At 36.5% G+C, this 115,343-nt stretch carries 102 protein-coding genes and 1 riboswitch (1 of these 103 only partly in view); of the genes, 78 read left to right on the top strand and 24 right to left on the bottom strand.

Annotated elements, in window-relative coordinates:
* Window positions 1-27 precede the first annotated feature (27 nt).
* From AC4PID_RS11770 to nfsA, 17 genes are all read left to right on the top strand, one after another.
* Window positions 28-243, top strand: coding sequence for a hypothetical protein (locus AC4PID_RS11770; protein WP_492132193.1), 216 nt, complete (start codon window positions 28-30; stop codon window positions 241-243).
* A 186-nt stretch (window positions 244-429) separates the two neighbouring features.
* On the top strand, window positions 430-1,458 hold the full coding sequence (locus tag AC4PID_RS11775; RefSeq protein ID WP_492132194.1) for a glycosyltransferase: 1,029 nt from the start codon (window positions 430-432) through the stop codon (window positions 1,456-1,458).
* Window positions 1,458-2,468, top strand: coding sequence for a phosphodiester glycosidase family protein (locus tag AC4PID_RS11780; RefSeq protein WP_492132195.1), 1,011 nt, complete (start codon window positions 1,458-1,460; stop codon window positions 2,466-2,468). Before AC4PID_RS11775 ends, AC4PID_RS11780 begins: the two co-directional genes overlap by 1 nt.
* Before the next feature lie 12 nt (window positions 2,469-2,480).
* The gene (locus tag AC4PID_RS11785; RefSeq protein WP_492132196.1) at window positions 2,481-2,873 is read left to right on the top strand and encodes a hypothetical protein; all 393 of its coding nucleotides are present in this window, start codon (window positions 2,481-2,483) and stop codon (window positions 2,871-2,873) included.
* 87 nt (window positions 2,874-2,960) lie between these two features.
* A complete protein-coding gene (locus AC4PID_RS11790; RefSeq protein WP_492132197.1) occupies window positions 2,961-3,680 on the top strand; it encodes an ABC transporter ATP-binding protein in 720 nt (239 codons plus the stop codon).
* Window positions 3,673-5,280, top strand: a complete 1,608-nt coding sequence (locus AC4PID_RS11795) for a putative ABC transporter permease subunit (protein WP_492132198.1) — start codon at window positions 3,673-3,675, stop codon at window positions 5,278-5,280. Before AC4PID_RS11790 ends, AC4PID_RS11795 begins: the two co-directional genes overlap by 8 nt.
* Before the next feature lie 318 nt (window positions 5,281-5,598).
* Complete coding sequence (locus AC4PID_RS11800; protein WP_492132199.1) at window positions 5,599-6,969, top strand: aspartate-alanine antiporter-like transporter; 1,371 nt, start codon at window positions 5,599-5,601, stop codon at window positions 6,967-6,969.
* 125 nt (window positions 6,970-7,094) lie between these two features.
* Window positions 7,095-7,430: a DUF3870 domain-containing protein gene (locus AC4PID_RS11805; RefSeq protein ID WP_492132200.1), complete on the top strand. Its 336-nt coding sequence runs from the start codon at window positions 7,095-7,097 to the stop codon at window positions 7,428-7,430.
* 241 nt (window positions 7,431-7,671) lie between these two features.
* Window positions 7,672-9,177 carry a succinyl-CoA:acetate CoA-transferase ScpC gene (gene scpC, locus AC4PID_RS11810; RefSeq protein ID WP_492132201.1) on the top strand — a complete coding sequence of 502 codons (1,506 nt, stop codon included), beginning with the start codon at window positions 7,672-7,674 and terminating at the stop codon, window positions 9,175-9,177.
* A gap of 40 nt (window positions 9,178-9,217) precedes the next feature.
* A complete protein-coding gene (locus AC4PID_RS11815) occupies window positions 9,218-10,894 on the top strand; it encodes an acyl-CoA mutase large subunit family protein (protein ID WP_492132202.1) in 1,677 nt (558 codons plus the stop codon).
* 27 nt (window positions 10,895-10,921) lie between these two features.
* Window positions 10,922-11,317 carry a cobalamin B12-binding domain-containing protein gene (locus AC4PID_RS11820; RefSeq protein ID WP_492132007.1) on the top strand — a complete coding sequence of 132 codons (396 nt, stop codon included), beginning with the start codon at window positions 10,922-10,924 and terminating at the stop codon, window positions 11,315-11,317.
* Window positions 11,318-11,499: 182 nt separating this feature from the next.
* Window positions 11,500-11,907, top strand: a complete 408-nt coding sequence (gene mce, locus AC4PID_RS11825) for a methylmalonyl-CoA epimerase (RefSeq protein ID WP_492132203.1) — start codon at window positions 11,500-11,502, stop codon at window positions 11,905-11,907.
* Between the two features lie 11 nt (window positions 11,908-11,918).
* On the top strand, window positions 11,919-13,466 hold the full coding sequence (gene mmdA / locus AC4PID_RS11830) for a methylmalonyl-CoA decarboxylase subunit alpha (protein WP_492132204.1): 1,548 nt from the start codon (window positions 11,919-11,921) through the stop codon (window positions 13,464-13,466).
* 13 nt (window positions 13,467-13,479) lie between these two features.
* On the top strand, window positions 13,480-13,893 hold the full coding sequence (locus tag AC4PID_RS11835) for an OadG family protein (protein ID WP_492132205.1): 414 nt from the start codon (window positions 13,480-13,482) through the stop codon (window positions 13,891-13,893).
* Between the two features lie 11 nt (window positions 13,894-13,904).
* Window positions 13,905-14,300 carry a biotin/lipoyl-containing protein gene (locus AC4PID_RS11840; RefSeq protein ID WP_492132206.1) on the top strand — a complete coding sequence of 132 codons (396 nt, stop codon included), beginning with the start codon at window positions 13,905-13,907 and terminating at the stop codon, window positions 14,298-14,300.
* A gap of 34 nt (window positions 14,301-14,334) precedes the next feature.
* Window positions 14,335-15,492: a sodium ion-translocating decarboxylase subunit beta gene (locus AC4PID_RS11845; RefSeq protein ID WP_492132207.1), complete on the top strand. Its 1,158-nt coding sequence runs from the start codon at window positions 14,335-14,337 to the stop codon at window positions 15,490-15,492.
* A gap of 14 nt (window positions 15,493-15,506) precedes the next feature.
* On the top strand, window positions 15,507-16,265 hold the full coding sequence (nfsA, locus tag AC4PID_RS11850) for an oxygen-insensitive NADPH nitroreductase (protein WP_492132208.1): 759 nt from the start codon (window positions 15,507-15,509) through the stop codon (window positions 16,263-16,265).
* A 53-nt stretch (window positions 16,266-16,318) separates the two neighbouring features.
* On the opposite strand, the gene AC4PID_RS11855 is transcribed toward nfsA, so the two are convergent.
* Complete coding sequence (locus tag AC4PID_RS11855; protein WP_492132209.1) at window positions 16,319-17,371, bottom strand: GGDEF domain-containing protein; 1,053 nt, start codon at window positions 17,369-17,371, stop codon at window positions 16,319-16,321.
* A 172-nt stretch (window positions 17,372-17,543) separates the two neighbouring features.
* Between AC4PID_RS11855 and AC4PID_RS11860 the strand changes: the two genes are divergently transcribed.
* Window positions 17,544-18,782 carry a GNAT family N-acetyltransferase gene (locus AC4PID_RS11860; protein WP_492132210.1) on the top strand — a complete coding sequence of 413 codons (1,239 nt, stop codon included), beginning with the start codon at window positions 17,544-17,546 and terminating at the stop codon, window positions 18,780-18,782.
* Here AC4PID_RS11860 and AC4PID_RS11865 read toward each other — a convergent pair.
* A complete protein-coding gene (locus AC4PID_RS11865) occupies window positions 18,779-19,903 on the bottom strand; it encodes an FAD-dependent monooxygenase (protein ID WP_492132211.1) in 1,125 nt (374 codons plus the stop codon). The two genes, AC4PID_RS11860 and AC4PID_RS11865, sit on opposite strands and share 4 nt — an antisense overlap.
* Before the next feature lie 149 nt (window positions 19,904-20,052).
* Here AC4PID_RS11865 and AC4PID_RS11870 point away from each other — a divergent pair, with 149 nt between their 5' ends.
* Both AC4PID_RS11870 and AC4PID_RS11875 read left to right on the top strand, forming a co-directional pair.
* Complete coding sequence (locus AC4PID_RS11870; RefSeq protein WP_492132212.1) at window positions 20,053-20,529, top strand: DUF2975 domain-containing protein; 477 nt, start codon at window positions 20,053-20,055, stop codon at window positions 20,527-20,529.
* Between the two features lie 8 nt (window positions 20,530-20,537).
* A complete protein-coding gene (locus AC4PID_RS11875) occupies window positions 20,538-20,753 on the top strand; it encodes a helix-turn-helix domain-containing protein (RefSeq protein WP_492132213.1) in 216 nt (71 codons plus the stop codon).
* A 53-nt stretch (window positions 20,754-20,806) separates the two neighbouring features.
* Here AC4PID_RS11875 and AC4PID_RS11880 read toward each other — a convergent pair whose 3' ends face one another.
* On the bottom strand, window positions 20,807-21,346 hold the full coding sequence (locus tag AC4PID_RS11880; RefSeq protein WP_492132214.1) for a CGNR zinc finger domain-containing protein: 540 nt from the start codon (window positions 21,344-21,346) through the stop codon (window positions 20,807-20,809).
* Between the two features lie 219 nt (window positions 21,347-21,565).
* Here AC4PID_RS11880 and AC4PID_RS11885 point away from each other — a divergent pair, with 219 nt between their 5' ends.
* The 7 genes from AC4PID_RS11885 to nagB all read left to right on the top strand — a co-directional run bounded on the left by AC4PID_RS11885 (window position 21,566) and on the right by nagB (window position 30,389).
* A complete protein-coding gene (locus AC4PID_RS11885) occupies window positions 21,566-22,525 on the top strand; it encodes a 4Fe-4S double cluster binding domain-containing protein (RefSeq protein ID WP_492132215.1) in 960 nt (319 codons plus the stop codon).
* Between the two features lie 278 nt (window positions 22,526-22,803).
* Window positions 22,804-24,807, top strand: a complete 2,004-nt coding sequence (locus AC4PID_RS11890) for a methyl-accepting chemotaxis protein (RefSeq protein WP_492132216.1) — start codon at window positions 22,804-22,806, stop codon at window positions 24,805-24,807.
* A 352-nt stretch (window positions 24,808-25,159) separates the two neighbouring features.
* Window positions 25,160-26,899 carry a methyl-accepting chemotaxis protein gene (locus tag AC4PID_RS11895; protein WP_492132217.1) on the top strand — a complete coding sequence of 580 codons (1,740 nt, stop codon included), beginning with the start codon at window positions 25,160-25,162 and terminating at the stop codon, window positions 26,897-26,899.
* Window positions 26,900-27,151: 252 nt separating this feature from the next.
* Complete coding sequence (locus AC4PID_RS11900) at window positions 27,152-27,973, top strand: MurR/RpiR family transcriptional regulator (RefSeq protein WP_492132218.1); 822 nt, start codon at window positions 27,152-27,154, stop codon at window positions 27,971-27,973.
* Window positions 27,974-27,981: 8 nt separating this feature from the next.
* Window positions 27,982-28,431 carry a NanQ anomerase/TabA/YiaL family protein gene (locus AC4PID_RS11905; RefSeq protein ID WP_492132219.1) on the top strand — a complete coding sequence of 150 codons (450 nt, stop codon included), beginning with the start codon at window positions 27,982-27,984 and terminating at the stop codon, window positions 28,429-28,431.
* Between the two features lie 12 nt (window positions 28,432-28,443).
* The gene (nagA, locus tag AC4PID_RS11910) at window positions 28,444-29,619 is read left to right on the top strand and encodes an N-acetylglucosamine-6-phosphate deacetylase (protein ID WP_492132220.1); all 1,176 of its coding nucleotides are present in this window, start codon (window positions 28,444-28,446) and stop codon (window positions 29,617-29,619) included.
* Window positions 29,619-30,389, top strand: coding sequence for a glucosamine-6-phosphate deaminase (nagB, locus tag AC4PID_RS11915; protein ID WP_492132221.1), 771 nt, complete (start codon window positions 29,619-29,621; stop codon window positions 30,387-30,389). Before nagA ends, nagB begins: the two co-directional genes overlap by 1 nt.
* Before the next feature lie 108 nt (window positions 30,390-30,497).
* On the opposite strand, the gene AC4PID_RS11920 is transcribed toward nagB, so the two are convergent.
* The gene (locus tag AC4PID_RS11920; protein WP_492132222.1) at window positions 30,498-30,647 is read right to left on the bottom strand and encodes a lmo0937 family membrane protein; all 150 of its coding nucleotides are present in this window, start codon (window positions 30,645-30,647) and stop codon (window positions 30,498-30,500) included.
* Window positions 30,648-30,825: 178 nt separating this feature from the next.
* Here AC4PID_RS11920 and AC4PID_RS11925 point away from each other — a divergent pair, with 178 nt between their 5' ends.
* The 5 genes from AC4PID_RS11925 (at window position 30,826) to AC4PID_RS11945 (ending at window position 35,593) form a co-directional block, all read left to right on the top strand.
* Window positions 30,826-31,773: an alpha/beta hydrolase gene (locus AC4PID_RS11925; protein ID WP_492132223.1), complete on the top strand. Its 948-nt coding sequence runs from the start codon at window positions 30,826-30,828 to the stop codon at window positions 31,771-31,773.
* A 307-nt stretch (window positions 31,774-32,080) separates the two neighbouring features.
* Window positions 32,081-33,097, top strand: a complete 1,017-nt coding sequence (locus AC4PID_RS11930; RefSeq protein ID WP_492132224.1) for a glycosyltransferase family 2 protein — start codon at window positions 32,081-32,083, stop codon at window positions 33,095-33,097.
* 9 nt (window positions 33,098-33,106) lie between these two features.
* Window positions 33,107-34,204, top strand: a complete 1,098-nt coding sequence (gene glf, locus AC4PID_RS11935; protein ID WP_492132225.1) for a UDP-galactopyranose mutase — start codon at window positions 33,107-33,109, stop codon at window positions 34,202-34,204.
* A 116-nt stretch (window positions 34,205-34,320) separates the two neighbouring features.
* Window positions 34,321-35,193 (top strand): VIT1/CCC1 transporter family protein, encoded by an 873-nt coding sequence (locus tag AC4PID_RS11940; RefSeq protein WP_492132226.1) that lies wholly within the window; start codon window positions 34,321-34,323, stop codon window positions 35,191-35,193.
* A 199-nt stretch (window positions 35,194-35,392) separates the two neighbouring features.
* Window positions 35,393-35,593, top strand: coding sequence for a cold-shock protein (locus tag AC4PID_RS11945; protein WP_492135380.1), 201 nt, complete (start codon window positions 35,393-35,395; stop codon window positions 35,591-35,593).
* 153 nt (window positions 35,594-35,746) lie between these two features.
* Here AC4PID_RS11945 and AC4PID_RS11950 read toward each other — a convergent pair whose 3' ends face one another.
* Together AC4PID_RS11950 and AC4PID_RS11955 are read right to left on the bottom strand one after the other, a co-directional pair.
* The gene (locus AC4PID_RS11950) at window positions 35,747-36,163 is read right to left on the bottom strand and encodes a thioesterase family protein (protein ID WP_492132227.1); all 417 of its coding nucleotides are present in this window, start codon (window positions 36,161-36,163) and stop codon (window positions 35,747-35,749) included.
* A gap of 203 nt (window positions 36,164-36,366) precedes the next feature.
* Window positions 36,367-36,855, bottom strand: a complete 489-nt coding sequence (locus AC4PID_RS11955; RefSeq protein WP_492132228.1) for a hypothetical protein — start codon at window positions 36,853-36,855, stop codon at window positions 36,367-36,369.
* A gap of 252 nt (window positions 36,856-37,107) precedes the next feature.
* Between AC4PID_RS11955 and AC4PID_RS11960 the strand changes: the two genes are divergently transcribed.
* The 12 genes from AC4PID_RS11960 to AC4PID_RS12015 are packed head-to-tail and all read left to right on the top strand — an operon-like array spanning window position 37,108 to window position 54,267.
* Window positions 37,108-39,894 carry an ATP-binding protein gene (locus tag AC4PID_RS11960; RefSeq protein WP_492132229.1) on the top strand — a complete coding sequence of 929 codons (2,787 nt, stop codon included), beginning with the start codon at window positions 37,108-37,110 and terminating at the stop codon, window positions 39,892-39,894.
* Window positions 39,891-41,027, top strand: coding sequence for a DnaJ domain-containing protein (locus tag AC4PID_RS11965; protein ID WP_492132230.1), 1,137 nt, complete (start codon window positions 39,891-39,893; stop codon window positions 41,025-41,027). Before AC4PID_RS11960 ends, AC4PID_RS11965 begins: the two co-directional genes overlap by 4 nt.
* A 34-nt stretch (window positions 41,028-41,061) precedes the next feature.
* Window positions 41,062-43,170 carry a chemotaxis protein CheW gene (locus AC4PID_RS11970; RefSeq protein ID WP_492132231.1) on the top strand — a complete coding sequence of 703 codons (2,109 nt, stop codon included), beginning with the start codon at window positions 41,062-41,064 and terminating at the stop codon, window positions 43,168-43,170.
* A gap of 16 nt (window positions 43,171-43,186) precedes the next feature.
* Window positions 43,187-43,681, top strand: a complete 495-nt coding sequence (locus tag AC4PID_RS11975) for a chemotaxis protein CheW (protein ID WP_492132232.1) — start codon at window positions 43,187-43,189, stop codon at window positions 43,679-43,681.
* Window positions 43,682-43,691: 10 nt separating this feature from the next.
* Window positions 43,692-45,401 (top strand): methyl-accepting chemotaxis protein, encoded by a 1,710-nt coding sequence (locus tag AC4PID_RS11980; RefSeq protein ID WP_492132233.1) that lies wholly within the window; start codon window positions 43,692-43,694, stop codon window positions 45,399-45,401.
* A 44-nt stretch (window positions 45,402-45,445) separates the two neighbouring features.
* Window positions 45,446-46,252, top strand: a complete 807-nt coding sequence (locus AC4PID_RS11985) for a CheR family methyltransferase (protein WP_492132234.1) — start codon at window positions 45,446-45,448, stop codon at window positions 46,250-46,252.
* 8 nt (window positions 46,253-46,260) lie between these two features.
* Window positions 46,261-47,277 carry a protein-glutamate methylesterase/protein-glutamine glutaminase gene (locus tag AC4PID_RS11990; RefSeq protein ID WP_492132235.1) on the top strand — a complete coding sequence of 339 codons (1,017 nt, stop codon included), beginning with the start codon at window positions 46,261-46,263 and terminating at the stop codon, window positions 47,275-47,277.
* 30 nt (window positions 47,278-47,307) lie between these two features.
* Complete coding sequence (locus AC4PID_RS11995) at window positions 47,308-50,391, top strand: ATP-binding protein (RefSeq protein ID WP_492132236.1); 3,084 nt, start codon at window positions 47,308-47,310, stop codon at window positions 50,389-50,391.
* Window positions 50,369-50,767, top strand: coding sequence for a response regulator (locus tag AC4PID_RS12000; RefSeq protein WP_492132237.1), 399 nt, complete (start codon window positions 50,369-50,371; stop codon window positions 50,765-50,767). Before AC4PID_RS11995 ends, AC4PID_RS12000 begins: the two co-directional genes overlap by 23 nt.
* Window positions 50,768-50,792: 25 nt before the next feature.
* Entirely contained in the window at window positions 50,793-51,164 is a 372-nt protein-coding gene (locus AC4PID_RS12005) for an Hpt domain-containing protein (protein ID WP_492132238.1), read from the top strand.
* A gap of 9 nt (window positions 51,165-51,173) precedes the next feature.
* Window positions 51,174-53,522 carry a PAS domain S-box protein gene (locus tag AC4PID_RS12010; protein WP_492132239.1) on the top strand — a complete coding sequence of 783 codons (2,349 nt, stop codon included), beginning with the start codon at window positions 51,174-51,176 and terminating at the stop codon, window positions 53,520-53,522.
* Window positions 53,523-53,535: 13 nt separating this feature from the next.
* Window positions 53,536-54,267, top strand: a complete 732-nt coding sequence (locus AC4PID_RS12015; protein ID WP_492132240.1) for a class I SAM-dependent methyltransferase — start codon at window positions 53,536-53,538, stop codon at window positions 54,265-54,267.
* On the opposite strand, the gene AC4PID_RS12020 is transcribed toward AC4PID_RS12015, so the two are convergent.
* The 5 genes from AC4PID_RS12020 to AC4PID_RS12040 all read right to left on the bottom strand — a co-directional run bounded on the left by AC4PID_RS12020 (window position 54,248) and on the right by AC4PID_RS12040 (window position 57,064).
* On the bottom strand, window positions 54,248-54,676 hold the full coding sequence (locus tag AC4PID_RS12020) for an acyl-CoA thioesterase (RefSeq protein ID WP_492132241.1): 429 nt from the start codon (window positions 54,674-54,676) through the stop codon (window positions 54,248-54,250). The two genes, AC4PID_RS12015 and AC4PID_RS12020, sit on opposite strands and share 20 nt — an antisense overlap.
* 18 nt (window positions 54,677-54,694) lie before the next feature.
* The gene (locus AC4PID_RS12025; RefSeq protein ID WP_492132242.1) at window positions 54,695-55,642 is read right to left on the bottom strand and encodes a carbohydrate kinase family protein; all 948 of its coding nucleotides are present in this window, start codon (window positions 55,640-55,642) and stop codon (window positions 54,695-54,697) included.
* A 78-nt stretch (window positions 55,643-55,720) separates the two neighbouring features.
* Window positions 55,721-56,257: a permease gene (locus AC4PID_RS12030; protein ID WP_492132243.1), complete on the bottom strand. Its 537-nt coding sequence runs from the start codon at window positions 56,255-56,257 to the stop codon at window positions 55,721-55,723.
* Window positions 56,257-56,733: a permease gene (locus AC4PID_RS12035; protein WP_492132244.1), complete on the bottom strand. Its 477-nt coding sequence runs from the start codon at window positions 56,731-56,733 to the stop codon at window positions 56,257-56,259. The genes AC4PID_RS12030 and AC4PID_RS12035 overlap by 1 nt, the downstream gene beginning before the upstream one ends.
* Window positions 56,723-57,064, bottom strand: coding sequence for a PadR family transcriptional regulator (locus AC4PID_RS12040; RefSeq protein WP_492132245.1), 342 nt, complete (start codon window positions 57,062-57,064; stop codon window positions 56,723-56,725). Before AC4PID_RS12040 ends, AC4PID_RS12035 begins: the two co-directional genes overlap by 11 nt.
* Window positions 57,065-57,229: 165 nt before the next feature.
* Window positions 57,230-57,329, top strand: a riboswitch (purine riboswitch).
* 60 nt (window positions 57,330-57,389) lie between these two features.
* On the opposite strand from AC4PID_RS12040, the gene add reads away from it, so the two are divergent.
* The 7 genes from add (at window position 57,390) to AC4PID_RS12075 (ending at window position 69,626) form a co-directional block, all read left to right on the top strand.
* Window positions 57,390-58,406, top strand: a complete 1,017-nt coding sequence (gene add, locus AC4PID_RS12045; RefSeq protein ID WP_492132246.1) for an adenosine deaminase — start codon at window positions 57,390-57,392, stop codon at window positions 58,404-58,406.
* 200 nt (window positions 58,407-58,606) lie between these two features.
* Entirely contained in the window at window positions 58,607-61,501 is a 2,895-nt protein-coding gene (locus tag AC4PID_RS12050; protein WP_492132247.1) for an EAL domain-containing protein, read from the top strand.
* 108 nt (window positions 61,502-61,609) lie between these two features.
* Entirely contained in the window at window positions 61,610-62,263 is a 654-nt protein-coding gene (locus AC4PID_RS12055; protein ID WP_492132248.1) for a TetR/AcrR family transcriptional regulator, read from the top strand.
* Window positions 62,264-62,293: 30 nt separating this feature from the next.
* Window positions 62,294-64,312 carry an efflux RND transporter permease subunit gene (locus AC4PID_RS12060; RefSeq protein ID WP_492132249.1) on the top strand — a complete coding sequence of 673 codons (2,019 nt, stop codon included), beginning with the start codon at window positions 62,294-62,296 and terminating at the stop codon, window positions 64,310-64,312.
* 95 nt (window positions 64,313-64,407) lie between these two features.
* The gene (locus tag AC4PID_RS12065) at window positions 64,408-65,478 is read left to right on the top strand and encodes an S-layer homology domain-containing protein (RefSeq protein WP_492132250.1); all 1,071 of its coding nucleotides are present in this window, start codon (window positions 64,408-64,410) and stop codon (window positions 65,476-65,478) included.
* 171 nt (window positions 65,479-65,649) lie between these two features.
* Window positions 65,650-66,702, top strand: coding sequence for an HD domain-containing phosphohydrolase (locus tag AC4PID_RS12070; RefSeq protein ID WP_492132251.1), 1,053 nt, complete (start codon window positions 65,650-65,652; stop codon window positions 66,700-66,702).
* Complete coding sequence (locus AC4PID_RS12075) at window positions 66,699-69,626, top strand: ATP-binding protein (protein WP_492132252.1); 2,928 nt, start codon at window positions 66,699-66,701, stop codon at window positions 69,624-69,626. The genes AC4PID_RS12070 and AC4PID_RS12075 overlap by 4 nt, the downstream gene beginning before the upstream one ends.
* A gap of 77 nt (window positions 69,627-69,703) precedes the next feature.
* Here the strand turns inward: AC4PID_RS12075 and AC4PID_RS12080 are convergent, their stop codons facing one another.
* Entirely contained in the window at window positions 69,704-70,600 is an 897-nt protein-coding gene (locus tag AC4PID_RS12080) for a nitroreductase family protein (protein ID WP_492132253.1), read from the bottom strand.
* Window positions 70,601-70,670: 70 nt separating this feature from the next.
* The gene (locus tag AC4PID_RS12085; RefSeq protein ID WP_492132254.1) at window positions 70,671-71,342 is read right to left on the bottom strand and encodes a TetR/AcrR family transcriptional regulator; all 672 of its coding nucleotides are present in this window, start codon (window positions 71,340-71,342) and stop codon (window positions 70,671-70,673) included.
* 147 nt (window positions 71,343-71,489) lie between these two features.
* On the opposite strand from AC4PID_RS12085, the gene AC4PID_RS12090 reads away from it, so the two are divergent.
* The 10 genes from AC4PID_RS12090 (at window position 71,490) to AC4PID_RS12135 (ending at window position 83,642) form a co-directional block, all read left to right on the top strand.
* Window positions 71,490-73,376: an OPT family oligopeptide transporter gene (locus AC4PID_RS12090; RefSeq protein WP_492132255.1), complete on the top strand. Its 1,887-nt coding sequence runs from the start codon at window positions 71,490-71,492 to the stop codon at window positions 73,374-73,376.
* Window positions 73,377-73,420: 44 nt separating this feature from the next.
* Complete coding sequence (locus tag AC4PID_RS12095) at window positions 73,421-73,990, top strand: hypothetical protein (RefSeq protein ID WP_492132256.1); 570 nt, start codon at window positions 73,421-73,423, stop codon at window positions 73,988-73,990.
* A 479-nt stretch (window positions 73,991-74,469) separates the two neighbouring features.
* Window positions 74,470-76,383 carry an OPT family oligopeptide transporter gene (locus AC4PID_RS12100; RefSeq protein ID WP_492132257.1) on the top strand — a complete coding sequence of 638 codons (1,914 nt, stop codon included), beginning with the start codon at window positions 74,470-74,472 and terminating at the stop codon, window positions 76,381-76,383.
* A 60-nt stretch (window positions 76,384-76,443) separates the two neighbouring features.
* Window positions 76,444-76,794 carry a PqqD family protein gene (locus tag AC4PID_RS12105; protein WP_492132258.1) on the top strand — a complete coding sequence of 117 codons (351 nt, stop codon included), beginning with the start codon at window positions 76,444-76,446 and terminating at the stop codon, window positions 76,792-76,794.
* Window positions 76,795-76,830: 36 nt separating this feature from the next.
* Entirely contained in the window at window positions 76,831-77,178 is a 348-nt protein-coding gene (locus AC4PID_RS12110) for a hypothetical protein (RefSeq protein ID WP_492132259.1), read from the top strand.
* Window position 77,179: 1 nt separating this feature from the next.
* Window positions 77,180-78,631 (top strand): aminoacyl-histidine dipeptidase, encoded by a 1,452-nt coding sequence (locus AC4PID_RS12115; RefSeq protein WP_492132260.1) that lies wholly within the window; start codon window positions 77,180-77,182, stop codon window positions 78,629-78,631.
* Between the two features lie 294 nt (window positions 78,632-78,925).
* The gene (locus AC4PID_RS12120; RefSeq protein ID WP_492132261.1) at window positions 78,926-80,101 is read left to right on the top strand and encodes a cation:proton antiporter; all 1,176 of its coding nucleotides are present in this window, start codon (window positions 78,926-78,928) and stop codon (window positions 80,099-80,101) included.
* Between the two features lie 24 nt (window positions 80,102-80,125).
* A complete protein-coding gene (locus tag AC4PID_RS12125) occupies window positions 80,126-80,479 on the top strand; it encodes a hypothetical protein (RefSeq protein ID WP_492132262.1) in 354 nt (117 codons plus the stop codon).
* Between the two features lie 203 nt (window positions 80,480-80,682).
* Window positions 80,683-82,740 (top strand): LTA synthase family protein, encoded by a 2,058-nt coding sequence (locus AC4PID_RS12130; protein WP_492132263.1) that lies wholly within the window; start codon window positions 80,683-80,685, stop codon window positions 82,738-82,740.
* 77 nt (window positions 82,741-82,817) lie between these two features.
* Entirely contained in the window at window positions 82,818-83,642 is an 825-nt protein-coding gene (locus AC4PID_RS12135; protein ID WP_492132264.1) for a ZIP family metal transporter, read from the top strand.
* A gap of 150 nt (window positions 83,643-83,792) precedes the next feature.
* On the opposite strand, the gene AC4PID_RS12140 is transcribed toward AC4PID_RS12135, so the two are convergent.
* Both AC4PID_RS12140 and AC4PID_RS12145 read right to left on the bottom strand, forming a co-directional pair.
* Complete coding sequence (locus AC4PID_RS12140; RefSeq protein ID WP_492132265.1) at window positions 83,793-84,803, bottom strand: hypothetical protein; 1,011 nt, start codon at window positions 84,801-84,803, stop codon at window positions 83,793-83,795.
* Between the two features lie 27 nt (window positions 84,804-84,830).
* Entirely contained in the window at window positions 84,831-85,445 is a 615-nt protein-coding gene (locus AC4PID_RS12145; protein ID WP_492132266.1) for a metallophosphoesterase family protein, read from the bottom strand.
* A 184-nt stretch (window positions 85,446-85,629) separates the two neighbouring features.
* Here AC4PID_RS12145 and AC4PID_RS12150 point away from each other — a divergent pair, with 184 nt between their 5' ends.
* The 5 genes from AC4PID_RS12150 (at window position 85,630) to AC4PID_RS12170 (ending at window position 90,745) form a co-directional block, all read left to right on the top strand.
* Window positions 85,630-86,001, top strand: coding sequence for a response regulator (locus tag AC4PID_RS12150; protein ID WP_492132267.1), 372 nt, complete (start codon window positions 85,630-85,632; stop codon window positions 85,999-86,001).
* Window positions 86,002-86,025: 24 nt separating this feature from the next.
* Window positions 86,026-87,345: a putative bifunctional diguanylate cyclase/phosphodiesterase gene (locus AC4PID_RS12155; protein ID WP_492132268.1), complete on the top strand. Its 1,320-nt coding sequence runs from the start codon at window positions 86,026-86,028 to the stop codon at window positions 87,343-87,345.
* A gap of 239 nt (window positions 87,346-87,584) precedes the next feature.
* Window positions 87,585-88,682, top strand: a complete 1,098-nt coding sequence (locus AC4PID_RS12160) for a glycosyltransferase family 4 protein (protein WP_492132269.1) — start codon at window positions 87,585-87,587, stop codon at window positions 88,680-88,682.
* The gene (locus tag AC4PID_RS12165) at window positions 88,654-89,670 is read left to right on the top strand and encodes a lysylphosphatidylglycerol synthase transmembrane domain-containing protein (protein ID WP_492132270.1); all 1,017 of its coding nucleotides are present in this window, start codon (window positions 88,654-88,656) and stop codon (window positions 89,668-89,670) included. The genes AC4PID_RS12160 and AC4PID_RS12165 overlap by 29 nt, the downstream gene beginning before the upstream one ends.
* Before the next feature lie 16 nt (window positions 89,671-89,686).
* Window positions 89,687-90,745: a hypothetical protein gene (locus AC4PID_RS12170; RefSeq protein WP_492132271.1), complete on the top strand. Its 1,059-nt coding sequence runs from the start codon at window positions 89,687-89,689 to the stop codon at window positions 90,743-90,745.
* A gap of 119 nt (window positions 90,746-90,864) precedes the next feature.
* Here the strand turns inward: AC4PID_RS12170 and AC4PID_RS12175 are convergent, their stop codons facing one another.
* Window positions 90,865-91,761: a bacteriohemerythrin gene (locus AC4PID_RS12175; protein WP_492132272.1), complete on the bottom strand. Its 897-nt coding sequence runs from the start codon at window positions 91,759-91,761 to the stop codon at window positions 90,865-90,867.
* A gap of 37 nt (window positions 91,762-91,798) precedes the next feature.
* Complete coding sequence (locus tag AC4PID_RS12180; protein WP_492132273.1) at window positions 91,799-93,535, bottom strand: ABC transporter ATP-binding protein; 1,737 nt, start codon at window positions 93,533-93,535, stop codon at window positions 91,799-91,801.
* A gap of 228 nt (window positions 93,536-93,763) precedes the next feature.
* On the opposite strand from AC4PID_RS12180, the gene AC4PID_RS12185 reads away from it, so the two are divergent.
* From AC4PID_RS12185 to AC4PID_RS12195, 3 genes are read left to right on the top strand one after another with little or no spacing between them, the layout of a single operon-like run.
* Entirely contained in the window at window positions 93,764-94,357 is a 594-nt protein-coding gene (locus AC4PID_RS12185) for a TetR/AcrR family transcriptional regulator (protein ID WP_492132274.1), read from the top strand.
* A gap of 2 nt (window positions 94,358-94,359) precedes the next feature.
* Window positions 94,360-95,307 (top strand): ABC transporter ATP-binding protein, encoded by a 948-nt coding sequence (locus AC4PID_RS12190; protein WP_492132275.1) that lies wholly within the window; start codon window positions 94,360-94,362, stop codon window positions 95,305-95,307.
* 10 nt (window positions 95,308-95,317) lie between these two features.
* Window positions 95,318-96,634 (top strand): ABC transporter permease subunit, encoded by a 1,317-nt coding sequence (locus AC4PID_RS12195; RefSeq protein ID WP_492132276.1) that lies wholly within the window; start codon window positions 95,318-95,320, stop codon window positions 96,632-96,634.
* 24 nt (window positions 96,635-96,658) lie between these two features.
* Here the strand turns inward: AC4PID_RS12195 and AC4PID_RS12200 are convergent, their stop codons facing one another.
* The 5 genes from AC4PID_RS12200 to AC4PID_RS12220 are packed head-to-tail and all read right to left on the bottom strand — an operon-like array spanning window position 96,659 to window position 101,670.
* Window positions 96,659-98,359: a sensor histidine kinase gene (locus tag AC4PID_RS12200; RefSeq protein ID WP_492132277.1), complete on the bottom strand. Its 1,701-nt coding sequence runs from the start codon at window positions 98,357-98,359 to the stop codon at window positions 96,659-96,661.
* Window positions 98,356-99,132, bottom strand: coding sequence for a response regulator transcription factor (locus AC4PID_RS12205; protein ID WP_492132278.1), 777 nt, complete (start codon window positions 99,130-99,132; stop codon window positions 98,356-98,358). Before AC4PID_RS12205 ends, AC4PID_RS12200 begins: the two co-directional genes overlap by 4 nt.
* A 32-nt stretch (window positions 99,133-99,164) precedes the next feature.
* Entirely contained in the window at window positions 99,165-100,277 is a 1,113-nt protein-coding gene (msrB, locus tag AC4PID_RS12210) for a peptide-methionine (R)-S-oxide reductase MsrB (RefSeq protein WP_492132279.1), read from the bottom strand.
* A gap of 12 nt (window positions 100,278-100,289) precedes the next feature.
* Window positions 100,290-100,970: a redoxin domain-containing protein gene (locus AC4PID_RS12215; protein ID WP_492132280.1), complete on the bottom strand. Its 681-nt coding sequence runs from the start codon at window positions 100,968-100,970 to the stop codon at window positions 100,290-100,292.
* 10 nt (window positions 100,971-100,980) lie between these two features.
* The gene (locus tag AC4PID_RS12220; RefSeq protein WP_492132281.1) at window positions 100,981-101,670 is read right to left on the bottom strand and encodes a cytochrome c biogenesis CcdA family protein; all 690 of its coding nucleotides are present in this window, start codon (window positions 101,668-101,670) and stop codon (window positions 100,981-100,983) included.
* 126 nt (window positions 101,671-101,796) lie between these two features.
* Here AC4PID_RS12220 and AC4PID_RS12225 point away from each other — a divergent pair, with 126 nt between their 5' ends.
* Together AC4PID_RS12225 and AC4PID_RS12230 are read left to right on the top strand one after the other, a co-directional pair.
* A complete protein-coding gene (locus AC4PID_RS12225; RefSeq protein ID WP_492135381.1) occupies window positions 101,797-102,279 on the top strand; it encodes a peptide deformylase in 483 nt (160 codons plus the stop codon).
* Window positions 102,280-102,379: 100 nt separating this feature from the next.
* A complete protein-coding gene (locus tag AC4PID_RS12230; protein WP_492132282.1) occupies window positions 102,380-104,098 on the top strand; it encodes a methyl-accepting chemotaxis protein in 1,719 nt (572 codons plus the stop codon).
* Between the two features lie 134 nt (window positions 104,099-104,232).
* Here AC4PID_RS12230 and AC4PID_RS12235 read toward each other — a convergent pair whose 3' ends face one another.
* A complete protein-coding gene (locus AC4PID_RS12235) occupies window positions 104,233-105,294 on the bottom strand; it encodes an HD domain-containing phosphohydrolase (RefSeq protein WP_492132283.1) in 1,062 nt (353 codons plus the stop codon).
* A 148-nt stretch (window positions 105,295-105,442) separates the two neighbouring features.
* Between AC4PID_RS12235 and AC4PID_RS12240 the strand changes: the two genes are divergently transcribed.
* Both AC4PID_RS12240 and AC4PID_RS12245 read left to right on the top strand, forming a co-directional pair.
* A complete protein-coding gene (locus tag AC4PID_RS12240; RefSeq protein ID WP_492132284.1) occupies window positions 105,443-106,723 on the top strand; it encodes a sensor histidine kinase in 1,281 nt (426 codons plus the stop codon).
* 81 nt (window positions 106,724-106,804) lie between these two features.
* Window positions 106,805-107,119, top strand: coding sequence for a sensor histidine kinase (locus AC4PID_RS12245; protein ID WP_492132285.1), 315 nt, complete (start codon window positions 106,805-106,807; stop codon window positions 107,117-107,119).
* A 75-nt stretch (window positions 107,120-107,194) separates the two neighbouring features.
* Here the strand turns inward: AC4PID_RS12245 and AC4PID_RS12250 are convergent, their stop codons facing one another.
* Window positions 107,195-109,870 (bottom strand): EAL domain-containing protein, encoded by a 2,676-nt coding sequence (locus tag AC4PID_RS12250; RefSeq protein WP_492132286.1) that lies wholly within the window; start codon window positions 109,868-109,870, stop codon window positions 107,195-107,197.
* Window positions 109,871-110,093: 223 nt separating this feature from the next.
* Between AC4PID_RS12250 and AC4PID_RS12255 the strand changes: the two genes are divergently transcribed.
* The 5 genes from AC4PID_RS12255 to AC4PID_RS12275 form a co-directional block, all read left to right on the top strand.
* Window positions 110,094-110,510, top strand: a complete 417-nt coding sequence (locus tag AC4PID_RS12255; RefSeq protein WP_492132287.1) for a bacteriohemerythrin — start codon at window positions 110,094-110,096, stop codon at window positions 110,508-110,510.
* Between the two features lie 73 nt (window positions 110,511-110,583).
* Window positions 110,584-110,841: a hypothetical protein gene (locus AC4PID_RS12260; RefSeq protein ID WP_492132288.1), complete on the top strand. Its 258-nt coding sequence runs from the start codon at window positions 110,584-110,586 to the stop codon at window positions 110,839-110,841.
* A 252-nt stretch (window positions 110,842-111,093) separates the two neighbouring features.
* Window positions 111,094-111,642, top strand: a complete 549-nt coding sequence (locus AC4PID_RS12265; RefSeq protein ID WP_492132289.1) for a methyltransferase family protein — start codon at window positions 111,094-111,096, stop codon at window positions 111,640-111,642.
* A 10-nt stretch (window positions 111,643-111,652) separates the two neighbouring features.
* A complete protein-coding gene (locus tag AC4PID_RS12270) occupies window positions 111,653-113,272 on the top strand; it encodes a GH3 domain-containing protein (protein WP_492132290.1) in 1,620 nt (539 codons plus the stop codon).
* A gap of 68 nt (window positions 113,273-113,340) precedes the next feature.
* Window positions 113,341-115,343: the 5' portion of an HD domain-containing phosphohydrolase gene (locus tag AC4PID_RS12275; RefSeq protein ID WP_492132291.1), read on the top strand. 478 nt of this gene lie beyond the right edge of the window; only the first 2,003 of its 2,481 coding nucleotides appear in the window; the start codon lies at window positions 113,341-113,343; the stop codon falls past the right edge of the window.

Raw genomic sequence — 115,343 nt, forward strand, 5'->3', positions numbered from 1 at the left:
CAGTTTAGGTTAGAATGGAGCGTGTTTATGAAATTAGGAAAAGTAACTCTACAAATGAGCGGTGTTGATTTAGCCAATTTAAATGAATCTGAAATTATAGAAAAAATAAAATCAGGTTGTGAAGCAGAAGGGGTTGACCCTGACACACTCGGTGAAATCAATGTGTACGTTAATATCGAGGGCACTGCAGTGACCGCATACTACGTTTGTGACAGTTGCAAAGGTGCAATTAGACTTAACTAAGTCATTATAATCTTACCTCACTTAAGTCCTGTTTTCTCTATCAATTCAGAAGAGAAACAGGGCTTATTTTTGCGTCTAAGATGGATTGAGCTGTATTTAAAATGATTTTTAGGGATTATTTTTCCTTTAAGGATAGATTAAGGTTGCAGTGCTACGATTTGACTATAAAAGATGAGGAGGTAAAGAATGAATCCTTTTATAATCATACCCGCATATAACCCTAACCATAGATTAATAGAATTAGTTGATGACTTAATCCAGTTCAACTTCAATGAAATTATCATCGTAAATGACGGTAGTGAAGTTGAAACGTTACCTATTTTTGAGTCTTTATCACTTAGAGAAGAGGTGATTCTTTTACATCATGGGATTAACCTTGGGAAAGGTGCAGCACTTAAAACGGCATTTGAAAAAATTAAAAACTTTAGAAGGCCATGTATCACCGTAGATGCCGATGGTCAACATGCACCTAAAGATATTTTTAGAATCGCGCAACAGCTCATTCGAAATAAAGAAGCGCTCATTTTAGGCGTAAGAAATTTCGATTTTGAACAAGTGCCATTCAAAAGCAAATGGGGCAATAAAATAACTTCTAAGGTATTTAAATGGTCGACTGGCTCAGAATGTACCGATACACAGACTGGACTTAGAGGTTTTCAACCAGATATGATTCAAACTCTTCTCGAAGTTGAAGGTGAGCGTTACGAATATGAGATGAATGTTTTACTCAAAGCATCCAAGTTAAATTATCCTTTTAAGGAAGTTCAGATAGAAACTCTGTATTTTGATGAAAACAGTGGTAGTCACTTTAACCCATTTTCTGATTCGATAAAAATCTACGGTGTAATCCTTAGATATAGCTTGTCTGCAATTACATCAGCTGTTGTGGATATTGGTCTTTTCGCAATCTTGACACATTTAGTTGGCATACTTCCTCTAGTTGCAACTGTGCTCGCAAGACTGATATCGGGCGGGTTTAATTTTAAGGTCAATCAAAGTCTTGTTTTCGAATCTAAAGGAAAGAAGCTACAAGAACTAAGAAAATATACATTGCTTTTCTTTACACAGATGATGGTTAGCGCTAGCTTGGTACAGCTCATAAGTATGTTATCGGGAACGCCGGTAATTGCTAAAGTTCTAGTGGATAGTTTTCTATTTATTATGAGTTATTGGATTCAAAGAAGATTCATTTTTAATGGAGTTGGAGGTAAATGATGCATAATTGGTTAAAACGTCATATTTGGACGATTGGAACAACCCTTATATTACTATTGAGTAGTACTTTTGTACTTTTAGATACATTTGTGGTGGAACACGCCGTGGTTAAACTGGATGCAAGCACTAAAACCGCCGGCGTTACTACCCAAACGGTGAGTTTTACTACTAACACAGGCGGTGGTGACACACAACAGCAAAATACTACAAATGACACGATATCAAATGACACAAGTTCTAATGAAGCGATTACGACAGAAACCTACACTGAAGCAGTAGCTTCGGCGGTAATTGACACGAATTCATATCAAGATGACCATCTAACGATAGAAATTACCACCTATGATGAGAATGGCGTCGTGTATTATGTCGCAGATATACAAACGGATCTACCAGAACTGCTTAGAACTGCACTTGCAAACGACACCTATGGTAAAAATGTTACTGCATCGACTTCGAGTATTGCATCAGCACATGACGCAATCTTAGCGATAAATGGTGATTATTATGGCTTTAGAGATTCGGGCTATGTGGTAAGAAACGGTGTGTTGCTTAGAAGTTCTGTACTCAGTAGCTCGACAGAGGATTTAATTATTGATAAAGATGGCAATCTTAGCATCGCTTATGAAGGTACTTACGATGCTGAAGAAGCAGTTGAAAATGGCGCTGTAGATATCCTATCTTTTGGTCCGGCGTTAGTCATTGACGGAGAGGTCGTAGATAGAGTTACAAATAACAGCGAGAAAAACAATCCGCGAACTGCTATTGGTCAGATCGGCGATGGGCACTATGTATTCGTAGTGGTAGATGGTAGAACTTCTCAGAGCACAGGGGTCACATTAGATGCATTAGCTCAAATTTGCTTAAATCTTGGCTGCGAAACCGCTTATAATTTAGATGGCGGTGGATCGTCAACACTCTATTTCAATGGTGAAGTCATCAATCATCCAACAGATGGTAGAAATGATGGTGAACGAAAAGTAAGTGACATCGTTTACTTTGGTTATTAACAGGAGGCTATTATGACCTATTTTGAAATTAAAACGAAAAGACAAGTGATCGGGTATTTGATTGTGGCCATTTTGGTATTTGTCATCGACCGTGTCTACAGTATCTTTTCTCATGGTGTCAGTTCATTGGCTATGTCGACTATGGTTGTATCGGTTTTGATATTAGGGGTAGCTGGATACAGACTGATGGGATTAACCCTGCACAAACGATTTACAAAAAAAGGCGTCAATCGCTTTATTCATCTATATAATTCTGGAATTGCAACATTGGTTATCGGTCAGTTCTTAAAGGGCGTCCTAGATATTGCTGGAACGGGTTCTCCCTATATTAAGTATTATTTCATAGCTTCAGGCTTCATGATTTTACTCAGCTTTATAACGCTTTCAGCAAAAACAGAAGCCTAGTGTATTTTATGGTTATCCCACTATTTTTTAAGAGTTTCTTAATACTTTATAGGTAAACTGACCTTAGAAAATTTAAGGGGTGATCATATGTTGCAAGTCAATCACGTTACCAAGGTATATTCAAATGGTAAAAAAGCAGTTGATGCTTTGGATTTAGACATTAGAAAAGGTGAAATATTTGGATTTATTGGACCAAATGGCGCTGGAAAAACCACGACACTAAAGATGATTACTGGAATCATCGCACCTACGGAAGGTGATGTGTTAATCAACGATCATAGTATCCTAAAGGATGCGGTTGGTGCAAAACATCAGTTTACTTTTGTACCAGATCATCCTGAGATCTATGATGCCATAAAAGGCATAGAATATTTAAACTTTATCGCAGATATGTATGACGTCAGTAAAGAAGAACGTCGCCAAAGAATCGAAAAATATACATCCATTTTTCAAATAGACGATGCACTTTCACAAACCGTCAATTCATACTCACATGGTATGCGTCAAAAGCTGATGATTTGTGGTGCACTTTTACCAAATCCTAACGTTTTTATTCTAGATGAACCACACGTAGGCCTAGACCCACATTCTGCAAAAGTACTCAAGGATTTAATGAAAGAGCATTGTGACAATGGTGGAACCGTATTATTTTCATCTCACGTACTCGAAGTTGTTGAAAACCTCTGCGATCGTGTTGCGATTATCCACAAGGGTAAATTGATTGCACTGGGCACACCAGAAGAAATCAAGCATGATAGAAGTGTTTCTCTGGAAGACATATTCTTGGAGATGACGAAAGATGAATAAACTCCTTTCACTAACAAAGCTTCAAGTGAAAGACTTCATGAGTAAGTACTCGCAACAGCTTAACATGAACAAAGCGCTTTCACGACTTTTGATTCTTTTACCCATATTCTTATACATCCCAGTGTTTCAGATTGTAAAATCATTTTATGACAGTTTCTCAGCAATTGGGATGCCAGAATTGACTTTAACTTATATTCATGTGGCTGTAAGCATAATCGTATTTATTACTGGAATCCCGTTAATCATATCGCTATTCTTTTATTCAAAGGACTTGAGCTTACTGGCAACGCTTCCTATAAAGGAAGATACCATCGTATTTTCAAAATTAGCGACCGTTTATGTCTATTTATTTGGCATCTCTGCTCTGCTTTTTGGTACGGGTGTAGGCTTTTACGGGATCGCAGGTGGATTTAAACCTATAGAACTTTTACTCGGTATAATTGCGTTAATTTTAACGCCAATCCTACCTATGATATTTGCAACGCTCATCATCATTCCATTTATGACGATGATCGGTGGACGAAAAAACAGAAACATGATGATTCTTATAGGGAATCTTATCTTTATTGTCATTATTTTGGGATTACAGGTATTGGTAACAAGATTACAGCTTGATCCAGAAAATATGCAAAGACTGTTATCATCAAAGGATGGGGTGATGTCTATCGTAGGCAGTAAATTCCCTCCAAGTGTTTGGATGACAAAAATGGTGATGAAATCATGGTTAGAGGGACTATACTATATCGGTCTAAACTTAGGCTTTGTCATTGTGTTGAAATTCGCAGCAACGTCACTTTATAAAGGTGCCATGAGTAAATACAATCAACAAGCGTCAGCAACTAAAAAGGGTAATCTTAAAGACTACAATTATAAGACGTCATCAAAACGCATACTACTCATAAAAAGACATATCGGGATTATTTTCCACAACCCTACGTTCTTACTGAATACAGTTATGAACATGTTTGTACCGATCTTGTTATTTGTCATCTATACTTTTATGGGCATCATGGATATGGATACCTTTAAAGATCCGATGTTGGCACCTTTTATGATCTATATCTATACCGGGATAGTCGGTGCACCAATTTTAATGGGGAGCTTATCGACGACTGCAATAACGAGAGAAGGAAAGACTTTCTGGGAAACGCGTGTTTGGCCAATTAGTGCTAAAGAAAACTTACAGACTCGGATATTAACGACTATTATTCTCAGTCTATCATCTAGCTTGATACTTGGCATTGTTGCTGGTATACTGCTTCCAGTGACATTTTCTGATATTATTTTAACAATAATATGTGTCGTAATTGCAACACTTTGCTTTAGTACTTTAGACCTAATCATCAACATTACACGACCATATCTCAACTGGTCCAATCCAACAGCAGCGGTTAAGAACAACCTAAACGTTATGCTGTCATTATTACCTAGAATGGGATTTGGAATCATCGGGTTTGCACTTTTCAGACTATTGCCAGATGTGGGTGGAACCTTTATGATTGCTATATTTAGTGTTATTTTTGCCATAGGTTTTGTTGTTTCGTATGGTTTCGTTTTTGGTAGATTAATTACAAAGTTTAGCAATATGGACATAGAATAGCAAGTAAATAGAAAAGATTAATCAAAACGATAAACATCCCACAGGTAAAAAAGCTTTAAAAACTTTATCTGTGGGATGTTCTATTTTTAAAACAAAAAAACACTAAAAACATATTAAAAATAATTTACAAAGAGAAAAAAAAATGGTATCCTGTGATTGCGTTAACAAACTTGCCTGAACAATATAGGGTGATTCCCCATCACTCAGTCATATTGGGAGTGCGGCATAGCATTTATTTGCTATGCCTTTTTTATTGTCTGCGGCTTTGGCTTAGGGGCAAATTTAAAGGAAGTTGACAAATAAAAATAGGGGGTAGTTATGAGTTTTGATTTTAGTAGTTGGCTAATGGATCCATTTATCTTGATGTTTGTTGCCGTTGTTACTGGACTATTATTTGGTAAAATCAAGTTTGGTAAGTTTAGTTTTGGAACATCTGGAGCATTATTTACTGGATTACCGTTAGGATGGTTCATGATGGACTATGCTAAAAAATTCGGAGAAGATGACAAAGCTTATAAAGCAGCATCAACTTTGATTAAAAATGGCGTAGTTAGTAGTAGTTTCTTTACTTTATTTTTGGTCTTATTCGTCGTTGCAGTTGGATTATTAGCTGCAAAAGACATTAATATCGTTCTCAAGAAGTACGGTGTTAAATTTATTGTTCTTGGCTTTGTTATCACTTTAGTTGGTGCTGCTACAACCTATGGTATGGCTGTAATTTCAAATGATTCAAATCCTTATGAAGTTTCAGGTGTTTATACAGGTGCATTAACGAGTTCACCAGGACTTGCGGCTGCAATTGAAACTGCAAAAAAAGATGCGACTGCAAAAGTTGCTAAATTTGACTCAATGTCAGAAGAAGAAAGAATTGATTTCATTAGAATATTAGATAAAACACTAGATCCATCAACAGTTACATCGTTAACTGATGAGCAAAAAACGCAATTCATAAAAAATGCTGAGGCTGGAATTGGTGTTGGTCATGCAATCGGTTATCCATTTGGCGTATTGATTGTAATTATTGCAATGAACTTTTTCCCTAAAATATTTAGAATTAATGTGGAAAAGGAAAAAGAAGCTTTTGCAAGAGAAATGTCAGAAGCGAAAGCTGGTAGAACAGGAAAAGAAATTCCTGAAGTTTCATTTGATATGATTGCATTTGTATTCGCATGTTTCTTCGGTTATACAATTGGTCTTATCAAGATCAATCTGGATTTTATTCACTTAGGAACATTTAGCTTAGGCGCAACAGGTGGTGCTTTAATCGGTTCACTTATTCTAGGCTACATCGGAAAAATCGGATTTATCAATTTTAGAATGAATGGAAAAATTCTTGGCGTTATCAGAGAAATTTCACTTGTTTTCTTCTTAGCTATCGTCGGCTTAAGATATGGATTTGCAGTAGTAGATGCTTTAGCAGGTCCTGGCGCTTATTTAGGTGTTGTATCTTTAGTTGTAGGCGTTGTGGCTATGATGGTTGGCTATATTATCGGTAAATACATTTTCAAAATCAACTGGGTTATGCTTTCTGGAGCAATCTGTGGCGGTATGACTTCTACACCAGGTCTAGGTGCAGCAGTTGAAGCAGCTGGATCAGACGATCCTGCAGCGGGCTACGGTGCAACTTATCCGTTTGCGTTGTTAGGTATGGTTATCTTTACAATCGTACTACATTCTTTACCGATGTAATCAAATAAACGGATTGAATTAAAATACTAAAAGGTGTATAGTTACTATGGTTGAGAAAATCAGCCATAGCTGCTTACACCTTTAACGACGTTAAGTTTCGTCGGTTATAGTATTTAGGAGGCTCTATGGAATCAAATCATATATTCCTTACAGGATATGCAAAATTGCCACAAGGCATCACAGCAAAAGAACTTTATGCAGTTATAGCAGTAGGCGTCGTGATTGATATAAAAACATCTGAGATTGTTGATGCAGATTGTACACTGGCTACTGCACTTGCAAAAAGTGTCGTTAAGAATCTTCTCGTTGGGTCAAAGCTCAATGATTTAGATAAAATAGAAAAAGGCTTCAAACACCACTATTACGGTAGTGCAAGAAAAGCCATTCTATCAGCGATAAAAACATGTAATGAAAAGTACCGTCAAATTCTTGATGGTGCAGATGAAATCATCGAAGATTAATCAATTCACTTTCAAGAGCATAGTTGATATAGTACTTTAATGATTTTAGATCAAACTGAATATAAGTTAGAGGGTATCTAGCGATTTTACTAACGGAAATAAACAGCCTTTATTTCCAACGACTTAGTAATTCAAAAGCCAATTAGCCAATCTTGATGATGGTTATTTGGCTTTTTTTGTTATCTTAAAAAATGATTCCGAGAGCATCACAATAATAAGTATCTTCGAATAGGAGGGTTTTATGAATACGGGTGAGAGAGAAAAGCGTTTAAGAAGCAGTGCATTAGAACAAAAAGTAATGACTGCTGAGGCAGCTGCGAAGTTTATCAATGATGGAGATGTGGTTGCTACAAGTGGATTTACACCATCTGGTTATCCAAAAGCAGTTCCATTAGCACTTGCAGATCGTGCAAAAAATGGAGAAAAAGTTGAAATAACACTAATCACTGGTGCATCTGTTGGACCAGAGTTAGATGGAATATTAACTGAAGCTGGTGTCATCAAAAGAAGATTTCCATATCAAACAGATAGTCGTATGAGAAATGCGATTAATGCAGGTGCGGTAAAATACGCAGATATGCATTTAAGCCACGTACCACAGTTCGTAGATTATGGCTTTTTCGGTGATGTTGACGTCGCAATTATTGAAGCAATCGCAATCAATCCTGATGGCGGCATCGTACCTTCAACATCGGTAGGCGTATCACCACAAGCGATTAACAATGCAAAAAAAGTAATCGTTGAAATCAACTACTCGCAACCATTGGCATTAGAGGGTGTACATGATATCTACATGACAGAAAAACCACCTTTTAGAAAACCGATTCCAATCACAGCAAGTGGCGACCGTGTTGGAACAACTTTTATTCCATGTGATTTAGATAAAATCGTAGCAATCGTTGAAACAGACATTACAGATAAAGTTAGACCTCTTGGTGAAATCGATGAGGATTCTAAAAAAATCTCTAACCATATTATCAAATTCTTTGAAGCTGAAGTAGCAGCAGGTAGGTTACCTGAGAATTTACTACCATTACAATCGGGTGTAGGTTCTGTAGCAAATGCAGTTATGGCTGGTTTAGTAGAATCAAACTTTACAAACTTAACTTGCTATACAGAAGTAATTCAAGATTGTATGTTTGACCTTATAGATGCAGGCAAAGTAACCGTTGCTTCTGGAACATCATTCACACCATCGGAGCAGGGACAAGTAAGACTTTACGATAACATTGACCACTATACTAAACATTGTGTATTAAGACCGATGGAAATCAGTAACAACCCTGAAGTGGCAAGAAGACTTGGCGTTTTATCGATGAATACAGCAATTGAAATCGACATTTATGGACATGTTAACTCTACTAATATTATGGGATCTAGAATGATGAACGGTATTGGCGGTTCTGGTGACTTCACAAGAAATGCTTATATTTCAATCTTTACAACCGTTTCAACTGCTAAAAACGGCGATATCTCTTCTATCGTACCTATGGTGTCTCACGTCGATCATACAGAACACGATGTTCAAGTTGTGGTTACAGAGCAAGGACTTGCAGATTTAAGAGGATTATCACCACGTGAACGTGCAAGAGCAATCATTGAAAATTGTGCACACCCAGATTATAAAGCTAGACTTTTAGATTATCTTGAAAGGGCTGAAGCATTGCCTACAAAACATGAAAGTCATTTAATCGATGAAGCGCTTTCATGGCATTCAAAATTCTTAAAAACAGGTTCAATGAAATAGAGAAAACAAAATTATGCGGCCAATAACAAGGAGGGTTACAATGTTTGATCAAAAACAAGTAATGGTGATCAAAGAAGCAGTTGATAAGCAAACTGCTAAAGTGGAAGAGAGTTTAGTAAAAAGACCAGAGCGTAAAAAAGAATTCACAACAGGCTCAGGCGCACCAGTTAACAGATACTACACACCAGTAGATATCGCAGATATCGATTATATGAACGATATCGGCTTGCCAGGACAATATCCATTTACACGTGGTGTACAACCAACGATGTACAGAGGACAATTCTGGACGATGAGAATGTACGCAGGCTTTGCAACAGCAGAAGAGTCAAACAAGCGTTACAAGTTCTTAGTTGAGCAAGGATCAAGCGGATTATCAGTAGCATTCGACTTACCAACCCAAATCGGATATGACTCAGATCATCCACTTTCAGAAGGTGAAGTAGGAAAAGTAGGCGTTGCCATCGACTCATTAGCAGATATGGAAATCCTATTTGACGGTATTCCACTCGATAAAGTAAGTACATCTATGACAATCAACGCACCAGCATCTGTTTTACTTGCAATGTACATCGCAGTAGCAGAAAAACAAGGTGTGTCATCAGAAAAATTAAGAGGAACGATCCAAAACGATATCTTAAAAGAGTACATCGCAAGAGGAACGTACATTTTCCCAACAGAGCCATCTATGCGTTTGATCACAGATATCTTTGAATTCTGTTCAAAAGACGTACCACTTTGGAATACGATCTCAATCTCAGGTTACCACATTAGAGAAGCGGGCTCAACTGCAGCACAAGAAGTGGGCTTTACACTAGCAGATGGTATCGCATACGTAGAAGCAGCAGTAAAAGCAGGCTTAAACGTAGATGACTTTGCACCGAGATTATCGTTCTTCTTCAACGCACACAACGATTTATTAGAAGAAGTATCAAAATATAGAGCAGCAAGAAGATTATGGGCACGCATCATGAAAGACAGATTTGGTGCAACTAACCCAAAATCAATGCAACTTAAATTCCACACACAAACTGGTGGCTCGACATTAACGGCGCAACAACCAGAAAACAACATCGTAAGGGTAGCAATCCAAACGCTTGCAGCTGTACTTGGCGGAACGCAAAGCTTACACACTAACTCAAAAGATGAGGCGCTTGCATTACCAACAGAAGATTCAGTAAGAGTAGCGCTTAGAACACAACAAATCGTCGCAAATGAGAGCGGTGTTGCAGAAGTTGTCGATCCATTAGCAGGTTCGTACTACATTGAAGCAAAAACAAAAGAAATCGAAGATGCAGCAATGGCATATATCCAAAAAATCGATGAAATCGGTGGCGCAACAAAAGCGATTGATATGGGCTATATCCAACAAGAAATCATGGATGCATCATATGATTATCAAAAGAAAGTAGAGTCAGGTGAAATCATCGTCGTAGGTATGAACAAATACCAAATCGAAGAAGAAGCACCAAAAGGTTTATTACGTGTTGACCCATCAGTAGGCCAAATGCAAAAGAATAAGCTGGTTGAACTTAGAAGCAAACGTGACAACGGACAAGTAGAAGCAACACTCAGTGCATTAAGAGCAGCATGTAATGGTACAGACAACGTAATGCCATACATCTTAAATGCAGTAAGAGCATATGCAACACTTGGCGAGATCTGTGGCGTCATGAGAGAAGAGTTTGGCGAATACCAACAATCAGTGAATTTATAAGAGCCGAGAGAATGAGGAGGAACGGACATGGAAAGACCAATTAGAGTATTAGTAGCAAAGCCGGGATTAGACGGTCATGATAGAGGCGCGAAAGTTATCGCAAGAGCACTCAGAGATGCAGGGATGGAAGTTATCTACACAGGTTTAAGACAAACACCAGAGCAAATCGTAAGTGCAGCGATCCAAGAAGACGTAGATTGTGTAGCGATGAGTATCTTATCAGGCGCACACAACACTTTATTACCAAAAGTAGTAGAGCAGTTAAAAGCAGAAGGTGCAGATGATATCTTAGTCATCGGTGGCGGCGTAATTCCACAAGACGATATCCCATTTTTAAAAGAGAATGGCATTAAAGAAATCTTCACACCAGGCACACCAACACAAGTGACAATCGACTTCATCAAAGCAAACGTTAATTTATAAGAATCCTCCTTCTAAGTAGCGGTTAAAGATCGACCGACTAATTGATAAGAAGGTAAGACAGAAAAACAGAAACAAAAGAAGTAAACTAAAAGCAATAATAAATGAAATAGTTAGAACGCACCAAAGGCAGATGACACTGCATGTGACCTTTTGCGTGCTTCAATAAACAAGTGGAGGAAAATATGAAAGCTTTAAAAGTGGATCATATCGGTATAGCTGTAAAAAATTTAGAAGAAACTTTAGCGTTCTATCAAGAGGTACTTGGACTTGAACTTGCAGGAACAGAAACTGTAGAAGAACAAAAAGTTAAAGTTGCATTTTTGCCTGTAGGGGATACTGAAGTAGAACTTTTAGAATCAACAACAGATGATGGCCCAATCGCTAAGTTCATTGAGAAAAACGGCGAAGGCATACAACATATCGCATTTAAAGTAGAAAATATAGAAGAAGCGATTGAATACATGCAATCTAAAGGCATGAAGATGATTGACGAAAAACCTAGATACGGTGCTGGTGGTGCTAAAATAGCTTTCGTACATCCAAAAAGCTCACACAGAGTATTAGTTGAATTAAGTCAAAGAACTGAATAATGGAGGAAACCATGTCAATCAACAAACTTGAAGACTTGAGAAAACGCCGTGCAGCGATTACGCTTGGCGGTGGCGAAAAACGGATTCAAAAACAACATGAAAATGGCAAATTGACAGCTAGAGAGAGAATCAATATCTTATTTGATGAAGGCTCTTTTGTAGAATTAGACGCATTTGTTAAACATAGATGTACCAATTTTGGTATGGAAAAAGTGGATGCACCTGCTGAGGGTGTGGTTATCGGTTATGGTAAAGTTGATGGTAGATTGGTTTATGCCTATTCACAAGACTTTACGGTTGTAGGCGGATCACTTGGTGAAATGCATGCAGCAAAAATTTGTAAAGCAATGGACAATGCACTTAAAATGGGTGTCCCAATCGTTGGATTAAACGATTCAGGTGGTGCGCGTATTCAAGAGGCGGTTGATGCACTTGCTGGTTACGGAAAGATTTTTTACAAAAACACCATCGCCTCTGGCGTTATTCCTCAAATTACAGCCATAATGGGCCCTTGTGCCGGAGGCGCGGTGTATTCACCAGCTTTAACGGATTTTATCTTCATGGTAGACCAAACTTCGCAAATGTTCATCACTGGACCACAGGTTATTAAAACGGTAACAGGTGAAGAAGTAACCGCTGAAGCACTTGGTGGCGCGATGACACACAACTCTGTAAGTGGTGTCGCACACTATATCGCTCAAAACGATGAAGCGTGTATTTTAGAAATCAGAAGATTGCTTAGCTTCTTACCTTCTAATAACATTGAAAGTGCACCTGAGTACTTCACTGAAGAAGATTTAAACGTAGTGGATGAATCATTAAATACAATTATCCCAGATAACTCAAACAAACCTTATGATATGTTTGATGTTATTAGTGCAATTGTTGATGGTGGCGATTACATGGAATACCAACCTTACTTTGCAAAAAACATCATTACTTGTTTAGCAAGAATTGGTGGCAAATCAGTAGGTATCATTGCAAATCAACCTAAAGTTAATGCAGGTTGTTTAGATGTTAATGCATCTGATAAATCTGCAAGATTCATCAGAACATGTGATGCGTTTAACATTCCACTTTTAAATCTTGTTGATGTTCCAGGCTTCTTGCCAGGTACGACACAAGAGTACGGTGGTATTATCCGTCACGGCGCGAAAATGCTTTACGCATACAGTGAAGCAACTGTACCTAAATTAACACTAATTACTAGAAAAGCATATGGCGGATCTTATCTTGCTATGTGTTCTAAAGACTTAGGCGCAGATTTAGTTCTCGCTTGGCCAACAGCAGAAATCGCTGTTATGGGGCCTCAAGGTGCTGCAAACATCATCTTCAGAGGTGAAATTGACAAAGCTGAAGATAAAGCAGCTACTAGAGCAAGAGTCATCCAAGAATATACCGATGAATTCGCTACACCATATAAAGCAGCAGAACGTGGTTTTGTTGACGATGTTATTGAACCTGCATTTACGCGTTCAAGATTAATTGATGCGTTTGATATGTTGGCTTCTAAAAGAGAAACGCGACCAACAAAAAAACATGGTAATATTCCATTATAAGAGAGGTAATTAGATGAGTGCATTAGAACAATTTAAGCATGCTGACTCCTTTGCGCAAATGTCATTGGGTGATAAGCTTGCTGCTACTGGGCAAGTCATTCTCTTAGGTATGGGCATCACCTTCATCGCCTTAATCTTGATTTGGGGTTTGACAGCGCTTATGTCAAAAGCGATCCAAGGAATTGAAAAAGGTTCTGAGGTTAAAAAAGTGAAAGCAGCAGTTCCAAATGTTGTTAAGTCAGAGCCAGTGGCAAAAATTGAAGTAACAGACGATAGTGAGTTAATTGCAGTAATATCTGCAGCAGTAGCAGCTAGTCTAAATACTTCTGTCAATAATATTATCGTAACAAATATAAAGCGTATTTCAGATACAACACCATCTTGGGGACAAGCGGGTAGAAGCGATTTAATGAATTCACGAGTATAGCGGAGGATAACATGAAGAAGTTTAATATAACAGTAAACGGCAAATCATATGAAGTTGAAGTAGAAGAATTAGGTGGCGTAGCATCTGCACCAGTTAGCAGAGCAGCAGCACCAGTAGCATCTGCACCAAAAGCAGCACCAGCACCTGCAGCAGCGCCTAAAGCTGCACCAGCACCAGCTCCAGTGGCAGGCGATGGCGAAGTAGTGGCATCTCCAATGCCTGGAACTATCCTTGATATTAAAGTGAACGTTGGCGATACAGTAGCGAGTGGTGCGGTTTTACTCATCCTTGAAGCGATGAAAATGGAAAATGAAATCATGGCACCAGTAGCAGGTACAGTTAAATCAATCACAGTATCAAAAGGTGCATCAGTAAATTCAGGAGACGTTTTAGTTGTAATCGGTTAATCGATCACAGACTAAAATCGAAAGGAGATACAAGATGCTACAAACAATTAAGGATTTTTACTTGTCGACTGGTATCGCTCAGATGACAGTTGGAAACGGCATCATGATCCTCGTCGCGTTTATTCTGATGTTCCTAGCGATTAAGAAGGGTTTTGAACCGTTATTGTTAATCCCAATCTCATTTGGTATGTTCCTAACGAACTTACCACTGGCTGGCCTAATGGCTGAACCTGTAATGGGTGCAGATGGTCACGTCGCTGAGATTGGCGGTCTATTATACTATCTATATCAAGGGGACCACTTGGGCATCTTCCCACCACTTATCTTCTTAGGGGTTGGCGCGATGACAGACTTTGGTCCATTGATTGCAAATCCAAAGTCACTTTTATTAGGTGCAGCAGCACAGTTTGGTATCTTCATTACATTCTTAGGTGCAATCGCATCAGGTCTGTTTACACCAACTGAAGCAGCATCTATCGGTATCATAGGTGGTGCAGATGGTCCAACAGCGATCTTCTTATCATCGAAATTAGCACCACATTTACTAGGATCAATCGCGGTAGCGGCGTATTCATACATGGCACTGGTACCTGTTATTCAGCCGCCAATTATGAAGGCATTGACAACAAAGGAAGAGAGAAAAATCGTTATGAAGCAGTTAAGACCTGTTTCAAAACTTGAGAAAATCATCTTCCCAATTATGACAACACTGATCGTATCATTAATCGTACCACCTGCAGCAGCACTCGTGGGGATGTTGATGCTGGGTAACCTCTTTAAGGAGTCGGGTGCAGTAACGCGTTTAAGTGATACAGCGCAAAATGCAATGATGAATATCGTAACGATCTTCCTCGGTGTAACGGTAGGTGCAACTGCTTCAGCAGAAGCCTTCCTAAATGTTAAGACAATTGCTATAATGTGTTTAGGTGTCATTGCGTTTGCATTTGGTACAGCAGCTGGCGTTATCTTAGCAAAAGTCATGAATAAGGTCACAAAAGATCCGGTTAATCCACTGATCGGTTCAGCAGGTGTATCAGCAGTACCAATGGCAGCGCGTGTTTCACAAGTTGTCGGACAAAAGGAAAATCCAGGGAACTTCCTACTCATGCATGCCATGGGTCCGAACGTTGCTGGTGTAATTGGATCAGCCGTATCAGCAGGTGTGTTGTTATCTCTGTTCCAAGGTTTTTAGAGAGGTGAATTAACGTGAATCAAACCCTTGAGTTGATGTTTTCACACCGTTCGATCCGTAAATTTACGGAACAAGCGGTTTCAGAAGAATCCGTAAAGCAGATTATCAAAGCCGCTCAGTCTGCAGCGACATCGAGTTTCTTACAAGCGTATAGTATCATTGATGTTCGCAAGCCTGAGCTTAGATCAAAACTTAAATTCCTATGCGGTGATCAAGAGTACGTCGAAACTGCTCCGTTGTTTTTAGTGTTTTGTGGTGATGTTCATCGAACCAAAATTGTGTGCGATAACGAGGCGAACAAAATTGGTGATAATGGCCTAACGACTTACGAGTCGGGATGGACGGAAACCTTCATTATCGCTACGGTCGACGCAGCTTTAGCCGGTCAAAATGCCATGCTAGCAGCTGAGTCTCTCGGATTAGGTGGTGTATTTATAGGTGGTATACGCAACAACGCACAGGAAGTCTCTGATCTCCTCGAACTGCCGGAAGAAGTGTATCCAATCTTTGGTATCTGTCTAGGGTATCCTGCTCAAGATCCGTTGGTCAAAGAGCGGCTCCCTGAAGAACTCATTTACAGTGTTGATAAGTATCAAAAACTGGATGATCAAACACTTCAGGCATATGATCAGCGTATTAGTGACTATTACGTCAAAAGAACTCGAGGTAAGATTAACGATACTTGGTCTCATAGTATCAGTAAAAAGTTTGCAAGTGAAAAAAGAGAGCATATGTTATCTTTCTTGCAAAAAAGAGGCTTTTTAAAGAAATAGATAAAAAGAAAAGAGAATAAATAAAAAGAGGCTTGCAATCTGCAAGCCTCTTTTTATATGGTATTTGTTTGATTTTTACCGCGATACTTTGAGATGTAGAGCGCTTTGTCAGCATCCTTCATAACATCTTCAAAGGATTGATGCTTATCCGTTAAAGTTGCTACACCAAGACTTACTGTAAAATTAATGCAGTTATTTTGGTGAGGAACACATAAATTTTCTAAAGTACTTCGAATGCTTTCAGCTAGTTTAAGCGAGTTTTCCAAATGGGTATTCTCAAGCAATATTGCAAACTCCTCGCCACCATATCGTGCAAAAATAAATTTTGAATGTATGAGTGTATTAACGGTGTTTGCCAGGTCTTTTAAAACCACATCTCCAATATGATGACCATAACTATCATTTATAGATTTGAAATTGTCGATATCAAATATTATAGCCGATAATGGCAATTCTTTTTCTTTGTGTACCAGAAAAAACGACTGGCCAATAGTTGCAAAGTAGCCTCGGTTATAGATTTTTGTAAGTGCATCATGATCCGCAAGATAGGAAAGATTTGCCTCAGTTCTAGCCAATTGCAAAGAATACATATAAAGCATAAAGATCAACGCTATAAAAGAGACAAGCGTGCTAACAACTCTAAATAAATGATTGATATCAAAGTCGACAGTTATAATTGGTCCATAGAATTGATACGAGGATGAAATAAAATACCCAGTACAAATCATAACAGAAAAAATGATTCCAAAAAGTCGATTTTTAACTTGATTGAGATCGTTGAATAAGAAAGAAATGACCAATAGTGGAATGAGCATATAGTGAAAGCCACTAGATGGTGTGAATAATATATTGGTTTGTATCATTACGATAACTAACGAACTTGTTACAGCGATCCATTTAGAGTAATCCATTTGATTCAGTAAAAATAAGTAAACAGAAATACCAAATGGAATGAGCATGATACCTTCAAAAAAAGAAGCAAGATAAAATTTTTGTAAGAAAAAGATGAGTGAAAACAGTACCAAAACGAAATGAGAAATCAAAAGGTAGTATAAATAGAGTTTATCTCTTGCGTTAAACACGCGCCTTCTTGGATACAATTTCATAATTACCCCTATAAGTTTTCTTTTGTCGTCAGACCCTTCTATTATAGCATAGGACTATGGTCTCGAGTGTAAAAACAAATTTATATGGATTTGTTTCTTCGTGAAAAGTTTGTTAGACTTAAAAGGTAGGTGTACCATCATTAGGTGGTAAAAGGTATATAAAGGAGGCAATATGCAACTCAGCGGACAAACCCCATTATTAAGGGCAAAACAACTTGAGAAATATTTAAATGTGCCGAACATTTATTTAAAACTTGAGGGGAGTAACCCAACAGGGCATAAAAACGATAGGATTGCAGAGGCTTTGATAAAATTAGCATTATCAAAAGGATATGATCGTATCTTTATCAATGGCAGTAAACGATATTTGGAGTCGTTAATCTATTTTTCAAGTTTAAAGGAGATGACTGTTTTTTTACCTCAAGACAAAATCACAAAATCACTTATTTCTCTGCAGCCAAATCTTAAAGGTGTTGTAATAAAGCATACTAAATCAAAAGGATTAGAAGACAAGTATGAGCAATACGCAAAGGAAAACCATTTGTTTTACTTGACTGAATGGGAAAGAAAACCATTTATTAGAGAGCTTGCACTTCAGAAGATTATGAGAGAAGTGATGAATAAAATTGAAGCACCTAAGACGGTTTGGACGCAAAAATCCACTGGTGCGACATTACGTGCACTCTATCATGAAGCAGTAAGAGGTTGGGTAGATGGTGAACTTGAAGTGCTTCCAAAGTTTTTCTGTGGTGAGTCAGATAAAATCACGGTTCATTTTGAAATAGAAGATGAGATCTCTGGATTAACAACGAAAATAATGACGAAAGAACAATGTGCACGTGCGAGTAAGCTGATAAGAAATTTGGAACACGTTAATATTAGTGTTGATGAAGCACATGCAATTGCCTATTTTTTCGAGGCGATTAAAACCTTATCAGATGAAGCCTTGGCAGGACCACATGTTATTATTTTAAACAATGGGAAAAGCGATATTGATGTCAATGCAATTGATACGATCCCAGCGTCTGAAATCGAAGCATTTGTTGAAATGACGAGGCGATTTCTTGAGCCCTATAATGACAGTATCGAAGAAACAAAGGATGCTATCATGAATGCTCTAGAAAAGGGATTTGTTTTGAAGGCTTCAAGAAAAGGAGAAGTTCATGGTATTTGCATCATCGTTAATTTGGGTTTTGAAGCATTTATTCCAACTTATCATTTAGCGTACATTGGTGTAAAAAAGGGCAATGCTGGAAGAGGCGTTGCCACTGAACTCATTAATGCAGCAATAGACAAAACAAATGGTAAGCTCTCCTTACATGTTGATCGACCAAATCAAAGAGCGAAGAAGCTTTATGAAAAAATGGGTTTTGTACATTATTATGATCGAATGCTTTACAAGGGTCATTAAATCAGTTTGTGTCTCTTTTTTTGATAATTGCTGAATGTGCTGGGTTTAGGTAAAGAAGTAAGTCCACTTTTTATAACGTATTTACGAATCGAGGGTACAAACATAGCGGGTAATTTAAGTCTTTTGGCCACTAAACTGAACTTTGTAGGTTCAATTAGTCGTAGATATTGCTTTCTTATGGCATTAGTTTGGTTCAACTGAAAAGCAGCGGCTAATTGTCTCGAGGTTTTTAATGCAAAGCTGATGCCTTCGGCTGAAGAAGGACTGATTGCCCCTGCGGCCTCGCCCATTAGATAAAATCCCTTTAATTTAACTGGAGCAAATTCGAAGGCATTAAATCGCTCTATGTGTGCGCCTTCTAAATTTAGCATCTGACTTGTATTGATCCCCTCATAAGCAGAAAGCTTGTTGACTAAGAGTTGAAACTTAAGATGTGCTGCTTTTTCACATTTTGGAAAAGCACAACCAATTTGAATGTGGTTGTCTTTTTGAATCGCCCAGCCATAATAGTCAGTTATAGACTGATCAAAAACGCCAATATAATGTGAAAAATACTGTTTAGATTCAAATGTTGCCTGAATGGAGAAATAATCTGCTCCAGAGTAAGTCTTTATCAACTGGCGACGTGTAAAGGAGTTTGCACCGTCAGCGGCTATCAAATTTTTAGTTTCATACACTTTTATACCTGAAGGTGAAACGACCTGTACGCGATAACCGTTTGGTATTTGTATGATCTCTGTTACTAGGGTCTCATCCATCTTCTCAACCGTATCGGGGACTAATTGATACAGATATCGATCGAAAGCATTTCTATCAATATTTAAATAATGTCTCGGATAGTCATTTTCCAAGTGATTGTCCATATCAATAATATGGACTTTAAAAAATTGAGGTGACACATAAATTGAGGAGGGGAGTGTCAGCCCTTGAATTGCAAGTTCAATCTGTGCTGCTTCAGAAATAAGACCACCACAGGACTTTATTCTATTGGTTGTTTCTAAAGTTTGGTTAAGTGATCTTTTTTCAATAATACCGACGCGATAAGCAGGTGAATTTTTAGCAAGCAATCTCGCAAGATTACTACCAGAAGGACCAGCACCAACGATTAAAATATCAAACATAATAACCTCCATATATGAATAATATAACAGAGTTTTTATCGATAAACAATAAAAATATATTGTAAATCAATTTGTTTTTAATGAAAGACGAAAAAATGCTTGTTCTGTTGAATTTGAGATGTTAAGGTAGAAAAAGAGAGGTGAGTATAATGAATAAATTGACATTTTGGTTATTAAAGGGATTTTTATACATCATTGGTGGCGTAGTAGTCGTATTAAGTTTTTTTTGGTTACCTAATATTGCTAGAAACTCTGCTTTATCCTTTCCGGAGTTCGGATATCTTGAAAAACCGGTATTAATATGGACGCTTGCGACTTCAGTGCCTTATTATTATGCACTTCTTCAATCTTACTTTTTACTAGATATTATCTATAGCGGTCAAGCGTTTAGTATTGCATCTGTATCACGACTTGGTAAAATTGGGTGGTGTGGTGCAATTATTGCTATTAGCTATATCATCCTTGGCGTTGTTCTTTTGTTCAATGGTGCGCTTCATCCAGGCATACTGATTGCTCTTATGGCAATTTCTTTAACTGCAACTGCAATTGCTTTTTTTGCAAAACTTCTCAGCACTTTACTACATGAAGCAATTCAGTATAAAGCTGAAAATGATTTGACAGTTTAGGAGGGGTTATGGGAATTGTAGTTAATTTGGATGTTGTGCTGGCAAAAAGAAAAATGAGCGTAACAGAACTGTCAGAAAAAGTAGGTATAACCATGGCTAATCTCTCCATTCTAAAGACGGGGAAAGCAAAAGCCATTCGATTTTCTACTCTAGAAAAGATTTGTGAAGTCTTAGAATGCCAACCAGGTGATATATTAGTTTTTGAAAAAGATAAACAGAGTTAAAACAAAAAAAGAGGATGATCCTAAAAAAGATTATCCTCTTATTTTTTATCCTATTATGAGTTTTTTGCTCTATGCTTTCTGACTTTAACCAAGCTGGCGCATGTATTACAACACCATTTTTTAGTTTTAGATTTAGTAGAATCCACAAATAACCATTTGCATTCATCGTTATCACAGATTCTAAATCTCGAAAGATCAGATTCTACTACAAAGCGTATAAAGCTATTTGAAAGTAATCCGCTAAAAGTTTCAAGCGTTAAAGGCTTTACAACTTGTGTTAGGCTATAAGAATTGTCTATTGTGAGTAAATTATAAGTCACATCATATGCATTTGAGTAGGCATTGAGTTGATTTAGTGTGGCTTCGTTTAACCTGTTTTTTGAGTTTAATTGGTCAAAGCAGTTGCTTAAAAAAACTCTTAATTCTCTTAGTGTAGATAATAGGTTAGGTGTTTGAAAAAAAGTGTCATCAAGTGAATGTCCATATTTGGCAAGCCACTGTTTAAACCAGTCTTGATCTTCAAATAATTCGCTCATTCGTTCATGATGGACATACCATTTTGTGTTAACAAAATCCATAGCAAGATTTCTCATATTGCCTCCGGTCATAATACTATAGGAGTATTATATCACATAAATGTAACTCTCAAAATAATTATTGACAGTAACGTTATGAGATGGTACATTTTAATTGTAACCTTCAAAATAAAGAAAGAAAGTTACTAAACGCAATTGAACGACTTACTAGTTATAAGCATGGAGTATTTATAAAAACAGTATATTTTAGACATCAAATTTATGAATGGGGGAAACATGATAACGCAGTCATTTGAACAAAGTTTACTTGATAAAGGCATGATCTATGAGATTTTTATTAAAGCACAGCTAAAAAAAGCACTTCAAGCGGTTGGCTATGAGATGAGAAGCGTTTATCTTGCAAGGGTGCATGAAATTGAAACTGAAATCATGGAACAGAAGAGTATTGGACTGATTTCTCATGATTTTTATGATAAAGCGTTATCAGGTTTTGACTTTAATATTGAAGAGAATCAACCTAATGCAAAATCACTTCTAATAATAGCAGCACCAGATCAAACAGATTATATCGAGTTTAATTTATCCGAAAGGACTCAACCGCTTAAGTTACCAGCAACTTATCATACTAAAAATCAAATCGACACGATTAAATCAATTTTTCAATCATTCGAAAAAAACTATGGAATTGAGTTTAGATATGCAAGCTTACCGCATAAGCTCATCGCTGTCAGAAGTGGCCTTGCAAAATATGGTAGAAATAATGTGACCTATTCAGATGACTTTGGTAGCTTTCAGTATTTAATCACATTTTCAATCAATCTTGCCCTAGAAGAAGACGAATGGCAGGAAGCTCAGTTAATGACGGCGTGTACATCCTGTAATAAATGTATTCAATCATGTCCTACGAATGCTCTATCTGAACCACGCTTTACTTTAGATGCGGAAAAATGTATTACTTATTTTAACGAGTATCCTGGAGAATTTCCAATATGGGTCGCAAAGGAATGGCACAATGCAATTTTGGGCTGCAATTTATGCACAGAGTCATGTCCTGTCAACAAACCCTTTATAGATTCAGGTACTATTATTGAAAGCTTTGATATTTCTGAGAGTCAGTTGATATTATCTGGAAAGCCTTATGACCAACTTCCTTCAAGCGTTCAAATGAAACTCAACAATTGCTCTCTTACTTCCAGTTATCCACTACTCTCAAGAAATATCTCAGTTTTACTTTAGGATCGTTTATATATTGCGTTCATCTTTCCTGATAGAAGTGTTAGATGAACGCTTTTTTTATGTGAGACAGAATTGAAGTAATTATTATGACAGAGTTAATCTATTCGTATAGACAGTTAACGGTTAACTTATTATAATAATTAAGTAGACATTTACATATAGGCAATTCTGGAAGATTGCTATCAAATTGGCACTTAAAAAGTGCGAAACGTTCTGGTGGAGAAAGTCCTCTGAAGACATAGTCTGTTAAGGTGTCAAATTTGAAATTGGAGACGGTTATGAAAAAGGGATTAACGAGAAACATCACATTGTTTATCGCTTTGTTTGCTGTGCTTATAACAATGATATCTGGAGGGATATCAATTTTTATGAGCCGAAATGCAGTTCAAAGTGAAGCAAATCGAGCTCTATCTGAAATGACAAGTTTAGGAGCTGAAAAAATTACAGACGCAATTTCTAATCGATTGCTGATCCTACAGGAGATTGCGAATCGGTCTAGAACGCAATCTATGGATTGGGCAACACAACAGAGTTCATTAAAAACAGAAATTGAACGCTTGGGTTACTTAGATTTTGCAGTTGTCTCTCTAAAGGGAGAGGCGCACTATATTCTCGAGGGCGATAAGTTAGATTTATCGGATCGAACTTATGTACAGAAAGCACTAGCTGGTGAGGCAAACGTTTCAGATGTTCTGATCAGTAAAAAGACGAACTCAGCGGTTCTAATGTACGCAGTCCCAATAACGAATAATGGAAAAGTTGTTGGTGCGCTTATCGCACGAAGAGATGGCAATGCACTATTCGAAATTACAGATGAAATGGGCTATGGTGAAGAAGGCTATGCCTATATCATCAATTCGGATGGTGTTACAGTAGCACATCCTAATAGAGATTTGGTCATGCAGCAATTTAAACCAATTGAGGCGTCTAAAACAGATGAAAGCTTTGTACCTGTGGCGAAGGTATTTCAAAAGGTATTAGATGAAAAAAGAGGTATCAGTCAATACACCTATAAAGGGGTTCCATTACTGTATGCATTTGAGCCTATTGAAGGGACTAACTGGTATTTGGTTAACACAGCTACTGAGGAAGAGGTTTTTGCTGGATCGGGTAAGCTAGTGAAAACGTTGCTTTCGACTTCATTTATAATCATTTTATTAGCTGTTGCCGTATCATGGGGACTGGGGTTATCTATTGCAAAACCGATTGTTAGGATGACCAATATTGTCAATAAACAGGCTGCACTTGATTTCACAAAAATTGAAGATCCTATGCTCGTTAGATTGGCACATCGCAAGGATGAAATTGGTTTTATGACCACCTCACTTTTTGAGATGTCCGAGAACGTCAGGACACTTTTGGTTAATGTTTCGGACACTGCTGAACAAGTATCTGCTACATCAGAAGAGCTTACAGCAACCTCAAATCAGTCTGCAACCGCTTCAAGTGAAGTCGCTGAAACCATTAATGATATCGCTCAAAGTGCAGGTAGTCAAGCAGAATACACTTCTGAAGCTGCAGGGCAATTAAAATCACTGAGCGATGAGATTAGAACCAATATGCAGCAAGTTGAACGTATGGCGGTGAACACACAAGAAATTAGAGCCATGATCGATGATGGTTTATCTGTTATCAGTCAACTGAGTCAACAAGCTGCGAAAAATAACGAAGCTTCAGAAGTAGCCTTTAACAGTATCATAAGAACCAATGAAAGCACTGCCAAGATTTCAGATGCGAGTCAAATGATTACTTCAATTTCTGAGCAAACGAATTTGCTGGCTTTAAATGCTTCTATAGAAGCTGCAAGAGCTGGTGAGCATGGAAGAGGATTTGCAGTAGTCGCAGAAGAGATAAGAAAATTAGCTGAGCAATCTCGTTCCACAACCGCTACGATTGACCAAATGCTTTCTAGCTTAAATGTTGATGCGAAAACAGCAGTTAATCGTATGCAAGAGTCTGAAGAACTCGTCAAAGAACAAGCAAACAACATTGACGTCGTTAAAAGAACTTTTGAGGAAATTACTTCAGCAGTGATCAATTCTGAAGAAATCGTTCTTTCAGTTGGCGATTCAAGTGAAAGAATGGAAGGCTTAAAAACTCAAGTTTCTGATCGTATTTTATCCTTGTCGTCCTTAGCTGAGGAAAATGCTGCATCTACAGAAGAGGCTTCGGCGTCAGTTGAAGAACAAACCGCTTCTTCTATAGAAATTGCAAGTGCAAGTGAAGATCTAGCTAAAATGGCTCAAGGATTACAAGAAATGATTTCTAAGTTTAAAATATAAATGTAGATGAGCAGGTTCGAAAGGGTATATTTATACCAAAATCGGAGCTACCTAGTTTACTATAAGTTTAAATGATTCATCATCAAATCCGATAAGTATGACTTATCGGATTTTTTGATTTAGCCACAATCTCGCTTGTGGTAAAATCTGATGGCTCGATGCTTGAAGATTTTTATTGATTAAGTAGTTTTTGAAGACTATGAATAGCAATAAAAGGTTTTAATTTGAGAATTACTTTCAGTATATATAAATTAATTATAAAAATACATAAAAAGGGTTGTCATCTGTATAGACACTATATATAATTCATTTTGGTGACTAACTTATGTATACCATTTGGGGAGGAGGCTTTATGCTGAAAAATTTAAATTTGAAAATGAAAATCATTGGGGGATTTGGACTCGTTGCTATTATTACTGTATTTGTAGGTCTAATATCTATATTGGGTATTTTAAAGCTTGAAGAAAGTACGCATGAGATTGGTGCAAATAGACTACCAAGTGTAAAAGCGCTATTAAACGTAAGTGAAGCACAGTCGTCAATTGATGGTGCTGAGAATGTGCTTTTGGTACAAGACTTAAGTCGCGATCAAAGAACAGAAACGCTAAATAACATGAGTCTTGACATAAAAAAGGCACAAGCTAACCTAACTATATTTGAAGCACTTCCTATGACGGAAGATGAACAAGTGATCTGGGATGAATTTATTCCTAAATGGCAAAAATGGTTAGGAGATCACCAAGAATTTTTAAATAAAGAAAACAACTATAGAACGAAGGTTACTCAGCTTGCCTATAACCAAATGGTGAAACAAGGACTCACAACGAATGCTAAGTCATTTAAAGAAGCTGAAGAACTATTGGTTAAACTTGTGAATTTAAATAGTGGTTATGCAGATCAAGCGGTTGTCGATGTGAACCAATTGAGTCTTCAAGTTAGAACGACTTCACTTATTGCGGTCGTAGTCGGAACCGTTTTATCCATTTTATTTGGAATTATCATCTCATTGATGGTTTTAAAACCGGTGAATCAACTTAATAAAAACCTAACTCAGCTGGCTACCAGTGGTGGTGATTTAACTCAGCGATTTGACGTAAAATCAAAAGACGAACTTGGTAAAATGACCATTTCTGTTAATCAGTTTTTAGAAAACTTACATGATATTATTAAGGGCGTTGTGTCAGAAGCTAATATAATGGGCGAATCCGTTGAAGAAGTGAATAGAAATGTCATTGAGCTCAATGATAACATTCAAGATGTTTCTGCAGCGACAGAAGAGCTATCTGCTAGTATGGAGGAATCTGCTGCTTCAAGTGAAGAAATTAGTGCAACGACTAAAGAAATTGAGAATGCAGTTAACAGTGTCGCAGACAAAGCACAGGAAGGTGCAGTAACATCCACTCAAATTAATAACAGAGCAAAAGCATTGCATGAAACCGCTTTGAAATCAAAAAATACCGCGATTGAAACGTATGAAGCTTCTAAGACGCATCTAGAAAGTGCACTCGAAAAAACCAAGGAAGTAGAGAAAATTAACGTTCTTTCAAATGTTATATTACAAATATCTGAACAGACAAATTTGCTGGCTTTAAATGCAGCGATCGAAGCAGCAAGAGCAGGTGAAGCTGGAAGAGGCTTTGCGGTTGTAGCTGATGAAATTAGAAAACTGGCTGAGCAATCAAAAGAGTCGGTTACACAGATTCAATTGGTAGCGGAGCAAATTTTAGAAATCGTCGATGATTTGGCAGACAATTCAAAGCAAATTGTTTCATTTGTTGAGTCAAAAGTTATTGGTGATTATGATGTGTTAGTAGATACAAGTACACAATATGAAGAGGATGCAAGAGTTTTTAATGATATCTCTTCAGATTTGTCTGCAACTGCACAACAGTTATTAGCATCGGTAGAGACGATTTCAAAAGCCATCTATGAGATCAGTGTAGCTAGTAGCGAATCTGCTCGTGGTACCATGACCATTGCAGAAAAGAATGAAATTATTTCAGAGCAATCAAAATCAGTATCAAGTCAAGCGGTTTCAATAGATGATGCGTCTATTCGCTTGCGAGATATGGTTTCAAAATTTACGATTTAGTATTTAAATCACTCTTCAATTGGGAGAGTGATTTTTTTATTTAGCCACAATCTCGCTTGTGGTAATATCTGAAGGCTCGATGCCTGAAGATTTTTATTCTCTAATAGCCTTGCTGTAAAACCTAAACCGATATAGGAATTGGAGTAAATTTTCTAAATAATAAACAATTTGAAAATTTACTCCAATTTTCGTTGACAGGGCACGACGCATATCTTATCATGATGTTATAAGGTACAATCGATGGAGGTTGCTGTGATTGAAAAACCGTCACTCTTAATGATGCAGGCATCTCGAGAGTTTACAAAGTCGGAAGTTAAAATTTATGACTTCATCAAAGAGCAAATGGAAAGTGTCCTATATCTTTCTTTAACTGAGCTATCTGAAAAGTGTGGTGTTGGTGATGCTACGATCTTAAGGTTTTGTAGAAAAATTGGCTATAATGGTTATCAAGATTTTAAACTGGCGATTGCACAGGAACAGTCATTTGAAAAGGAACTATCAAACGACGCCCATTTTTCATCAAGATTGCTAAAGAATACTCAGACGGCACTTGAGGACACGATGAATTTATTAGACGATCAAGTGTTATCTCATGTTTTAAATGCAATTAATCACACCGATGACATTACGATCTTTGGTGTTGGCCACTCAAGTACAACTGCATATGATTTACAAAGCAAACTAATGCGTGTTGGCAAACAAACAGGCGTTTATTCTGATGCACATTTTCAATTAATGCGTGCTTCAAATATGACATCAAACAGCTTAGTAATTGCAATTAGTATCTCTGGAAGTACGAAAGATATCGTTGATGCCTCAAGGCTTGCCAAGGATAAGGGTGCTAAGGTGATAGCAATAACCAGCTACAAGCGTTCGCCCTTAACTGAAGTTGCGGATTTTGTCTTACAAACTTCAGGCAAAGAAAATCCGTTAGACGGAGGTTCAATGGAGGGAAAAATTTCACAACTTTTTATGGTGGATGTCATCTGTACAGGATACAGTCTTCTAGATTTAGAACGGGCTAAACAGAAAAAAGAAGCAGCCTCAGAGGCTGTTACTAATAAATTATATTGAGGTGAACCATGATATTAGATCATATTGATGCGATAAGCAAATATAAAGGCATTCACTCTAATTTGGACATAGCAATAGAGGCTATTATAAATGGAGAATTGAATCAAAGAGTAGCAGGAAAATATGCAATTAAAGAAAATGATGTGTTTTATATGGTTCAAGCCTATGATACGAAGTTGGCAAAGGATGTAAAATTTGAGACCCATCATAAGTATTTGGATATACAATGGATGGTTCAAGGAGAAGAAATCATGGGATTTCAAATTGAGCCTGAACTTACAGTTGAAACAGACTATGATGCTGAAAAGGACATTGCCTTTTATACTGGATCGGGTCAAGACATCAAGGTCGAGCAAGGTCGTTTCGCTATTTTCTTTCCGAATGAGGGGCATCAACCTAGTGTGGCTGTTAGCGCTTCAATACCAGTAATGAAAATAGTCGTTAAAGTAAAGTGGTAATTGGAGGTTTATGTGAAAGCGATTATCAATGCAATAATTTATGAGCATCAAGCTTTTGTAAAAGATCGAGTTATTATTTTTGAAGATAATATTGAAAGAATTATTTCGAAATCAGAGTTTGATGCAATCAAAGAAACACAGCAGATAGAAGTAATTGATGGTAAAGGTAAAAAAGTAATCCCGGGATTTATTGACATTCACATACATGGCGCCTGTGGCTGCGATGTAATGGATGGTGATCTAGAAAGTATCCAAAAAATTGCAGAGGGGGTCGTTACCACAGGGACAACCGCTTTTTTAGCGACGACGATGACCATGTCGCAAGAAAGAATCGATACGGCACTGCAGACAACTCGTGATTTTATGAAGCTACAGTCTGAAAAATATAATAATGCTGAGGCTGCAGGTGCTCAGATAGTAGGTGTCCATTTAGAAGGCCCATTTATCAATCCAATCTTCAAAGGCGCTCAATCTGAGTCACATATACAAAAACCGACTGATAGTTGGATACTGCCTAATATGGATATTGTAAAAATGATTACGTATGCACCTGAAATGGACCCAAACTTTGAGTTTGCAAAGGCTTTAAGAGATACAGATATCGTGTTATCTATTGGTCACTCTGGTGGTGATTTTGAGATGGCATTAAATGCTTACGACGAGGGTGTGCGTCATGTGACACATTGTTTCAATGCGATGACTGGGTTACACCACAGAAAACCAGGTATTGTCGGCGCCATCTTAACCAAACCTTTTACTATGGATATTATTTCAGATGGCATTCACGTACATCCAGGTTTTATAGGCGCTTTTATCAAGCAAAAGGGAATCGATCAGACCATACTGATTACAGATGCTATGAGAGCAGCATTGATGCCTGAGGGAGAGTATGATTTGGGTGGTCAAAAGGTATTTGTTAAAGACAATAGCTGTAGGCTTGAAGATGGTACCTTAGCCGGTAGCGTCCTTACAACCGGACAGGCTTTAAAAAATATGGTTGGTTTTTCAGATTTACCACTTGAAAATATAATTGATATGCTGACGATTAATCCTGCAAAGCTTTTAAAGCTTGAAAATAGTATGGGAACACTTGAAGAAGGTAAATTAGCGAATATTGTATTACTTGATGAGTCAAATAATATAAACAGTGTCTATGTTAAGGGCATCTGTCATTTTGGAGGCAAATAATGAACATTATTATTGTAAAAAACTATGAAGAGATGAGCAGAAAGGCAGCACACCTGTTTGTGGCGCAGCTGTTAAATAAGCCTGATAGCGTATTGGGTTTGGCTACTGGATCGACACCTGTGGGGATGTATAAAGAGCTCATTCGTTTTTATAACGAAGGTATGATTACATTTAAATATGCCACAGCGTTTAATCTAGACGAATATGTTGGGATTGAGAAAGAGCATCCGCAAAGCTATTGGCAATTTATGCAAGATAATTTATTTAATGCAGTGGATTTACCAAGCGATCGACAATTTATTCCTAGTGGCACTGCTCAAAATTTAGAGGATGAAGCACATAATTATGATCGCGGCATCGCTAAAGCAGGTGGCATAGACTTACAGGTACTAGGTATTGGACGAAATGGGCATATTGGATTCAATGAACCGGATTTGAAATTTGAAGCGAGAACGCACGTTGTTAAACTAGATGAACAAACGATCCAAGATAACTCGAGATTTTTTAGCAACATATCTGAAGTGCCAACACTTGCACTTAGCATGGGTGTAAAAACCATTATGCAGTCTAGAAATATCATTCTACTTGCATCTGGTAAAGAAAAGGGTGACGCAATTCAAAAAATGTTGAGTGGTAACATTACACCAGAGCTACCTGCATCGGTTTTACAATTGCATCCAAGCGTAACTGCCATTATTGATTTAGAAGCGGCTTCAAAGTTAGACATTGAAGCTTTGAGAGATCAATATAAAATAGTAACACCTAAATAAAAATCTTCAGGCGTCGAGCCTTCAGATTTTGCCACAAGCGAGATTGTGGCTTAATAATGAAAAAAACCAGCTAATCAGCTGGTTTTTTGATTCTAAGTATAGAATTAATTATCTTGCTTTACCGGAAATAAAATCGACAATAAATACAATCGCAGCAACTACAAGTAAAATATGAATCAATCCACCACCGATTTTAAACAAGAGTCCAAGTAACCAAAAAAATACTACAAATCCGCCTAACCATCTTAAAAATGCCATAAATATTCTCCTTCCTAATGTGATTAAAGTGTTTTTGAGTGTGGTGAAATCATTTAATAATTGAATACCCTTCTCATTTATTTTTTAAACGGAAGTACGTGATTAGACTTAATTTGTTTACTTTTCTGTGATAAAATGGTCACATAAAATGAGTCATTATCGAGTTTAGGAGGCTGATATGTCAAGACACAATAAAAGCAAATCGAAAATGAAAACGCTCTTTCGACTAGGTGCAGTATTAGCTATTTCATCATATACTGCGAGCAATCATTTTTATAAAGTAGCAGTTAGTCGATCGAATCATTCACAAATTAAAATAATAGATGATATTCAATATGATGTGCAGCCATTAGAGGGCGAAGAATGGCTTGAATCTATTGGATATGAGATTATGACTTTGACTTCATATGATAAACTTGAACTAAGGGCTTACTATATTCCAGCAATTAAAAAAAGTGATAAAACCGTAATCATTGCGCATGGATATGGTATGAATGCGCGCTCTATGTGCGCCTATGCCAAGTTTTATAGAGAAAAGCTAGGCTATAACATTCTCATGCCAGATGCAAGGGGGCACGGTATGAGTGAAGGGGATTACAAAGGGTTCGGATGGCATGAAAGACTGGATTATTTGAAGTGGATTGAATCGGTAATTTTAAAAAATGGTTGGGATGAAAAAATAGTGCTACATGGTTTATCTATGGGAGCTGCAACTGTAATGATGACGAGTGGTGAAATGTTACCTTCAAATGTAAAAGCAATCATTGAGGACTGTGGCTATACATCTGCATATGAACAGATTAGATATCGATTTAAGGAAGAATACAACATTCCAGAATGGTTTGCACTACCTATGACAAGTCTGATAACCAAACTTAGAGCAGGTTACTTTTTTAAAGAAGCGTCGGCAGTTAATCAAGTTAAAAAATGTAGAATACCAATGTTATTTATTCATGGCAAGGAAGATGATTATGTGCCTTACAGAATGGTATTCGAGTTATATGATGCTTGTCCTACGCCTAAGGAACTGTATACAGTCAAAGGCGCAAAGCATGCCAATTCATTGGAAACAGATCCATTAAAGTATGTTGAAACTGTAAAAGATTTTTTAGAACCATATGTTTGATGAATTCTGTAGAAATAAATTATAAGGTAAAAGATTATGTAGATCCTTCATTAGTATCCATATATTATGCTGATGGAGGATTTTTCTTTTTATAGTTAATAGTATTAAACTAAATAACTATATTGTAACTAAATAACCATGATGAAAATAACCTAAAAGTAATAACGTAAAAGTAAATAAATCAATGTGGGAAGATGCAATTTTAGTTGAACAGATTGCTTAAAACTGTTAGTCTATATATGGACACTTGGGGCAATCTATGATTGGCCCGTTTAATCTGTCAAATAAGCAGAAAAAGGAAGATCTTATGAAATTATTATCTGTAGCGATTCCTTGTTTTAACTCACAGGAATATATGAGAAATTGTATCGAGTCACTTTTACCGGGTGGTGACTTAGTTGAAATTCTTATTATAAATGATGGCTCTTCAGATCAGACTTCTGAAATTGCAGATGAATACGCTGCCTTATATCCGACACAAGTAAAAGCAATTCATCAAATCAATGGTGGTCATGGAGAGGCTGTAAATGCAGGCATGCGAAATGCGACTGGTATGTACTTTAAGGTTGTCGATAGCGATGATTGGGTAGATGCTGAAGCCTATGAAAAAATATTAGAAACGCTTAGGAAACTGAATATGGCTGGTAAATCAGTCGATATGATCATCAGTAATTTTGTTTATGAAAAACAAGGTGCAAGACATAAAATGGTCATGCGCTATGACAATGTTTTAGAGGAAAATAAAATATTAACCTGGGATCAAATCGGCAATTTTAGAAAAGGTCAATATATCTTGATGCATTCTGTCATATATAACATGGATGTATTAAGAGCGTGTCAATTAGAACTTCCAAAACACACCTTTTATGTGGATAATTTATTTGTGTATGAGCCTCTACCTTATGTGAAGACACTTTACTATATCAATGTTGATTTTTATCGATATTTTATAGGTAGAGAAGATCAATCTGTTAATGAAAAAGTCATGATTAAACGTGTGGATCAGCAGATTAGAGTCAATAAGCTAATGGTAGATCATGTGGATTTATCTAAGATAACAGATAAAAGAAAGAAACGCTATATGATTAACTATCTAGAAATAACAACCGTTGTTTCCTCGATTATTCTTATTAGAGCCAACACACAAGAAGCCTTGGATAAGAAACATGAGTTATGGCAGTACATTAAAGCGTCAAATCCGGATTTGTATTACACTCTAAGAAATGGATTTATGGGAATGACCCTGAATTTACCTGGTAGATTTGGTAGAAGTTTATCAATTGCATTTTATAAAGTAACTCAAAAAGTTGTGGGATTTAACTAGGTGACGGACATGAAAACATACGATTATCTGATAGTAGGTGCAGGATTATATGGCAGTATCTTCGCACACGAAGCAACAAAGCTTGGGAAAAAATGCTTAGTAATTGAAAAGAGACCCCATATAGCTGGGAATATATATACAAGAAATGTTGAAGGCATTGAGGTTCATGAATATGGTGCACATATCTTTCATACGAGCGACGTGGAAGTGTGGGAGTATATCAACCAGTTTGCAGATTTCAATCAATATATCAATTCGCCAATTGCCAATTACTATGGTAAATTGTACAATTTGCCGTTTAATATGAATACTTTTTATCAGTTATGGGGAGAAGGAAATCCTGAGCGTGTAAGAGAGATTATTGATGCTCAAATTAAGGCTGAAGGAATTGTCGAGCCTAAAAATTTGGAGGAACAAGCTTTAAAACTGGTTGGAAGAGAGATTTATGAAACCTTAGTAAAGGGGTATACTGAAAAGCAATGGGGAAAGAAAGCGACTGAGTTGCCTGCATTTATTATTCGTCGTTTACCTGTAAGGATGACATTTGATAATAACTACTTTAATGACCGATTCCAAGGCATTCCGATTGGTGGCTATACTCAAATTGTTAAACAATTATTGGAAGGCATCGAAGTAAGATTGAATTCAGATTTTTTTGCTGATAGAAAGACTTATGAAGCACTAGCAGAAAAAATCGTTTTCACAGGTATGATCGATCAGTACTTTGATTATCAACTTGGAACATTAGAATATCGTTCTTTGAGATTTGAAACAGAAGTTTTGGATCAGCCGAATTATCAAGGGAATGCTGTCGTCAATTATACAGATGCCCAAACGCCATATACCAGAATTATTGAACATAAGCATTTCGAGTATGGCACTGGAGATAAAACGGTGATTACAAGAGAGTACCCTCAAAGTTGGGAACACGGTGATGAACCATACTACCCAATAAACGACGAGAAAAATAACGCATTGTATCTGTCCTATAAAAGTTTGGCAGACACATGTGAAAATGTGATTTTTGGAGGGCGTCTTGCTGAATATAAATATTATGATATGCATCAAATCATAAGAAGTGTACTTGATGATATTAAAAACATCTAACAAAGTTAGATGTTTTTTTTATAAAAATAATCTTTATTATAAGATACCTAAAGATGATTATCAGAGGATAACTGAAGTATATTTTGGGTATAATTCAATGGAAAGGAGATTTGACAATGAAACATTTAGATGAAAAAATCAAAAAGAGACTACTAGAAAACCAACAGGATGAAATAAATGCATACCATTTATATGCTTTTGTTGCAGATAGAATTAAGGATCAACATAATAGCGAAGTTTTTAGAGCGATCTCAGAAGATGAGCTCAGCCACTATAATCGGTTAAAAAGCATAACTGGAGTTGAACTTAAACCACAGACGTTAAAGATTTTATTAATGAAATGGATGATTATACTTTTTGGTCTTACTTTTGGAATCAAGTTTTTTGAAAAAAGTGAAAGTGTTGCCATCAGCAAGTATAGTGATTTAGATGCGGATCTCTCCTTTATGGATGAAATCGTCAAGCAAGAGCAAAGACATGAGGATGAGCTCATCGCTTTGATTAATGAAGAAAAGCTCAATTATGTCGGATCAATAGTGCTTGGACTTAATGACGCTTTAGTTGAACTAACTGGTGCGCTTGCTGGGTACACCTTTGCCTTTCAAAATACGCGCCTAATTGCATTAACTGGCCTTATAACAGGAATTAGTGCGTCACTTTCTATGGCTGCAAGTGAATATTTATCTACACGGCAGGATGGGGGCGAAGATGCGGGCAGATCAGCACTTTATACAGGCGTTGCCTACGTTATTACAGTGGTGCTATTGATTCTACCTTTTTTATTGCTCAGGAATCCTTTTTTAAGTTTAGGGATTACTTTAAGTATCGCTGTTCTAATAATATTTCTGTTTAACTACTATATTTCAGTTGCAAAAGATTATCCTTTTAAGAAGCGTTTTTTAGAAATGGCAGTGATTTCATTGGGGGTTGCTGGGATCTCATTTTTAGTCGGAATACTTGTAAAACAAGTCTTTGGAATTGATCTATAGCTTGCAATTATTGACTATATATTGACAATTTCTGCTATTTGTGTTACGTTAAAGACGTAACTTTAATTCTTAGATGAGAACTTGATAATCATGTGTTAAATTAGTGTTCCGTTACATAGTATCGTCCTAATTTATTTTGAGGTGTTATCTGGTTTGATATGGTTAAAAGTTGAAAAAAATTAGGAGGCGTACTGCAATGATGAATGGTACAGTAAAATGGTTTAACTCAGAAAAAGGCTATGGCTTTATCACTGGTGAAGACGGCAAAGACGTTTTCGCTCACTACTCACAAATCAACGTTGATGGTTTCAAAACTCTTGAAGAAGGTCAACCAGTTACTTATGAAGTAGCTCAAGGCCAAAAAGGTCCTCAAGCTGAAAACATCACACCAGTTAGATAATTTAAACTAACTAATAAGCCCCGCTCATTGAGCGGGGCTTTTATTCTTTCTAAACCTATTATTTCACAAAATTAAACCTAAATTAAAAATCTTCTGACTTAGCGCCTCATGTTGATATCAAGTGCATTGATACTTAATTAAATCAGTATTTGGCTAACCAACCATAGAAAACTCTCTTGATTCAGCCTTATGCATAAAGCTCTCAAGATGAACGATACTTCTCGAATGACTGCCAGTTCCTATTTGACCAAACTCATCATAAGCACTCATCTCAAATTGATATTTGCCAGATTCAAAACCAGATATAGTTACTTCAACTGTAACAGTAGAGCCCATTAATGTTGGTTTGAAGTGATCGACGAAAATTGAATTACCCACAGATACAAAACCCTCTGGCAACATAGGATCGATTAACCTTGCACAAGCTTCAACCATGAGAGCCACTAAGCGAGGGGTTGCAAAAAGGTTTTCTATTTTTCCTGACCCATAGTTGAGAGCGGTGTCATCTAAACCAATTTTTTTCTGTAAATTAAATGACATTCCTCTATACAAATTAGCAAAAGCCTCCATTTTACACCTCCAAAGAATTAGATTGAGCTTTCAAGTTCACACTTGGGCTATGCTCAAAATATATTCCTATTTTACTCTGAAAGGTTAAATTTGCAAGTTGATGTAATAATCTTTCAGAAAATGATATAAATTCTTTAGAATTTAAAAAATAAAAGGAGCATCATAGCTCCTTTTAAATGTATATTGGGTAACGCATTATAAAATTAAAATTTGAGATTACCAAATCCAGGATGAAGCGGTGTTAAAATTTCAATAACATCAATAATTTCGCCTGTTGTATTATCGATGATGGTAAGCGTATCTTTCAAAATAACGATATTGCCCCAAATGACATTATCTCCGTATAGAGGTGCATCTTCATCAGCAATTGCTTTCATTTTAATGAACTCTTCAATACGATAATTTCCAGTTCCAAAAGGGATTGCTGTTTCGTAGCCATAGTAAGTAGCTACTTCATTGTAATCATTGGTATACCAAACGAAGTGGTTGGTTAACCAAGCTCCTGGTGTTTGATGTGCCATCGGTTCCCAATCTTTTGACCATTTCATTACGAGATAGATATTTTCAGAGTAGAATCCATTGTAGAGTCTGGCAGTTTCGTTTCTGTTATTCTCGAAACCACCTGCGAATGAAAAGCCTGAAAACACTAAAATAACAGTGAAGACCAATAAAATACTAAAAGCTTTTTTCATAGTTCCTCCTTAAGTATTCGTATTCCCCAATACACGGTCCCCATTAATCTATTCTTTTTTTATTTTATCAAATTGTGAAATTTGTGCACAAGCAGAATATTACAAAATATTCATACTTTTCCGAAAGGTATTGTAACTCTAAAAATTTTGTGAGTGATACAAAATTGTTGTGAGCGTTTAAATTTGTTTATGAAAAGTGTATATATTTGAAAAGTGGGTATTCACTATTTTAATAAGCAGAAGGAGCACCGTATGAATACTTTCGTTAAGAAATATTATATGTTGCTGGTAATCTTTGTGCTGATTATATCTATATTTATGATCGTCCAATACATATTATATCAAAATCGTACACAGCAAGCATATTATAATCAGCTTTACGCCGAAACAAAGATCATCACTGAACTTTTTAATCAGTATCTTGAAGATAAAGAGCGTGTGGTAAATGGCGCATCAAGATTTATCCAGCAAACACCAGATGAATCAATTCTATTAACTTACCTTTCAGGTATACTATCGCAAAGTGACGTCGTCAATAGTGTCGTGTATCTGAGTAAAGATGGTAAACAGTTTATGGGGAATGGCGCTATCAGTGCGTCAATTTATAAACCAGTGGAAATAGAATGGTTTCAAGCTGCGAAGGATGAAGGTAGTAGTGTCTATACGTTTGATAACGGCTCCGATGGATATCTGATGAACCTATCTGCACCGGTTTATAGTTCGAGTGGTATTTTGTTAGGTGTAATAAAGGCTGATTTTTTTGTTGCGGATTTGGTTGAAAAGTTTATTGACAGTACTGCAACTCAGACCTATTCACTTTGGATTCAGGACAAAAAAGGCCTAATATATTCAAAACCTGATATTTTATTGCCACCTGAATGGCAAGGAAAATCTTTGGCAGATATTGCAAATGCAAGTGGTGTAAAAGAGAATGTTAAAACCATTTACAATATCATGCAAGTCAATACGGAAAGAGAAACCTACTTGGTAGCAGAACACGAACTTGGCTTGTCAAATTTGGTCCTCTACTTTATAAGAGACAAAGGTCAATTTTTTACTGAAACACAAAAGGTAACTATGTTATTCTATTTGGCAATGCTACTGACTTGTATTGCAATGCTAATTCTTGTAAGAATTCAAAGACGCGTTATCTTAAAACCTTTAGTAGAACTCAACGACAATATTACTGGAATAGAGAAGCAGAATTTATTTTCATATAGATTCCAAATAAATCCCGATGATCCGTTTAGAGAAACACGTAGGGCAATTAATGGCTTGTTGAATGCTTATTCACAACAACTTGTGTTGCAAAATGAGAAAAACGATGCACTGCTAGAGGTTAACAACTCAATGGAGGAATTTATTGAGTTTAATCAATTCACATTAGAAATTTTAAGAGCTGCTCTCACGATTAATACGGTTAATCATCTTGAAATTTTAGATGTGATCATGAAGGACATTGCTAATTACTTTTCTATGGATGCCATCTATTTGTTTAAAAGTAGCGATGAAGGTGATGTTTATGTCAGACTTGCTTCTTATTTAAATGAGTCCATACTTAAGGAGCAAAAAGCGAAACGCACCTATAAAGCAAGTGTGTATCCATGGTTAAGAACACTGCTAGAAAGTCACAATTTAACGGTTGTCGTGGATTCCAACCCTTTTATCTGTATTAATCAACAGGATGCATTAGATAATGAGCCTGATGATCCGCTGTCTTTCATCGTAATCCCCTTGGTTAAAGGTGAGGATACATTAGGGTTTATACGACTTGATCGTCATGGCGATATGGAAACTCTTGAAAGAAACCATCTCGATTACATGAAAATCGTAGGCAACATCATTGCTGACACATTTGTTCGACTTGAGGTTGAAAAAGAGCTGATCAAGCAAAAGCAAATTGCAATAGATGCCAATGAAGCTAAAAGTAGATTTTTAGCGAATATGTCTCATGAAATCAGAACGCCTATGAATGGTGTGATTGGTTATTTAGAGCTTTTAAAATACACACACCTTGATGATGAAGGACAAAAGTTCATATTTGAAGCAGAACGTGCAAGCAAGGGGTTGCTAAGAATCGTCAATGATATATTGGATTTATCTAAGGTTGAGGCGAATATGCTACATTTGGTAGCTGAAGATTTTGATATCAGAGAAGAAGTTGATGCTTCAGTATCGCTATATAGAGCTAGGGCGAATGAAAAGAAAATCAGTATCTCATTTGAAGACGAGGTAAAAGCGCCACTTTATGTAGTTGGAGACCCCTATAGGCTCAAACAAGTACTTTATAATTTGATCAACAATGCCGTCAAATTTACAGAGCAAGGAGGTATTCGAGTAAAATTAAAAGCGAATGCGAATAGAGAAAATGCTGTAATAAGCTTAATTGTTGAAGATTCAGGCATTGGAATCACTGATAAAAATAAAGAAAAAATCTTTGAACCTTTCAAGCAAATCGATGGAGAAGATAATCGAAATTTCCAAGGAACTGGTTTAGGACTGGCGATTGTTTTGAAGCTCGTGAGGCTTATGGAAGGTGAGGTCTATGTCACTGATACTGAAGGTGGTGGTAGCACTTTTGAAGTTCGTATAACATTGCCATTAGGAAAGCCGAGGAAACCAGAACTTCATATTGAGAAAAACATCGACTTATCAAATATCAAGGTGTTAATCATTGACGATCAGATGGTAAATCAACTGGTTGTCACTAAAGTTTTGGAACATCAAAAGGTTAAATGTGTCTCTGCAGATAGTGGAAGGGAAGCGCTTAAACTTTTAAATGACAATTACTTTGATATTGTTTTTATGGATTGTCAGATGCCTGAAATGGATGGATATGAATGCACGAAATTGATTCGAAAAAGAGATGATTTAAAACAACCGTACATCGTTGCAATGACTGCAAATGCATTGGAAGGCGATAGAGAAAAGTGCATTGAAAGCGGTATGGATAATTATATATCAAAACCACTTAACTTCGACGAGTTAATACAATTAATCGTTCGATGGGAAGTAGAGAGGAGTGAACGATCCAGTTGAAGTGGTTAGATTACTATAAAATACTAGAAGTTGAAGCAAATGCTGAACTTGAAACAATTGTTACTGCATATCGAAGAAAAGCTTTTGAATATCATCCGGATCGTTCTAGCAGAAAGGATGCTCAAGAGCGCATGTATGAAGTTAATAAAGCCTATGAAACTCTGAAAGATAAAACATTAAGATCTGCTTATGATGTGAAGTGGATTGAAATGCATAAAGCCAAAGTCGTGGACCAGTTTCTTGAAGTTAACTTATTCGAAAGCAAAATGATAGATGCAGCGGAGCAGACTCTAATAAATTACTTCAAAGCGATTCAAGAGCAAAATTATGAAGAAGCCTATCAAACTTTATTCAATAAGGATCTGGATGTTAGTACTTTTATTAGGTGGCAGACAAGTGTAGCATCCGTCTATCGTATGGTAAGGTTTGAAAGTAAATATGTTAAAGCTTTAAAGAATAAAATAAGTAATGGAAATGAAATTCAGTATATTGCAGTATTTTCGGTAATTGTATATGAGATTGATAAAATTACTGGCTATGAGGAATCAGAGATATTGAACAAATCAGTATTGTTTTCAAAGGGTAAGTGGCATGTCTATTTAGATCAAGTGAACATTGATGCGGTTATCAGTAAATATGATAAGTTATCTGAAATCAGGCGGAGAAAGTTTTATCTTAAGAAAGCAACACTGAGTAAAGGCAGCTTAATATTAGGTATTGAGCGAGAGTTAGAGAGATACATCCGATACGGCTCACCATTTTCATTGGCTTTTTTTGAAATTATCAGCAAAGAAGAGCAGTTTATGAAAATTTATTTTAGACAAAAACATTTTGATGATTTAATTCTTCTTATCAAAAATGCTATTAGGAAGCTTGATGTAATTGGCACTTGGACAACAGATTGCATTTGTGTTCTTTTACCTGGATCTGGTTTAGAAGAGGCAACGCTTTTCAGAGATAAGATTTTAAGACTTATTGAGGATTATGCAAGTGATAACAAGCAGTTCACAGTGAAGAGCACCGTTTATGAGAATGAAGTAAAACATCTCGAATATTTGTTAGAGCAAGTCAAAGAAACTTTAGAAAATTGGGAAAAGAATTTTCAATCATATAAGAGTTTTCAATCTGGATAATTTAAAAATACGATGAAAATAAGGAGGCGATACGATGACGAGTTTTGAGAACGAACCGATGCTTGAGATCTATATCTATGAAACTTCTACATTTCTTGATCAAATGGAACAAGTCATCATTAACAGTGAAAAAGAAGAAAAGTTAAGCGATGAAGCAATCAATGAAATCTTTCGTTTCATGCATACAATAAAAGGTTCTTCAGCTATGATGCTTTTTAATAACATCGCAACTTTAGCACATCAGTTAGAGGATATATTTTATTTTATAAGAGAAACGAAGCCTAAGGTGATTTCATTTTCAACACTATCCGACTTAGCGCTAGAAGTGGTTGATTTTATCAAAGTAGAAGTTAATAAAATCAAAAATAGAGATGAACCCGATGGTGATTCAAGTGAAATTGTAAAGGCATTAGTTGCATTACTTGAAGAGATGAAAGTGAAAAATAATGTTGAATCAGAGATTAAAAAACCCGAAACAGAAAAGGTACAGCAATACTATATTCCTCAAGAGAAAAAACATTTAAAAGACCCAATCAATTACTATAAAGCAACTATCAGATTTGAATCCGGCTGCGAGATGGAAAATATCAGGGCTTATACAGTTATTTTTGGCTTAACCGATCTTGTAGAGGACATGGTACATTTTCCACCAGACGTAGCAGAAAATGAAAAGACAACCGATTGGATTCGTGAAAATGGTTTTGAGATTCGAGTTAAGACGAAATTATCACTCGATGAGATTCAAGCACATTTAGATAAAACTGTATTTTTGGACACGCTAGAAGTAGTTGAGATAGTAGAGTCAGAATTTAAAGTAGAGCAAGAGGAAAAAACAATTGAAAGAATTCAAACAGAACCTCAAATTATAAAAGTACCTATAGTTAAAACCGTTACCGAAGAAGTAAAAGAAGCCAAAGATACAAGAGAAGCAAAAGAACCAAAAGAACCAAAAGAAGTAAAAGATACAGGGTCAACCATGATTAGTGTCAATGTCGATAAACTCGACAACCTTATGAACACAGTGGGTGAGCTCGTTATAGCTGAGGCAATGGTAACACAAAATCCTATCGTGGCTTCTATCGATTCAGATTCATTTCAAAAATCATCTAGGTTATTACATAAAATCACAGGCGAGCTTCAAGATATGGTAATGTCCATTCGAATGGTACCATTGTCGACAACTTTTGTAAAAATGCATCGAATTGTAAGAGATATGAGTAAAAAGCTAAGCAAAGAGGTGATACTGGATCTCTTTGGTGAAGAGACAGAAGTAGATAAAAATATCATCGAGAAAATTTCCGATCCTTTGATGCATCTCATTCGAAATGCCATCGATCATGGGATTGAGTCAGAAGAGGAGCGAATTGAAGCAGGAAAAGAGAAAACAGGTAGAATCACATTAGGTGCGAAAAATGTTGGAAGTGACGTACTCATTATTGTTAAAGATGATGGGAAAGGATTAAATCGTGAGAAAATCCTTGAAAAGGCAAAGGCACAGGGCATGTTAAATCATGTCGCTTCAGACATGAGTGATCGAGAAATTTTTAATCTAATATTACTTCCTGGGTTTTCAACAAAAGAAGCTGTAACTGAGTTTTCAGGTCGGGGTGTTGGAATGGATGTCGTTGCAAAAAATATTGAAGCGGTTGGTGGTAGTATTGTCGTTGAAAGTGAAGAAGGAATAGGCACGACGATGACCCTTAAAATTCCTTTGACACTTGCCATTATAGAAGGCATGAACATTCGTGTTGGGGATTCGAGGTTTACAATCCCAATTACTGCGATAAAGGAATCCTTCAGACCAGAAAAAAGGGATATCATAATTGATCCTGACAAAAATGAAATGGTAATGGTTAGGGGAGACTGTTTTCCAATAATGCGCCTACACAATCGCTATAAGATTCCAAGTGAGTTTAAGAAGTTTGAACAAGGCATTTTAATTATGGTTGAACAGGACGATCGTGTGATGTGCTTATTCGCAGACGAGCTTATGGGTCAACAACAGGTGGTTGTAAAAGCCTTGCCTAGCTTCATCTCAAATATTAAGAAAATAGAAGGGTTGGCTGGATGTACACTTTTGGGTGATGGCAGCATAAGCTTAATACTGGATGTATCAAGTATTACTGGGCTGAGAATAAGATAAAGGAAAGGAGGGCAATATGGAGTCGGCTTTAAATGAGAATTACCTAGAAGAAGATACGCAGAAGGGGAAGTTTTTAACGTTTAATTTAGAAGAAGAATCATACGGGATTGAAATTAAACATGTAACAGAAATCATAGGCATTTTACCGATTACGGTTGTACCAGAGTTGCCGGATTTTATCAAAGGCATTGTCAATTTAAGGGGGAAAATTATTCCCGTTATGGATATGCGTCTAAAATTCAAAAAGGATTATATGACATACAACGAACGCACTTGTATTATCGTTGTCGATGTTAGAGAGCATTCTGTTGGTTTAATAGTAGATAGTGTTGCTGAGGTGACTAACATAAAGGAAGAGGATATCGTCGATCAGCCATTACTTAGCTCAGGCGTATCCAATCAATATATAAAAAGCATTGGCAAAGTAAATAATGAAGTAAAACTACTACTCGATTGTGAAAAATTACTGTCCAATCATGAATATGACATGATTTTTGACTTGGAAGAATAAGGAGGACTATATGAAATTATACCGCAATCTTAAAATTGGCACAAAGATGATTCTAGGATACTTAATCGTTGCATTAATTGCAGGTGGAATTGGCATTGTTGGGATTATGAACATACAAACAATAAGTGAAAATGATACTTACCTTTATACCAATATGACGGCACCACTAGGGGATATGATTATCATTGCTGAGAGCTTTCAAAGGATGAGAGGCAATGTTAAAGATGTTGTTCTAGCAGATACAGCAACTGAAATCGCAGACAATGAAGCTAGAATTGCAGAGCGTAATAAGGAGTTTAATGAGCATTTAGAAATCTTTGATGAGTTGATTATCACTGAAGAAGGCAAACGATTGACAAGTGATCTTAAATTAAATAAAGCAAAGTATGATGAAATCGCAGCGCAAATTATTAGCCTTGCAAAAGCTGGGCAAAAGGATAAAGCGCTTGAACTTATGAAAGGCGAAGGCGATGTCATTAGGAAGCAAATAGAAGCGGATTATACAACACTTAAAGATATGAAAGTAGAAATCGCACTTCAAACATCTACTGACAATACCTCGCAAGCTAACGCAGCAACCACAATGATGATTGCATTACTGATCGCAGCAATGATAATTTCAATGTTACTGGGTTACTTTATTTCTGCATCAATTAGAAAACCAATTACGGGAATGGTTGCAGCAGCTAAAAAAATGGCAGATGGCGACTTGGATGTACATATTCCAGTTAACTCTAGGGATGAGGTTGGTGTTCTTGCAAATGCGTTTAATCAAATGACGGACAACATCAACGAAGTTATGGCGAACATTAACTCTGCATCAGAACAGGTTGCAGCTGGTGCGAGCCAAGTTTCTGATTCGAGTATGGCACTTTCTCAAGGCGCAACTGAGCAAGCGAGCTCTGTTGAACAATTAACTGCATCTGTTCAGCAAATTGCAGTACAAACGAGATTAAACGCAGATAACGCAACAGAGGCTAATTCCCTTTCGGAAGGGGCTAGAGTTAATGCTGCTAAAGGAAATGACCAAATGAAGATGATGCTCAGCTCTATGGAAGAAATCAATGTCTCTTCTTCAAATATCTCTAAGATCATTAAGGTCATTGATGAAATCGCGTTTCAAACCAATATCCTTGCACTTAACGCTGCAGTAGAAGCTGCAAGAGCAGGACAACATGGTAAAGGTTTTGCAGTTGTTGCGGAAGAAGTGAGAAATCTTGCGGCACGATCTGCAAATGCCGCACAAGAAACCACAGATATGATAGAGGGCTCTATTCGAAAAGTGGAAGATGGAACGAGAATTGCTAAAGAAACTGCTGGTGCACTTACCGAAATCGTTAAAATTGTCGAATCGGTTTCAAACCTAGTGGGCGATATTGCAGTAGCTTCTAACGAACAAGCTCAAGCGGTTGAGCAAATTAACCAAGGCATAAGTCAAATTGCTGATGTTGTTCAGACCACTTCAGCAACGTCTGAGGAAACTGCCGCTGCAAGTGAAGAACTCTCATCTCAAGCAGATATGTTAAAACACCAAGTCGCTAGATTCAAACTGAGAAAAATGGGGGGCTATGGCTACAACCGCCAATTAGAAGACCTGAATCCAGATGTACTTAAAATGCTAGACATGATGAAAAGTCAAAATGAATACGAATCACACGCTCGATTGAACGAACCTAAGAAAAAAATCGTTTTAAGCGAAAATGAGTTTGGAAAATACTAAACATAGAAAGGCTAGGAGAGGGATATGCCTCTCCTATGGTACATATGATTAAAATAACGCATAAAGAATTTATCCAGCTTGCCGAGCTGATAAAAATTAATTATGGGATTAACTTAAAAAAAGAGAAGGAGACGCTTGTCGTCTCCAGATTGCATAAAGTGCTAGATGAGCTAAAGGTAAATAGTTTTACTGAGTATTATGACTATTTAATGAGAGATCCTACAGGTCAATCCTTACAGGTATTGGTCAATAAAATCTCTACGAATCACTCTTTTTTCATGAGGGAGTTCGATCATTTCACTTTTCTTAGAGATGAAGTCTTGCCTTACTTTACAAAGGAAATTAATGATAGGGATTTCAGATTATGGTGTGCAGCAAGCGCAACCGGAGAAGAGCCTTATACATTGGCGATGATTCTAAAAGATCATTTTACAAAAGATTGGGACAGTAAAATTCTTGCGACTGATATATCTGAAGAAGCGCTTCATATCGCTCAAAACGGCATTTATAGCTTAGGTGAAATAAGTAATTTACCAAAAGCTTGGATTGTAAAGTACATGAAGAAAATAGATCACGAGCATTACCAATTTAAAGAAGAATTAAAAAGTGAAGTACTCTATAGAAAGTTTAACTTGATGACAGAAAAATATCCCTTTAAGAAAAAAATGCATGTGGTTTTTTGTCGGAACGTCATGATTTACTTTGATAGTGCAACCAAAGAAGCTCTAGTACAAAAAATATACGACTCACTTACTTATGGTGGGTATTTGTTTATCGGTCATTCAGAATCCATTAATAAGGATGCAACTGATTTTAAATACATCAAACCTGCTGTGTATCGTAAAATATAGGTGACATTATGGGATCAAAAATAAAAGTATTGGTATTAGATGACAGTATGGTTTTTCGCGAAGTGCTTTCTAGAGGTCTTTCGGTAGATCCTGATATCATCGTAGTTGCGAAAGCAGAAAATCCATATGATGCAATCGATAAAATAGAACGGTTTCAACCCGATGTGATTACTTGTGATGTCCAGATGCCTAAGATGGATGGCATTGAGTTTATCAGACAACTGATGCCACAACATCCAGTTCCAGTAATTGTCGTGAGTGCTATCAGTGAATCCGTTTTAGAAGCACTAAATGTCGGTGCTGTGGATTTTGTCACAAAACCGAACGTACAGTCACCGCAGAGTGTTGAAAATTTTATAAAGGATCTGATTTGCAAGGTTAAAGCAGCTAAAAAGGCAAAAGTCGTGACACTTGAGGATTCATTAGAAACAGATGTTTCAAGTGTCTCTAAAATTCAGAGTAAGAAAGTCATTGCAATAGGTGCTTCTACAGGTGGAACAGAAGCAATCTATAAAGTATTAAAGACACTTCCAAAAGAAATCCCTGGAATTGTTATTGTACAGCATATTCCACCTCAGTTCTCCAAAATGTTTGCAACTAGGCTCAATCAACAGACACATTTTGAGGTTTTAGAAGCTAAAAAAGGGGATTATCTTGAAATGGGTAGAGTTTTGATCGCACCAGGGGATCAACATATGAAAATTCAACGTGTAGGCGATCGATTCAAAGTAGATGTCTTCTATGGCGATCGTGTCAATGGACACTGTCCTTCGGTCGATGTGTTGTTTAATTCTGTAGCAAAAGAAGGTGGTGACAAGGCGATTGGCGTGATACTAACAGGAATGGGCTACGACGGTGCGAAAGGGCTTCTATCGATGCGACGACATGGTTCGAGGACACTAGGACAGGATGAAGGCTCATCTGTAGTTTATGGGATGCCTAAAGCTGCATATGAAGTAGGAGCGGTAGAGCGTCAACTGCCACTTGAACAGATTTCGAAAGGCATTTGTCAATTGTTAAAATAGAACTAAAGTCTGATAGATGAGGATTAATTGATGAAGAGGAAAACACAAAATATCACAAAGTATGATCGTTTAAAACTTATCTCTGTACTCAATTCTGTTGGAGATGCAATCTTAATCTGTGATATAGATGGCGAAATTGATTTTGCAAATATTGAGGCTTGTGAGATTTTAGAACGAGATTCAGATGTATTAATTGGCCAACCGCTTAATCAAATAATGGTTATTCAAAATGACTTGGTACATTGCCCTAACTTCTTTTTTAGTGATTCTGGAGACCATCCATATCTAGAAAAGGGGTTGTTAAAAGAATCCTATATTCAAGTAGGATTGACAGATAAAAAATATATTTCTGCAAAGTTTACAAGAATACAAGAAAATGACAATGAGGTGACTGGCTATGTTCTCGTTTTCAGAGATATTTCGAAGATGCATCGAGCTGAGCTTGAAGTACTACGAGAACGAAACAATTTAATGCAACTTTTTTCAAGTCTGCCAGTAGGTATGGCAATTATAGATGAGGGGTTAATGATGCTTGGGGTCAACCCTCAATTCAGAAAGACTTTTGGAGTAAAAAATCACGATATTTCAGGCATAAGAATTGGCAACGTCGTTAGATGCACAAATAGCTTTAAAAATGGTTGTGGCAACTCTGGAGCATGTGAAAATTGCGATTTTAATCAATTTTTAAAACAGAGCATACAAAAAGGTGAGATGCATAATGGTCACGTCATTTCACTGACGACAGCTTCAGATAATATGGATAAGATTTTTTATTTTAATATTAATTTTATGCCACTTGAACAAAGTGGCAAAAGTATTTATATGGTCACCTTCGAGGATATAACACCAAGAATTTTATACGAGCAGAATTTAGAAAAAGCAAAGCAAATTAACTTGAGTTATTTAAACAGTTTACCTTTAATTATCTATAAGCTCGACGAACATCTCAACTGTGAGTTTGTTAACGATGCATTCAAAGTGTGGCAAGATAACGATCAATATCATTTTTTTGAAATTCTCAATCTTAGAATGAATGAAAATAATTTCAACTTCTTTAAATCAGCTATTGATGTGAGTTCTAGAAATCAAACGGATTTTCAGTTGGAACTGGTTATGAAAGACCAATTTGAAGAAGAAAGACATATGCTGGCAATAGGAAAGCCCTATTATGATAATGAAGGTCAATATAAAGGCATTATAGGCATTTTGCTTGATCGTCATGATAGTTATCTTACAGAGGAAAAATTCAGACAAAGTCAAAAAAAATATTATTCATTATTTCAAAACATGGATCATATGATTTTCTATATTCAGCTTGAGTTTCATAAGGATGGTAGGGTTAAAGATGGCAAAATAATGGAAATCAACAAGAAAGTTTATACAACATTAAGAAGAAAACCCAATGAAATTTTAAGAAGTGATTTAAAGCAGCTGAGCAGTTTTCTGAGCATTGACTATGATGATTTCAGGATGAGAGTTGAAAAGGTTGTCGCTTATAAAAATGTCGATCACATTGAAGAGCATTATTTGGTTGGCTTAAACAAGTGGATTCAGCTTTCTCTATATTCTCCAGAGGAAGGTTATGTAGTTTTATTAATATCAGATATAGACTATAAAAAAAGAGCTTCCATTGAGCTTTATCAAGAGAAAGAAAAATCTGAAGCAGCCAACAAAGCTAAAAGTGAGTTTCTTGCTAATATGAGCCATGAGATAAGAACACCACTGAATGGCATATTAGGTATGGTTGATCTGACACTTATGGATCCTGTTACCGATGAGCAAAAGGATAACCTTAAAACGGCTAAGGAATGTGTGGCATCCTTACTTGAGATTGTCAATGACGTGCTTGATTTTTCTAAAATTGAAGCTGGTAAGCTCAAAATTGAGTACAATCCATTCTCGATGAAAGTGTTAATAGACTCCATAGTAAGGCTACACCAGCCACATATTCTAGAAAAAGGTGTCAAATTTCAACTTGAAACCAACGGTGTTCTAAACAAGCATTATTATGGTGATGAAAATCGACTAAAGCAGATTATCAATAATCTCATTAACAATGCTATTAAGTTTACAGATAAAGGTTCAATCACTCTAAAAGTGAAAGAATCACAAAGTGATGTGGGAGAGGTGAAACAGCTAGAATTTTCAGTGATTGATACAGGCATCGGGATTGAGGAATCCAAATTCAACTTACTTTTTAATAGTTTTACCCAAGTGGATGGGACCTATACTCGAAAATATGGTGGTACAGGTCTGGGACTTGTAATCTCAAAGCAACTGGCAGAAATGATGTATGGCACTATAAGTTTTAGTAGTGTTTATCTTAAAGGGAGTAAGTTCACTTTATCACTACCGCTTCGAGAAGTTGATCCGGTTTCAACTGAGAAGAACCTAGAAATAAAAACACACGTTTCATTAAGTGATAAAGAAATTCTTTTGGTTGAAGATGATAGTGTTAACCAGATTGTTATGACCAAAATGATTGAACTAGAGAAAGTAAAAGTTAACGTTGTCTCAAATGGTCTTGAGGCGATCGAAGCGGTCAAACTTAAAAAATATGACTTAATTCTAATGGACATTCAAATGCCTAAAATGAATGGTATTGAAGCGACAAAGTGGATTAGAAGTGAATTTAACCTCAATCAAAAGACCACGATTATCGCGTTAACCGCATATGCACTAGAAGGCGACGAAGCGCTTTTTAGAGCCAGTGGGATGGATGGTTATATTTCTAAACCGGTTGATCGAAGTACTTTGGTTTCATTTTTAGCAACGTATTTGAATAAAGAAAGCGTTAGCCATTCAGATGCATCTAATTATAAGATGAGTTTGATCACGACAGAATTATTTGAAAGTGTCTCTGAAAAGTTGATTCAAATTGAAATGGCAATGATGCAAGAAAATCATATTTTACTTGAGCTCTCAGCGCATCAACTAAAAATGATATTTGAAAATCATAGAGTTGAAGAACTTAAAACACTGGCTTTTAAGATGGAGCTTTCAATAAGAAAAGAGTTGTATAATGAAACGCTAGAATACATCAAAAAGATTCGGTTAATGATTGGCATTTTAATGGATGGAGGACGAACGAATGAAGAAAATACTAATAGTTGAAGACGATATGGTCAGTAGAAAGTTTTTAAACAAGGTTTTAAGAGAATATGGCGATTGTGATCTGGTCGTAGATGGTTTAGAGGCAATCGACGCTTTTTTAATTTCACTTAAAGAAAACGCACCGTATGATTTGATTTGCTTAGATATTATGATGCCCAAAATTGATGGTGTTAAAGTGTTAAAAGCAATGAGAGATTTAGAGAGTGAAAAAAACATTTCGAAGGAAAAGAAGAGTAAAATCATTATGACGACAGCCTTAGGCGAGTCTGATATCGTTAAAACAGCTTTTGAATACGGCTGTGATGCGTATGCGTCAAAACCGATAGATTTGGATAAATTCCGAGAGGTACTGGGGAAACTAGGTATTATCGAATAAATAATTGACGTAAAGGAGAGAAGCTATGAGCAATCAAAATAATAATAATAACAAATGTTTGCATTTACTTTTAGAGGCATTATCTGAAGCGACGGGTTTTGATCTCCAAACTTCTGAACTTGTAATCAATACTTATATAGATCAAACAAAGAACATCATTGAGGATTTAAATATTTCGATTGAGCATTTGGTTAAGGATCAGGCGAACGAAGACCTGCTCGCACATATTGCTAGGCAGGCACACAAGCTAAAAGGATCATCGGGGAATGTAAGAGAGTTTAAAATAATGGCAATGGCTGAACAAACTGAACGTGCTTGTAAAGCCGCTAAAATAGAAGAGATATTCCCAATTATTAAGCAAATGAGTGTCCATTTTAAATGTTATTTAGAAAACTAGGTGAACTATATGATCAAAGCGAATGGATTTACCAGTCTTGAACATCAGTTCTTTATAAAAAATCCAACTCCAATTTTAATTATTTCACCTGATTCGGGTAACATTATTGACGCGAATCCTTCAGCCTGTCGTTTTTACGGCTATAGCTTAGATGAAATTCAATTGCTCAAAATTGCAGACATTAATATGGCGACGGAAGAGGTTATCAAATCAGAAATGAACAAAGTTGTTGTAGAAAATAGAAACTATTTTAACTTCCAACATCGATTATCAGATGGCACTATAAAAGAAGTTGAAGTTCATGCAACATCCATTGAACACGAGGGCGAAAGTGTTATTTTTTCTATGGTGACGGACATATCACAAAGGTTGGCTCAAAGTGATTACCTGATTCAAAAAACAAGATCACAAGAAATTCAGATAAAGTTAAGTGAAGAGAAATTTCAAGACATATTTGACAACACCCCCGCTGGTATTTTCAGTTTTACGGAGACAGGGGAAATTAAGGAATGTAATCAGGAATTTGTCAGAATAATGGGTTCGACAAGACAAGCGCTGTTAAACTTAAATATTTTTCATTTGCCAAATCTAGAAGTACGGCGTGCAATTGCAAAATGCTTAACAGGGGTAAAAAGCCACTTTGAAGGCTACTACAATTCAGTGACAGGGCATAAAGAAAGTTATTTGTCTGCAATTTTTACCCCTTTGTTTTCTTATGAGAAAACCGTAATTGGGGGATTAGGTCTAGTAAATGATATTTCAAAGCTCAAGGACGCTGAAATCGAAATGTACAGTCAAAAAACAGCATTTGAAGCACTTTTTAAAAATGCACCAATTGCTATTGTTCAGATCGACTCAAACCATCGTACACTTGCAGTGAACGAAGCTTTTACCAGTGTTTTTGGTTATTCTGCCGAAGAGGTTATCGGAAATGAGATTGAGGATTTTGTTGCATCTGAACGAGTTAGACCTGAAACTCTTAAAAATAATAATTTAATATTTAAAGGTGAAAGTGTTCAGTGTTCAGGGATAAGAACCAATAAAAAAGGTGAAGAGCTCACAATGGAGATTATTGGCGTTCCCATAAAAATTAACGAGGAAGTCGTAGGTGGTTTTTCGCTCTATACTGATGTAACACTAAGAGAAAAAAATCGAGAAGAACTCATTAAAGCTAAGCAAGTCGCAGAAGAAGCTAAGAAAATAGCTGAAAGTGCAAACAATGCCAAGAGTTATTTTTTAGCAAATATGTCTCATGAAATTCGCACGCCAATGAATGGTTTAATTGGTGTGCTTCAGCTTTTAAAAGAAACACAGATCGATGAAGGTCAGAGGCGATACATCGAGCTAGCGGATTTTTCCGCAGAAGCGCTTTTAAAACTCGTAACTGAGATTATGGATTACACAAAACTAGAAGCAGACCGGATGCGACTTGAAAAAATTGATTTTAATTTAAAGAAATTATTGAACAATATTGTAAAACTTTATCAAGTCGCAACTGTACAAAAAAATGTTAAGATAGAGTTAGCCTTTGACGAGCGCTTGCCTTTATATGTCAAAGGGGATAGCTTTAGATTAAAACAAGTGTTATCTAATCTAATTGGAAATGCAGTTAAATTTACCAATGAAGGAACTATCAAAGTAAAAGCACAACTAGAAAACAGTTTCGATGAACATGCCTACCTTATACGTTTCACCATTTCAGATACCGGAATTGGGATCCAAGCGGATAAATTAGATAAATTATTTAAAAGATTTGTTCAAGTGGATGAGAGTACCTCCAGACAATTTGGTGGAAGTGGTTTAGGTTTAGCAATCTCTAAAGGTATAGTAGAACTCATGTGTGGTGAAATGCATGCTGAAAGTGAATATGGTGAGGGGAGTACCTTTAGCTTTACATGCATACTTGAACAATCAATGGAGATTCTGGATATTGATACTCTAGAAGAGAAAGCCGTTAGGCTACCTTTACTAGAGGATTTGAATATACTAATCGTGGATGACGATATGACGAGTCGCGTACTCGTTAATCAAGTCCTACAAAATAAAGGGTGGCACACCACTTTGGCTGTTAATGGTGAAGATGCAATCCAAAAGATAGAAGAAGCTTTTTTTGACGTCATCCTAATGGACTGTCAAATGCCCATCGTCGATGGGTATGAGGCAAGCAAAAAAATCCGTGGATTGAGGAACTCAAACCAGTTTACACCGATTATCGCCATGACAGCACATGCACTCGATGGCGATTCAAAAAAATGCATTGAGGCTGGAATGGATGGCTATTTGTCAAAACCTATTAACTATGAGAACTTAATTGTATCTATTAACGCGCTTGTAACGGAACATAGAAATAAACATTGAGATAGGAGTAACCATGTTTTATAAAAATTTAGCCCCAGTATACCGATTTGTTTTCCCTGTAGGAAATAAGGCAACTTTCTTAAAAGAACATTTTCCAAGTAGTGGCAATATCTTGGATATTGGATCAGCAGATGGCACTGTATTGTCTGCCTTTAAAGAACTAGAGCCAGAATTAAATCTGATAGGGATAGATTTGAGTGAAGCTTTGATTGAAGAAGCAACTAAGCTTTTTCCCAATCTAGCAGCACAGTTTTTTCTAATGGATATGAGAGATGCGAAATCGTCTTTTGGTTTAAAGTACTTCGAAGGGATCTATTGTATCGGAAACACACTGGTTCATCTTGAACGTATAGAAGAGGTATTATCAGACTTCTACGACATGTTGAAGCCAGGAGGCACTTTGATTTTACAAATTCTTAATTATGATAAGATATTAGCCGAAAAACCAAGTCAACTTCCTTTAATTGATAATGAACAGATAAAATTTGAACGGTTTTACAGTTATGATGAGACGAAGATGACAGAAGCTCCAAGAATTACATTTAGTAGTTTGCTAACGATTAAATCTGAAACCACTATGACCCTATCCGCAGAGACCACACTTTATCCTGTTAAGATAAAAAGCCTACTAGAAAAACTGGATCTAGCAGGCTTTGAAAATTATCATTTGTATTCTGGGTTTGATGGGAAGTCCTTTTCAGATAAAGACTTGCCACTGATTGTAGTTACTCAAAAGGGTGCGTAGAAGAGGTCAGTGTGCTTATGAATTTTTCAGGAAGTTCGCATGCTCTTCTCGACTGGTACTCAAAAGCATAAATGAGGTTTGAACCCTCAAACACGAGAGCTTGATCACTTTGTCTATAAAATTGATAGATCATTGTGAAGGCTCTTTTTTTTATATCCTGAATCCAAATTTTAGCAAATAACTGATCGTATAAAAATACTTCTTTTTTATAATAGACATGTGACTCACTCAATATAATACCAACACCATCTGCAAGATGATGCTCATCAAATCCAAAATGCCTTAAATACTTGATCCTTGCATCTTGGAAAAAGCTTAATGCCCGATCATTTCCCATATGGCCACCATAGTTGATATCGCTGATACGGACTTCAAAGTTTTCTGTTAGCTTTAATTCTCCTAGGATCATCTTATATATGAAACCTCCTTAAAACTGTGTGTCTACCCACTCAGTGGTGGATACAATATATTTAACTGTATCAATAGACATATTTGGATGGATGGTGCTTTCATGTGAAATGGTCAGCAAGCTTGCTGCAATTGCAAATTTAACGGTATCATGTAAATTCATTTGATTCATATAGCCGAAGCCAAGGCCAGCTACAAAAGAGTCTCCAGCTCCAGTGACATTAACGACTTTTGCATGCCTTGCCATCATAACACCTCGTACATTTTCGTTGGCGTAGAAGATGCCATTTTCATCTAAAGAAATAAAGACATTTGTAACACCTAAAGCAAGTAAATCTTCTGACGCTTTTAAAAGCGATTCAGTGCTATCAAGTGGATAACCAACAATGGCTTCAGCCTCAAAGCGATTGGGTTTTATCGTGTGAAAATAAGGAATTAAATGCTTAATCGACTCAGCTTTAACAGCAGAGATAGGATCTAAAACGAAATTTGTCTTCCCCTGATACGTCTTTAGGAGGTGCTCGAGTAGCTCAGGATTATCTGAGTCTACAAACGTGTATTCAGCATTTTCAATAATATCAGATTTTGAATCCACAAAGTGCGTATCCATTTGATCGATTCCCCACATATCTACGATGGCAGATACCATTTCACCTTTTTCATCTAAAATCGCGAGATAGGTAGGCGTAGAGCACTTTGATAAAAATAAAGAGTCAGACATGTCATAGCCAATGAGTTTTGAATGTTCAATGATACTTCTACCATGTTCATCATCGCCTATAGCGGATATAAACTTTGTTGATACGCCAAGTCGTGCTGTAGTTTCAGCAATATTTCTGCAAACACCACCCATTGATATTTTAATACACCCTGGATTAGAGTTGTGCGTTCGATATTTTACTGCCGAAAAACCAGTAATGTCAACAATTGAAGCGCCTAAAACCAAGATATAGGGTTGAAAATTCATATAAAAAGCCTCCGAAGTATTAATAACATCAATTATTATATCAGCGATTTATAGATAGTAAAAGAAAAAGAACTGACATTATGCCAGTTCTGTAGCGATTTGATAAACATGTTCTTTTTCATCTTTACTCAATGTCTTTTCAAGAAGAATAGCGCCTACTAAGAAAACGGTTAAGTTGGAGAGTATGTGAATAATCGTAAATTTTCCACCAAACGAGGTATATTCAAACATGACCATAGGAAGCTTAGCAGTTGACCAAACCCCTAAAAAGAAAAGAACGTTAGATAATTTTGCTCTCTTTTTAAGAAGAATAGCTGCAACTGGAAAAGCTGCATAGAGGGGACCAGCTGCAAAAGAGCCGAGAAAAAAAGCAATGAGCAGGCCAGTTGGTCCTGAGTGTTCGCCCATGTATCTGATCATGGTCTCTTTTGGTACCCAAACGTCAAGCAAACCAATTAAAAGCATAATAGGTGGCAGGACGCTTAGCATTGTACCAAAGTTAGAAAGCGTAATTGTATTGGCTTTTTTACCAATTTCGGGGAGTGCAACATTTACAACAATTAATGAAAAAAGTAAGAGAAGAGCCCATTTGTATTTGATTATTTTTGCTTTCATTACATTAACCTCCATACGAGAAGAACAAAGACAAAAGAGGCAGCAAGAGCTGTAAGGTTGCGCAAGATTGCAGTCGTTTTACCAAAATATTTAATTTCTAGCCCTAACGAAACCACACCCACTGCCATAAGACTCGAAATAAATCCTGCAATTTGTGGGAAACCAGCGCCATGTGATAACAAGTTTGCCCCAAGTGGAAAGGCTACAAAACTTGGCATAAAGGCAACTGATCCTATGATCATTGCAATGAGTGTCCCCCAAATCCCTGATTTTTCACCGAGGAGCTGGCTGACCGTGTTGGGGCTTAATATGGACAAAATCAAACCGATCCCAATCATCATTGGAATAATGGATGGCAATAGCTTCTTAAATGAATTAAATCCGATTTTAATTGCTTTTTTAGTCTTATTGCGATCCTTCAAGAATGAAATAATCGTTAGTAATCCTACGACGATATAAAAAATGCTAGTTGTCATGCTTCACCTCTAAACGTTCATAGGTTTTTAGAAAAAAGGATAAATTATCAAAACGCATTTGGATATCTTCATGATATTCTTTTAAAGCTTCTCTCCCTAAATCAGAGATCTCATATAGTTTTTTCTGCTGATGGGCTGGATCTGGAATACTTGCAATAATTAACCCATCTGATTCTAACGCGCTCAGGGCTCTATAAACACCAGCTGTATCAAATAAACAATGAGGCATTTTGGACTTTAGTTCATTTAAAATTCCCAAGCCGTAGTTGGAAGAATGAGCAAGCTCCAATAACACAAAAGCAGGAATGTGTCTACCAGGTTTTCCTTTCATAATAAACTCCTTAAATATCTTATGATTTCATTTGAATCTTTTGATTTCATTCTATATGTAGTTAACACATATGTCAACTACATATATGTTAACTACATATAAATTTTTCACATTCTTTTTGACTAAGTATAGACGATAGGTTTGGTTTTATGTTAGAATCCATCTAATAGAAAATGAAATGTGATTCGTATAACCCTGATAATAAGGTTCAGGGGTCTCTACCAAGCACCTTAAACGCTTGATTACGAGGAGGATACAGCTGTATTCTCTTCGTAGTCGAGCGTTTTTTATTTGCAAAAATGAATCACGGATAAAGGAGATTTCGATGAAAGTAGACAAACTTGATTTTAATCAACTACCCAAAATAGAACTGCATTGTCACCTAGATGGTAGTCTAAGAACCACAACGGTATTAAAATGGCTAAGGGAAGATGAAGCAACCCAAGAATATGATGATTTAGAGGTTTTCTCAAAATTGTTAATTGCACCAGAAAATTGTGATTCGCTCGACACCTATCTAGAAAGGTTTCAAATCCCTGTCAAAGTTCTGCAAAGTGAAATTAGATTAACTCAAGCTACGTACGAACTCTATGAGGATGCAGCAAAAGAAAATGTAAAGTATTTAGAAGTAAGGTTTGCACCACATCTACATCTAGAGAATGGCCTTGATTTAAATCGTATAATTGGCGCAGTGGTAAAAGGGTTAAAGGCAGCAGAAAATGATTTCGAAATAAAGGGGAACGTTATTCTTTCGTATCTCAGAAATACTGAGATAGACGGTTTTTTCGATATGATTGAAGCAGGAAAAGACTGGTTGGGCAAAGGGGTTGTCGCTGTGGATTTATGTGGAGGCGAACGCGATCGATTTGCACCTAGGTTTAAAGGTGCATTTGAAAAGGCAAGATCACTTGGATATGCCGTAACAATTCACGCAGGTGAGACCGGCAGTGTTGAAAATATTGAGGATGCAGTCTCTTTACTAGGTGCTACAAGAATCGGACATGGTACAGCGATGATAAAAGACGAACGCTTACAGAAATTACTCGTAGAAAAAGGCGTTTTTATTGAATGCTGTCCTACTAGTAATGTTCAAACCAAAGCCGTAAAGTCGTTCCCAATGCATCCAATGAATCAATACTTTCAAAATGGTATTAAAGTAACCATGAACACGGATAATAGAACCGTTTCAAATACGACTATGAATGAAGAGTTCGACCAAATGTATCGGTTTTTTAACTGGAATGATGCAGAAGTATTGTCCGTTTTCAAGCAAAGTATCGAAGCCTCATTTGCCTCTGATGAAATTAAAAGTTGGCTTTTTCAGTTTATGGGGAATAACTAAATAGAGTAAGAATGTCTCTATCAAAAAGGGGCTTTTGCTTATTGATGAAACAATTGCAAGAGCTTCTTCTTTTTTCAATAAGATAATGGTTAAAAACAAATGGAATAATGATACAGTTTTACAAAATACTTATGAAAAAGGTCACTTATAGGTTATGATAGTAATAACCACATTACATAATTAGAAGAAAGAGGTGAATCATGTATTTTCGCAGATTTTTTTCCACTACGATACTCTTATACCTCATAGTATGTATTTTTAACGGTATGCCAACCTTTGCAGAGAGTGATAAGCAAGTATTGATTATTAATTCTTATCATTATGGTTTGTCGTGGACGGATGATATCGATCGTGGTGTGATCGATACAATTCAAGAAAGTTATGATAACACAAGAATTTTTGTCGAATATATTGATTGGAAAGAGTATCCTACGGATAAGGAGCTTGAGCTTTTCAATGAGATGATTCAATATAAGTATGCTAAGAAGAAGCTGGATTTAGTCGTTACGACGGATGATGCTGCTTTAACCTATGTCATGTCGCAACGGGATATGCTTTTTAGAGATGTTTCTATCGTATCCAGTGGTGTAAGTAAAGACAATTACGATATGCTAACGAATGGTGATCCTCTGATTACCGGTGTTATAGAGCAGGTTGATATACATTCCACTATAGAAGTTGCGCTTAGTGTGAATCCTGATTTACATCAGCTTTATATCGTACACGACCAAACTGAAAGTGGCAAAGCAATGACCGACGCTACGATTCAGACGCTCGCAAACTGGTATCCGGATATTGAGCCTATCGTCATCACTGACATGAGTATTGATCAGATTTTTGAAGAAGTTGGCAAACTAAAATCATCAGATGCAATTTTGATGACAGCATATTATTCGGATATAGACGGTAGAACCATAGATTTTGAAGATATGATTCGAGGTGTAAGTGAAGCCACTCAGGCACCTGTGTTCTCTCTCTATGATTTTGCACTTAATAATGGTGCCATTGGCGGTAGCCTATTGAGTGGTAGAGAGACTGGAAAACGTGCTGGAGAGCTCTCAGTTGAAATACTTGGAGGTTCTTTACCGTCACAATTACCACTAGTGACAGAGGGCTTTCACATTAATGCGATCGATTATAATGTTGCAACGGCGTTTAATATAAATGTGAACCATCTTTCAGACGACATTACGATTATCAATAAGCCGGTCTCTTTATATGAACAATATAGAGCACAAATCATCACGGTACTAATCATTATGAGTTTAATGGTAATTTTTATTATTATCTTGACCTATGCTTTACGTAAAACAGTTAAGCTTAAAAATGAGCTTACAGAAAAACATTTTGAGCAAATTCAATTAAATGAAGAATTAACGGCTTCAGAGGAAGAACTCAAAGCACAATTTGAAGCTCTTAATGAGTTGTTTGATGAGCTTCAAATGAGTAAAGAGCAAAATGAGCTGATATTAGACGCCATTAGAGATACGATATTAGACTGGAATATAAAAGACGATTACCTCAATGTTTCAGCGCGATGGGCAATTCCACCTGGTGAAGTAGCCTCTGAAAAGAATAGCCCAACCTATTTATATGAGTTTATTCATCCAGAAGATACAGCTCAACTGAAACCTTATTTTGAAGATGAAATTCCTGAAGGTATTAATGATTTTAGTTCGCAAATTCGAATTCTGTCTGAGAAAAGTCGATACAAGTGGTACCTGTTAAAGGGAGCAATAAAAAGAGATCGCGAGGGAATTGCGACGAGAATGATCTGTTCTTTTACGGACATTCATGCTATTAAGCAAATGGAAGATCAAATTAGACATGTTGCTTTTCATGATAGCTTAACAGGATTACCAAATAAAAATGCTCTTGAAGCTGAGGTTAGAAAGGATGCGAAAAGTAAGTTTGGAATCTTACTTGCAGACATCGATCATTTTAAAAGAATTAATGATACGATGGGACATCGTTTTGGCGATAAATACATTCAAACGATTGGTAGAATGTTAGCCCTTAATCTCGGTCCAAACAGCAAAATTTATCGTATATCGGGTGATGAATTTATCATTTATCATAAAACAACTGATACGAGAGAATTAGAGTCGTTGGGAAAACATTTACTTCATATTATGAATCGCGTCATTCAAGTTGAATACAGTAATTTTTCGAATAGTATCAGCATTGGTATCGCCATGTATCCGGAAGATGGCGATAATATAGACGATTTAATTACTAGGGCAGATCTTGCGATGTATAAATCTAAGGAATCGGGACGTGGCAAGTCCTCAAGATATGATGCTTCCATGTTCGAACGGATTAAATGGCGCGTCGAAAGAGAAGAAGCACTTAAGCTTGCTTTACCAAACCAAGAACTCAGTTTGGCATATCAACCACAAGTAGATTCAAATACTAAGGAAATCATTGGATTTGAGGCGTTATTAAGATGGAATCATCCGACATTGGGGAGAATTTCACCGCTTGATTTTATACCTATTGCCGAGGAAACGCAACTTATTATGCCAATTGGTAGATGGGTTATTGAGAATGCTTTGTCCTTTATCTCAGATGTTAAGGAAATGACTGATAAACGCGTTCATATTTCAGTTAATGTATCCGTGCTTCAATTAATGCAAGAAGACTTTGAGGAGATGATCTTAGAGTTATTGAGCATTTATAGAGTTTCACCTGATCAATTCATCATCGAAATAACAGAGTCTGTGCTGATGCAAGCGATTGAGGCTTCTGTAGCAAAACTAGAAAGACTACAGTCAACTGGGGTAAAGGTTGCATTAGATGATTTTGGAACTGGCTATTCATCGTTATCATATCTTAAAAATTTACCAATCGATATCCTTAAGATTGATAAGTCTTTTATAGACGTTCTAGGTGTTTCTGAGAGCCACGATGATTTAGTAGAAACCATTATTCGATTAGGACAACAATTAGATATGCATCTAGTAGCAGAGGGAGTTGAGACAGAAGCGCAGCTTGAAAAGTTAAAAGCAATCAATTGCGATGCAATACAAGGGTATTTATTCTCCAAGCCTGTTGATGCATTAGAAGCAAAAGAACTTCTAAAAAAGAACTTCTAAAAAAAACTTGTATTATGTAAAAATAAGCGTAGAATAAAGTGAGTAAGCACTCACTTTATTTTTTTTTTATTAAATCTTTAAATTTAATTCCAAAGGAGGACTACAGATTTGGATTTAACTATTTTCGAACAACTACTATCTGAAACCAAACAAACTGCCAAGCAAACAGACAAGCTTTTGCGAATCGACCTATCAGCCATTGAACTCTTTGCTGAAAAAGGGTATGCCAATACAAGTACGAAAGAGATTGCAACTCGTGCTGAAGTCGCAGAAGGAACTATATTTAAGCACTATAGGACAAAGGAAAATCTACTTTTAAATATACTATTAAAATTTTTAAAAGTTCTGATGCCCTCAATGAAGAAAGAAATATTAGAAAAATTATCACAACAAGAGTTTCACACTTTTAGTGAATTTTTTGATTTTTTCTTAAGGAATAGAATTGATTTTATATTAATTAATCGGGATGTTTTTAGAATTTTTGTCAAAGAATTGATCTATAACGATGAACTTAGAACGCTATTATTCGCGAATTCAGCTGCCGACATCGTCGAAGTCATTTATAAGTATTATGATCAGTTTAAAGCGTCTGGTGAATTAAGAGAGGTTGATAATGCAATTATGCTTAAATTCATGTTAAAAACGGTACTCGCCGATGCGGTTTGGACCTTTATGCTAACCGATCATTATCTTAGTTTAGACATCGATCGGTGGATAAAGGAAAGAACAGATGAGTTTCTTCTAGGAATGGGTAACCGATAAAATAGTTCGATAAAAAAGGGGATGTGTCATATGAAAAAATATATTGATTTCATTTATAAGTTTAAAAAGCCACTGATGCTTCTATTTGTCATTATTAATCTCACAGCTATTTATGGTGTTTTTCAACTGAACATTCAAACAAATTTCGACATATTTAAAATTGAAAACAGTCAATACCAAGAAAATATGAATATTTTGACAGATGAGTTCAGCACAAGTGACCAGATGATTATTATGATTAGTAATTATGATGAGGTCACGGATCAGGTGACTCAGTTTGAAGACCAATTGGAAGCAATTGATACGATTAAGTATGTTAAACGCGTTGAATCTACAAATGGTCTTCCAGAGATCGACGCACTAAAAACAACCAAAGAAGTAGAGGGTGTAACTTATGGGATTATAACCGTGTTTCCTAATGAAGACTTTCGATTTGCAGATCTAAAGGATATCGAAACGTTACTAGAGGACAATGCGTTTGATTATGCAATCAGTGGTAATCAGTACATGCAAAATAAGATATTTGATTATTTGCTTTATATCTTACTATTGATTCCACCTTCAGCACTTTTTATACTGTTTAATATCTTCAGATTACAGATGCGCTCAGCAAAAGCAACGCTTCTATCAATTATGCCAGCAGGTATAGCTGCACTATGGACACTGGGGTTTGCTGGCCTTATTGGTAATGAAATCTCAATTCTAACCGTTCTAGCGCCGATTTTTACAATTATCATTGGGAGTGCAGATGGGTTACACTTTATTTCACACGTTCAAGAGCATCTTGAATCAGGTGATGATATGCGATCAAGCTTGACCAAAACGTTAAAAATGGTTGGTATGCCAATGGTTATCACAACAGTAACCTCAGTTGCTGGTTTTATTTCATTATTGTTCATGCAAACCAAAGCCATTTATGACCTTGCGATTTTCGCATCAATTGGGATTACGCTTGCAGGAATCGCAACCTGGTTTATTGTCCCTTTAATTAATAGTTTTGAAAAACTGGACATACACAAAAAGAAAAATACCAAAGGCATTGATATTGATTTAAGAAGATTATGGGGAAAACCAGCCCTTATTCTAACACTTGCCGTTATTGTCATCTCTGTCTATTTCGTTCCAAAAATTCAAACAGAATTTAATCAATTAATGATGTATAAATCGTCGACAGAGGTATCAAAGAGTTTTTCAAAAATTATGGATGTTAATGATGGCACGATTCCAATTTTTGCTCTTGTGCCCTATTCTGGTAACCCATTGTCTAGCGAAACCACCGATTTAGTGAATCGATTCTCAACTGCTATGAAGGATGAAGCTAATGTTACCAAAATTGTTTCGATTAATGAAATTGTAACAGCCATACAAGCGCAAGGTATTACTTTTGACCCGCGTATGCTGATGGGAAGTGATATTGCAAGTGAGTTTGTCAGTGATGCATATGTCAAAGTCATTATCTTTCCAAAGGATTTGAATAATGCAACGATTGAAGAAATAGAGAGCGTTGGGAATGACTTTCCTGAAATTAAACTTGCAGGAACACAATTAACGATGTATGAACTAAATCAATCGATGATTTCAGGACAGAAAATCAGTTTGACGATGGCCTTTATTTTAGTTTTCGCTTTCCTATGGATGAGCCTTAGAAAGTTCATACCAAGCTTTTTAGCATTAATTCCTATTTTGGTAACGACTCTAGCATTGTTTGGTTTTTTAGGACTAACAGGCATATCACTTAACTTGTTTACAACAACTTTGTTTAGCATCACAATTGGTGTTGGAATCGATTATGCAATCCATTACACATCTATCTATCAAGGCTATGTGAGAGAAGGTCTTGATAGTTCAAGAGCAGTTGAAAGAGCGTATCAATTTTCTCAACGACCAATTATAGCGAATGCATTGGGATTTTCAGTTGGTTTAAGCGTCCTCATGTTTTCACCTCTTAAAGTACATTTTTACGTTTCTGCTTTGATGTGGGTATCGATGATTTTATCCTCAATATTAAGTTTAACGCTACTACCTACATTGCTAAAAAAACTCAAATAAAATGTCAATTAAGTCATGTAGATTAATAAAGATGACGCACTATTGAAATGCGAGGAATTTAGGTTATAATGGTCTTACTGATACTGGAGGTAGAAATGACTAAAAAATTAAAAAAACTATTGTTCGTCGTAAGCGTGGTTATGTTAACTTTATCAATGTCAATCTCAATGGCTACTGTGGATCCATTGCTAACAGATAAGCCTTCTGCATGGGCAGAAGTGGAGATCAATACACTTGCATCATATAATCAACTGAATCAAGAGGCTTTCAATAACTATCAGTCAGAAATTACACGACTTGAGTTTATTTATTTAGCGGTAAGACTTTATGAAAATCTAAATCAAACCGAAATTACACCTGATCCTGTGATAACATTTGGCGATACTGAGAACCTATATGCATTAAAAGGTGCAACCGTTGGAATCACGTCCGGTATAGGCAATGGCGACTTTGGACCAGAACAATTACTGACACGTGAACAAATGGCTACGATGATGATGAAGGTTCTAACACTTTCTGGGATAGAACTGGAGAAAACCAATGTGCTTTTTAGCGATGATGCTTTAATAAGTGATTACGCTAAGGAAAGCATATACAAAGCGGCAAATTATGGTGTCATCAACGGCTATAATGGTGCAGTAAATCCAAAAGGTAATGCAAAAGTTGAACAAACGCTATTGGTTTATAAGAATATGTTTGATGCTTTTTCAAAACAAATTCGTCCCTCATTTAAATCAACAGATGAAATGAACGATTATTTAATTGAAAATTATCAAACCCTTGTTTTAAATAATATTACAGTTGGATTTGATAGCTATCAATGTATTGAACTTACTGACGGTGGTTTAGCAATCAATGCAACTGTAGAGAAGAATGGCCTCGTAGAATATTTAAAAGCCGAAGACCAAGGTGCTGTTCAGTTGGCTCTTGAAACCAAGGCACAAGCAGATTTATATAAAACACTTTTCGGTAGAGAGGTAACTTTTAGTATTGTTTACTCTTTCTATCAATCAGCTTATCCGTCAGAATTCGTCGATAATTATCTCTATGATGAATCCGTCGTCTATGACAGAAACTTAGAAAAATGGGCAATATATTTTCCTTTAATTTGTGTTATAACCGATGAACCCTATTATTTTACGTATAAATCTTCCTATTATTATTAGACGGATTATATAAAAGAATATAAATATAAATATAAATGGGACTCATTAGCTTTGATCTTAAGCAGATGAGTTCTTTTTTTTATCCTATAATTTCTATCAGTTCTCCCGAAACAAGCGTAAAAAAAAATTATTGTGGTAAATACATTATAATAGATGAAAAGTGAGGCGCTTATGAACTATTTTGATGCAAAAATATTGATTGTTGATGATCAAGAACCAAATGCTTTGCTCTTAAAAAAAATACTTCAGTCAAAAAAATACAGTCAAATTGACGTGTTAATGGATTCAAGAGAAGTATCTGGATACATAAACCATACAATACCCGACTTGATTTTATTAGATTTAAAAATGCCTTTCATGGATGGGTTTCAAGTAGTCGAGCAATTCAAAGACATACTTGAAACTAACTTTGTACAAGTAATTATGATATCAGCACAAGATGATCATACAAACAAGCTTAGGGCACTAGATTTAGGTGTTATGGACTTTATTGGGAAGCCATTTGACAACATTGAAGTAGTTTTAAGAGTTAATAAGGCGATAGAACTCAAAATGTTACACGAAGCGTTGAAGCAAAAAAATCAAGTGCTTCAGTGCGAAGTGGATGAAAAAGACCAAATGTTACTTGATATGCAGTATGAATTAATAGACAAACTTATGCTGAGTGCGGAGTTTCGAGATCAAACCACAGGTAATCATATTTCACGGATCGGTTGCTTTGCTAGACATCTAGCCAAGTTATGTGGTTTAAGTGAAAGAAATGCAAATCTGCTTTTTCATGCTAGCAAGTTGCATGATATCGGAAAAATTGGTATTCCTGACGATGTTCTGCTCAAGCCAGATACTTTGACTGAAAATGAAATGAGGATTATGAGAGAACATACAACTAAGGGAGCAAAGATTTTAAGTGGTAGCCAATCAGAAATATTATCGTGTGCTGAAAAAATTGCATTGAATCATCATGAGCGCTGGGATGGCAATGGCTATCCAAATGGCATTCGAGGTGAGGAAATTGATATTTACAGTAGAATCACAAGTGTCTGCGATGTTTTCGATGCGTTACATTCATCAAGACCATATAAGAAAATATGGGAGCATGATGCAATTTTAGATGAGTTAAATCGATTAGCAGGCAGTGCTTTAGATCCAATAATAACAAGAATTTTTATCGATCATATAAACGAGTTTTATCAAATTCAAAGTGAAGTTGAGGGATGCTCATGAAGGATAAAAAAGATAAGCAATCCATTCGAAGTTGGCTTTGGGGTTCATTTATCAGGACCGCACTTTTTCCTTTTGTACTTGTTGCAATAGGTTTTGTTCTAGTCTATTTTATGACAAATGCGTGGTCGAGAAATGCGATGGCATCGTTTACTTTTAATGAGGTAAATCAGCAAATGTCGCAGCTTATAGGTGAGAAAGCCAACACTATTGAAAAACAGCTTGAGTCTGTTGGTATAAATGCGAAGATTTTAAGCAAAGGATACAGAGAAGCTTTAGAGACAGAAGAGGGGTTAGACGAGAGTGAGCTAAGTCGATTTGCATTTACTGAAGAAGGGACCTATTACACGACACAGGATACGGTGAATGGTAGTGCAGCTGTTTTTTATAGTGGTTATTACCCAGTTGGCGAACTTGAAAAAATAAAGGTATTAAAGCTACTTAAAACAGAAGATCTGATGAAAGACATCGTCTTATCGCAACCGCTTGCTGCACAAGTCTATCTAAATACTTATGATTCATTAAATATTATTTATCCATATTTTGATGTTATCTCTCAGTATGCGCCTTTGATGAATATTCCATCTTATAACTTCTATTATGAAGCAGATTTAGAACATAATCCTGAAAAAAAAGTCATGTGGACAGACGCATACCTTGATCCAGCTGGACTTGGTTGGATGGCATCAGCTATCGTTCCAGTTTATAACGCTAGTGATTTTTTAGAAGGTGTCGCTGGTATTGATATTACAATAAGTACTTTCACAAATGAAATTTTATCAATGGATGTCCCATATGAAGGGTACCTAATGTTAGTTGCAAAGGACGGTACTATACTTGCATTGCCTCAAGCAGGTGAATCAGACTGGCAGCTTCAGGAACTTGGCGAGCATCATTATGATGAGGCTATATTAAAGGATACCTTCAAACCTGAGAATTTTAATTTTTATAATATACCTGAGATAGAAGCGTTGGCTCCAATTATTGATAATAACGAATCTGGTAATGGTGAAGTGCGCTTAAACGAAAATCTTAAGTTTGTTTCATGGCATACCATCAGTGAAACAGGATGGAAACTGCTGATGATTGTTCCGAAAGATCTTGTTTATTCCGAAGCGACCTTAATTAATAATCAGTTGATTAGAATTGGTTGGATCATCTTATTGGTTATAGTCATTTTATATGCTATCTTATTCACAATTCTGTCTAAAAACGCGAATAAACTGTCGTATGAAATATCATCTCCATTGGTTCAAATCAACAAAATGGTAGCGCGTATAGGCAGTGGAGAATACTATCAAACACCTCCAGACACGCCGGTATTAGAACTTCAAGATACGGCAAATCAGTTATCTTTGATGGGCAATGCACTTGGAGATGCCAATACACAGCTTATGGATATACAAAGGGAATTGAAAAGAAATGAAGCGGATCTTAATGCACTGTTGCACTCAATTGATGACATGATTTTGGAAATTGATGAAGCCGGTAATCTTATCAATCAATGGAACAATACGGTTCTAGTTCATAAAACATACTACGCATCCAATAGTATTAAAAATATTGACAACAAACTAAAGAAAAAAGGGTCGAGCTTATCCAGTGTGCTTTCACAAATAGAAACTACTGGTGAGAGTGCAACCATTGAGTATAGTATTAGTACGGATGTAAGTATCAAATGGTTTCTTGCACGTATTTCAAAGGTGGAAAGTGACGAAAAAAAATATGTAATTTCAGCAAGAGATATTACTCATCAGAAAAATCTTGAGTTTTCCTTGATTGAAGCAAAAGACTTAGCTGAAAATGCCAATCGATCAAAATCACAGTTTCTATCCAATATGAGCCATGAACTTAGAACACCTCTTAATGCGATCATCGGTTTTTCTCAACTGCTTTTAATGTCAGATGAAAACGCATTAGACGACGAGCAAAAGGAAAACGTTGGAGAAATCGAGCATGCAGGAAAACACCTTTTGAAATTAATCAATGAGGTTTTAGATCTTGCAAGAATCGAGTCTGGCAAGATGACAATTTCTTTAGAACCTGTGATTATCAATGAAGTGATGCGTGAAGCAGTAACGATGATAAAGCCAGTTTCCGACCAATATCAGGTTCAGATGGAAACCCAATTTACAGAAAAGGCAAGTGAGTGGGTGATTGCCGATCAAACAAGGCTAAAGCAGGTTTTGATTAATTTAGTGACGAATGCGATTAAATATAACAAACCAAATGGTTTGGTTAAGTTCTATGTGGAACTCAAAGATTCAAAGGTTATGTTCCATGTTGAAGACGATGGTATCGGCATTCCATCCGAGCATCATGAAGCGATATTTAATCCTTTTTATCGACTTAACATGGAGAATAATTTCTTTGTAGAGGGAACGGGTATTGGACTTTCAGTTGCTAAAGAGATGACGGAGCTCATGAAAGGTTCAATTACACTTTCCAGTACGCCAAATGAAGGCAGTCACTTCATTGTAACCCTTCCGAGAGCAGAACTTGAAAATGACCATATAAGCTATTCTCAGGTTATTTCAAATAAAATCATTAAACTAGATTCAATTAAAGTGCTGTATGTGGAAGATAATGTTGCCAATTTAAAGTTGATGCAAAAAATCATCGAAAACATGGACGGCGTGACTTTAATTCAGACACAATTTGGAGAACAAGCAGTGGCATTGGCGCTTGCTGAATTACCTGATGTTATCTTGTTAGATTTGAATTTACCAGACATAGATGGTTTTGAAGTGTTAAAGAGAATCAAGAAAGAAGAAAGACTAATAGATATACCAACGATTGCTTTAACTGCCTATGCCATGCCCGAAGATCAAGCTAAGGTCAAATTGGCAGGATTTGATAGCTTTATACCAAAGCCAATAGAAATTGAGTATTTTATTTCTGAGTTAGAACGATTAACGAAAAAATAGATTTATGAAACACAAATAAAGTAATGAAACACAAATAAAGAAGAGCCAAAGACAAAATTCGTCTTTGGCTCTATTCATTAATAGAGATACCTTCCAACTACTTTATAATTAGGCGGTAGTTCTTCTGATAAATCTAAATTATCAAATTGCCAGTGACCTGAGAAGCCTGACGAGTTGAGTCCTACTTCAAAATAGAGCATGCCAATTCCCGCATCTAAGCACTTAATCGACTCAGGAACAAAATCGGGTTGATACATAATCATATAAATATTACCGCTTTGAATCAAGAAATGCCAAGGCTGTAGATTTTTATAAGAAGGTGCATAACGCATATAGAAAATTGGACGATTTAGTCCGTATTGTTCAATTTTATTGAGACTTGGTACATCGTTAAAGCTATCAAAATGTGTCATTTCCATAATGGATTTGTGTGCCCGTACTGGACCCTGATCTGCTTTTATGTCGATATTTGGATAACCGAGTTCGGTTAAAGTTGACAGATTACCTGGCCTAGATGAAGCATATATGGTGGACTGTTTAAACTCACGTTTTGGATAGCCTATGGCGATGAGTGCCACAATTTCTTTTGGAGAATGAATCCCCAAATTAACTTTTAAGGATTCGGTATCCTTTACTTCTATCCAACAGAAACCAATGTCTCTTTTAATGGCTTTTAGGATAAACCACTCGCCAATATAACCAGCTAGCTTATAGCTTAAATCGTGTGCATCGGCATAGACAGCATAGTAGTGTGGTGCATGAATCATGATTCCAAAATATCCAGCCAGACCTTCGAGTTTTGGTGCTATTTCAAAACCATTTTCGATAAATTTAAATTCTACACCTGAGGTTTTAATCAGATCAGGTGGTGATTCCCACAACCCATCAAGATATCTTTTGTCTTCGTCTGTTAGCGGATAATGCTTAAAATCTCTGGTGGAATGTCTCTTTTCTACTAAATACATATCGTTCATGGAAACCTCCTCAAAGTGTAACTATATTTTATAGTTACCCTTATGAAAGGCTTACAATCATGAAAGCGTATTACCATTTTCTAGCGAGGTCAATGCTCTTATAATCCAAAATTTTACGTTTTTTATTCGTCGTCTCTGCTTTAATGTTCTCCCAGACAGACTCATATAGTTCTTGTCTTTGTAAGTTGATGTGAGCTTGGCTGTAAAGTGCACTTAATGCAATCATACCTTCAATTCTAGACATCAAGTCAATGGAGACGATCTCTTTATTAATACCATTTTTTATTAGGCTTTGTTTTTGCCCATAGGAAAGAAGTGAAATAAATTTATTCTGTAAATTGTGGTAGTATAGTTCAATCCTTTTCTTAGTCCCTTCTCCTTCAAGACAGCATCTTTGTAAAAAAGTGTTTAAGTTAACAGGATGTAAATGGTTGTTATATACTAGGATAGATAAACCATGATGGAAATCAATGATGCATTCATAAATGGCTTCAATTTGTTCTCTAGGATGCTGATGTGCCCCAATCGATAGCTCTAAGCGATGCTCTAAATCATCCAACAGATAATTGACACATTGGTTGACAATGTCCTCTTTAGATTTAAAGTGATAATAAATTGAAGGCTTTTTTATGCCGATTTGATCAGCGACTGAGTTGAGTGAGGTTTGATCAATACCAACCGTTAAGAAGCTTTGAAGTGCGGTTTTTAAAATTTTATCCTTTGTCTGTGTAAGTTTAGCCATATCTACCTCCCGATAGGTCAATTATATCATCACGTGTGGCCTTTAAAAAATAATATTTTGGAAACAAAACTATACACTTTTAATAAAAAAAGATAAAATAGGTATTACGAGTGAGATTTTTAACGAAGGAGTTTACGTGGGAAGACTATGAATGAAAAATTTAGACCTTTTATACCGGCACATCAGACGGTACCTGAGTTAACTTTTACTTCTATATTATTTGGAATTATTTTGGCACTGGTTTTTGGAGTGGTTAATGCCTATTTGGGGTTAAAAGTAGGGATGACAATAAGTGCTTCAATTCCTGCTGCTGTTGTATCTATGAGTATTACAAGAATCATTATGAAAAGAGATTCTATACTTGAAAACAATATGGTACAAACCATTGGTTCAGCAGGAGAATCTCTGACTGCAGGTGCGATTTTCACCATACCTGCTATGTTTATATGGTCAAAATCAGTTGGTATTGAACCACCTTCGATGCTCTTAATTACATTGATTGGTTTATTCGGTGGTGTTTTAGGGGTTATGTTTATGATCCCTTTAAGAAAAGCGTTAATCGTTAAAGAACATGAGACGCTGCCTTATCCAGAAGGATCTGCATGTGCTGAAGTGCTTTTAGCAGGTGAAGAAGGCGGCGAAAAGGCAAAGGCTACTTTTCAAGGGATGTTAATAGGTAGTGTTTATAAAATTATATCCGATGGGTTGAAAATCATACCCTCAAGAATTGATTGGACGTTAACAAAGCCATTCCAATCCTTTTTCGGATTTGATGCGATGCCTGCACTTATTGGCGTCGGTTTTGTCATCGGCCGAGCTGTTTCTGGATTTATGTTTGCAGGTTCATTGATTGGTTGGTTTGTAATTATCCCTTTGATTTCAATGGTTGGTCAAGGCAATCAGTTGGTTCTATTTCCTTCGGAAATCCCTATTGGGATGCTTTCAAGTGGAGAACTTTGGCATTATTATATCCGTTATATAGGCGCAGGAGCGGTTGCTTTTGGCGGTCTACTAAGTTTAATTAAATCCTTACCTTTAATTTTTGAGACCTTTATCGAATCGATGAGAGAATACAATCATATCCTAGAAGGGAAGAGTTTTTTAAGAACAGATCGTGATTTGCCAATGACAACGGTGGTATTTGTCGTGATCATGTTTACCTTTATGATTGCTTTCTTACCGATTCTAAATGTTGGATTTTATGGCGCGCTATTTGTTGCTGTTTTTGGATTCTTCTTTGCAACTGTATCCTCTAGAATAGTTGGATTAATTGGTAGTTCCTCAAATCCAGTATCGGGTATGACAATTGCAACCTTAATTTTAGCAGCCTTTATGTTCCGATTATTAGGACATACATCTCCTGAGGGGGTCTACGCCGTATTTACAGTGGGTGCAATCATATGTATCATCATCGCAATGGCAGGTGATACGTCACAGGACTTAAAAACAGGCTATCTTGTAGGAGCAACCCCATATAAACAACAGGTTGGCGAGCTGATTGGTGTCCTTGTAATGTCACTTGTGCTCGGTTGGGTACTGACTTTATTTAACGACGCCTGGGAGTTCGGATCTACAGCACTACCAGCACCGCAGGCGACTTTGATTAAAATAATAGTGGAAGGTGTCATGCAAGGCAATTTACCTTGGGCACTGATTTTTATTGGCATAGCTCTTGGTGCCATTTTTGAGTTGTTGAGATTACCTGTTTTACCGGTCGCAATAGGTCTTTACCTTCCTATTCAGTTAACTTCATCAATATTCCTAGGTGGATTGGTTAGAGGATTATTGGATAAGGAAGATGAACGCGTAGATACATTTGAACGCAAGATTAAGATTGATAATGGCATCCTTTTTTCTTCAGGTTTAATTGCTGGAGAAGGCATAATAGGTGTCGTCCTAGCCATTTTCTCAGTTCTTGGAATCAATACTGGACTCGGCATTGACTTAGGTGGCATAGGCACTTTTGTCTGCTTTTCAGCAGTCGTATTTAGCTTAATGAAAGTCTCTGTATTTAAAAAGGTGTATGAGGACTAATAGAACTATTGAGTTAAATAACTGAAAATAATAGAGGTGTTGGAATGAAGTATATGGTTTTTGCAGGTGTAATCATTAACTTGCTTTTTACCTTTTCCTATATTAAAGGTGTGATTAAAGGTACTGTTCAACCCAATCGGATCAGTTGGCTCATGTGGTCCATTGCTCCAATGATTGCCACCGTTGCAGCTATTTCTAATGGTGTAGGATTAGCGGTTATCCCTGTGTTTATGTCAGGATTTACTCCCTTTTTAATTTTCTGTTTGTCATTTGTTAATAAAAAAGCCTATTGGCAGCTTAGCTTAACCGATTATGTTTGTGGTGCTGTATCGATCGTTGCTTTATTGGCGTGGTATTTTACTAAAGAACCAAACTATGCCATTGTATTTTCATTAATAAGTGATGGCTTTGCCGCAGTTCCAACTGTATATAAATCATGGCATCAACCAGAAAGTGAAGAAGTTAGAGCCTATGTTGGTGGTTTTATATTAGCGATGTCTAGTTTCTTTGCAATAACAGATTGGAATTTTAGTTCATTAGCATTTCCGATTTACCTAGTGGGACTCAATGTTATGATTATCTTAGCCTTGACCCGTAAAAAGTGGCAGATTTAACCGCGAATATATTATTTGATTAAAAAGAGACCTATTTTTAGGTCTCTTTTTCAAGTTTGCTTTTCATTAACGGAATTTGACAATTAAAAACGGTGCTTAAAACAATAGTTAAGTAAATTTAACAATTGCATATAAATGCGCATATGCATGAATAAAAAGGCTAGTTATGCATAATTATGAATCTGGGATTTTAGTCATATATTGAAATAATGAAATAATTGTGTTTAGAAGGGTTCTGGGACAGTATTTGACACACCAAAACAGGCAACTACCTAATGGTAGGTAAGTGACATGAACCTTATTCTACCGAGCGGTAGGCAAGCTCAAACGATTGAATTTACTGAATATCGAGTATTTTTTGAAGGTGTTGATTTTTTTTTGAATTCTCATATAATTATCGTTGAGAAGCGCTTCCATATATACGTAGATTGCTGTGCGCAAAGCAATCCATGTCATTTAAGAGTTTGGGAGGTAAACAAATGTCAAACAATAATTCTCAGGAATTTAAACCTTTTATTCCTGCGGACAAAGTGTTACCAGAATTTACTGTGACATCTATTGTGTTGGGGGTTTTATTAGCAATAATCTTTGGAGCAGCAAATGCTTACCTTGGTTTAAGAGTTGGTATGACAATTTCTGCATCTATTCCAGCTGCAGTTATTTCAATGGGTATTATCCGTGGCTTGTTAAAAAAAGAATCTATTCTTGAAAACAACATGGTACAAACAATCGGTTCTGCAGGTGAATCACTTGCTGCTGGTGCAATCTTTACTTTACCAGCAATGTTTATTTGGATGAAAGAATGGGGTATGGGTACACCAAGTATTATGGAAATCACTGCAATTGCACTTTGTGGTGGTATCTTAGGTACATTATTCATGATTCCACTTCGTAAAGCTTTAATCGTAAAAGAACACGGCGTGTTACCTTATCCAGAAGGTACAGCTTGTGCTGAAGTACTATTAGCTGGTGAAGAAGGCGGCGAAAAAGCGGCTGTAACATTTACAGGTCTTGCTGTTGGTGCGCTTTATAAATTCATTGCAGATGGCTTTAAACTTTTCCCAGGTGAAATCGAAATGGAAATCCCTGGCTACAAAGGTGCTGCTATTGGTGCTGACGTTTATCCTGCATTATTAGGTGTTGGTTTTATTATCGGACCTAAAATTTCTGCTTATATGCTTGCCGGCGCTGTTATTGGTTGGTTTGCATTTATTCCAATGATCTTAAATATTGGTAGCATGGGTGAAGTAATCATGTACCCAGCTACAGCACCTATCAGTGAATTAGGTTACTGGGGTGTTTGGAACTACTACATCCGTTACGTAGGTGCTGGTGCAGTTGCGTTCGGTGGTATTTTCAGCTTAATCAAATCGTTACCTCTTATCGTTTCAACTTTTAAAGATGCAATGAAAGATCTTGGCGCTTCTAAAGGTGATAAGAGTACAGCTAGAACAGATCAAGATTTACCGATGACGGTTGTTATTATTGGTTCATTAGCTGTTGTGTTAGCAATGATGATGTTACCATTCGTACCAGTTGGTTTCGGTGGTGGCTTACTCATCGCAATCTTTGGTTTCTTCTTTGCTACAGTTTCATCTAGAATCGTTGGTTTAGTAGGTTCTTCTTCTAACCCAGTTTCTGGTATGACAATTGCAACACTTATTATCACTGCTATCGCATTTAAAGCAACAGGTAATGATGGACAATCAGGTATGATTGCTACTTTAACAGTAGGTGCGATCATCTGTATCATCGCTGCAATGGCAGGAGATACTTCACAAGACTTAAAAACAGGTTTCCTTGTTGGTGCAACTCCTAGAAAACAACAAATTGGTGAAATTATCGGTGCTGTCGCTGCTGCATTAGCAATCGGCTACGTATTAATCCTTCTTAACAATGCATGGGGCTTTGGTTCTTCAGAACTTCCAGCGCCACAAGCAACGTTAATGAGACTTGTTGTTGAGGGTGTTATGGGTGGTAACTTACCATGGGCACTTGTATTTACAGGCGTAGGTGTTGGTTTAGCAATTGAATTACTTGGTTTACCAGTACTTCCAATCGCTATCGGTCTCTACTTACCAATCCACTTATCGACACCAATCATGGTGGGTGGTATTATCAGAGGCTTCTTAGATAAAAAACTTAACAAAGTTGAAGGTAAAGCTGACGAAGAATCAGGCATTAAGCACAAAATTGAATCAGGCATTCTTTATGCATCTGGTTTAATCGCTGGTGAAGGTTTAGTTGGTATCTTACTTGCAGTATTTGCTGTAGTAGGTTTAGATACTGCTCTTGGAATTGACTTAGGTCAAATCGGTGCATTATTATTCTTCATAGCATTATCATATTCACTCATTCACTTCTCTGTGTTCAGAAAATTGAAGAAGCACTAATTAAATAAATAAGTTGAGAGGATAAAAGTTATCCTCTCAACTTCTATCATGAGGTGGACAATGGCTAAAAAGGAAAAAGTAAATTTTTTAGATATCGTACCTAAAAAAAATGAGAAAATCAGGTGGGTTTCTCTTGATTCACAAATCGTACAAATTCAAATTGACAGAAACAGCTGGTTAGATAAAGCCGTTAGACTTTTCTTTAAAACCCCGGCGATGATGAAAATAGATCTTGATCAATATGGCAGTTTTATATGGAATGCAATTGATGGCATAAAGGATTTTGGTGCAATCTCGGAAGAATTTAAAGCACAATTCGGCGACGCTGTAGAACCATTATATGAGCGTATGGGGTCGTATGCCAATATTCTTCGCAATAATAGCTTTATTAAGTTTGATACAAAAGCATAAGCCCGTTTTAGACGATACTTTAAAGGAGAGTATGCTATGTTAATTACTATTTTAGAAATTCTATTTTTCGCTCTTGCGATTACGTTCATAATGGCTTGGGGGACTATCAAAAAACAACGTCAATCTGAAGAAATGGGTTTGAAACTGGTTAAAACCTGTGAGCAGAAGATGATGAAAGCTTTTCAAAAGCAAAATCTTTTGGGGTATTCAGATTTGGTTGAGTCGATCCAGGGGACTAAAGCTTCTTTATTTTGGAGCCGTAAAAAAGCTGTAATTGAGAGTCCTAAAATTGTTGTAGACGCAATTTTAGCAGATTTTATAAACAAAGGTTGGATTATTGAAGGCAAACAAAAAACTTATACATGGGTAAAAGGAGAAAACTAATATGGATTACATCTTAAAAGGATTACAACCTGAAAGCGTGTTTAAGAACTTTGAAGAATTGACTCGAATTCCTAGAGAGTCTGGAAATGAAGCAGGCGTAGCGGATTACTTGGTTAGCTTTGCAAATCAACTAGGATTAGAGGTTATAAAAGAGCCATCCAACAACATTATTATAAAAAAACCAGCGACAAAGGGTTATGAAAATGGACCGACTGTGATCCTTCAAGGACATACCGATATGGTATGTGTGAAGTTAGATGATCTCACATTTGACTTTCTTAAAGAACCTATACCTCTAGTCATTGAAGAGGATTTTGTTAAAACTAAAGGAACTACTCTTGGTGCGGACAATGGTATAGCTGTTGCAATGGCAATGAGTATTCTTGAGTCTACGTCAATAGAGCATCCAAACCTAATTGCACTTTTTACTGTTGCTGAAGAGACGGGCATGGACGGCGTTGTTTCATTAGATCCTGAACATGTAAAGGGAGATATACTTATCAATATGGATTCTGAAGAAGAGGGAACGCTTCTTGCTTCTTGTGCAGGTGGTGTCAATAATATCATTGAATATCCTTTTGAAGAAAAAACTGCAGAGTACTCTAATGCATTTAAAATTGTGGTTCAAGGCTTAAATGGTGGACACTCAGGTATCGAAATTAATAAAAATAGAGCAAATGCGATTAAGCTATTGGGACGACTATTAGCAAATATTGAAGCTAAAATGCCATTTGAAGTAGTAACGATTTCAGGTGGTGAGAAAATGAACGCTATAGCTAAAAGAGCTGAAGTAATCTTACAAGTGGCTCCTGAGCATATATCTACACTTAGCGCTTTGATAAAAGAATCAGAAGAAATGTTTGTAAATGAGTTCATGGCAACAGATGGTGGTATTCAGATCGTCATAACTGAAACTGAAAAAAGCAATAAGGTATTCACTGAAAAAACAAAAAAAGATTTGATTCATATCATTCGTTTAACACCTTTTGGCGTTCAAACTATGAGTGGTGGAATAGAAGGATTGGTTGAGAGCTCAACTAACTTAGGTGTTTTGACACACGAAGCTGAATGCATTCGATTTACAAATGCAGTTAGAAGCTCAGTTAAATCACTTAAGAAAGAAATTAACGAAAGATTTGCTATTATTAGCGAAATGACTGGATCAAAAAATTATTTGGTTTCAGATTATCCAGAATGGCAATATAAATTAGAATCACCTATTAGAGAGTTAATGAAAGACGTCTACGGTGATTTGTTCGGGAAAGAGTTAAAAGTAGATGCTATTCATGCTGGCTTAGAGTGTGGCTTCTTAAAAGAAAAAGTTGGTGACATCGATATGATTTCATTGGGGCCAAACTTATTCGATGTTCACACACCTTTTGAAAAGCTGAGCATTTCTTCTACAGAAAGAACCTTTAAGTTTGTTTGCGAAGTGCTAAAACGCTTAAAATAAGGCAAAGCTGAAAGCAAAATGATTTAGGTAAGTGTAAAACAATCAAGTCAGAAATACACGGAAACTTATAGGGTGAGGTCACAATAAAAGTGGCTTCCCCTTTTTCAGTTGAAGTAAAAGCAATAGACCAATGAAAATTTTCAACTTTGATTCATAATTTTTGTGATAATTTATAAATATTGGCACTTTTCTTGCATATTCGTTTGTATTTGTAATTTGGTTGTACTATAATAGGTGTGTTGATATTTTAAGCGCATAAGAAATTCAAACGAATCAAGTTAAGGAGTGTAAGTTATGAATCCGTTTATCATACTGGGAATTGCACTAATTACGGGTGTAGTTGGCGGAAAAATCATGAACAAGTTTAAGGTACCCGCAGTAGCTGGGTACATCATAGGTGGATTGCTATTAGGGGTTTCAGGTGTCAATATTATAACCGGAGATGCAATTAACCAAATGTCATTTATTAGCGATTTTGCTCTTTGTATCATTGCATTTAACATTGGTAGCGAACTGGAGTTAAGTGTGATCAAACAACTGGGTAAGTCAATTTTTATCATCGCCTTTTTTGAAGCGTTTGGTGCATTTTTCATGGTTACTGCTGCATCGCTCCTTATTACAAAAGACGTAGCAATTTCATTAATTCTTGGAGCTGTTTCAGCTGCTACAGCACCAGCTGCAACTGTTATGGTACTGCGTGAACAGAATGCGCGCGGACCATTAACCAGTACTCTTTTAGGTGTAGTTGCTGTAGACGATGCTATTTGTCTCGTCATCTATGCTATGGCAGCCTCAATTGCAAAAGTGTTCGTTAATAATGAGGTGCTATCACTCAATAAGGTTTTGGTTCTACCACTCACAGAAATTGTATTTTCCTTGGTTGTAGGTGCACTAGTGGGCTTACTCTTAACCGCCTTGATTCAATATTCAAAACGTGATAATGAGCTGTTACCGTTCATCATCGGTGCACTATTATTGTTAGATGGTTTGGCATCTACATTTAGCTTATCACCGCTTTTATCAGCAATGGCTATGGGGATTATGGTTGCAAATACATCACCGCAAAAACACAAAGCCTTTGGCATACTTGAAAGTTTTTCACCACCAATTGTAGCGGCTTTCTTTATACTCGCGGGTGCGCGATTAAACTTTAGCTATATTCCTCAAATCGGAATACTAGGCGTTGCATATTTGTTATTTAGAATATTAGGTAAAGTAACAGGTGCTTCTATAGGTGCTTCTGTATCTAAAGCGCCTCAAACTGTGAAAAAATATATTGGTTTAGGTTTATTATCACAAGTCGGGGTAGCTGTTGGTCTTGCGATAACAGTCAACAGAGAGTTCCCGAACACAGATATTGGTACAATTGTTGTAACAATCCTTCTAGCAACGACGATTGTTACGGAAATAGTCGGTCCAATATCGACAAAGTTCGCTGTTCATAAATCAGGAGAAGGAAACGCTTCTTAATCTGTGTACGACGGGAGGAAAGGTATGAATTACGCATTATTTTTAGTATTAAACGATGTGACAAAACTTAAAAGTATTCATCAAATCTTTTTTAAACTCGGATGTGGTGCGACAACATTAGACAGTGTTGGCATGGGAAAAATCCTTTTAGAAAATCAAATGGAAGTTCCAATTTTTGCGGGCATTAGAAAACTGGTAGAAGGTGACAAGCCTTATAATAAAACCATAGTAAGCGTTATCCACAGTGAAGAAAAAATGAGAAAAGCAGTTAATATGATCAAAGAGGAATTACAAATGGATACTGTTAATAAAAAGGGTGTTGGCTACATCTTTGTATTACCGGTTTTAGAATGTCATGGTTATCAAATTGAAGAGTAATTGATATAAACTGAGATGCTGCAAATAGTTGCAGCATCTTTTTTATTTAGCCACAATCTCGCTTGAGTTAAATTTGAAGGCTCGATGCCTGAAGATTTTTGTTTGGGAATATATAGCAGCATTTAGCATGTCTTGCAAGATTTTTAAAGAAAACTTTGCTATAATGGTAGGGGTATTGAAAATAGCAGATTTAGGAGGCATAAGTGAAAATAATCGAGAAGTGGAAAGCTCTACCTGAGCATTTAAGAGTTTTAACACTATGGTTTGCAATATTTTTCTATTATGAAAGTGCAATTCGGTTAATTAATCATAGAACTTTTTTTACATCTGGTTTGGTATTTGGGCTATTATTTGATGGTGTTTTTGCAGTCTTATTGACTTTGCTTACTTTTGCTTTTAAATCAAGAAAAGCCAGAAGTAGAGTATTTATTATTGAGGCGTTTATTGTAACCTTACTATTTATAACACAAATGGTCTATTTTAAACTGACCAAAACTTATTACACGGCGTATTCAGCCGGGAATACAGGTAAAGTAATGGAGTTTGCAGATATTGGTTTGTCTGCTGCATTATCTAATTGGTATTTTATTCTGGTTTTTTTATTGCCTTCAATTGTGTACGGTTTTTTCAAACATAAGAAAAAATTGCCGACATTTGAAAAAGTAGAGCGAATCTCTTTAAAGGCATTAGGCATTTTGGTTGTAATCGCAATTATACTTCAATTTGGTGGAAGATTTAGTTTGAACTTCACAAGTAAAGACGACAACTCAGCTTATAGCCTATATTACAACATTCAATATCCTGAATTTTCAGTAGAGCGGTTGGGACTGCCGACTTATATGAGAATTGACTTACAGAGGGTTTTGTTTGATTGGGAACCTAAGTTAAGCTATGCCGTAGAGGAAGTGGCCGTTGAAATTCCAACAATTGACGAAATCATTGAGACAACTGATACTACAAAAGAAGTAACGACAGAGGCTACAACTGAAGCGCCTGTAGTTGCCTACAATGCACTTAATATTAATTTTGAAGATCTAATCAATAAAGAAACAGATGAAACGGTTCTTGAAATGCATCAGTATTTTAATGCAATTGAACCTTCTGAAAAAAATGCGTACACAGGTAAATATGAGGGATATAATCTCATATTAATTACTGCAGAAGGCTTTTCAAGACTGGCAGTAAGTGAAAGTTTTACACCTACTTTATATAAATTGGTACATGAAGGGGTTTATTTTGACAACTTTTATACGCCACTTTGGGGCGTGAGCACCTCTGACGGCGAGTATGTTGCAACGACATCACTTATTCCCAAAAGTGGTGTGTGGAGCTATAAAGAGTCTGCCGACAATGCCATGATTTTTGCACTGGGTAACCAGCTGAAGAATTTCGGTTATGTGACAAAAGCGTATCACAATCATACGTATACGTATTATGATCGTCATTTATCTCATCCTAATATGGGTTACGACTATAAAGGGGTTGGAAATGGACTAAACGTAACGCAATCTTGGCCAGAGTCAGATCTTGAGATGATGGAGGTGACGGTTCCCGAGTATATCTCTGAAAAACCCTTTCACACGTATTATATGACAGTTAGTGGTCATATGTTTTATGATTTTAATGGAAATGCTATGAGCTACAAGCATTATGATTTGGTTAAAGACTTGCCGTACTCAGACCATGTTAAGGCGTATTTAGCATGTCAGTACGAACTTGAGTTAGCTATGAAAAGCTTACTCGAACAACTTGAAGCAGCAGGTGAGTTGGATCATACTTTAATTGCATTAAGCGCAGATCACTATCCATATGGATTAACAGTAGATGAAATGAGTGAGTTAGCGGGCCATGACATAGAAGAAAACTTTGAATTATATAAAAATGCATTTATTTTATATACACCAAGTATGACACCATCTGTATATAGTGAACCTGCATCAAGCTTGGATATTTTGCCGACACTTTCAAACCTTTTAGGCATACCATATGACTCAAGACTTTTAATGGGTAGAGATTTGTTTTCTACTACGCCGGCACTCGTCATGTTCAACAACAGAAGCTTTATTACGGATGAAGGCAGATATAATTCAAATACAGGTGAATTTACTCGAGCAGAGGGCAAAGAGGCTTTAGATGAAGAAACACTTGAAGCTTATCGTAAGAAAATTTCAAGTATCATAAACGCTAAGTTCTATTTTTCAGCTAAAATACTCGACATGGATTATTACAGATTGATTGAGCCATTTATCAATAAAAAATAACACCTTAATCTATTTTTAAGTTTAAGTGGGTATGTATCTTGGTATAATGTTCATATCAATATTTAATGGAGGGCATTATGATAGATTTTTTTCTGAAGTTTGATCCGATTGTTCAAGCTTTAATCGGTACTTTATTCACATATGGTGTAACTGCATTAGGTGCTTCATTGGTATTTTTCTTTAAAAGTATTAATAAAACCATCTTAAATGGTATGCTGGGATTTGCAGCTGGTGTTATGATTGCCGCAAGTTTTTGGTCACTTTTGGCACCGGGGATCGCAATGGCTGAAGAGTTAGGACAGGTGGCATGGTTAACTGCTAGTGTCGGGTTTTTATTAGGTGGTGGCTTTCTATACGCAGTGGATAAGCTTTTACCCCATCTACACATGGGCTTAGATACCTCTCAGGCTGAAGGTGTTAAAACGACATGGCAAAGAAGTGTGCTATTGGTTTTGGCAATCACGCTTCATAACATTCCAGAAGGGTTAGCAGTTGGGGTTGCTTTTGGTGCAGCTGCCACTGGCAATTTATCTGGTGCAACGGTAGCTGGTGCGATAGCATTGGCAATAGGGATTGGCCTTCAAAACTTTCCTGAAGGTGCAGCCGTTTCGATTCCATTAAGAAGAGAAGGCTTTAGTAGAACGAAGGCATTTTTATACGGTCAATCTTCTGGCCTAGTGGAACCCATATCTGGTGTTCTTGGCGCAGCAGCAGTACTCTTTATTCGCCCGATCTTACCATATGCGTTAGCGTTTGCAGCTGGTGCAATGATTTATGTTGTTATAGAAGAGTTGATTCCCGAAGCACAGCGTGAAGAAGGTGGATCAAAGACTGATATCGCAACGATTGGAGCGATGGTTGGTTTTTCAGTTATGATGATTCTGGATGTCGCACTGGGTTAATGCGAGGCATTCATACAAAATTAAATCCTATTTCATTCTATTCTTGTCTGGTACAAGAGAGATTGAAATAGGATTTTTTTTACCTAAACAGGTGTATGATAAAAGCCGAAGATGCGATGACTAAATGGTTTTATTATAGATTCCAATAGATTAAGAAGTTCTTGTTTTCATGATCTCATCATCGTAATAAGCCAATTGTTCTCTGCCTTCTTCGCTCAGAGAACATAGAATTTCTGTATGAGATTCTAAGCCAACCTCTTGCCTTGTCTTCATTGATTTTTTCTCTAAAACGTCGTTCCAATCTAGCTTTTTTCGATTGTAATAAACGTCAAAATCGACAATTCTTGTACCTGATTGGGTGTACTCCAAACCCAACAGTAGATATTTGATTTTAACTGGTTCAAAGTAAGTGAAAAACCGAATTCGATACACTTCTATCGACATCAAAAATCGTGGATAATCCTTTGACCAAGATTCACCTAGAACGATACCGACCTCTAGCTCATCTAATATATCCATTAGCTTATCGTAGTGAAGAGAAAATGCACCGTAACGATCATATACTCTGATTTCGATTTCATGCCAATCCTTGTTGCCAAGACCTATGTTCAGATAGCTTAGTGCATGCATCCGAAGTTCCTTTAAATAATGCTCAGAATTGCCTTGTAGCTTAAGTAAGGATTCTCCTAAGTCTGAGAAATTTAAAGTTTTATTTAAAGGCTTATCGGTTAAAGCGAGGATGGTAGATTGGTTATCACCAGCATCTAAAAGGCTCTTGAAACTCCCAATTTCACCGCCTAAATCATCTTGAATTTTATTAATAACTGCCGATTTGTCACCGATTGCTCGCATGATGAGTAATTTTGGTGCTGGACGCATGGAGATAATGGGTGGACGGTCCTCATGAAATAGAAATTGGCAAAGAAAATTGACTGTAGTCATATCTATGACAAGTGCAATATGAATATCTGAGAAATGAACCACTTCTTCCTGAGAGTCGAGGAGATAGAGGATGGTACTGGACTCATTCGCCATATCGAAAGCGACATCAACGTCATAGATAGAAGCAGAAAAGTTTGAAATCAACCAATTTGTAACCGTTTCGACAGAAGCTGTTCGGAGCAATAAGGTGCTAGGGCCACTTCTAATTAATGAGAACATAAAATCTCCTTTCAAGGATTATTTCTGTTATATGCCAATGCCTTTCTTATTTAACCTCGCATCGTCAATTCCCCAAGGGTAGGCGTAGCGGTAAATTTTTAGATCAGTGAGGTCAACGATGTTTAGTGTTGAGATGCCGTTTAAATAAATCGCATCTGATTCTTGAGGTTCTTCTGATAAATCATGACCGTAAAGATATAGGCTCGCATTCAATGACTCAAGGTTTTGAAAATAGTGATCAAAAGCAATCTCATATCCGTGGGTATTTAATTTGAATGGTGAATCGTGTACGAGAATTCTACCCGATTTTGATTGAATATATTCACTTGAATCATGATTGCCTATAGAAATATGAATCTCCTTTGCGCTTGAATATTGCAGAATTTTTAGTAGTGAAAGGACTTCGCGTTCATAGTGTCGAATCGCACCAGGATAAAGCTGTAGTTTAATATTATCGACGAGATCACCTGTGTGAATGATCAGCTCTGGATTGATTAACTTAATAATTCGAGAAAGTTCTGAAAAGAAAATCGATGGTGTATCTGACACGTGTAGTAGAAGAGGGTGCGTCATGTCAATTTCATCGATATCTAAATGTATCTTACCTAGAAGATAATATAAATTCTTCTTAAAATGTATCATGCTCGCTCCTTTTTATCTATTCTAATTACATTATACAGAAAAGTGGTTTAAATTTCAGTATAGGAATCGAAGAAAAGAAATGTTTAATATCCTTATGGGTAGGTAAATATAATACATAAATTGGAATCTGTGTCGCCCATCGCATAGATCATTGTCGATATTGGATGATATTTCGGAGGAAGCTATGACAAGAGTATTGATTGTTGATGATGCAATGTTCATGAGAAAAACCATAAAACGAATACTTGAAGGGAATGGGTATGACGTTGTTGCTGAGGCAGAAAATGGCTATCAAGCGCTCTCGTTATTCGAACAACACAGACCGGATATTATTTCTTTGGACATAACTATGCCTGAACTAGATGGTCTTGAAACTTTAGAAAAGCTTAGGCAAATAAATCCAAATGCTAAAGTTGTAATGGTAACTGCTGTAGGACAAGAAAAACTTGTTAGGGAGGCTATTAAATTAGGCGCAGCATCATTCTTAGTGAAGCCATTTAACGAAGTACAGTTGATCAATGCTTTCCATTCAATTAGTAAAAGACAAGAGGAATGATGTCTTAAGATTGGAAGTGACTAAGTGAAAAGAATTAGAATAGTTGGGGATAGAAGTAGCAAACCATACATATCGGTTCAAAACCAATTTGATGAGTTGACAGGTTTCCTCAAAAGGCATAGATACTTAAGAAAATTGAGTACTGTACTCTTTGAGAAGAAAAAGGGCATTGTCTGTATGTTTGATATAGACGATTTTAAGATGATTAATGACATTAATGGTCATCGGTTTGGTGATTTGGTACTTCAAGAAGTTGCATCTAGAATTAAGCTGTTCAGTCGGCTTGAACATATTGTTGGACGTTTTAGTGGTGATGAATATGTAATCGCCTTTATTGATGATGTTCAAAAATCACCAAATGAATGGAAGAAGCTTATCAATGAGCTGATGATCACATTGAAGCAACCGATGTTTATCGAGGGAAAAAAGGTCGTTATTAATGCTAGTCTCGGATATTCGAGATTTCCGGAGCACTCGTTAGATGCTGAGGAACTTGTCATGTACTCAGAAATGGCTATGTTCGAGGCAAAACGGAACGGTAAAAATCAATATAAAGAGTTTAAACTTACGATGAATGAAGCCTTGCAGCTTCAAACTGAAATTGATGAACTACTGAAAACTCATGATAAATCGAGTGTTTTTACGATGGTTTATCAACCGATTGTGGATGCACTTACGAAAAAAACAAAAGCCTATGAAGCTCTGATTCGCATGAAGGATAGTCGATTCTCACCGCTTCAGATTATTGGTGTAGCAGAAAACTCCAATGCCATTCAAACCTTGGGAAGATGGATTACTGAAGAAGTGGTCAAACAGATTGCTATATGGAAGTCGGAAGAACATCATGATACGAATACGATTATACCAATCGCAGTTAACTTTTCCTGCAAACAGATGATGGATGTTAATTACGTCTTATTTTTAGAGGACTTATTAAAAAAATACGATGTAAAGCCCAATGAATTAATCATTGAAATTACAGAAAGTATCTTTATGGATACGCGATACAATGGTATAGATTTTATTAATAGCTTTAAACAACTAGGTGTAACAGTTGCGCTAGATGACTTTGGCACAGGATACTCCTCGCTAATCTATTTGACGAATATCAATTTTGATAAAGTAAAGCTCGATCGATCCTTTATTCATAAACTAATAGATGAAAAAAGCGTTAAAGTCCTTTCTGGGATCATACATATGCTTCACAGTATCGACGTTACTGTTGTCGCAGAAGGGGTAGAGGATGAAATTCAAAGTAACACACTGCTACTCTGTGGGTGTGATGAGCTCCAAGGGTATTACTTTGGTAAGCCGGAAAAACCAGAACGATATCAATCTAATTGAAATCTTCCTCCATAATAGTTAACCCAGAACAAGTGAGAGCCCCCCTCTCACTTGTTCAATTTATAGAGTAAATAATGATACGCTTTTACGCGGGAAAAAAGAAAATGAACTTTGATGTTTAATATCATGGTTTATAAAACGATTAAGGCTCTAATCACGGATTAATAGCATTTTAATTAAAACTTAACATTTATAGCGTATGATATTTATGAAGACATTATTTTTTGAGAGGAAGCGTTATGCTATTTAAAAATAAAAAAAACAATACAACAGAATTACCGGTTTTAACTGTCATGTCTTTAGCGGATAGAGTAGCTGGACAAGGTGTCGGTTCCGCGTTTACAGAGCAGTTTAATTTGGTAAAGGAAAAATTGAATAAAATGATGACGATAAAATTGAATACATTTGGTAGTGGCAATGTCATTCACTATCATTCCATCAATTTTAGATTTTTTTTGCATGCCTTAATGCATCGTCAGTCCGTAAAAGTTGGTTCGGTACATTTTATTCCTGAAACCATTGAGGGAAGTATTAAGCTACCGAGATGGATGCAATCGATATTTTATTGGTATATTTTGAAATTTTACGAAACCATGGATCAACTTGTAACGGTTAATCCAATTTTTATTGATAAACTGGTGGATCTGGGATTTGAGAGATCTAAAATAACTTATATCCCCAATTTTGTTTCAAGAGAACAATTTCATAGGTTAGATTCCGAAATGAAGAATAGAGTTAGAGAAAATTATCAAATTAAAGTGGACGCCAGTGTGGTTTTAGGCGTTGGGCAGATCCAAACCCGCAAAGGTATATTGGATTTTGTTGAAGTTGCAAAGCAACTGCCTGATATTGAGTTTGTGTGGGCTGGAGGCTTTTCATTCGGAAAAATTACTGATGGATTTGAAGAACTCAACAATGTTGTGTCAAACCCTCCAGGGAATGTACACTTTATAGGTATTGTAGATAGAGAGCATATGAATGAGATTTATAACATGGCGGATGTTTTGTTTTTACCATCTTATAGTGAGCTTTTCCCGATGACTGTTCTTGAGTCTATGAATGTTGGTTTACCACTTGTGTTGCGGGATTTGGAACTCTATGAAGATATCCTTTTTGATTACTATTTAAAAGCTGTGGACAATCCTTCTTTTGCAAAAATTCTCACAAGACTGGTAAAGGACAAAGCTTATTATTCACAAGTACAAAATCAGTCAGTGAAGGGGTCTGAGTTTTACTGCAGGGAGTCAGTCGGTAAAATGTGGGAAACCTACTATGCAAAAATGATTCAATTAGAAAGCAGTGATCAATATGGCAAAAAATATAAAGCATATAACTAGATGGCTCATTCCGATTGTCAGTATAGTCGTGATTTTTTCTATTCTCATCCTGAAAGGTGAAGGAAAGAATGTTATACATGCAATACAGTCAATTAAGCCGCTGTTCTTATTATTAGGTGTACTGTTTATACTTGCATATTGGTTGTTTGAAGCGATGATTTTACACCAGCTATTATATTATGCAAAAGAACGAATTGGTTTTTGGAAAAGCTTTAAAATAACGATGGCAGGTCAGTTTTTTAATGGTATAACGCCATTTGCATCTGGTGGACAACCCGCACAGCTTTATTTGCTTCATAAGCAAAAAGTGCCGTTCGGTACAGGTGCCTCTGTTTTAACCAAAAAGTTTATCGTTTATCAGGCTGTACTTGTCATCTATAGCTTTATTGTTTTAATCTTTGAATCGACATTTTTTATGGGTAAAATTCCAAACTTCTTTTATCTAGGAGCACTCGGCTTCGTTGTTAATTTTGTAGTGATTGCAGCGCTTATGATGATTGGCTATAATTATAGATTTACTAAGGGAGTGGTAATTCGAGTGGGCAAATTTTTACGCCGTCATTTCAATTATCACAAAACCACAAAAAAAACTTTAAGAGTTCTACATCAAATCAATCTATTTCATCAGCAGATGAAATCCAATCATCATGGATTGGGTACTTGGCTGATTATAGGTTTCCTATCCGTTTTACAGCTTACTTTTTTCTTTAGTATTCCACTTGTAATCGGCTATGGCTTTCATTTGACACATCTATCGATTTTCTACATGATCGGTGCGGCTGCGTTTGTATCCATGGTAACCGCATTTATACCTTTACCAGGTGCTGCATTGGGGGCAGAAGGTAGCTTTTATTTGGTTTACCAGATATTTTTCCCATCAAAAATCGTAATTACTGCACTGCTGTTGTGGCGCTTGATCACTTATTACTTACCACTTTTAATTGGTGGTACATTTGTTGTGACAGGCAAGCACAAAGAAGCGGACTAATAGGAGGAACTTTCAAATGGCGCAATGGATTCAGCTCGTGGTTATTTCAATCATAGTCATATTAATCATCTATAGTCCATATGAATACTTGGTTTTAAGACAGAATAAAGTGTTGGGTAGCACATCAACTATTTCTGCAGCCTTACTCGTCGTACTTATTAATCTTTTATCTTCTAATAGAGATTTTTCAAGTGCCAGCGTTAGCATCATTATAATTTTGGGAACCTTCTTCTTTAGTACGATTAAGCAAGCGGGAATGTTTGCTAGAAGTTTCGAAATCCCAAGCTTTGAAGGTGAGAATCTTGAAAGACTCATCGTTAAATTTTCCGATCAACTTAGAATGCCAAACGCCACAGTAGAAATGAAAGTTGAAGGAAAAGAATATGAGATCAAATATGACAATGTAGATTACTATGCGGTAGTTAATGTGAAGCGGTTTTTCTTTGAGGATGCGTATTATTACACCTTAACCTTTAAAAAAAGATTCCCGAGAGAATTACAAAAGGCAATCTTGAATTTAACTCAAGAATACATTGAGCATAGAAACGAAATTCAAAAGCATTGGCGAACCAGAATCATACAGACGCTTAGTATAACCTGCGTACTCGTTGGTTTGCTTTTATTTGTTAACTACAGTGCGCTACATCCCAATTATACAAATGCCATAGATTCATTTGATGCAGATAAAAGCCTTACGATTGAAAAAATCGTGGAAGGGGATTCTGAGGCTGATTATTTAGAAATCAATGATCCTGAGAAAGTCAAAATGGTATTAAATGGTATAAAAGACATTTCAATATGGAAAAGAGACAAAGCCTTTTTTGAAGAAATGTCTTCAAGATATCAGTACCTAATTCGGCTAGAAGATGTCCCTGTAGCGCTCTATATTGGTGAATATGACGCAATAGGTTTTTACGATTATCAGCGGCTTTATGACGAGGGTGGCGTGTATGGCAAGGTAATGGTTTCTTTATATAGATTGTATGGTAAGGATGAAGGTTATTATTTTGATGCACTTTCAAGCATATACGGCGATGCTGGTAATGTATACGATTTTATCTCTAAATGGTTATAAAAAAAATCCTGCTTCAAAGTATCTATGATACTTGAGAACAGGAATTAATGTAGATATATAGTGATTCAAATCGTCTTGATGACTCTTAATCAAGACGATTTTTTTTAGCCTGAAGCAACTTATTGGTTCTGGATGAAATAGTGGATTTTCATGTCTTCTTTAACAATGTGATTGATTAACCAATTCTTAATTAGTAAATTCACCCTTATCAAATCATTATTGTTGGGTGATTCGCCTAAAGATTGACTTAATTGCTTAACTCGAACTGTAAACTCCTGATGGTAAATACGATGGTTTTCAAGCTCTGGATAGCCAATTTCCGCCATAAATGCCTCTTCACGTTCAAAGTGCGTTTCGATATAATCGTTTAGAAAATGAACCAGTTCTTTAACAAACTCATGGCCCATACCTTCTTTCATTTTAAGGTATAAATTTTCATAGGCATCGATAATTTCTTTGTGATCCTTGTCAATTTGATCGATATGCGTTTCGAAATCGGAACTCCATGTGAACTTGATTTTACTAATCTTTTCGTGCCAAACTACGGAATCTTTATTTTGCTCACCAATGGATGCAAGCTTACTGCCTTCATCAGAGGGGGGATTCAGAGTTTCTGTAGCTTCTAAGGTTGTACGATTGGCCTGATCTCGCATGATTAGGTTCAAACGACTGACGAACTGAACCTCTTCTATAGGTTTTGACACATAATCAATAACGCCATGAGAAGTCAATTGTTTGATGAACTTTGTATCGGAACTATTGCCTATTGCAACAATAGGGATTTGATTGTTTTGAGGATGTGTTTGCACAGCCAGTAGTAGCTCTTTCCAGTCGTATTCTGGATGATCCACATCTAGGATGAGAAGCTGTATGTCATTTTTATACAAGTTCTTTAATGCGACCTTGAGCATATTATTATTTAAAATATAGGGTTCGCCAAGTCCAAACTGAACAATAGCTTTTTCAACTTTGATACGGACGACGTCTAAAGCTATTACCAAACCGAGTTTTCCCATGAACAATCTCCTACAAATATAATGAATGATTTAAGCATCAAAACTCATCAGGAATATAGCCTTTAAACTGCGCTTGATATAAGTGGCTATACAATCCTTTCTTCTCTAGCAAACTTTCGTGACTACCGCGTTCAGAGATGCCATTATCAGTCATTACCAAGATTTCATCTGCATTTTTAATCGTAGATAATCTGTGGGCGATAATAAGGGTGGTTCGCCCTTTTGCAAGGGTTTCAATAGACTTTTGAATCGCGTATTCATTTTCATTGTCAAGTGCAGATGTGGCTTCATCTAAGATTAAAATAGGTGGATTTTTTAGAAAGACACGTGCAATTGCAATTCTTTGTTTTTGTCCGCCAGAAAGTTTTACGCCTCTTTCTCCTACGAAAGCATCATACCCTTCATCTAATGATAGGATGAAGTCGTGAATATTAGCTCTCATTGCAGCAGTAATGATTTCTTCATCTGTAGCACCCGGTTTACCATATGAGATGTTATCTCTTATTGTACCATAAAATAAGAAAACATCCTGCTGTACAATTCCAATTTGACTTCGAATTGATGACATAGTGAGGCTTTTTATATCATATCCATCGATGGTCACTGATCCTTCTAAAACGTCATAAAATCTAGGAATGAGCTGTGTAATGGTTGTTTTACCGACACCGGAGGGACCAACTAACGCAATCGTTTGACCAGCAGGAATTTCAAGTGAAAAATCTTTTAGCACAGGCTGTGCCTCTTTTTCATAAGCAAAAGTGACGTTATTAAACTGAATGTTCCCCTTAACCATCGATAGTTCAGTTGCATCTGATGCATCCTGAATTTTAGGAGACAGTGCCATCATTTCAAGAAATCGCTCGAATCCAGCAGCGCCAGATTGAAACTGTTGGGTCAACTGAATCAGTGCACGAATAGGCTTTGTAAAGAATGAAATAAAGAGTAAAAACGCAAGTAAATCGCCGTAATTGATTGCGCCTTGATAAACAAAGATGCCGCCAGCAACCATTGATGAGAGCGTCATCATGTCTATGAAGAAACCGTTACCGGCTTGGTAGGAGGCAATTGCTTTAAAAGAGTCTTTTTTTGAATGTAAATGGGCGTGATTGGTTACATGAAACTTTTCTATTTCATGTTTTTCATTGGCAAATGATTTCGATAATCGGATACCAGATAAGCTGCTTTCAAGTTGTGCGTTAATATCTGCAAGCTTTACTCTAACATTTCTAAACGTAGACATCATGGACTTACGCATAAAGACAGAGTAGATAATGGTCAAGATGACGAAAAAGAAAACGATTAGCGTTAAAGCGACATTGATTCTAATCAGTAATATAAATGAACCCAATAACATAAAGACTGAAACAAATAAATCTTCAGGACCGTGATGCGCAAGCTCGGTTACATCATTTAGATCAGCGGTTAAGCGGTTCATCAGTTGCCCAGTTTTAATGTTATCAAAAAATGAAAATTCAAGCTTTTGAATGTGGGTAAAGAGATCGCGTCGCATATCGTACTCAATTCTTGAACCTAAAACATGCCCCCAGTAGCCCATAAAGTAATTTAGTCCAATTTTAATCACATATAAAACGAGAATGCTTCCTGACAGGATGACAATCATCCTGATATTGCCCTCAGGGATCAAAGTGTTGACAACGGAACGTGAGAACATTGGGAATAATAGATCAATCCCAGCCATTAAAAATGCTGCGATTAGATCTAATGTAAACAAAAACCGATGCGGTTTATAATACTTTATAAATTGTTTGATCATTTCTGCCTCCAATTTATTTTGACTGTCTAAATAGTTTCAATCAACATTTTATCTCACAAGTTGGTATAAGACAAGTCTGAGTAATTATGATTTGATTTAGTTACTGTTCTTTAAAATTTAAGTTGACAAAAATAAGAAAGGGGATTAAGCTGTGACTATAAGACCTTATCGGGTCATAGTTTTTACTTTGGCTATGACTATAAAACAAAATCTGGTCATAGGAGTGATATGGGAAGAGCATTTACGGAGTTTGAAAAGGAGAACATTAAAGAACAGCTTTTGATAGAAGGTAGACATGCTTTTGAACAGATGCATTTTAACTCAGTTAAGGTAGAAATGATTGCTAAAACCGTTGGCATATCAAAAGGCGCTTTTTATACTTTTTTTGATTCGAAGGAAGCCTTTTTTCTTGATATATTAATGAGATTTGAAGCAGATATACAGTCACAAATTTTAAACGGGAAAGTACAGTCGGAAAGTATAAAGGATTATCTCATTCACTCTATTGTGACTTTAATAGAAGCGATGGCAGATAACTATTTATTTATTTCGTTTTCCGATGCCAAAGTACAGCAAAGTCTACTTGCAAAGGCAACCGAGTTGCAGAGAGAGCGTATGCTAAATGCAGACTTAGCACTGCTAAGTGAGTTAATTCCCGATGAAAAGCTTCTCACTGTCAGTAGAGATGAAGCAGTAGATTTAATGCGAAGCTTGTTTTTTCTACTTCCGATGAAATCAGAAATAAGAACGCCGTTTGATCAGTTTTTAAGGACGTATACCACACTGATCATTGGGGGAATATTTAAAGATACGGAGGCTTAAGGATGCATATAAAATTTGAACAAGCTACAAAATACTATGGCAAAGCCGTAGGTATAGAAAAGTTAGATTTAGCAGTACGTGAAGGCGATTTTTTTGGATTTGTTGGACCCAATGGAGCAGGTAAAACAACCGCAATTAAGCTTATGATGAACTTGCTGAAGCCTTCAAGTGGTAACGTTTTAATAGACCAAATCGATGCTTCAATGCACTTTGATAAAATTAAAGCCAACATAGGATTCATGCCTTCAGATGCAAGTTTATATGGCGATTTAACCGTAGAGGCATTGTTCCGATTTAATCGAAAACTTTATCTAGTGGATCAAATCGCCAAACAAAAGGGCATTCAGAATCTGAAGGCTTTTGAAGAAATAATGATCGGTCGTGAAAAAGAGTTAATAGAAAGCTTGAACATCGATATAAAAAAGCGATTCAAGGCATTGTCATTAGGCAATAAGAAGAAAATTGCTTTTGTTCTTTCAGTCGTTCATTATCCTAAATTGATTGTATTAGATGAACCGACTTCAGGTCTTGACCCATTGATCCAAGAAGTATTAATGTCTACTTTAAGACAGTATCATAACGAGGGGAATACGATATTTCTTTCATCACATACTTTGAGTGAAGTAGAGAACAACTGTAGAACCGTTGGCCTTATTAAAGCAGGTCAAATGCTTGAGGTTAATTCCATTGAAGCATTGAAAGCTAACAGCCTTAAAGAAATAACGTTAACATTATCAAAGGATGAACTTGCAGCCATTGAAAAATGGGCTGATGATAACGAGGCAGTCATGTATGGTCAGTTAAGGGCATATGATACAAATGTGAAAGTGGTCTATCATACGAAAGCCTCTGTCGCTCAAATCTTAAAGTCATTAAGTGAGTTACCGCTTAAAGATGTCAGCATCGATGCGCCAAGCTTAGAAACGTTATTTATGCATTATTACCAGTAGGGAGGCAAAAATGATAACACTCATCCTATTTGAAATTAGAAAAAGAATCAAACCGGTATCATGGATGGCATTGGCCATTGTGGCTATGGTGGCAATCAGTATGCAGTTTTATCCAACGATTACAGAAAATATGGCTGTGTTAGATGGTTTTTTATCCACTGGTATGATGGATCAAATTCTAGGTGCATTTAATGTTGAGGTAGCAGCCATGAAGTCTCTGGTCGGTTTTTTTAACACTTACTGTACCATGTGGGTGATGATGATCGGTGGCGTTTTCTTTGCTTATGTTGGGGCAGATTTGCTTTCGAAAGAAGAAAGAATGGGAACCATCGACTATTTGGCCTTAAAACCATATTCGAGAACTAAAATATATCTTTCAAAATGGCTATCACTCCAAGTTCTAGTGTTTACCTTTTTTTTCATCATAACGTTGGTTGGATGGGGCAGTCTCAAACTGCAGGAGACGCATGCACCATGGGTGATAGATGGAAAAGCACTGACTGAAGCACGTTTGGATCAGATCGCTTTAAATGGAGATTCGATGACCAATAAACTCGTGATTGATGAAACGGTTTTTAGTGCCTATACAAATGATATGTTGCTTCAAAGTATGACGCAGCAACAGGAAGAAGTGGATACCGTTGGCATAGATGCAAAAGGGTTAATTGATGCCTTTGGTGATCAGATGCAAGATCCTGAAGCTTTATTTGATGCCATGCTAGCGGACCCAGATGAATATTTGGCTCTTTTTAAGAATTTTGTATCCGATGAAGCTTTAAGCCATTTGTCGAGAGAGGCATTTATTGATGCCGTTCATGAAGAACAAGAAAAATACCGTAATTTAGCAACCGATTTTTTGACGACAGATCATATTCTTAGGGATTATTTTAAGACAAATCCCAAGTTCTTTTTGAACCTGATCATTGAGCAAAATTTATCCACTGACCTTATTAATGCAGTGCCTGAGGCAAAGAATGTTATCATGCAGTTTAATGGTTCAGCACTTTTGAGAGCCCTGTTTAACATGTATATGGTGACCGTAGCACTTGGAACTTTGGGCATGTTTATGGGCGGGGTTTTAACAAACAATGCAGCAGCACCACAACAGGCACTTGGCGTTTCGTTGATCTTTTACTTTATGAATTCAATTTTAAGTTATGAGGTCAATCTTTCATGGATCAAATGGTTGACGCCATTTGGTTACGCTGAAACCTCTGGAGATGTCTTGAACTTATCTAGATTGATGCTACTCTTTGTTATATCTATGCTCTTTCTCATCACGGGTGGTATCAGATATAAAAAACGCGACTTCTCAAGTCGCGTTTAAGGGAAAAGATGAAGTCCTTTGAATTCACTCAAATTTGAGTGGCATCCGAATGGTCACTTTAAAACCTTCGTTTGGAACTGAACTCGTATCAAGACCGAAGTCTTCTCCATAGATTAATTGTATTCTCTTTCTTACATTTGAGAGACCAATGCCACCGAGTCGAACTGATTCGGTGTTTTTTTTAGTTTCACCGACGCCGTCATCTGAAACTGTAATCTCGAGTGTTGTTTCATCGAGAATTTTGGCAGATATCTTGATCAAGCCTGGTGAACCTTTTGGTTTAATGCCATGATAGATGGCATTTTCAACCAATGGTTGTAAAATAAATCTTGGTACCAAACAGTGTTCTAGTTCTACTGGCAGATCGAATACATAAATTAGAACCTCTTCATAGCGTTCTTTTTGAATAATTAGGTATTCAGCTACGTGACTGACTTCTCTAGCGAGGGGGATAAGCTGATCTCCCTTAGATAAGCTCAATCTAAAAAAGTTTGCCAATGCTTTGGTAAGCGAAACGACCTTCTCAGTGTCTTTAAATTCTGCCATCCATATAATCGTATCAAGGGTGTTGTATAGAAAGTGTGGGTTGATTTGGCTAAACAGGGAGTCGAGCTCGGCTTCTCTTAAATAAATTTCATTTTCCTTGATATTTTGAAGCAATTGATTTAATCGGATGTTCATTTCATTGTATTGGCGTCTAAGCTGATCAATTTCAAGACTGGCATGAGGAATCGGTGCAACGAGCGCTTCCTGTCCACGATTGGTTTTCATAGCGTCGATAAGGCGATAGATGGGCAGACTAAACCGTGTCGCAATCATCCAGCCAATGCCCAATGAAAATACGAGTAAAATGGCTAAAATCATCATCAGAGTTCGAACCAAATGACCATTGACCACACTGAGACGGTCCAAAGATGAGAAACTAAAGAGTGTCCATTCAGTGCCTAATATTGGATAGTGTTTGCTAAGTAAGTTGCTTTTCGAATCAAAGCCTTCTGGTAGGCTGGAAGCTTCTATAAGTGTTTCTAAGCTGCCAGTGCTCACAAAATTCTCTGGATTGCTGTGGTAAACCAATGAACGATTGCTGTCTAAGATAAAGGCATATCCAGTATCACCCAATGAAACGCCTTGTATAAGATCGCTGATGGCTTTGTAAGAGACATCAATAATGACCAGCCCCAAGGTCTCTCCCTGGCTTGACTTTACCTCTTGACCGATGGAGATGACCCAAGTAGATTGATCCATAGTAAAGGTTTGCCTTCTGATAGAGGTCAAGACAGGCATACTATTGTGATTAATTGCATCTACATACCAATCCTCCTGCATCATATTCGTTGAGGTATGCATATCCAGTTTGGATTCATTCGAGACGATTCGCCCATCGGAGCTTACGACGATGACGGTCAAAAGATTTGAATCCGATGCCTTTAAAAGCTCTATCAATGAAAGTACGCCATTGCGATCCATTTCTGATTCTTTTTCCAAGTAAGCGTAAACATCTGGCGCTCCTGCTAGAAGGCTAGTAAAGGCTTTTAATTTATCGATATAGAGCTCAATGGCTTGCCCACCTTTATCTACTGATTCTTCAACCACTTGTGTTTCACTTGCTTTCAAAGCGCTTGTCGTCGAGAAATAAATGAGCAGAGCAAAGAGACAAGTCACCAAAACACTTGTCCCTAAATAGTATAAAATCAGTTGTGTACGTGTACTGAGTGGTTTTCTCATATTTGACCATTCCTTTTAGCGTACTGTTTGGGCGACTCTCCAAAGGCAATTTTAAATCGAGTGTTAAAGTAGTTAACGTCTGTAAATCCAACTTTTTCGGAAATTTCGTAATTTTTAAGTGACGTTGTTAATAGTAAAAGCTTTGCACGTTCTAACCTGTGAGAAAGGACGTAGTCCTGAAAGGTCATACCTAAAGTGGTTTTTGCTAAACTGCTGAGATAGCTACTGTTATAGCCCAGTAGTTCAGAAAGCTTACCAAGAGAAAAATCACTTTCAAAGAGATGTTGATCAATGGTTTCCTTTAAGCTAATTTCAAGTGGCTTTAAGAGCTCGGGTATAGGTGCGGACTCTGTTGAGAGGTTAGAAACCACGGCATCTACTTCTCTTAATCGTTTGGTCTGTTCAAAGTTGTGGATCAGTCGTGTCAATACGTCAAAGATTTCTTTAGCGGTCAATGGTTTTAAAATATAATCATCCACACCCAGTCTGAGTGCTTTTTGCATATAGTCAAAGTAATCATAACCAGTGAGCATCGCAATACTACAGTAGGGGTTGAAGGTTTTGAACTGTTCTGCAAGTTCTAACCCTGTGATGTGGGGGAGGTTGATATCGAGCAAAATTAACTCAGGAGACTCAGCTTTAAAGATTTTAAGTGCATCTACACCATTTGCAGCTTCGAGTACAGTTGTAATATTCAGTGCTTCAAAATCGATCAGGGTGCGTATCCCCCTTCTCAATAGTGCTTCATCATCTACGATTAATAGTTTAAACATATGAGCCTCCATAAGCAATTTTGTTAAGGTCATTATTTGACGTAGGATTTTAGTTCACCATAGCCGTTTGCATCGAGCGCATCGTAAGGAATGAATTTGATTGATGCGCTGTTAATACAGTATCTTAATCCGCCTAGCTCAGATGGACCGTCGCTAAAAACGTGACCGAGATGGGTGTCTCCAGAACGACTTCTGACTTCTACGCGAACCATATTATAACTGGTGTCTTTTGCATAAGTGACAACCTCAGGGACAATCGGTTTTGAGAAGCTTGGCCAACCACAGCCAGAATCGTATTTATCTCTGGAGCTGAAAAGTGGTTCGCCTGTGACCACATCTACATAGATGCCTTCCTCGTAGCTGTCCCAGTAGGTATTGGTATAGGCGCGTTCAGTGTCACCCAACTGCGTTACCTTATATTGAATATCGGTTAAAGTTGCTTTAAGTGTTGCATCATCAGGTTTTGGATAATCCGATGGATCAATCAGAGAATCGTCTGCAAGTGAAAGATCGATGTGACAATAGCCGTTCGGATTCTTAGCCAAATAATCTTGATGGTAGTCTTCTGCGAGGAAGAACTGAGAGAGTGGTAGTACTTCAACCGCAAGTGGTTTTGAATATTTTGCTGCAACTTGATCATAGACTGAGTTAATGGCTACTAGATCAGATTCTGATGTGTAATAAATGCCTGTGCGATATTGTGTACCAACATCATTCCCTTGCTTGTTGATACTGGTTGGGTCGATGACTTTAAAGTAGTACTTTAATAATGTGGTTAGATCTGTTACACCAGCATCGTAGATGACATGTACGGTTTCAGCATGTCCCGTGTGCAAAAACGAGACTTCTTCATAGGTTGGATTTTCCGTGCTGCCGTTGGCGTACCCGGAAGTGACATCAAGGACACCCTCAAGCTTCGACATATAGGCTTCTAGCCCCCAAAAGCATCCGCCTGCGAGATAAATTTCTTTTGTTACACCGCTGGTATCAATATAGGAATTGACACCCATTTCCTCTTTGTTTGCCGTATTTGCTTGGTTTATATTTGAAGGATTATCTATATTTGAGTTGATGGTGTTGCTTTGACAACTGGTAACGACAAGCATCGCGGTTAGAACAAGAAGTATGATTCCCATTTTATTCATAAGGATACCTCCTTAATGCATTTCAAAGAACTCAGCGATGGCTTCATTATCAACATGACCTGGTAGCGTTTTTAAAACATTACCTGATGCATCTAGATAGCTAGAGGTTGGATATGCTCTTACGCCATATGCCTTAGCGACAGTACCATCAGGATCAAGTAACACCGTCATATTTTTATAGTCAAGTGTGTTGAACCAATTGATAAAATCCGACTCGCTTTGTTCGCCATTAAAATCGGGACTTACGATGGTGATGACGTTAAAATCATTCATTTGACCACTTAAATTGTCGATATCTTCAAGTCCTGCCAAGCAAATAGAGCACCAAGAAGCCCAAAATTTAATATAGGTTGGTTTGCCTTCAAGATCAGATAATGAAACGGTATCACCAGTGACGCTCATCAGCTTAAATGAGTTTGCCATCATGTCTTCGGAGTTGTCTTCCATCATGCCTTCAGTGGTATCTTTCATCATGTCCTCAGTGGTATCTTTCATCATGTCCTCAGTGGTATCTTTCATCATGTCTTCAGTGGTGTCTTTCATCATGTCTTCTGTGGTGTCTTTCATCATATCTTCTGTCGTATCTTTCATCATATCATTAGAGTCTTTATTTGTGGATGCTTGATAGATTAATATTGCTGCGATGATGACGATTATACCAATAATGATAATAATAAGTTTATTGTTTTTCATACCCAAATCCTCACTTTCTAAATAATTGTTCGAACCAAATGGTAATTGTATTGGTCGATCTGAAAAGCATTAACAGTCCCATAAAGACGATTAATATGCCGCCGATTTTCTTAATGGTATCGAGATGTTTTTCGAAAAATGCAAATTGTTTAACCAGATAACTGGACGCAAGTGACATAATAATAAAGGGGACAGCCAATCCAACGGTATAGACCATCATTAGTAGGGCACCATATAATGCTTGTCCACCATCTGCTGCCAAAACAAGGATGGCGCCTAGTACCGGACCCACACAAGGCGTCCAAGCAAAACTGAAAAGAAATCCTAAAAGATAAGCGCTCAAATATGGTTTTTTTGAGTTGTGCTTATATCTAACATGAAATTTCGATAAAAAAGTTGGTAATTTGAAAAGTCCGGTTTGACTTAATCCCAAGACGATCACAACCAGTGCTGCTACAGTATAGAATGCATCTAGCTGTATTAAGTTACCTAGAAGCCCTGCTCCAAATCCTAAAGTTACAAATGTGGTAGATAATCCTGCGACAAATAATAACGCTTTTACAATAGATTTAACAAAAGGATGTTGATCGTTATTGTGGTCAGTAAGAATTCCGATATATAATGGAATCATAGGATAAGTACAGGGTGCAAAGAAGGATAGTAGTCCTGCGACAAAGACAGTTGCAATATAGATCATCATGTTAAACCTCCTTTGTATATGATTTAATTAAAGTATAGGCTTCTTATGAAATTATTGAAATCGATTATCATTAGAGAAAACTTTGTTTTGTTTAGAACCACACCTGAAAAAGATAGGGAGGATGAGATGCAGAGAGAAATACTTTTGCTAGGAGACGAAAGACTATATGAAATGAGTGTACCAGTCACAAGCTCTGAGTGGTCAACGCTTGAAGCTTTAGAAAATGACCTTCACGATACTTTAATGGGATTCAGAGAACGATATGGCGTCGGACGAGCGATAGCAGCACCACAAATTGGTGTTAAAAAAAGAGTAATCTATATGTATATCGATCAGCCCATTCTCATGGTTAATCCCAAGCTGACTTTTATAGGTGAGGATAAAATTAAAGTGCTCGATGACTGTATGTCGTTTCCCTATTTATTGGTTAGGCTAGAGCGATATAAAAAATGTCAGTTGTCTTATATAGATCGAGAAGGAAATGAGCAATCGATTCTTTTAGAGGATGACTTATCTGAACTCATTCAACATGAGTATGATCATTTAGATGGCATACTTGCGACGATGCGTGCAAAACACATCAAGGATTTAGTACACAAAAGGCCTTAAATTTAGCCGAATCCTTTTTGATTTCTAAGATAAATCTAATGAATATTGCCACAATAAATGTTAAACTATTCACAGATTTTAGAGATCTTGGAGGCAATCAATGAAAATTAAATTTAGAGATAAAATTGGGACGCGTATAATTGCATTGACGATTATTGCAATAGCATTATTATCGACACTTATTACAAGTATCACCTATTATATGATTGAAAAGGATTTAAGAGAGAGAACGGATTTAGACGCCAAAGACGTTTATGAAGCTGTGGTTGATCATATTGAATTCGAAGATTTAGATGCATTGATTGCAATGCCTAATATTGAGAATCAAAGTTATACTCGAATTAAAGAGACGATGATGTTGATCAGAGAGGCAGTTGGTGCTGAATATTTACACATTGTTATTCAATCAGATAATACGTACTACTATTTAGTAGATGGTGTAAGAGAACTTGATGAAAGTGCATTGCCTATGGAGGCGATTGAATCTGAGTATGTCGCGTCATATGATCAAGTTAAATCAACTGGGAAACCTTTGTATGGCACATTTGATAAGTTTGAAGGTAAAATTTTATTTTCAAATTACTTTCCAGTGAAGAATAGCCAAGGGAATGTCGTTGCATACTTGGGAGCTGATTTTAACATTACAGAAGAAGTTGCACAATCTGAGACAACTTTTAGGATGATTTTATTCTGTACACTTGGTTTTATCCTAATTGTAAGCGTATTATTAATCCTAATTATTAGAAAAGCGTTAAGACCGGTACATTATCTAAGTAGTAAATGTAATGAAATCGCAGAATATGATTTAACTCAGAAAATCCAAACCAATTTCAGAGGTGAATTCTCGATTTTAGCAGTTGCCTTGGAAAAACTACAGACAAATAATCGAGATTTAGTAGAGTCATTAAAAAATCTAACAATGTCGGTTTCAAAACAGTTTGAAAATGTACAAGCCTCTAGTCATAATATTTCAGCCATGGTTGAAGAAACGACTGCAGCTATAGGAGATACAAGCCATGCAATAGGCGTTCAAGACCATTCAATTCATCAATTGATGAGAGAGAGTTCGATGCTTGAACAAATCATAACGTCGATGAATGAAGAGGTTACTGCTACTAAGGTAGTAGGCAATCAGGTCAATCAGTTGGCAAATGACTCAGGCAGACAGATGGCACAGATGAAGCTTCAGTTTCATTCAACTGCTCAAGAATTTGAAGGATTAAGCGACAAGATGTCACAGCTTCATAATCATTCTGGCTTAATCTTGAGTATTAACGAGACCATTAGAGGGATTGCAGCACAAACCAACCTCTTGGCTTTAAATGCCTCAATTGAAGCAGCTAGAGCTGGAGAGCAAGGAAGAGGATTTGCTGTTGTTGCAGATGAGATAAGGAAATTAGCAGAAGAATCGGCATCAGCTGTATCAGAAATTGATGCAATCATTCATAAAGTTATAACTGAAATAAAAGCTTCGAATGAAGTGACAAAGCAAAGTAAAACTTATATTGATGAGTCTAGAGAGACGGTTGATCTAACCATAGTTCAATTTGAGAAAACACAGAGTTCTATTCAAAGTATATTAAATAGCCTTGATGGTGTTGTCACTCAAGTAAATCGTGTAAAAGGGATACAAGAAAATGTACTTTCCAGCTCTGAAACGGTATTAAAAGCATCACATGATAACACGGAGCGAATTGATCAAATCAGCTCATCGTCACAGGAGCAATGTGCAAATGTAGAGGAGATCACTGCATCAATAGACGATTTGATCGACGTAATCGAAACGCTAAGGGCCAAAGTGAACATCTATAAGGTATAAGTGTTCTACGATATAATTGGACAACGTTAACGAAGCTAAAATAAACAAAGGAGCAATTGTTCATCTATTTATTAGATTTACAATTGCTCCTTTTATTTGATTGGAAATAAATTGCTCAATATCTCTATTGAAATTTAATCGTGATAGATCTCGTTCAATTCACCAGTTTGAATCATATCCTCAAGATAACTGATAATATCTTGATCCAGTTTACCAGAGCGAGCATCTTCCTTTAAAATGGACATCGTTTGCTCTAATGGCATACCCACTCGATATGGTCGATCGGTAAATAGTGCATCAAATATATCAGCAATAGTTACTATACGTGTCTCTATAGTGATTTCATTAGAAGATAAACCATGAGGGTAGCCACTTCCATCGAGCTTTTCATGATGCGAGAGTACGATATCCGCAGTGCTCTTAAGTGCAGAAATTGGACGAATGATATTTGCACCAGCTTCAGGATGACCTTTCATCACTTCAAACTCTTCAAAGGTTAAACGTCCAGGCTTGTTCAAGATATGCTCAGGCGTTGAAACTTTACCGATGTCGTGTATGATAGCGCCAAGCTCTACATTTCTAAGTTGGTCCTTATTGAGACCTGCGCGTTTGCCAAGTGCAATTGCAAGGTCGGCAACACGACGCGTATGGTTTTCAGTATATGCATCTTTAGCTTCAACAAGGTTAGACAGACTAATTACAAACTCAAGAACGTTATCGATTTCCTTGTCGTAATCCCTACGTAAAAGGTCATATAGCCTTGAAATCTCATTATTCTTTTTTTCAATAATAATTAATTTGTGCTTCAGCTCATTTTCAAGTTTTGATTTTTCGATGCCGTTTTCAATGACCTTGATTAGTTCGTTATTGTCCCATGGTTTTTCAAGATAATAATATAAACCAAGTTCGTTAATACTTTTTATTGCGCTCTCCTTATCAGAATAGCCAGTCAATAAGATGGGTACGATATTGGGCTGCTTTTCTTTAATGAGAGATAGCAGTTCTAAGCCATTCATGTGAGGCATGATAAAATCAGAAATGACCAAATCGATGTTTTCTTTCTCTAAAATGCCACTTTCAATTAACTCTTTTGGATCGTTTGATATGATGACTTCATAATCGAGCATCATTTGAATTAATGTAGAAAGAGTAGAGGTAATCATCACTTCGTCATCAATGATTAATATTTTACTCATATTGTCTCCTAATAATATAAAAATCGGTTATAATGATGTTAGTTGATAGTGTTATTTTACCACAACATGGCTATATTACTAATAGAAATCTTCACTTATTATAGGCATGTTGTCTAATCTTAATAATTGATAAAAGAAGGTTCAAATTATGAAACGATCTATAAAACGTAAAATTCAAAATTCCATGTTTCTAACCAATATTTTAACGCTCCTTATGACGACATTTATCTTGATACCAATTATCCATGCTGCATATGGACCAGTTACCAGCTACATGACCAGCTCAATAGCATCGGATTTTGTGAAGTCTTATGAAGTAGCGGTTTCACAAAGCGCTATGAAAGGTTCTGGTGAAAAGAACTTCATGGAAAGTACCTCAATTGAGGATGTGATAGATGATCTTAATCAAATGATAGAAAATGAATCTCAGCTCCCATCAGAGATGGCCATTAAGACAGAAATGATGGAAAATTTAACCATAGTAGCTGAGGGTGAAGATGATTTAAAACGTATATTTGTACTTGCAAAAGAGATTTATGATGGTGCGAATGATTTGCCGGTTGATTATAAAATTTTTCAAATGGACGTAATTGCAAGTAATTATAGCCTTTACATTCCGCCAGATAGAGATGATTTAATGGGTATTTCGGATACCAGTAGTCTGGCAAGTGAAAACAGAATTAGCATTGTTAACTCTGATGGCGATGATATTGGCTATTTGACAATTAGAATGAATCCAAGTTTCTATTATTTTCTTAACTTTATATTTATCACACTCATCGTTATCTTAAGCTTATTCTCTATTGCCTTTGTGAAAATCATGAGTACCTTTTTGTCAAGAGGCATCATGAGACCTGTGCATCAAACCAATAAGCAACTTGAAAGAATGGCCAATGACGATGTTGAGGCGTTAACCGGCTATGCGTTAAAAATTAAAAAGCCTCCAGTAGAAATAGAGGAAATGATTCGACATTCAAACACAATTTTAGGCAAGTTTAAAGAGTTTAAAGAGCTATTAGAAAACCAAAATGAAGAGTTGCATATGCAAAACGATGAGTTAATTCATAATCGGGAGTTGATAGAACATCAACAAAATCAGTTGATTCAAAGTGAAAAAATGGCTTCAGTTGGTCAGATTTCTGCAGCAATCGTTCATGAAATTAATACGCCAATAGGCGCAATAAAAAGTAACGCGCAAATGATGGAAATGGTTTTATCACAACTTGATCAAACTGATGAGATAGAAACTGTTAAAAAGAAACTCAATCAACTAAAACCTACCAATCAAATGATTGTAGATGCTTCTGATCGTGTCATTCAAATTATTAAGAGCATAAAGAATTTTTCTAGGATAGATCAATCGGCATTTAAAGAGGCGGATCTCCATGAAGCAATTGATAGTGTACTGATTTTAACCTCGAATTTATGAAAAAGTAGAATTAAAATTACAAAAAATTATGGTGAGATTCCATTGATTCACTGCTATATTGGGCTGATTAACCAAGTCATTATGAATCTTTTGGTGAATGCAATTGATGCTATTGAAGGAACTGGAATTATTGAACTAGAAACGGATACTGCAAATGATCACGTGTACCTTAAAATCAGTGATGATGGCATTGGAATGTCTGAAGAAATCACAAAGCGAATTTTTGAACAAGGATTTACAACGAAACCCATTGGTAAGGGAAGTGGATTAGGACTTGCGCTTACCAAGGACATTATAGAAAAGCACAATGGTCATATCGATGTTGAATCTGAAAGTGGTAAAGGTAGCTCCTTTACAGTCTACTTACCGATTGAGCCGATAGAAAACAATCAATAGATATAACAAAACCCGATTTTCTGATGAAGAAAATCGGGTTTTAATTTAGTCACAAACTACATTGTTGCTTTGGAATTAATAGCCATCAAACACCTTTTCATCTAAAAGAACGACGTCTTGTGCTTCAACGGGTTTGCTGAAGACATACCCTTGGATCTCGTCACAGAGTGCATTTTTTAATAGGGTTGCATGAGCTGTTTCTTCGATCCCCTCTGCGACAACACTTAGCCCAAGTGTATGAACAAAATCGATTAGCTTGGTAATCACAAGTGGATTATTGTTCCCGAGTAACTTAAGATTCATATCTCTATCAAACTTAAGGATATCAATAGGTAGAGCTGCCAAATAACCTAGTGAAGAGTATTCTGCTCCAAAGTCATCTAAAGCAATGCGTATACCTAGCTGTCTTAATCGATTTAAGAAGTCGATTGCATCCTCTTTCTTGTCTAAAAAGACATGTTCGGTAATTTCAATTTGTAAAAGCGATGCTTCAATATCGTAGAGTTTAAGTTTTTCCTGAACAAATTCAAAAAATGAGTGATCGTTCAATTGAAGCACTGAAAAATTCACAGCAACAGGTTTAATTGAGAGTCCACTTTCACGCCAAATAGCCAACTGTTGAACCGTCTTTTCTAAAGCGATTCTACCAAGATTTAATATCATCCCATTTTCTTCAGCGATAGGGATAAATTCTGATGGTGGTATAGTATTGTACTTAAATCGCATAAGGGCTTCATAACCGACTATTTTACCAGTAGATAATGCAACCTTAGGCTGATAAACCATCTTAAAGCCATCGTCTAGTATCGCATGTTGCAAAGTATTTTGAACTTTTATTTTAGATGCTAAGTGATCCGACATTGTGTTGTCAAAGTACGCGTAGTGGTTTTTCCCACTTCTTTTAACTTTATATAGAGCTAAGTCGGCAAACATAAGGATTTGATCTACCTTCATGCTATGCTCAGGAAATCTTGCGATACCCATACTGAACTCCAAACGAATAATATGACCATCTATGATGACTGGTTCTGTTAGACGTTCATATAGTGATTTCACATAATCATCTATTTCACAAAGCGCTTCATCGCATTTTACAAGGATGAGGAACTCATCACCACCAAAACGTGAAACGAATATGTTTGAGCTAACGGTTGAAACAAGCTTATCTGAAACTTGTTTTAGTACCTGATCGCCGAACATATGCCCCAATGAATCGTTAATACTTTTAAAGTTATCCATATCCATGAGTATGATTGCGCCAAAATTGTTTCCTTGAAGAACATGTCTAAGCATATCGGTGAAACTTCTACGGTTGGGAAGATTCGTAAGTGGATCATGTTCTGCTAGATAGTTGATTCTGGACTGTTGCTCACTAATTTCCTCAAGTTGGGCGAATAGTTCTTCCTCAGATGCAACCAATTGATCATTCTTGTCAGTAAGTTCGTGGTTGATGGTATTGATTGTAGTCAAGTAACTGGTTACTTTGCCAAGTAATAGATTGACAGATTGAGAGATGCGACCAAATGCATTTTCAGTAGAAAGTGAAAAAGATTTTATATGTGGATCATCAACCTCAATGGTATTGATTTCTTTCTCCATGTCGTCTAAACTGCCTTTTAGCTCTAGAAAATTATCCTGCATGCTATTTAGTGATTTAGATATTTCGCCGATCTCGTCGGTGTATCGATCGTATTTTTCAAAAGGATTGACTTCATATGCTTCAAAATCAAACTTGGCCATTTTTTTTATGATGGTAGCAAGCTCCAAGATTGGCTTTGTTAAATAAGTCGCTGTAATAAATACAAAGACAAAGACAATTAGTAGTGTGATTATGGTTATTGCAATTAGTAATCTTGAAAGTGAGTTGCTATGGTTGAGAACATCACTTTTATCTACAACAGACATAAAGATCCAGCCACTATTGGGTGAAGTAAAATTGAGTACGATTTTATCAACACCTTCAATTTGACGTTCACAGGTAGCTACTGATGAAAAATCCATATTCTTAAAAAAATCACCTTGTATGTCAGCGTAGTTTTTAAGTAACCAATCAGGATTTTGGGGGCTGTTGATGACGAGTCCCATAGGGCTAATAATATTAATATAGCCTGATGAACCGATATTGATGGCACTAATATTGTCCATAATAGTATCTAGCTTGATGGTAATGCTCAAAACGCCAATCACTTCGTTATCTCTTTTTATAGATTTATTAACGCTGATAACAAGATCTTTAGTCGCTTTTGTTTCATATGGTTCAGAAACGAAGACGCCATCTGTTCTTACAGCATTCTCATACCATCCTCTCAAGCGAGGGTCATATGGTCCACTTGGATTAAACTTTGGATATTCAACATAGCCACCATAACGCGTGCCAAAGGAGGCGAAGGCTACCAGGCTATTGGCATCCAGAACGGTTTTAAACAACTCAGAGATTTCGGACTCACTTTGAGAATTTTGATAAACAAAAGTGGTTGGATCGTAGTCGGTATAACGATTAAGTTCAAGACCAGAGGAGGTTAATCGTTCATCTTGACTTATAAAATTAGCCAGTCCAGTCATATTATCTATTATAGATTCATCAACGTGAAAGGCGGTTTGCTGCAGTATGGTCTCTGCATTGCTGATATAATCGTTATATAGCCAACGCTCTGTGATGTTTTTTATATAAAAAATCCCTGCAGTGTAGGGAATCAAACAGATTAAAATCATAGAAATAATCAATTTCTTCCGAATTGAATTTTTGATCATATAAGCCCTTCCTTGCAAATAAGTATGAATGTTGTCATAATTGTAACATTTTTCACAATATCCGACTAGAAAAATTAACCATATAAATAATAATATACAATAAAAAATGTAAAATAATAGAATTTAGTTATATTAATACCAAATTTATAATCTTTACATCTAATTAATATAATTCTCAGAAAACTATGATATAATACAGCTAATAAATTTTAGGGAGGACACTATGATTCAGTGGGAAAAGCAGTATGAATTGGGCATTAAAAGTATTGATGATCAGCATCGTAGATTAATAGAGATAACGAGCGATTTATCTGTCCTTTTAACAGAAGCAACTTATGGAGAAGATATTTATGATAGAATGGTAGAAATCATTCAATCATTAACGAACTACACGGTTTATCATTTTAAATTTGAAGAGGAGCTTTTTGATAAACTTAATTTTGAGTTTAAGGACAAGCATGTTCAAGAACACAATAATTTAATTTCGGAAATTGAAAATCTTGATTTACGCGCAGTAGATGAGGATCAAATAACGTATGGCAAAAAAATTCTAAAGTTCCTTATTACTTGGGTATTTAAACATATTAGCGGTTCAGACGTATTGTATCGCGATTTATTTATAGAAAATGGCATTGCTTAATAATGCTTATTTTTAAAGCTAAGGGGTAATAAAAAAGCAGATAAGTTATTTGCTATTATTCATGGAGGCCATAATGGAACAAAGTTCATTAGATACAATTCAGTTTTGTTTAGAGTTTGTAAAAAATAATTATAGTTCTCAGAGTCAGAACGTACAATGTCGTAATTGGTTGAAGATGGTTATTCAGCTCCTTGAAGATGGCGGCCATCCTAACAAGGACTTTATCATTATGAATTTAATGGAAGTGGATGGTTATTTCTCTGGTGCGAATAGCAAGGCAACTTCAAATACCATTTTTGATAAAATTGAATTGGTTAAATCGCTATTATAAATTTTATTTAAAGGTGAAGCCGTCATTTGTTGTAATATTACAATAAAAATGACGGCTTTTTTATTTGAAACTAGAAGATGTGGGTTTTATGTTGTAAAAAAACAATTAACAAAACATCAGAATTGTAGGACTTTAGAACGATTTTTGACATTTTTTTATCATAATATAATACTTTTTATCAAACAATTGTTTTCATCACAATATTGTTAAGATATAATAAAAAGTAATCCTATAACACTGGAGAAGTCTACCATGAATTACTGTTTACTCGGAATTGTCGGATTTATTCTGTTCTTTCTTTATGATTTCAACGAAATATATAAGGTTCATCAAGGGCTTAAATTCGCATTTTCTGCTGGATTTGTCCTACAATTAGTCGCCACAGCTGGCGTTTTATATACTTATAAAAACTTTTGGGTCTTTTCATTATCTGGTCTAATCATAAGTGTGCTAGGTATTTTCTTGCTCATTTACGCATTATTTTTTGCCTTACCATTTGAAGCGACTTATATTAATGGCGATGAAAAACGAAAGGCATATGATCAAGGTGTTTATGCGTTATCTAGACACCCAGGTGTTTTGTTTTACATGATATTTTACTTAGGTCTTGCCATATTCGAGTGGTGTGGAGCCACACGGTTGATTTATAGCATATGGTCGGGCTTTAACATATTGTATATTCTATATCAAGATTTGTATATTTTTCCCAAATTATTTAGTAATTACGATCAATATAAGAAGCAAACACCGTTTCTTTTTCCAACTATTAAAAGTATAAAACTGTTTATGAATACGTTTTAAGGTGGTAGTAATGAACTTAAAAGAAATGCTGGATGAAAGACAATTTGATAAAATTTGGCAGTCTTATTGTGGCTTCCTTGATTTGGATATAAACACCTATATGGACATTCAATATAGATTAATGGAAGAGCAAATATCTTTATGGAGTAAAAGCCCGTTAGGACAAAGCATTCTTAAAGGGAAAACAGCTACAACGATTGAGGAGTTTAGGCATAAAGTGCCTTTGACCACTTACGAAGATTATGCAGATATATTACTTCAAAAACGTTCAGAATTACTTCCCGATAATCCAATTATTTGGATACAAACCACTTGGGAAGGTGGAAAGCATCCAATTAAAGTCGCACCTTATACGAGAAGCATGCTCGATGTATATAGACAAAATGTCACAGCGTGTCTGATACTGTCTACAAGCACTGAAAAAGGCAAATTTGACGTGGAAAACACAGATCGATTTTTATACGGATTGGCACCGTTGCCTTATGCAACCGGATTGTTTCCACTTGCTTTAAGTGAAGAAATTGATATTCAGTTTTTGCCGAAAGTAAAAGATGCCGTTGAAATGACGTTTTCTGAGCGAAATAAATTGGGCTTCAAATTAGCAATGAAAAGCGGCGTTGATTTTTTCTTTGGCTTGGGTAGTGTCGCTTTTGCAGTGAGTCAAAGCTTATCTCAGATGTCCTCTGGCGGTAGTGGTGGTCTTAAAAGCTTACTAAAATGTCACCCGAAGATGATTTACAGAATTTTAAAGGCAAAAAGAGTAACCAAAAAGGAAAATAGACCTCTGATGCCTAAGGACCTATTCAAGCTAAAAGGCTTTATGGTAGCAGGAACGGATAATAGATGTTATAAAGATGAACTTGAAAAACTTTGGGGTGTTAGGCCGATGGAGTTATTCGCTGGAACGGAACCTTCCATCATTGGAACCGAAACATGGACAAGAAATGGCATGTACTTCTTTCCCAACACTTGTTTTTATGAGTTTTTACATGAAGACGATATGAACCGTTTGATTACCGAACCTAATTATAAACCAAAAACCTATTTGATGAATGAAGTGATACCAGGTGAAAAATACGAAATCGTTTTGACCTTATTAAAGGGCGGTGCTTTTGCCAGATACAGAGTGGGAGATGTCTATCGCTGTGTTGGACTTACCAATAGAGAAGATGGTACCGAAATTCCTAGATTTGAATATGTTGATAGAGTACCTTCCATTATTGATATAGCAGGGTTTACACGCATTTCAGAGCATGGTATTAAAGGTGCAATTGAACTTTCTAAATTGCCTGTGGTTGGCTGGACAGCACACAAAGCATTTAATGAGGCAAATCGACCTTATATGCACCTATACATGGAACTTGAACCGACAGCTTTAATAGATAATGCTGTAAGTACAGAAATCGTTAAAGATATTCTTACGACCTATTTTAAATACATTGATCAAGATTATAGAGATCTTAAGAAGATATTGGGGATGGATCCACTTGAAGTTACACTTTTAAGATGTGGTACATTTGAAGCCTTTAAAAAATTGAAACATAGATCGATTGCGAGAATTAATCCACCAGCTTCTGAGCTGAGAGAGTTGATTCACTTGCAAACGATACATGTAGCAGATAGGGGGTGAGCTGCATGAATCAGGGTATATTTGGATATATATCAAGCTTTGCTTTATTATGTTATATGTTTTTGCTAATGATATTTATCAATGCAGAGCGTAATAAAATTGTTAAGTCATTTCAATTAATATTGGTCGCTATGATTTTATGGACAGGTGGCTCCTTGTTAATGCGGCTTCAATTTTGGCCAAACTATGTGTTCTGGTATCATGTTTCTTTAGGTGGTTTAATGCTAGTAGTTTACAGCTATTTTAATTTTATCGCCTCCTTTACAGAACAGAAGGTAAAAGCTTTTTCAGTTGGCTATTTCATTATGCTTATGGCATGTTTTCTAATCAACATTCCAGGTGGTGTTCTACTGCATTGGCCAGTTTTGGTTGTTGAAAACGGCATGTCAAAGATGGTTTATAACAGCATGACGTATTTGGTGTCCGTTTTATTTATCGCTTCTGGAATCGTCGTAGGGCACATGTTCTTTATGCTTCTAAAAACGTTTAGAAATAATGGACGACTAAAAAAGCAATCCATGCCGATTATTCTAGGTATTTTAGCGCTTTTTGCAGGTAACTTAGCTTTGATTTTACCAATATTCTCTGGGTTCCCAATAGATATCGTGGCAGGTGTCATTAATGCAGGTTTTTTAATGTATGCACTCATTAAGAGACATCTATTTAAGCTTAAGTTAATGGCTACTGAGAGCGTTGGCTATCTGTTTTGTGTGGTCTTGGGATTTCCAGTGTTTTATAATTTGTTACCTTATTTAGAAGAACATATAATATCTCGATTAAATGGCGTTCAAAATTTTGAACTTCCCATTTATCTGTTGAGCTTTGTCATAGTGGTATCATTACTATTCTATTTTTGGAAAAAAGTCATCGCAAGCATCTTCATCCGCGAGGAAGAAGAACGCAACGACATCTTAAAAAATTTCACAACCAATGTATCAAAAACGCTGAAACTTAACGATATTATGCACAATACCGTTGAAGCTATTGGTCTAGCAACCGGTATTAAAAAAATAGTAATCGGGTTAAATGAGTTTCAATCAGGCGATTTTAAGTTGAGATACAGCGATCAATCATTAGCCGATCTCTCCTATGTTCTTAAGAGTGATAATCCAATCATAAGTTGGTTGAGACATAATGATGAAATTCTATTTTTAGAAGAATTTGAACACACAATTGCATACAAGAGTTTATGGGAATCTGAAAAATATCAATTGAGTCGTCTGTCGGCAAAATACTGTATCGGATTAAAAGAAAATGGTGAACTGATCGGTATTATACTATTTTCTGATTTTGGTAGAAAATCTAAACTGAAACTGTCTGATTTTAATGTTATCGAATCAATTTGTACAGTGGCATCAATAGCGATTAAGAATGCGCATACCTATGAAAAAGCGTATCTTGAAGCAAGAACGGATGACTTGACAGGCGTTTTAAATCGAAAATACTTTTTTGAAATAGTGACGGATTTATTTGATAAATGTTTTGAAGGCTCACTGGCTTTACTCATTATCAATATTGATGACTTTAAACTATATAACCAATTATATGGGGTTAAACAAGCGGATGAGACATTAAGGCGAGTTGCTGAAATAATTAGATCGAGTATTGGCGAACTGGGCTATATTTCTAGGTACAGTGGTAAAGAATTTGCAATTTTACTACCCAATTATGACGTTTTCACCACCAAGCGCTTGGCTGAGTCTATAAGAGATCAAATTGGAGAATTAACTAAGAGCTTAAATGGGGACCGACTCAAGCGATTAACCATTAGTGCAGGGATAAGTGTTGCACCTTACGGCGCTAAGTCAGTAAAAGAATTGATTGATAACGCCGATCAAGCCGTATTTCAAGTTAAACGTAAAGGAAAGAATGCAATCCGTGTGTTTGATACGTATATTACATCAGATAAAGGCGAGCAAGAAGTCGACTATAATCAAGTTTACGATGAATATAAATCGACGATTTTATCATTGATGGCTGCGATTGATGCGAAAGATCACTATACCTTCAATCATTCTGATAATGTTGCAAATTACGCGGTCAATTTAGCCAACGAGCTGAAACTCAATAA

The sequence above is a fragment of the Fusibacter sp. QWL-12 genome (genome assembly GCF_058683495.1).

Bases quoted from the DNA above. Each gene is read 5' to 3' on its own strand.
- AC4PID_RS11770 (WP_492132193.1), top strand. From the start codon at position 28: ATGAAATTAGGAAAAGTAACTCTACAAATGAGCGGTGTTGATTTAGCC.
- AC4PID_RS11775 (WP_492132194.1), top strand. From the start codon at position 430: ATGAATCCTTTTATAATCATACCCGCATATAACCCTAACCATAGATTA.
- AC4PID_RS11780 (WP_492132195.1), top strand. From the start codon at position 1,458: ATGCATAATTGGTTAAAACGTCATATTTGGACGATTGGAACAACCCTT.
- AC4PID_RS11785 (WP_492132196.1), top strand. From the start codon at position 2,481: ATGACCTATTTTGAAATTAAAACGAAAAGACAAGTGATCGGGTATTTG.
- AC4PID_RS11790 (WP_492132197.1), top strand. From the start codon at position 2,961: ATGTTGCAAGTCAATCACGTTACCAAGGTATATTCAAATGGTAAAAAA.
- AC4PID_RS11795 (WP_492132198.1), top strand. From the start codon at position 3,673: ATGAATAAACTCCTTTCACTAACAAAGCTTCAAGTGAAAGACTTCATG.
- AC4PID_RS11800 (WP_492132199.1), top strand. From the start codon at position 5,599: ATGAGTTTTGATTTTAGTAGTTGGCTAATGGATCCATTTATCTTGATG.
- AC4PID_RS11805 (WP_492132200.1), top strand. From the start codon at position 7,095: ATGGAATCAAATCATATATTCCTTACAGGATATGCAAAATTGCCACAA.
- scpC (WP_492132201.1), top strand. From the start codon at position 7,672: ATGAATACGGGTGAGAGAGAAAAGCGTTTAAGAAGCAGTGCATTAGAA.
- AC4PID_RS11815 (WP_492132202.1), top strand. From the start codon at position 9,218: ATGTTTGATCAAAAACAAGTAATGGTGATCAAAGAAGCAGTTGATAAG.
- AC4PID_RS11820 (WP_492132007.1), top strand. From the start codon at position 10,922: ATGGAAAGACCAATTAGAGTATTAGTAGCAAAGCCGGGATTAGACGGT.
- mce (WP_492132203.1), top strand. From the start codon at position 11,500: ATGAAAGCTTTAAAAGTGGATCATATCGGTATAGCTGTAAAAAATTTA.
- mmdA (WP_492132204.1), top strand. From the start codon at position 11,919: ATGTCAATCAACAAACTTGAAGACTTGAGAAAACGCCGTGCAGCGATT.
- AC4PID_RS11835 (WP_492132205.1), top strand. From the start codon at position 13,480: ATGAGTGCATTAGAACAATTTAAGCATGCTGACTCCTTTGCGCAAATG.
- AC4PID_RS11840 (WP_492132206.1), top strand. From the start codon at position 13,905: ATGAAGAAGTTTAATATAACAGTAAACGGCAAATCATATGAAGTTGAA.
- AC4PID_RS11845 (WP_492132207.1), top strand. From the start codon at position 14,335: ATGCTACAAACAATTAAGGATTTTTACTTGTCGACTGGTATCGCTCAG.
- AC4PID_RS11855 (WP_492132209.1), bottom strand. From the start codon at position 17,371: ATGAAATTGTATCCAAGAAGGCGCGTGTTTAACGCAAGAGATAAACTC.
- AC4PID_RS11860 (WP_492132210.1), top strand. From the start codon at position 17,544: ATGCAACTCAGCGGACAAACCCCATTATTAAGGGCAAAACAACTTGAG.
- AC4PID_RS11865 (WP_492132211.1), bottom strand. From the start codon at position 19,903: ATGTTTGATATTTTAATCGTTGGTGCTGGTCCTTCTGGTAGTAATCTT.
- AC4PID_RS11870 (WP_492132212.1), top strand. From the start codon at position 20,053: ATGAATAAATTGACATTTTGGTTATTAAAGGGATTTTTATACATCATT.
- AC4PID_RS11875 (WP_492132213.1), top strand. From the start codon at position 20,538: ATGGGAATTGTAGTTAATTTGGATGTTGTGCTGGCAAAAAGAAAAATG.
- AC4PID_RS11880 (WP_492132214.1), bottom strand. From the start codon at position 21,346: ATGAGAAATCTTGCTATGGATTTTGTTAACACAAAATGGTATGTCCAT.
- AC4PID_RS11885 (WP_492132215.1), top strand. From the start codon at position 21,566: ATGATAACGCAGTCATTTGAACAAAGTTTACTTGATAAAGGCATGATC.
- AC4PID_RS11890 (WP_492132216.1), top strand. From the start codon at position 22,804: ATGAAAAAGGGATTAACGAGAAACATCACATTGTTTATCGCTTTGTTT.
- AC4PID_RS11895 (WP_492132217.1), top strand. From the start codon at position 25,160: ATGCTGAAAAATTTAAATTTGAAAATGAAAATCATTGGGGGATTTGGA.
- AC4PID_RS11905 (WP_492132219.1), top strand. From the start codon at position 27,982: ATGATATTAGATCATATTGATGCGATAAGCAAATATAAAGGCATTCAC.
- nagB (WP_492132221.1), top strand. From the start codon at position 29,619: ATGAACATTATTATTGTAAAAAACTATGAAGAGATGAGCAGAAAGGCA.
- AC4PID_RS11920 (WP_492132222.1), bottom strand. From the start codon at position 30,647: ATGGCATTTTTAAGATGGTTAGGCGGATTTGTAGTATTTTTTTGGTTA.
- AC4PID_RS11925 (WP_492132223.1), top strand. From the start codon at position 30,826: ATGTCAAGACACAATAAAAGCAAATCGAAAATGAAAACGCTCTTTCGA.
- AC4PID_RS11930 (WP_492132224.1), top strand. From the start codon at position 32,081: ATGAAATTATTATCTGTAGCGATTCCTTGTTTTAACTCACAGGAATAT.
- glf (WP_492132225.1), top strand. From the start codon at position 33,107: ATGAAAACATACGATTATCTGATAGTAGGTGCAGGATTATATGGCAGT.
- AC4PID_RS11940 (WP_492132226.1), top strand. From the start codon at position 34,321: ATGAAACATTTAGATGAAAAAATCAAAAAGAGACTACTAGAAAACCAA.
- AC4PID_RS11945 (WP_492135380.1), top strand. From the start codon at position 35,393: ATGAATGGTACAGTAAAATGGTTTAACTCAGAAAAAGGCTATGGCTTT.
- AC4PID_RS11950 (WP_492132227.1), bottom strand. From the start codon at position 36,163: ATGGAGGCTTTTGCTAATTTGTATAGAGGAATGTCATTTAATTTACAG.
- AC4PID_RS11955 (WP_492132228.1), bottom strand. From the start codon at position 36,855: ATGAAAAAAGCTTTTAGTATTTTATTGGTCTTCACTGTTATTTTAGTG.
- AC4PID_RS11960 (WP_492132229.1), top strand. From the start codon at position 37,108: ATGAATACTTTCGTTAAGAAATATTATATGTTGCTGGTAATCTTTGTG.
- AC4PID_RS11970 (WP_492132231.1), top strand. From the start codon at position 41,062: ATGACGAGTTTTGAGAACGAACCGATGCTTGAGATCTATATCTATGAA.
- AC4PID_RS11975 (WP_492132232.1), top strand. From the start codon at position 43,187: ATGGAGTCGGCTTTAAATGAGAATTACCTAGAAGAAGATACGCAGAAG.
- AC4PID_RS11980 (WP_492132233.1), top strand. From the start codon at position 43,692: ATGAAATTATACCGCAATCTTAAAATTGGCACAAAGATGATTCTAGGA.
- AC4PID_RS11985 (WP_492132234.1), top strand. From the start codon at position 45,446: ATGATTAAAATAACGCATAAAGAATTTATCCAGCTTGCCGAGCTGATA.
- AC4PID_RS11990 (WP_492132235.1), top strand. From the start codon at position 46,261: ATGGGATCAAAAATAAAAGTATTGGTATTAGATGACAGTATGGTTTTT.
- AC4PID_RS11995 (WP_492132236.1), top strand. From the start codon at position 47,308: ATGAAGAGGAAAACACAAAATATCACAAAGTATGATCGTTTAAAACTT.
- AC4PID_RS12000 (WP_492132237.1), top strand. From the start codon at position 50,369: ATGAAGAAAATACTAATAGTTGAAGACGATATGGTCAGTAGAAAGTTT.
- AC4PID_RS12005 (WP_492132238.1), top strand. From the start codon at position 50,793: ATGAGCAATCAAAATAATAATAATAACAAATGTTTGCATTTACTTTTA.
- AC4PID_RS12010 (WP_492132239.1), top strand. From the start codon at position 51,174: ATGATCAAAGCGAATGGATTTACCAGTCTTGAACATCAGTTCTTTATA.
- AC4PID_RS12015 (WP_492132240.1), top strand. From the start codon at position 53,536: ATGTTTTATAAAAATTTAGCCCCAGTATACCGATTTGTTTTCCCTGTA.
- AC4PID_RS12020 (WP_492132241.1), bottom strand. From the start codon at position 54,676: ATGATCCTAGGAGAATTAAAGCTAACAGAAAACTTTGAAGTCCGTATC.
- AC4PID_RS12025 (WP_492132242.1), bottom strand. From the start codon at position 55,642: ATGAATTTTCAACCCTATATCTTGGTTTTAGGCGCTTCAATTGTTGAC.
- AC4PID_RS12030 (WP_492132243.1), bottom strand. From the start codon at position 56,257: ATGAAAGCAAAAATAATCAAATACAAATGGGCTCTTCTCTTACTTTTT.
- AC4PID_RS12035 (WP_492132244.1), bottom strand. From the start codon at position 56,733: ATGACAACTAGCATTTTTTATATCGTCGTAGGATTACTAACGATTATT.
- AC4PID_RS12040 (WP_492132245.1), bottom strand. From the start codon at position 57,064: ATGAAAGGAAAACCTGGTAGACACATTCCTGCTTTTGTGTTATTGGAG.
- add (WP_492132246.1), top strand. From the start codon at position 57,390: ATGAAAGTAGACAAACTTGATTTTAATCAACTACCCAAAATAGAACTG.
- AC4PID_RS12050 (WP_492132247.1), top strand. From the start codon at position 58,607: ATGTATTTTCGCAGATTTTTTTCCACTACGATACTCTTATACCTCATA.
- AC4PID_RS12060 (WP_492132249.1), top strand. From the start codon at position 62,294: ATGAAAAAATATATTGATTTCATTTATAAGTTTAAAAAGCCACTGATG.
- AC4PID_RS12065 (WP_492132250.1), top strand. From the start codon at position 64,408: ATGACTAAAAAATTAAAAAAACTATTGTTCGTCGTAAGCGTGGTTATG.
- AC4PID_RS12070 (WP_492132251.1), top strand. From the start codon at position 65,650: ATGAACTATTTTGATGCAAAAATATTGATTGTTGATGATCAAGAACCA.
- AC4PID_RS12075 (WP_492132252.1), top strand. From the start codon at position 66,699: ATGAAGGATAAAAAAGATAAGCAATCCATTCGAAGTTGGCTTTGGGGT.
- AC4PID_RS12080 (WP_492132253.1), bottom strand. From the start codon at position 70,600: ATGAACGATATGTATTTAGTAGAAAAGAGACATTCCACCAGAGATTTT.
- AC4PID_RS12085 (WP_492132254.1), bottom strand. From the start codon at position 71,342: ATGGCTAAACTTACACAGACAAAGGATAAAATTTTAAAAACCGCACTT.
- AC4PID_RS12090 (WP_492132255.1), top strand. From the start codon at position 71,490: ATGAATGAAAAATTTAGACCTTTTATACCGGCACATCAGACGGTACCT.
- AC4PID_RS12095 (WP_492132256.1), top strand. From the start codon at position 73,421: ATGAAGTATATGGTTTTTGCAGGTGTAATCATTAACTTGCTTTTTACC.
- AC4PID_RS12100 (WP_492132257.1), top strand. From the start codon at position 74,470: ATGTCAAACAATAATTCTCAGGAATTTAAACCTTTTATTCCTGCGGAC.
- AC4PID_RS12105 (WP_492132258.1), top strand. From the start codon at position 76,444: ATGGCTAAAAAGGAAAAAGTAAATTTTTTAGATATCGTACCTAAAAAA.
- AC4PID_RS12110 (WP_492132259.1), top strand. From the start codon at position 76,831: ATGTTAATTACTATTTTAGAAATTCTATTTTTCGCTCTTGCGATTACG.
- AC4PID_RS12115 (WP_492132260.1), top strand. From the start codon at position 77,180: ATGGATTACATCTTAAAAGGATTACAACCTGAAAGCGTGTTTAAGAAC.
- AC4PID_RS12120 (WP_492132261.1), top strand. From the start codon at position 78,926: ATGAATCCGTTTATCATACTGGGAATTGCACTAATTACGGGTGTAGTT.
- AC4PID_RS12125 (WP_492132262.1), top strand. From the start codon at position 80,126: ATGAATTACGCATTATTTTTAGTATTAAACGATGTGACAAAACTTAAA.
- AC4PID_RS12135 (WP_492132264.1), top strand. From the start codon at position 82,818: ATGATAGATTTTTTTCTGAAGTTTGATCCGATTGTTCAAGCTTTAATC.
- AC4PID_RS12140 (WP_492132265.1), bottom strand. From the start codon at position 84,803: ATGTTCTCATTAATTAGAAGTGGCCCTAGCACCTTATTGCTCCGAACA.
- AC4PID_RS12145 (WP_492132266.1), bottom strand. From the start codon at position 85,445: ATGATACATTTTAAGAAGAATTTATATTATCTTCTAGGTAAGATACAT.
- AC4PID_RS12150 (WP_492132267.1), top strand. From the start codon at position 85,630: ATGACAAGAGTATTGATTGTTGATGATGCAATGTTCATGAGAAAAACC.
- AC4PID_RS12160 (WP_492132269.1), top strand. From the start codon at position 87,585: ATGCTATTTAAAAATAAAAAAAACAATACAACAGAATTACCGGTTTTA.
- AC4PID_RS12165 (WP_492132270.1), top strand. From the start codon at position 88,654: ATGGCAAAAAATATAAAGCATATAACTAGATGGCTCATTCCGATTGTC.
- AC4PID_RS12170 (WP_492132271.1), top strand. From the start codon at position 89,687: ATGGCGCAATGGATTCAGCTCGTGGTTATTTCAATCATAGTCATATTA.
- AC4PID_RS12175 (WP_492132272.1), bottom strand. From the start codon at position 91,761: ATGGGAAAACTCGGTTTGGTAATAGCTTTAGACGTCGTCCGTATCAAA.
- AC4PID_RS12180 (WP_492132273.1), bottom strand. From the start codon at position 93,535: ATGATCAAACAATTTATAAAGTATTATAAACCGCATCGGTTTTTGTTT.
- AC4PID_RS12185 (WP_492132274.1), top strand. From the start codon at position 93,764: ATGGGAAGAGCATTTACGGAGTTTGAAAAGGAGAACATTAAAGAACAG.
- AC4PID_RS12190 (WP_492132275.1), top strand. From the start codon at position 94,360: ATGCATATAAAATTTGAACAAGCTACAAAATACTATGGCAAAGCCGTA.
- AC4PID_RS12195 (WP_492132276.1), top strand. From the start codon at position 95,318: ATGATAACACTCATCCTATTTGAAATTAGAAAAAGAATCAAACCGGTA.
- AC4PID_RS12200 (WP_492132277.1), bottom strand. From the start codon at position 98,359: ATGAGAAAACCACTCAGTACACGTACACAACTGATTTTATACTATTTA.
- AC4PID_RS12205 (WP_492132278.1), bottom strand. From the start codon at position 99,132: ATGTTTAAACTATTAATCGTAGATGATGAAGCACTATTGAGAAGGGGG.
- msrB (WP_492132279.1), bottom strand. From the start codon at position 100,277: ATGAATAAAATGGGAATCATACTTCTTGTTCTAACCGCGATGCTTGTC.
- AC4PID_RS12215 (WP_492132280.1), bottom strand. From the start codon at position 100,970: ATGAAAAACAATAAACTTATTATTATCATTATTGGTATAATCGTCATC.
- AC4PID_RS12220 (WP_492132281.1), bottom strand. From the start codon at position 101,670: ATGATGATCTATATTGCAACTGTCTTTGTCGCAGGACTACTATCCTTC.
- AC4PID_RS12225 (WP_492135381.1), top strand. From the start codon at position 101,797: ATGCAGAGAGAAATACTTTTGCTAGGAGACGAAAGACTATATGAAATG.
- AC4PID_RS12230 (WP_492132282.1), top strand. From the start codon at position 102,380: ATGAAAATTAAATTTAGAGATAAAATTGGGACGCGTATAATTGCATTG.
- AC4PID_RS12235 (WP_492132283.1), bottom strand. From the start codon at position 105,294: ATGAGTAAAATATTAATCATTGATGACGAAGTGATGATTACCTCTACT.
- AC4PID_RS12240 (WP_492132284.1), top strand. From the start codon at position 105,443: ATGAAACGATCTATAAAACGTAAAATTCAAAATTCCATGTTTCTAACC.
- AC4PID_RS12245 (WP_492132285.1), top strand. From the start codon at position 106,805: ATGAATCTTTTGGTGAATGCAATTGATGCTATTGAAGGAACTGGAATT.
- AC4PID_RS12250 (WP_492132286.1), bottom strand. From the start codon at position 109,870: ATGATCAAAAATTCAATTCGGAAGAAATTGATTATTTCTATGATTTTA.
- AC4PID_RS12255 (WP_492132287.1), top strand. From the start codon at position 110,094: ATGATTCAGTGGGAAAAGCAGTATGAATTGGGCATTAAAAGTATTGAT.
- AC4PID_RS12260 (WP_492132288.1), top strand. From the start codon at position 110,584: ATGGAACAAAGTTCATTAGATACAATTCAGTTTTGTTTAGAGTTTGTA.
- AC4PID_RS12265 (WP_492132289.1), top strand. From the start codon at position 111,094: ATGAATTACTGTTTACTCGGAATTGTCGGATTTATTCTGTTCTTTCTT.
- AC4PID_RS12270 (WP_492132290.1), top strand. From the start codon at position 111,653: ATGAACTTAAAAGAAATGCTGGATGAAAGACAATTTGATAAAATTTGG.